The sequence below is a fragment of the Mesorhizobium mediterraneum genome, from assembly GCF_002284565.1.
Classification (GTDB): Bacteria; Pseudomonadota; Alphaproteobacteria; order Rhizobiales; family Rhizobiaceae; genus Mesorhizobium; species Mesorhizobium mediterraneum.
Genome location: NZ_NPKI01000011.1, coordinates 453574 through 568916 on the forward strand (window position 1 = coordinate 453574; position 115343 = coordinate 568916).

The 115343-nt window shown below is 62.9% G+C and carries 100 protein-coding genes and 1 pseudogene (1 of these 101 running past the window's edge); 43 read left to right on the top strand and 58 right to left on the bottom strand.

Annotation, left to right across the window (positions count from 1 at the left end):
- On the bottom strand, positions 1-1127 hold the 5' portion of the coding sequence (gene oiaX, locus CIT25_RS07275; RefSeq protein ID WP_095483857.1) for a 3-oxo-isoapionate-4-phosphate decarboxylase OiaX. It extends 124 nt beyond the left edge of the window; only the first 1127 of its 1251 coding nucleotides appear in the window; its start codon is at positions 1125-1127; the stop codon falls past the left edge of the window.
- A gap of 141 nt (positions 1128-1268) precedes the next feature.
- Here oiaX and CIT25_RS07280 point away from each other — a divergent pair, with 141 nt between their 5' ends.
- Complete coding sequence (locus CIT25_RS07280) at positions 1269-1982, top strand: transcriptional regulator NanR (protein ID WP_095483858.1); 714 nt, start codon at positions 1269-1271, stop codon at positions 1980-1982.
- On the opposite strand, the gene apnL is transcribed toward CIT25_RS07280, so the two are convergent.
- The 9 genes from apnL to mtnK all read right to left on the bottom strand — a co-directional run bounded on the left by apnL (position 1983) and on the right by mtnK (position 12963).
- The gene (gene apnL / locus CIT25_RS07285; RefSeq protein ID WP_095483859.1) at positions 1983-3821 is read right to left on the bottom strand and encodes a D-apionate lactonase; all 1839 of its coding nucleotides are present in this window, start codon (positions 3819-3821) and stop codon (positions 1983-1985) included.
- Positions 3818-4852: a Gfo/Idh/MocA family protein gene (locus tag CIT25_RS07290; RefSeq protein ID WP_095483860.1), complete on the bottom strand. Its 1035-nt coding sequence runs from the start codon at positions 4850-4852 to the stop codon at positions 3818-3820. The genes apnL and CIT25_RS07290 overlap by 4 nt, the downstream gene beginning before the upstream one ends.
- Before the next feature lie 2 nt (positions 4853-4854).
- Positions 4855-5919 carry an ABC transporter permease gene (locus CIT25_RS07295; protein ID WP_095483861.1) on the bottom strand — a complete coding sequence of 355 codons (1065 nt, stop codon included), beginning with the start codon at positions 5917-5919 and terminating at the stop codon, positions 4855-4857.
- Complete coding sequence (locus CIT25_RS07300) at positions 5912-7468, bottom strand: sugar ABC transporter ATP-binding protein (protein WP_095483862.1); 1557 nt, start codon at positions 7466-7468, stop codon at positions 5912-5914. The genes CIT25_RS07295 and CIT25_RS07300 overlap by 8 nt, the downstream gene beginning before the upstream one ends.
- Positions 7465-8124 (bottom strand): DUF2291 family protein, encoded by a 660-nt coding sequence (locus tag CIT25_RS07305; protein ID WP_095483863.1) that lies wholly within the window; start codon positions 8122-8124, stop codon positions 7465-7467. The genes CIT25_RS07300 and CIT25_RS07305 overlap by 4 nt, the downstream gene beginning before the upstream one ends.
- A 76-nt stretch (positions 8125-8200) precedes the next feature.
- Complete coding sequence (locus CIT25_RS07310; RefSeq protein ID WP_095483864.1) at positions 8201-9142, bottom strand: D-ribose ABC transporter substrate-binding protein; 942 nt, start codon at positions 9140-9142, stop codon at positions 8201-8203.
- Positions 9143-9442: 300 nt separating this feature from the next.
- Positions 9443-10270, bottom strand: coding sequence for a phosphogluconate dehydrogenase C-terminal domain-containing protein (locus tag CIT25_RS07315; RefSeq protein ID WP_095483865.1), 828 nt, complete (start codon positions 10268-10270; stop codon positions 9443-9445).
- Positions 10271-10603: 333 nt separating this feature from the next.
- Positions 10604-11695 (bottom strand): S-methyl-5-thioribose-1-phosphate isomerase, encoded by a 1092-nt coding sequence (mtnA, locus tag CIT25_RS07320; RefSeq protein ID WP_095483866.1) that lies wholly within the window; start codon positions 11693-11695, stop codon positions 10604-10606.
- Positions 11692-12963 (bottom strand): S-methyl-5-thioribose kinase, encoded by a 1272-nt coding sequence (gene mtnK / locus CIT25_RS07325; protein ID WP_095483867.1) that lies wholly within the window; start codon positions 12961-12963, stop codon positions 11692-11694. The genes mtnA and mtnK overlap by 4 nt, the downstream gene beginning before the upstream one ends.
- Before the next feature lie 136 nt (positions 12964-13099).
- On the opposite strand from mtnK, the gene CIT25_RS07330 reads away from it, so the two are divergent.
- The 3 genes from CIT25_RS07330 to CIT25_RS07340 all read left to right on the top strand — a co-directional run bounded on the left by CIT25_RS07330 (position 13100) and on the right by CIT25_RS07340 (position 16799).
- Positions 13100-14626 (top strand): sugar ABC transporter ATP-binding protein, encoded by a 1527-nt coding sequence (locus CIT25_RS07330; protein WP_095483868.1) that lies wholly within the window; start codon positions 13100-13102, stop codon positions 14624-14626.
- Between the two features lie 36 nt (positions 14627-14662).
- Positions 14663-15682: an ABC transporter permease gene (locus CIT25_RS07335; RefSeq protein ID WP_245329782.1), complete on the top strand. Its 1020-nt coding sequence runs from the start codon at positions 14663-14665 to the stop codon at positions 15680-15682.
- Positions 15683-15743: 61 nt separating this feature from the next.
- Positions 15744-16799, top strand: coding sequence for a substrate-binding domain-containing protein (locus tag CIT25_RS07340; RefSeq protein WP_095483870.1), 1056 nt, complete (start codon positions 15744-15746; stop codon positions 16797-16799).
- A 70-nt stretch (positions 16800-16869) separates the two neighbouring features.
- On the opposite strand, the gene CIT25_RS07345 is transcribed toward CIT25_RS07340, so the two are convergent.
- Positions 16870-18924, bottom strand: coding sequence for a bifunctional aldolase/short-chain dehydrogenase (locus CIT25_RS07345; protein ID WP_095483871.1), 2055 nt, complete (start codon positions 18922-18924; stop codon positions 16870-16872).
- 88 nt (positions 18925-19012) lie between these two features.
- The gene (locus tag CIT25_RS07350; RefSeq protein WP_095483872.1) at positions 19013-19978 is read right to left on the bottom strand and encodes a sugar-binding transcriptional regulator; all 966 of its coding nucleotides are present in this window, start codon (positions 19976-19978) and stop codon (positions 19013-19015) included.
- 190 nt (positions 19979-20168) lie between these two features.
- Between CIT25_RS07350 and CIT25_RS07355 the strand changes: the two genes are divergently transcribed.
- The 3 genes from CIT25_RS07355 (at position 20169) to CIT25_RS07365 (ending at position 22958) form a co-directional block, all read left to right on the top strand.
- Positions 20169-21809 carry an acyl-CoA synthetase gene (locus CIT25_RS07355; protein WP_095483873.1) on the top strand — a complete coding sequence of 547 codons (1641 nt, stop codon included), beginning with the start codon at positions 20169-20171 and terminating at the stop codon, positions 21807-21809.
- Between the two features lie 108 nt (positions 21810-21917).
- On the top strand, positions 21918-22328 hold the full coding sequence (locus tag CIT25_RS07360; protein WP_206072922.1) for a YybH family protein: 411 nt from the start codon (positions 21918-21920) through the stop codon (positions 22326-22328).
- 111 nt (positions 22329-22439) lie between these two features.
- Entirely contained in the window at positions 22440-22958 is a 519-nt protein-coding gene (locus CIT25_RS07365) for a DUF417 family protein (protein ID WP_095483874.1), read from the top strand.
- A gap of 238 nt (positions 22959-23196) precedes the next feature.
- On the opposite strand, the gene CIT25_RS07370 is transcribed toward CIT25_RS07365, so the two are convergent.
- Entirely contained in the window at positions 23197-24093 is an 897-nt protein-coding gene (locus CIT25_RS07370) for a PhzF family phenazine biosynthesis protein (protein WP_095483875.1), read from the bottom strand.
- A 25-nt stretch (positions 24094-24118) separates the two neighbouring features.
- Entirely contained in the window at positions 24119-24472 is a 354-nt protein-coding gene (locus tag CIT25_RS07375) for a VOC family protein (protein ID WP_095483876.1), read from the bottom strand.
- A gap of 213 nt (positions 24473-24685) precedes the next feature.
- Between CIT25_RS07375 and CIT25_RS07380 the strand changes: the two genes are divergently transcribed.
- The 4 genes from CIT25_RS07380 (at position 24686) to CIT25_RS07395 (ending at position 31582) form a co-directional block, all read left to right on the top strand.
- Positions 24686-25294, top strand: a complete 609-nt coding sequence (locus CIT25_RS07380) for a TetR/AcrR family transcriptional regulator (RefSeq protein WP_095483877.1) — start codon at positions 24686-24688, stop codon at positions 25292-25294.
- A gap of 74 nt (positions 25295-25368) precedes the next feature.
- Complete coding sequence (locus CIT25_RS07385) at positions 25369-26508, top strand: efflux RND transporter periplasmic adaptor subunit (protein ID WP_425351738.1); 1140 nt, start codon at positions 25369-25371, stop codon at positions 26506-26508.
- A 349-nt stretch (positions 26509-26857) separates the two neighbouring features.
- Complete coding sequence (locus tag CIT25_RS07390) at positions 26858-30004, top strand: efflux RND transporter permease subunit (RefSeq protein ID WP_095483879.1); 3147 nt, start codon at positions 26858-26860, stop codon at positions 30002-30004.
- A gap of 84 nt (positions 30005-30088) precedes the next feature.
- Positions 30089-31582, top strand: a complete 1494-nt coding sequence (locus tag CIT25_RS07395) for an aldehyde dehydrogenase family protein (protein ID WP_095483880.1) — start codon at positions 30089-30091, stop codon at positions 31580-31582.
- 163 nt (positions 31583-31745) lie between these two features.
- On the opposite strand, the gene CIT25_RS07400 is transcribed toward CIT25_RS07395, so the two are convergent.
- The 12 genes from CIT25_RS07400 to CIT25_RS07455 all read right to left on the bottom strand — a co-directional run bounded on the left by CIT25_RS07400 (position 31746) and on the right by CIT25_RS07455 (position 47782).
- Positions 31746-33455 (bottom strand): trimethylamine N-oxide permease, encoded by a 1710-nt coding sequence (locus CIT25_RS07400; RefSeq protein WP_095483881.1) that lies wholly within the window; start codon positions 33453-33455, stop codon positions 31746-31748.
- Between the two features lie 357 nt (positions 33456-33812).
- On the bottom strand, positions 33813-36182 hold the full coding sequence (locus tag CIT25_RS07405) for a trimethylamine N-oxide demethylase (protein ID WP_095483882.1): 2370 nt from the start codon (positions 36180-36182) through the stop codon (positions 33813-33815).
- A gap of 268 nt (positions 36183-36450) precedes the next feature.
- Complete coding sequence (locus CIT25_RS07410) at positions 36451-37080, bottom strand: sarcosine oxidase subunit gamma (protein WP_095484017.1); 630 nt, start codon at positions 37078-37080, stop codon at positions 36451-36453.
- Positions 37073-40057 carry a sarcosine oxidase subunit alpha gene (locus CIT25_RS07415; protein ID WP_095483883.1) on the bottom strand — a complete coding sequence of 995 codons (2985 nt, stop codon included), beginning with the start codon at positions 40055-40057 and terminating at the stop codon, positions 37073-37075. The genes CIT25_RS07410 and CIT25_RS07415 overlap by 8 nt, the downstream gene beginning before the upstream one ends.
- The gene (locus tag CIT25_RS07420; protein ID WP_095483884.1) at positions 40057-40332 is read right to left on the bottom strand and encodes a sarcosine oxidase subunit delta; all 276 of its coding nucleotides are present in this window, start codon (positions 40330-40332) and stop codon (positions 40057-40059) included. The genes CIT25_RS07415 and CIT25_RS07420 overlap by 1 nt, the downstream gene beginning before the upstream one ends.
- Before the next feature lie 16 nt (positions 40333-40348).
- Positions 40349-41602 carry a sarcosine oxidase subunit beta family protein gene (locus CIT25_RS07425; RefSeq protein ID WP_095483885.1) on the bottom strand — a complete coding sequence of 418 codons (1254 nt, stop codon included), beginning with the start codon at positions 41600-41602 and terminating at the stop codon, positions 40349-40351.
- Positions 41603-41696: 94 nt separating this feature from the next.
- Complete coding sequence (glnT, locus tag CIT25_RS07430) at positions 41697-43004, bottom strand: type III glutamate--ammonia ligase (RefSeq protein ID WP_095483886.1); 1308 nt, start codon at positions 43002-43004, stop codon at positions 41697-41699.
- A 40-nt stretch (positions 43005-43044) separates the two neighbouring features.
- Positions 43045-44373 carry an FMN-binding glutamate synthase family protein gene (locus CIT25_RS07435; RefSeq protein ID WP_095483887.1) on the bottom strand — a complete coding sequence of 443 codons (1329 nt, stop codon included), beginning with the start codon at positions 44371-44373 and terminating at the stop codon, positions 43045-43047.
- Positions 44374-44379: 6 nt separating this feature from the next.
- Positions 44380-45111, bottom strand: a complete 732-nt coding sequence (locus tag CIT25_RS07440) for a GltB/FmdC/FwdC-like GXGXG domain-containing protein (RefSeq protein ID WP_095483888.1) — start codon at positions 45109-45111, stop codon at positions 44380-44382.
- Between the two features lie 4 nt (positions 45112-45115).
- The gene (locus CIT25_RS07445) at positions 45116-46012 is read right to left on the bottom strand and encodes a class II glutamine amidotransferase (RefSeq protein WP_095483889.1); all 897 of its coding nucleotides are present in this window, start codon (positions 46010-46012) and stop codon (positions 45116-45118) included.
- A 131-nt stretch (positions 46013-46143) separates the two neighbouring features.
- The gene (locus tag CIT25_RS07450) at positions 46144-46332 is read right to left on the bottom strand and encodes a hypothetical protein (protein ID WP_245329784.1); all 189 of its coding nucleotides are present in this window, start codon (positions 46330-46332) and stop codon (positions 46144-46146) included.
- A 52-nt stretch (positions 46333-46384) separates the two neighbouring features.
- Positions 46385-47782 (bottom strand): ammonium transporter, encoded by a 1398-nt coding sequence (locus CIT25_RS07455; protein WP_095483891.1) that lies wholly within the window; start codon positions 47780-47782, stop codon positions 46385-46387.
- 168 nt (positions 47783-47950) lie between these two features.
- Between CIT25_RS07455 and CIT25_RS07460 the strand changes: the two genes are divergently transcribed.
- From CIT25_RS07460 to CIT25_RS07475, 4 genes are read left to right on the top strand one after another with little or no spacing between them, the layout of a single operon-like run.
- Positions 47951-49084, top strand: a complete 1134-nt coding sequence (locus CIT25_RS07460; protein ID WP_095483892.1) for an aminomethyl transferase family protein — start codon at positions 47951-47953, stop codon at positions 49082-49084.
- A gap of 14 nt (positions 49085-49098) precedes the next feature.
- Positions 49099-49695 (top strand): dimethylamine monooxygenase subunit DmmA family protein, encoded by a 597-nt coding sequence (locus CIT25_RS07465; RefSeq protein ID WP_095483893.1) that lies wholly within the window; start codon positions 49099-49101, stop codon positions 49693-49695.
- A complete protein-coding gene (locus tag CIT25_RS07470; protein WP_095483894.1) occupies positions 49692-50657 on the top strand; it encodes a PDR/VanB family oxidoreductase in 966 nt (321 codons plus the stop codon). The genes CIT25_RS07465 and CIT25_RS07470 overlap by 4 nt, the downstream gene beginning before the upstream one ends.
- 9 nt (positions 50658-50666) lie before the next feature.
- Positions 50667-51707 carry a heme-dependent oxidative N-demethylase family protein gene (locus tag CIT25_RS07475; protein WP_095483895.1) on the top strand — a complete coding sequence of 347 codons (1041 nt, stop codon included), beginning with the start codon at positions 50667-50669 and terminating at the stop codon, positions 51705-51707.
- A gap of 54 nt (positions 51708-51761) precedes the next feature.
- Here CIT25_RS07475 and CIT25_RS07480 read toward each other — a convergent pair whose 3' ends face one another.
- Positions 51762-52472: a helix-turn-helix domain-containing protein gene (locus tag CIT25_RS07480; protein ID WP_095483896.1), complete on the bottom strand. Its 711-nt coding sequence runs from the start codon at positions 52470-52472 to the stop codon at positions 51762-51764.
- A gap of 257 nt (positions 52473-52729) precedes the next feature.
- Here CIT25_RS07480 and CIT25_RS07485 point away from each other — a divergent pair, with 257 nt between their 5' ends.
- Positions 52730-54088, top strand: a complete 1359-nt coding sequence (locus CIT25_RS07485) for an NAD(P)-binding domain-containing protein (RefSeq protein ID WP_095483897.1) — start codon at positions 52730-52732, stop codon at positions 54086-54088.
- 186 nt (positions 54089-54274) lie between these two features.
- Here CIT25_RS07485 and CIT25_RS07490 read toward each other — a convergent pair whose 3' ends face one another.
- From CIT25_RS07490 to CIT25_RS07535, 9 genes are all read right to left on the bottom strand, one after another.
- Entirely contained in the window at positions 54275-55300 is a 1026-nt protein-coding gene (locus CIT25_RS07490; protein WP_095483898.1) for a serine hydrolase domain-containing protein, read from the bottom strand.
- 49 nt (positions 55301-55349) lie between these two features.
- Entirely contained in the window at positions 55350-57332 is a 1983-nt protein-coding gene (locus tag CIT25_RS07495; protein ID WP_095483899.1) for an ABC transporter permease, read from the bottom strand.
- Positions 57329-58414: a quaternary amine ABC transporter ATP-binding protein gene (locus tag CIT25_RS07500; protein ID WP_095483900.1), complete on the bottom strand. Its 1086-nt coding sequence runs from the start codon at positions 58412-58414 to the stop codon at positions 57329-57331. Before CIT25_RS07500 ends, CIT25_RS07495 begins: the two co-directional genes overlap by 4 nt.
- 75 nt (positions 58415-58489) lie before the next feature.
- The gene (locus CIT25_RS07505; RefSeq protein ID WP_095483901.1) at positions 58490-59464 is read right to left on the bottom strand and encodes an ABC transporter substrate-binding protein; all 975 of its coding nucleotides are present in this window, start codon (positions 59462-59464) and stop codon (positions 58490-58492) included.
- Between the two features lie 449 nt (positions 59465-59913).
- Positions 59914-60699 (bottom strand): SDR family oxidoreductase, encoded by a 786-nt coding sequence (locus CIT25_RS07515; protein ID WP_095483903.1) that lies wholly within the window; start codon positions 60697-60699, stop codon positions 59914-59916.
- A gap of 8 nt (positions 60700-60707) precedes the next feature.
- Positions 60708-61472, bottom strand: coding sequence for an SDR family oxidoreductase (locus CIT25_RS07520; RefSeq protein ID WP_095483904.1), 765 nt, complete (start codon positions 61470-61472; stop codon positions 60708-60710).
- Positions 61473-61629: 157 nt separating this feature from the next.
- Positions 61630-63132, bottom strand: coding sequence for a sugar ABC transporter ATP-binding protein (locus CIT25_RS07525; RefSeq protein ID WP_425351736.1), 1503 nt, complete (start codon positions 63130-63132; stop codon positions 61630-61632).
- Between the two features lie 23 nt (positions 63133-63155).
- Positions 63156-64094 (bottom strand): sugar ABC transporter substrate-binding protein, encoded by a 939-nt coding sequence (locus tag CIT25_RS07530; RefSeq protein WP_095483906.1) that lies wholly within the window; start codon positions 64092-64094, stop codon positions 63156-63158.
- Positions 64095-64211: 117 nt separating this feature from the next.
- Positions 64212-65222, bottom strand: a complete 1011-nt coding sequence (locus CIT25_RS07535) for an ABC transporter permease (RefSeq protein WP_095483907.1) — start codon at positions 65220-65222, stop codon at positions 64212-64214.
- A gap of 433 nt (positions 65223-65655) precedes the next feature.
- Between CIT25_RS07535 and CIT25_RS07540 the strand changes: the two genes are divergently transcribed.
- A complete protein-coding gene (locus tag CIT25_RS07540) occupies positions 65656-66618 on the top strand; it encodes a sugar-binding transcriptional regulator (protein WP_095483908.1) in 963 nt (320 codons plus the stop codon).
- 312 nt (positions 66619-66930) lie between these two features.
- Here the strand turns inward: CIT25_RS07540 and CIT25_RS07545 are convergent, their stop codons facing one another.
- The 5 genes from CIT25_RS07545 to CIT25_RS07565 form a co-directional block, all read right to left on the bottom strand.
- Positions 66931-68427 carry a xylulokinase gene (locus tag CIT25_RS07545; protein ID WP_095483909.1) on the bottom strand — a complete coding sequence of 499 codons (1497 nt, stop codon included), beginning with the start codon at positions 68425-68427 and terminating at the stop codon, positions 66931-66933.
- Between the two features lie 20 nt (positions 68428-68447).
- Complete coding sequence (locus tag CIT25_RS07550) at positions 68448-69770, bottom strand: NAD(P)H-dependent oxidoreductase (protein ID WP_095483910.1); 1323 nt, start codon at positions 69768-69770, stop codon at positions 68448-68450.
- 348 nt (positions 69771-70118) lie between these two features.
- Positions 70119-71225: a mandelate racemase/muconate lactonizing enzyme family protein gene (locus tag CIT25_RS07555; protein WP_095483911.1), complete on the bottom strand. Its 1107-nt coding sequence runs from the start codon at positions 71223-71225 to the stop codon at positions 70119-70121.
- Between the two features lie 24 nt (positions 71226-71249).
- Positions 71250-71972, bottom strand: coding sequence for a GntR family transcriptional regulator (locus tag CIT25_RS07560; protein WP_095483912.1), 723 nt, complete (start codon positions 71970-71972; stop codon positions 71250-71252).
- 96 nt (positions 71973-72068) lie between these two features.
- A complete protein-coding gene (locus CIT25_RS07565) occupies positions 72069-72857 on the bottom strand; it encodes a HalD/BesD family halogenase (RefSeq protein ID WP_095484018.1) in 789 nt (262 codons plus the stop codon).
- Between the two features lie 101 nt (positions 72858-72958).
- On the opposite strand from CIT25_RS07565, the gene CIT25_RS07570 reads away from it, so the two are divergent.
- Positions 72959-73906, top strand: a complete 948-nt coding sequence (locus CIT25_RS07570; RefSeq protein ID WP_095483913.1) for a LysR family transcriptional regulator — start codon at positions 72959-72961, stop codon at positions 73904-73906.
- A 62-nt stretch (positions 73907-73968) separates the two neighbouring features.
- On the opposite strand, the gene CIT25_RS07575 is transcribed toward CIT25_RS07570, so the two are convergent.
- The 3 genes from CIT25_RS07575 to CIT25_RS07585 are packed head-to-tail and all read right to left on the bottom strand — an operon-like array spanning position 73969 to position 78651.
- The gene (locus CIT25_RS07575; RefSeq protein ID WP_095483914.1) at positions 73969-75138 is read right to left on the bottom strand and encodes an efflux RND transporter periplasmic adaptor subunit; all 1170 of its coding nucleotides are present in this window, start codon (positions 75136-75138) and stop codon (positions 73969-73971) included.
- 16 nt (positions 75139-75154) lie between these two features.
- Positions 75155-78331: an efflux RND transporter permease subunit gene (locus tag CIT25_RS07580; protein ID WP_095483915.1), complete on the bottom strand. Its 3177-nt coding sequence runs from the start codon at positions 78329-78331 to the stop codon at positions 75155-75157.
- Positions 78325-78651: a hypothetical protein gene (locus CIT25_RS07585; RefSeq protein ID WP_245329785.1), complete on the bottom strand. Its 327-nt coding sequence runs from the start codon at positions 78649-78651 to the stop codon at positions 78325-78327. Before CIT25_RS07585 ends, CIT25_RS07580 begins: the two co-directional genes overlap by 7 nt.
- A gap of 191 nt (positions 78652-78842) precedes the next feature.
- Between CIT25_RS07585 and CIT25_RS07590 the strand changes: the two genes are divergently transcribed.
- Positions 78843-79424 carry a TetR/AcrR family transcriptional regulator gene (locus CIT25_RS07590; RefSeq protein ID WP_095483916.1) on the top strand — a complete coding sequence of 194 codons (582 nt, stop codon included), beginning with the start codon at positions 78843-78845 and terminating at the stop codon, positions 79422-79424.
- 591 nt (positions 79425-80015) lie between these two features.
- Here the strand turns inward: CIT25_RS07590 and CIT25_RS07600 are convergent.
- From CIT25_RS07600 to CIT25_RS38080, 6 genes are all read right to left on the bottom strand, one after another.
- A complete protein-coding gene (locus CIT25_RS07600) occupies positions 80016-81038 on the bottom strand; it encodes a LacI family DNA-binding transcriptional regulator (protein ID WP_095484020.1) in 1023 nt (340 codons plus the stop codon).
- A gap of 70 nt (positions 81039-81108) precedes the next feature.
- The gene (locus tag CIT25_RS07605) at positions 81109-81903 is read right to left on the bottom strand and encodes an ATP-binding cassette domain-containing protein (protein ID WP_095483917.1); all 795 of its coding nucleotides are present in this window, start codon (positions 81901-81903) and stop codon (positions 81109-81111) included.
- A gap of 3 nt (positions 81904-81906) precedes the next feature.
- Complete coding sequence (locus tag CIT25_RS07610) at positions 81907-82893, bottom strand: ABC transporter permease (RefSeq protein ID WP_095483918.1); 987 nt, start codon at positions 82891-82893, stop codon at positions 81907-81909.
- A gap of 120 nt (positions 82894-83013) precedes the next feature.
- On the bottom strand, positions 83014-83946 hold the full coding sequence (locus CIT25_RS07615) for a substrate-binding domain-containing protein (RefSeq protein WP_095483919.1): 933 nt from the start codon (positions 83944-83946) through the stop codon (positions 83014-83016).
- A gap of 256 nt (positions 83947-84202) precedes the next feature.
- Entirely contained in the window at positions 84203-85360 is a 1158-nt protein-coding gene (locus tag CIT25_RS07620) for a fumarylacetoacetate hydrolase family protein (protein ID WP_095483920.1), read from the bottom strand.
- Between the two features lie 92 nt (positions 85361-85452).
- Positions 85453-85578, bottom strand: a complete 126-nt coding sequence (locus tag CIT25_RS38080) for a hypothetical protein (RefSeq protein ID WP_280953350.1) — start codon at positions 85576-85578, stop codon at positions 85453-85455.
- A 49-nt stretch (positions 85579-85627) separates the two neighbouring features.
- Here CIT25_RS38080 and CIT25_RS07625 point away from each other — a divergent pair, with 49 nt between their 5' ends.
- The 7 genes from CIT25_RS07625 (at position 85628) to CIT25_RS07655 (ending at position 93159) form a co-directional block, all read left to right on the top strand.
- A complete protein-coding gene (locus CIT25_RS07625; protein ID WP_095483921.1) occupies positions 85628-86911 on the top strand; it encodes an NAD(P)/FAD-dependent oxidoreductase in 1284 nt (427 codons plus the stop codon).
- A gap of 85 nt (positions 86912-86996) precedes the next feature.
- Positions 86997-87884, top strand: coding sequence for an ABC transporter permease (locus tag CIT25_RS07630; RefSeq protein ID WP_095484021.1), 888 nt, complete (start codon positions 86997-86999; stop codon positions 87882-87884).
- Positions 87881-88759 carry an ABC transporter permease gene (locus CIT25_RS07635; protein WP_095483922.1) on the top strand — a complete coding sequence of 293 codons (879 nt, stop codon included), beginning with the start codon at positions 87881-87883 and terminating at the stop codon, positions 88757-88759. Before CIT25_RS07630 ends, CIT25_RS07635 begins: the two co-directional genes overlap by 4 nt.
- On the top strand, positions 88744-89814 hold the full coding sequence (locus CIT25_RS07640; protein WP_095483923.1) for an ABC transporter substrate-binding protein: 1071 nt from the start codon (positions 88744-88746) through the stop codon (positions 89812-89814). The genes CIT25_RS07635 and CIT25_RS07640 overlap by 16 nt, the downstream gene beginning before the upstream one ends.
- A gap of 193 nt (positions 89815-90007) precedes the next feature.
- Positions 90008-90616 (top strand): cupin domain-containing protein, encoded by a 609-nt coding sequence (locus tag CIT25_RS07645; RefSeq protein WP_095483924.1) that lies wholly within the window; start codon positions 90008-90010, stop codon positions 90614-90616.
- Entirely contained in the window at positions 90606-91691 is a 1086-nt protein-coding gene (locus CIT25_RS07650) for an ABC transporter ATP-binding protein (protein ID WP_095483925.1), read from the top strand. The genes CIT25_RS07645 and CIT25_RS07650 overlap by 11 nt, the downstream gene beginning before the upstream one ends.
- Before the next feature lie 40 nt (positions 91692-91731).
- Positions 91732-93159, top strand: a complete 1428-nt coding sequence (locus CIT25_RS07655; RefSeq protein WP_095483926.1) for an aldehyde dehydrogenase family protein — start codon at positions 91732-91734, stop codon at positions 93157-93159.
- 66 nt (positions 93160-93225) lie between these two features.
- Here CIT25_RS07655 and CIT25_RS07660 read toward each other — a convergent pair whose 3' ends face one another.
- Positions 93226-93918, bottom strand: a complete 693-nt coding sequence (locus tag CIT25_RS07660) for a FadR/GntR family transcriptional regulator (RefSeq protein ID WP_095483927.1) — start codon at positions 93916-93918, stop codon at positions 93226-93228.
- Positions 93919-94096: 178 nt separating this feature from the next.
- Between CIT25_RS07660 and CIT25_RS07665 the strand changes: the two genes are divergently transcribed.
- Genes CIT25_RS07665 through CIT25_RS07700 form a run of 8 tightly spaced genes read left to right on the top strand, consistent with a single transcriptional unit; the run spans position 94097 to position 101408 of the window.
- Complete coding sequence (locus tag CIT25_RS07665) at positions 94097-95092, top strand: ABC transporter substrate-binding protein (RefSeq protein WP_095483928.1); 996 nt, start codon at positions 94097-94099, stop codon at positions 95090-95092.
- 12 nt (positions 95093-95104) lie between these two features.
- A complete protein-coding gene (locus CIT25_RS07670; RefSeq protein WP_095483929.1) occupies positions 95105-95932 on the top strand; it encodes an ABC transporter permease in 828 nt (275 codons plus the stop codon).
- Position 95933: 1 nt separating this feature from the next.
- The gene (locus tag CIT25_RS07675) at positions 95934-96737 is read left to right on the top strand and encodes an ABC transporter ATP-binding protein (protein ID WP_095483930.1); all 804 of its coding nucleotides are present in this window, start codon (positions 95934-95936) and stop codon (positions 96735-96737) included.
- A 6-nt stretch (positions 96738-96743) separates the two neighbouring features.
- Entirely contained in the window at positions 96744-97499 is a 756-nt protein-coding gene (locus CIT25_RS07680; RefSeq protein ID WP_095483931.1) for an ABC transporter permease, read from the top strand.
- A 2-nt stretch (positions 97500-97501) separates the two neighbouring features.
- On the top strand, positions 97502-98200 hold the full coding sequence (locus CIT25_RS07685) for a fumarylacetoacetate hydrolase family protein (protein WP_095483932.1): 699 nt from the start codon (positions 97502-97504) through the stop codon (positions 98198-98200).
- Positions 98193-99725, top strand: a complete 1533-nt coding sequence (locus CIT25_RS07690) for an acyl--CoA ligase (protein WP_095483933.1) — start codon at positions 98193-98195, stop codon at positions 99723-99725. Before CIT25_RS07685 ends, CIT25_RS07690 begins: the two co-directional genes overlap by 8 nt.
- A 2-nt stretch (positions 99726-99727) precedes the next feature.
- On the top strand, positions 99728-100714 hold the full coding sequence (locus CIT25_RS07695) for a 2-dehydropantoate 2-reductase (protein ID WP_095484022.1): 987 nt from the start codon (positions 99728-99730) through the stop codon (positions 100712-100714).
- A gap of 58 nt (positions 100715-100772) precedes the next feature.
- Positions 100773-101408, top strand: a complete 636-nt coding sequence (locus CIT25_RS07700) for a 2'-5' RNA ligase family protein (protein ID WP_095483934.1) — start codon at positions 100773-100775, stop codon at positions 101406-101408.
- 12 nt (positions 101409-101420) lie between these two features.
- On the opposite strand, the gene CIT25_RS07705 is transcribed toward CIT25_RS07700, so the two are convergent.
- The gene (locus tag CIT25_RS07705; protein WP_095483935.1) at positions 101421-101900 is read right to left on the bottom strand and encodes an SRPBCC family protein; all 480 of its coding nucleotides are present in this window, start codon (positions 101898-101900) and stop codon (positions 101421-101423) included.
- 2 nt (positions 101901-101902) lie between these two features.
- Positions 101903-102262 (bottom strand): ArsR/SmtB family transcription factor, encoded by a 360-nt coding sequence (locus CIT25_RS07710; protein ID WP_095483936.1) that lies wholly within the window; start codon positions 102260-102262, stop codon positions 101903-101905.
- 176 nt (positions 102263-102438) lie between these two features.
- Between CIT25_RS07710 and CIT25_RS07715 the strand changes: the two genes are divergently transcribed.
- Positions 102439-102792, top strand: a complete 354-nt coding sequence (locus tag CIT25_RS07715) for an ArsC family reductase (RefSeq protein WP_095483937.1) — start codon at positions 102439-102441, stop codon at positions 102790-102792.
- A gap of 24 nt (positions 102793-102816) precedes the next feature.
- On the opposite strand, the gene CIT25_RS07720 is transcribed toward CIT25_RS07715, so the two are convergent.
- The 3 genes from CIT25_RS07720 to CIT25_RS07730 all read right to left on the bottom strand — a co-directional run bounded on the left by CIT25_RS07720 (position 102817) and on the right by CIT25_RS07730 (position 105571).
- Positions 102817-103173, bottom strand: coding sequence for a DUF488 domain-containing protein (locus tag CIT25_RS07720; RefSeq protein ID WP_095483938.1), 357 nt, complete (start codon positions 103171-103173; stop codon positions 102817-102819).
- A gap of 44 nt (positions 103174-103217) precedes the next feature.
- Positions 103218-104474, bottom strand: a complete 1257-nt coding sequence (locus CIT25_RS07725; protein ID WP_095484023.1) for an aminopeptidase — start codon at positions 104472-104474, stop codon at positions 103218-103220.
- Positions 104475-104662: 188 nt separating this feature from the next.
- A complete protein-coding gene (locus CIT25_RS07730; protein ID WP_095483939.1) occupies positions 104663-105571 on the bottom strand; it encodes a LysR substrate-binding domain-containing protein in 909 nt (302 codons plus the stop codon).
- A 97-nt stretch (positions 105572-105668) separates the two neighbouring features.
- Between CIT25_RS07730 and CIT25_RS07735 the strand changes: the two genes are divergently transcribed.
- The 3 genes from CIT25_RS07735 (at position 105669) to sbmA (ending at position 108586) form a co-directional block, all read left to right on the top strand.
- The gene (locus tag CIT25_RS07735) at positions 105669-105881 is read left to right on the top strand and encodes a hypothetical protein (RefSeq protein ID WP_095483940.1); all 213 of its coding nucleotides are present in this window, start codon (positions 105669-105671) and stop codon (positions 105879-105881) included.
- A 144-nt stretch (positions 105882-106025) separates the two neighbouring features.
- Complete coding sequence (locus CIT25_RS07740; protein WP_095483941.1) at positions 106026-107186, top strand: YbfB/YjiJ family MFS transporter; 1161 nt, start codon at positions 106026-106028, stop codon at positions 107184-107186.
- Between the two features lie 122 nt (positions 107187-107308).
- Positions 107309-108586, top strand: coding sequence for a peptide antibiotic transporter SbmA (gene sbmA / locus CIT25_RS07745; protein WP_095483942.1), 1278 nt, complete (start codon positions 107309-107311; stop codon positions 108584-108586).
- Between the two features lie 27 nt (positions 108587-108613).
- On the opposite strand, the pseudogene CIT25_RS07750 reads toward sbmA, so the two are convergent.
- Positions 108614-109619 (bottom strand): annotated as a pseudogene (locus CIT25_RS07750) (polysaccharide deacetylase family protein).
- A 192-nt stretch (positions 109620-109811) separates the two neighbouring features.
- On the opposite strand from CIT25_RS07750, the gene CIT25_RS07755 reads away from it, so the two are divergent.
- Both CIT25_RS07755 and der read left to right on the top strand, forming a co-directional pair.
- On the top strand, positions 109812-110477 hold the full coding sequence (locus CIT25_RS07755) for a tetratricopeptide repeat protein (protein ID WP_095483943.1): 666 nt from the start codon (positions 109812-109814) through the stop codon (positions 110475-110477).
- Positions 110478-110541: 64 nt separating this feature from the next.
- On the top strand, positions 110542-111975 hold the full coding sequence (gene der, locus CIT25_RS07760) for a ribosome biogenesis GTPase Der (protein ID WP_095483944.1): 1434 nt from the start codon (positions 110542-110544) through the stop codon (positions 111973-111975).
- Positions 111976-111991: 16 nt separating this feature from the next.
- Here der and CIT25_RS38425 read toward each other — a convergent pair whose 3' ends face one another.
- A complete protein-coding gene (locus CIT25_RS38425; protein ID WP_425351737.1) occupies positions 111992-112465 on the bottom strand; it encodes a hypothetical protein in 474 nt (157 codons plus the stop codon).
- 196 nt (positions 112466-112661) lie between these two features.
- Here CIT25_RS38425 and CIT25_RS07775 point away from each other — a divergent pair, with 196 nt between their 5' ends.
- The 3 genes from CIT25_RS07775 (at position 112662) to CIT25_RS07785 (ending at position 115314) form a co-directional block, all read left to right on the top strand.
- Positions 112662-113843 carry a cell wall hydrolase gene (locus CIT25_RS07775; protein WP_095483945.1) on the top strand — a complete coding sequence of 394 codons (1182 nt, stop codon included), beginning with the start codon at positions 112662-112664 and terminating at the stop codon, positions 113841-113843.
- Between the two features lie 242 nt (positions 113844-114085).
- The gene (locus CIT25_RS07780; protein WP_095483946.1) at positions 114086-114484 is read left to right on the top strand and encodes an AtpZ/AtpI family protein; all 399 of its coding nucleotides are present in this window, start codon (positions 114086-114088) and stop codon (positions 114482-114484) included.
- Positions 114485-114555: 71 nt separating this feature from the next.
- Positions 114556-115314 (top strand): F0F1 ATP synthase subunit A, encoded by a 759-nt coding sequence (locus CIT25_RS07785; RefSeq protein WP_095483947.1) that lies wholly within the window; start codon positions 114556-114558, stop codon positions 115312-115314.
- Positions 115315-115343: the final 29 nt, after the last annotated feature.

Genomic DNA, 115343 nt, shown 5'->3' on the forward strand with positions numbered 1-115343 from the left:
CCGGCACCCGGCCCGTCTGGATGGCTGACGATGCCGCCGCCGCAGAGATAGAGAAGATCGACCGTTCGGCCGGTTCGCTCAAAGGTCTCGGGGGCCTGTCCGCCCCACTGGCCGGAGCCGGCCACCGGTAGCGCGCAATCATCAGGCGAAAAGATCGGGGTGGTCACCGCCCTGAAGGACTCGACGAAGGACCAGTCCGGCTCCCAGTATTTCGAGGCGATGCCGTTGATCTGGAACTGATCGACGCCGAGCAGCCGCCAGAATTGCTGCCAGACCTTGAAGTCCATGCCGAGGCCGGGGTGGCGGGTGAGAATGTCCCAGCCGTTGCGGTGGGCGTGGATCACCAGGCTGGAGCGCTTTCTGAGGAAGGCCATGCCGCCGAAGCCGACGGAGTTGATGTTGACCACGGCGCAATTGCCGCCGGCCTTCGCCACCAGATCGTGGTTTCGCATCATCTCGTCGGGGTCGGCATGCGAGATGCCGAAGGCATACATGACCTTTTTGCCGGTCTTCTGCTCGTGGTCGAGGACCAGCGGCATGATTGCCTTGACCCGTTCCGACAGAGGCGAATAGGCCGGGCTCATCAGCTTCTCGTCGTCCTTGATGAAATCGACGCCGGCGGCGATCAGCTCATCCACCATTGAGGCCGTCTCGTGCGGGCGCAATCCAAGCGCCGGCTTGACGATCGTCCCGATGATCGGGCGATCGGTGACACCGGTCAGCCGGCGGCTGCCTTTGACGCCGAATTGCGGACCTGGATGCGCGCCCCTGTATTCCTCCGGCAGCTTCAGATCGACGATGCGAATGCCGGACAGCCCCTTGATCGAAAAGGCGCCGCCGATGGCGATGGTCATCAGCGCCGAAAGGTCGGTGCCGATGGCATCGAGCGGAAACGCGATGTCGACATCGGCGCGCTTGAAGGGTCCGTCGCTGGCCTCGGGAAGGGACGGGCGATCGCCGTCCGGCAGAGGCCGTATCGCCAGGACGCGCGCCGCTACCCGCGCCTTGAGCTCTTCAGTCTCGCCGGCCAGCGCGACGAAGGTTCCGGTCGACTGGTCGCTGGCGATCTTGGCCGCCAACGCCTCGATGCTAGCCGAGGTCTCGATGCGATAGGTGAGGGTGATCATAGTTCGAAAAAAGTTCCCTGATCTTCGAAATCTGGTATAATGAGTACATAAGTATTGCAAGCGATATCCGCTTGGGCAGACATTCCGGGAATCGTGGCGACAATGCTAAACAGACACCGGTCAAAGGAGTGATTCGCGACGATGAACCGTTCGGAGCCGATCGTCCGGCGCAAGCTTTCCGACGAAGTATTTTTGAGACTGAAGCGCTTGATCACCAGCGGCGAATTGCTGCCGGGCGATGACATGCCGTCGGAGCGTGAGCTGATGGAGCGCTTCGAGGTCGGCAGGCCAGCGATCCGCGAAGCGATGCAGGCGTTGAGCAATATGGGTCTCGTGGCGATCTCGCATGGCGAGCGGGCGAAAGTGCTTCAGCTGACCGCCAAGTCGATCATTAAACAGGTCGACGGCGCGGCCAAGATCATCCTGTCGTCGTCGAAGGACACGCTGGAGCACCTCAAGAACGCGCGCATCTTCTTCGAGCGCGGCATGGTCAGGGAAGCCGCAGAAAAAGCCACTGCCGAGGACGTTCAGCGGTTGCGGGCAACCGTTGCCGAACAGCGGAGCTTTCGCGGCGATTCCGAGGCCTTCATATCGGCCGACATGAAGTTTCATACCCAGATCGCGGCAATATCCGGCAACCCGATCTACGTCGCGGTCAGCGAAGCGATGCTGGGCTGGCTGAAGGAATATCATACCGAAATGCTGATCTGGACCGGCAAGGAAAAGTTCACGCTGACCGAGCATGAAGAGATCATCGGGCGCATCGAGCAGAAGGATGCGGACGGCGCCGAGAAGGCAATGATCAAGCACCTCGAGCGCTCGCGCGCGCTCTATGTGATGAATTCCGGCAACTGATCACCCGATCCGAGTGATCGCGTAAGGCGTCATCACAAGGTGGCGTCGTTCGAACCCGGAAATATCGACCGTCATTTCGCTCGCCGTCAGGTTCGCTAGCCACATGACGGTCTTGCCCGAGGCAGAACGGGCTGCCAGCGTGAGCACCCGCGTCTCATCGCTCGTCCTCGCCGCTACGTGCCTGAAGCCGGCCAGTTGGCAAAGCCCCTGCACGGACTGGAAGATCGGCCGGGGTTCATCTTCGCCGACAGGTTCCCCGGATGCCGCCAGCACGCCAAATGGTCCGGTGAAGCTGCAAAGCGTGAGCATCTCCAGCCCGGCCGGCGCGACACGCGCCGCATAGCCGATTGTCCAAGCAGCTCCGAACTGGCCTGCATGGCGTGGATCGCGGTCGGCCATGGCGATGCGCTGACCTTGCAGATTGGCCTTGGTCGCGCCGCCATAGGGGTTCTGCCGCATGGCGATGGTCGACGGGCCGATCCGGTAGGGTGTTGGCCCGAAGATCGCCCGCGTCGAGGCGGTGATGAAAGGCAGCGCCTCCAACGATTGCATGACGCTGAGATCGTCGGCGGCGTGCACGATCGGGCAGGTGCAATGGGTGACGAAATCGAGCTGGCCGGCCGGGACGCGCTTACGGTTCAACTCAGTGAAATAGCTGAACATGCCGCCACCGAGGCGGATATCGGGAAAGGCGCGGCGGGCGGCAGAATAGATGTCTTCGAGCGGCGGGCATTCAGGCCATGCGCTGCCCGGCGGCGTCGACTGCCGGTCGACCGAAGGCGAAACGGCTATGGCCGAAAGCTTCAGCCCGGCCTGGCGGACCATGCCGGCGACGCCTGAAAGCTCCGCGTCGAGATCGCCGACGCAGGAAACGACGCATTCGAGCGTCGTCTTGGCCGGATAGGCGGCGGCGAGCCGGGCATAGGACTGCAAGGCGTCGAGGCCGTGGCCGCGCGTCGGATCATAATGGAACATCAACTGTTGCGGGCCGAGCGCGGACAGTGTCGGCAGGTTTGCAAGCGCCGTCTCGCCCTCGTCCGGGTAGATGATCACGCCGATATCCGGCAGCGCCGGTCCGGCTTCGCCGAGCTCGACGCGGATTGGCTCGGCGGTTGCGGCGGCAGCCGGCACTTTCCCGTCGCCGGACACACGCAGGCTGACCGTCTGGCGCAGCATCTCGCCGGCAGGCAGTATGTAGGGCCATGGCAGCGCGAGCGGCCGGACATAGGTCTTGTAGGACGCATCCGACCAGTTGCGCTGGTCCTCCATCTCGAACACGTCGCCTTCCATCCGGCATTCGGCGGTGACGCCGGGCCGGACCTCATGGGTGATCGCCCGCAAATCCTTGAAAGGCTGCCAAGGGTCGATCAGGTCGGGAAGCTTTGTTTCCACCATGCTGCCGTCGGTGTGCTCGACCGTGACCTGGCTGCCGGCCAGGCCGGCGATCGGATGCAGGATGCAGAAGCCGCAGCGATTGGTCTCGAAATCGCTTTCGGGAAGCGCGCTCACGTCGAAAACCAGCTGGCCGTCGGCGGAACCTTCGATCGTCGCGCGAAAGTCGAGCCGGCTTCCCTCCGGTCCGACACAGCTTGCCGAATAGCTGACAGTGAAAGTATCGGAGCCCTGGTCGATGACTAAATCCGTGAGCGCCGGCTCGTAGGTGCCCCAGTCGCGATCCCTGACGATATAGGCGATGGCACGCAGCACTTCGATGCCGCCATGGCGGATGGTCCGTAGATTGCCGTTGGCGAAGTCGGCGGTGAGCGCGCCGGCGCGCAGCCTGACAGGGTCGGCCTCGACCGCGCGCGTGCCATAGAGGAGGAAGGCGTCGGCGGTCATCTCAGCAAAGCGTCGAGCTGCACCGGTTCACGGCTCGCAGCACCCGCATAGGCAGCCTCGACCAGCGCGAAAGTCTTGAGGTTGTCGGCGCCCGAGGTTGCCGGCTCGGTTTTGTTCGCCAGGCAGTCGACCCAGTGCTTTTGAATGGCGACGACGCTTTCCTGTATGTTGTGCCACGGCCGCGATGCCCAGGGCAGCAGCGGCGGCGAGACGTCGCTTACCACCGTTCCGTTCCTGCCGGTGACGGTAAGCCGGTAATTCTGCTCAAGCCGGATCGTGCCGTCGCTGCCGTCGATCTCGACCAGCGTCTGCGGAAACGGCTCGGTCACGAGCTTGGTCGCATAGCTGCAATCGACCACAGACGTTGCGCCGCTCTTGTGGTCCATCAGCATGGTAGCGACGTCCTCGCCGGCGATCTCAGGATTAATGCGAGCGGTGCGTGTCGTGATCGTCAAAACGTCGCCCAGCAGAAAGCGGGCAATGTCGAGACTGTGGATGCCGAGGTCCTCGATGATGAAGCGCTTTCCCGTTGCCAGATATGGCTGGCCGGAAAACACGTCATAGGCCGAGCGGAACGAGATCCGTCCGAAGAAGGGTGTGCCGATTTCACCGCTGTCTAGCGCAGCACGCACCGCCTGGATCGGTGATTGCCAGCGAAAATTTTCATGCACCATCAACGGCACGCCGGCGTCAGTGCAGGCCTTCACCATGGCCTTGGCGTCGGCAAGCGTCGGCGCGAACGGTTTTTGGCAGATTGCCGGAACGCGGTGCCGCGCAGCCATCTCGACAAGCGGACGGTGGCTCGGCGCGGTGGTGGCAATATCGACGAAATCGAGGCTTTCGCCGGCAAAAAGTGCCGCCGCGTCGGTGTAGCGCCGCGTGATGCCGAACTGGTCGCCGACGACCTTGAGCCGCTCCGGATCGCGGTCGCAAATGGCGATGATCGACGCACCGGCGATGTCGCGCCAGGCGTGCATCTGGTTGACGGCGAAGAAGCCGCAGCCGATCAGCGCTCCCCGCAGCTCCGCCATGCTCAGCCCGCCTTTGCCATCTGCATCAGTGTAACGCGCTGTTGCAGCCGGCGCTGCGCCTGGTCGACGACGACGGCGACGATGATGACGAGACCCTTGATGACCATCTGCCAGAACGAGCTTACGCCCATCATGACCAGTCCGTCGGAGAGGATGCCGATGACGAAGGCGCCGACGATGGTGCCGCCGATCGTGCCGCGGCCACCCGACATCGAGGTGCCGCCGAGCACCGCCGCTGCGATGGCGTTGAGCTCGAAACTTTCGCCGGTCGCCGGGTGCGAGGCCATCAGTTCGGACGAGATGATCAGGCCGACGATCGCCGCGCAGAAACCGGAGAACATGTAGACGAACATCTTCACCATGTTGACCCGGACGCCCGAAATCCGCGCCGCCCGCTCGTTGCCGCCGACGGCGAAGATGTGGCGGCCGAGCGGGGTGTATTTGGCGAGATAGGCCGCCCCAAGTGCTACGACGACAAGAATCCATATCGAGACCGGCAGGCCGAGCAACCGGCCGGCGCCGAGGAAGCCGAAGCCCGTCGTGCCCAGATCGGGCTTGCCGACAAGGTTCGGGAAGGTGCGGCCGTCGGACGACAGCAGCGCCAGGCCGCGCGCGACATAGAGCACGCCGAGCGTGGCGATGAACGGCGCGACGTTCAGCCTGGTGATCAGCAATCCATTGACGGCGCCGATCAATATGCCGGCCGCCAGCGTGATCAGCGCGATCTCGAAGACGTTGAAATAGATCGTGTAGCCGACCTGCAGGTCGATGCCGTTGAGCACGAGATAGCCGGCGACCATGCCGCAAAGACCGACGATCGAGCCGACCGACAGGTCGATGCCTCCGGTGATGATGACGAAGGTCATGCCCATGGCCAGGAACGCGTTCAGCGCCACGTGTTTCGACATCAGGATCAGGTTGGCGGCCGACAGGAAATTCGGTGCCGCGATCGAGAAGAAGATCAGGACGGCGATCAGCGCGATGAACGTCCTCGCCTTCATCAGCGTCAGCAGGACGGAGCCGTTCGAGGCGGAGGCAACAGCCGCCTTGGCCGGGATGTCAGTCATGGGCGGTGTTCTCCGTGTGCGGGACCGGTCCGTGGCCAAGCGCCGATGCGGCGACGAGTGCCGCCTCCGTCGCCTCGGCGCGATCGAACATGCCGGTCAGTTTTCCATTGCTCATCACCGCGATCCGGTCGGACAGCGCCATCACCTCGTCGAGATCGGAGGTGGCGAACAGTATGCCCAGTCCGTCGCGGGACAGTTTGCGCATGGTGCGAAAGACGTCGGCCTTGGCGCCAACGTCGATGCCGCGGCTCGGCTCGTCCATCAGCAGCACCTTCGGTCCGGTGAGCAGCGCCTTGCCGATCACCACCTTCTGCTGATTGCCGCCCGACAGCGACGAGACCTCTTGCGCCGGATTGGCGACCTTGATCGCCAGCTCCCGCACCATCTGCGTCACCGCCTGGTTTTCCTTGGCGCCGCTGATATGGAACAGGCGCACAAACCGCGACAGGCTGGCCAGCGTCAGGTTGCTGGCGACGGAGAGTATCGACACCAGCCCTTCGCGCTGGCGGTCCTCGGGGATCAGCGCCAGTCCGCGCCGGATGCGGCGCGTCGTATCACGTTCTTTCACTTTCTTGCCGGCAATGAAGATCGCCCCGGTGGCATGGCCGTGGCGACCCATGATGCAGTCGAACAGCTCGCTGCGCCCGGCGCCCATCAGGCCATAGATGCCGAGGATCTCGCCGGTGCGCAGCGACAGCGAGACGTGATCGACCGCAAGCCCGCCGGTCACGCGTGGCAGGCAGATGTCCTCGGCGCGGAAGATCTCTTCGCCCGGAACATGGCCGTCGGCCTTGGCGAAGTCCTTGGCGTCCGAGCCGATCATCTGCCGCACGATCCATCGCGTGTCGACATTTTTCATCTTCTCTTGGCCGGTGATCCGTCCATCGCGCAGCACGGTGATGTAGTCGCCGATGCGGATCAGTTCCTCGAGCCGGTGCGAGATGTAGACGATCGCCACGCCGCGCGCCTTGAGGTCGGCAATCACCTTGAACAGGATTTCGACTTCCGCCGCACTCAGTGCCGAGGTCGGTTCGTCCATGATCAGGATGCGCGCATCAAGCGAAACCGCCTTGGCGATCTCGACCAGCTGCTGCTGGCCGATGCGCAGGTCCTCGACCAGCATGTCGGGCCGGATGCCGGCTTCCAGGCGCTCGAGGAATTCCGCCGCGCGGCGCTCCTGTTCTCTGCTGTCGATCTTGCGGAACCGGTTGGTGATCTCGCGGGTGGCGAAAATGTTTTCGGCGACCGTCAGGTTGCCGAACAGGTTAAGCTCCTGGAACACCATACCGATGCCGCGGTTCACCGCGTCGCCGGATGACGAGAAGAAAACCTCCTCGCCCTCCAGGAGTATGCGGCCGAGCGTCGGCTGTTCGACGCCGGCGATGATCTTCATCAGCGTCGATTTGCCGGCGCCGTTCTCGCCGACCAGCACGTTGACCGCGCCCTTGCGCACCTCGAAATTCGCGCGCTTGACCGCGACGGTGCCCGAATAGACCTTCGAGACGTCTTCCAGCTTCAGGATGACATCATGATCGATGGCGGCATTCATGGCTTCGGCCCGATCTCTGCCTCCGCCGGCGTCACCAGCGGCAGGTCCTGGCCGCTGCCCATGACATAGGCGCCGACAATCCTAACGCTCCGGCCTTCCAGCGCTTCGCGCGGCAGCTTGGAAAGCACTGTCTTGTCGGCATGGATGTTAAACGCTTTGCCGAACTGGGCGAAGTCGATCTGGTTGGTGAAATCGTTGAACTGGATGAAATCGAGACTGTCGCGCAGCGCGGTGCCACGCATCGCGGGTCCGATCTGCACCCGTGCATCGGCCTTGCCGTCGCCGTCGGCATCAACGTCCATGGTCGCCGCGCGCGATTGCGTGTTTGCGGCGACCACCTTGCCTTCAAGACGAACCGCGAAGGTCCACGGCGAATTCGCCTGCTTCTTTGGATTGCCGTATTTGGCGCCGGCAGCCGCTGGATCGGCTTTCGCCAGGGCGTGAACCTCGGGAAACGATCCGGCCTTCTGCTGGAGATAGGGCACGACCTTGGCAGCCCAGATATCACCGACCATCTTGTCCGCATTGAAGGCTGGCGCATTGCCGCCGTTTTCCCCGGACGGTGTCGGCAAGATCTTGCAGGCGGTCAGGCTGATGCCGACCATCGCGACAAGGATCGGCGCGGCGAGGATCGAACATGTCGGCTTGTTCGGCATGGCGGTCAGGGCACCCAGGAAATGGAAGCAAGGGACGAGCCGGAAGCTCGTCCCTTGCGATTGATGTTACGCCGGCTCAGTTGGTGAGCGCAAAAGTTTCCAGCTTGGCGGCATTGTCGCCGTTGATCAGGACGCAGTCCATCAACTGCTTTTCCTCGGCCGGAGACTTCTTGTTCTTGATGAAGTCGTTGGCCTGCTCGACTGCCATCTGCGCCTGCGCATAGGCCGGCTGCAGGACGGTGGCCTTGATGCCGCCTGAGGCGATCGAGTCGCGCACGTCGTTCGACCCGTCGAAGCCGACGACGATGACGTCTTTGCGTCCGGCGGCGGCAAGCGCGGCATAGGCGCCCATCGCCATCGTGTCGTTGCCGGAGATCACGCCCTTGATGTCAGGATTGGCCTGGAGGATCGATTCCATTTTGGAATAGGCCTCGGTCTGGCTCCAGTTGGCCGACTGCTGCGCCACCATCTTCAGGTCCGGATAGTCGTCGATGACGTCGTGATAACCCTTGGAGCGGATGCCGGCATTGGTGTCGGATTCCTTGCCGACCAGCTCGACGAAATTGCCCTTCTCGCCCATCAGCTTGACGAACTCCTGCGCGCCGAGCTGGGCGCCCTGGTAGTTGTTCGAGACGATCTGCGCGACGGCGACGCCGGTGGCGTTGATCTCGCGGTCGATCAGGAAGGACGGAACGCCGGCGTCCTTGGCTTTCTGCACGGCGGCGACGGTGGCGTCGGCGCCGGCATTGTCGAGGATGATCGCCTTGGCGCCGCGGCCGATCGCCGTGTCGATCAGCTCGGACTGCTTGTTGGCGTCGTCGTCATGGACGAGCACCAGCGCTTCGTAACCGAGTTCCTTGGCCTTGGCTTCAGCGCCGACGGCTTCGGCCTTGAAGAACGGATTGTCGTGCGAAGGCGTGATGATGGCAATGAGATCCGCCGCATAAGCAGGTGCGGCCGTGCCGAGCGCCAGCATGCCGGCAAAAGCCGCAAGCGTCATTCTGCGAGTGAGTTTCATGATTTCCTCCCGTTTTGAAAACTATGCCTTGATCAACCCAAGGCTGCTGTCTGCATGCAATTCATTTAGATGGCTCGGGCGCGGATAGACTGGGTTCAAAGCCGTTTGCCGGTTCATCTCAACGGAACGTCGCTCCCCAGCCATCCTCCACCCCAGGCCCGAATTTGCTTCGAAGCCTGATGGTCCTAGCCACCGTACAGCTAAGCCAACTGGTATAATGAGTCAATCACTAATTCAGATGATATGTGTCGGCACGCCCGCGACTTTCCTTCGCCCCTCGGGGAGAAGGAAAAGGTCATCTCAGGTAATCCGCTGAATGCTTGCCGCAATCTCTTCCGGCTCGAAGACCCGCTTCCAGTCGTCGCGCATCAAGACCGGCTTGCCGAACTCGATGGCCTTGTTGCAGGCGTCGGAGAACACGCCCTTGGTTTCACCGAAGATGACGGCGCCGAGCACGTTCATGTGGCCAAGCAGGAAGTCGAGCGCCGCCTGCTGGTCAACCCCGCGCGCGACGACCTCGTCGACCGCTTCCTTCATGACGACGAGCAGCGAGGCGCAGACAGTCTCCGAAAGGCCCGGCTCGAGCAGCGCCATCTGGTCGACCGTGACGCGATGCGACCGCATGACCGGAGCCCATATGATCTTGGCGATCGCTTCGCCCTTGGCGAAATCTTCCTCCGGCCCCTGCATCAGTGCGCTGACCATATGCTGCTTAGCCTTGACGCCGCCGAAATAGTCCTTCTTGGCCGCCATATCGGTCTCGTCGTTGAAGATCGGCGGATGGCAGGGATGGGTGACGAAATAGGTCAGGTCCGGCCGCTTCGGCAAATGGCCGGCGAAAGGTGCTGCGGCGTCGAGCACGACCACCATCGTGCCGGCAGCAAGCTTGCTCTCGATGCTGGCCGCGACCTTGCCGATATGGGTGTCGGGAACCGCCAGGATCACCACTTCGGCGCTATCAAGGGCTTCATCGGCGCTGACCGCGTCGATGCCCAGCCCCGTCTTTAGTCGCTCGCAGCCGGCATCGCTGACCTCGACATGGCGTATCGTGTAGGCAGAGCCGCGAAAATTGGTCGACAGGCGGTAACCCATTTTGCCGCCGGCGCCAAACAGCGCAATCGTTGTCATCTAGCCGTACTCCTGATCTCCAACGATGGCCGTGCCGATCGTCATCTTAGTAGCTGGTATAATCACACTACCATATTTTGGCAACCGGATAGGAATCGGATGCGGCCAGTCTCGGCCGGCCCCTTCGTCAGTGCCTTTGGTTGTTATCGCGTCGATGGACGATCGCCTTGCCTTAGCCGGCTGCCGGCGAGGCGAGTATCAGGACGTCAGGCAGAATCGTCCACCGTCAAAATGCCGGCTGTCAGAAAATGAGCTACTCTGGATGCACCCAAGCAGCGCCCCTGCCACGGATATGGGCAGCTGGCCTCGCTTTCGAAAATCAATGAAGCCGAATCAGCGTCCGGGAAACATTGCCTTCAAGCCTTCGCGCGACGCCTTGGCGACACCGCGTTCTGTGATCAATCCGGTGACCAGTCGCGCCGGCGTAACGTCGAAGGCCGGGTTTGCCGCGGGCGTCGTCTCCGGCGAGATGCGGACCTGCGCAATCTCGCCACTCGCGGTCTTGCCCCAGACCAGCGAGACCTCGTCGCTGGAGCGCTGCTCGATCGGAATTTCGGCCAGCCCGTCGCCCACTGTCCAGTCGATGGTCGGCGAGGGCAGCGCGACGTAGAACGGCACGTCGTTGTCCGCCGCGGCCAGCGCCTTCAAATAGGTGCCGATCTTGTTGCAGACATCGCCGTCGGCGGTGGTGCGGTCGGTGCCGACGATGACCATGTCGATCTGGCCGCGCTGCATCAGATGGCCGCCGGCATTGTCGACGATCAGCGTGTGCGGCACGCCGTGGCCGGCCATTTCCCATGCCGTCAGCTGGGCGCCTTGATTGCGTGGGCGCGTTTCGTCGACATAGACGTGAACGGGAATGCCCGCTTCAACAGCCAGATAGATCGGCGCCGTGGCGGTGCCGTAGTCGACGGTGGCCAGCCAGCCGGCGTTGCAGTGGGTCAGGATGTTGACAGGCTCGCCCGGCTGCTTGCGCGCCACGATTTCCTTGATTATTTCAAGCCCATTGGCGCCGATGGCGCGGTTGAGGCTGACATCCTCGTCGGCGATTTCGCCTGCGCGCCGGTAAGCAGCCTCGGCGCGTTGTCCAGATGGAAGCGGCCGCAGGAAATTGCGCATCTCGTCGAGCGCCCAGCGCAGATTGATCGCCGTCGGGCGTGTTTCGTGCAAGACCTCCCAAACGCCGTCGAGTGCTGCATCCGAAGGGTCGTCGGCCATCTGAATGGCGACGCCATAGGCGGCGGTGACGCCGATCAGCGGTGCGCCGCGCACCCACATGTCGCGGATCGCGGTGGCGATGCCGGCAACGGTGCTGACTTTCTCCACGCGGAAATCATGCGGCAGCCAGCGCTGGTCGATGATCTCCACCGAACGCCCGTCGTCGCTCAGCCAGATGGTGCGATAGTGGCGGTCGCCGACGTTCAAATCCTGTTCTCCCGTTCGATCAGCGCGGCCAATTTGTTGACCTCATCGATGCTGTGAATCTGGCGCCGGTTGACGGCGATGTGACGGCCGAACTTCAGCGCCTTCGCCTCACATGTGGCGCGCAGATCCTCGTCGGCAATGGTCTCGAAATCGGCGTTGTGCGCGAGGCCCAGAATGCGCCGGTGCACCTCGACGCCGGCAAAGCCCAGCATGTCGGTCCAGACCTGATGCAGCATGTGGTCGAGCGCCTGTTCAGCGCCGAGCCTGTCGCCCTGATCCTCGAACAGGCTCTTCTGGTAGAGCATGCCCGTGCGCTCGGTCCGCCACAGATGCGAGAACTCGGTGCGGAACACCGACCATGTCTCGACCGTGACGTCGAGCAGATAGGCGCGCATGGTGTCGCGCTTTCCATTTTGCTCGTGGCCGCGCTGCGAGAAGAACGCCATCCAGAAATTGGCAAGCAGCATGCCGACATCGAACGCGATCGGGCCGTAAAAGGCGAATTCGGGATCGATCATCCGCGTTTCGGTGTCAGTGACCATGATCGACCCGGAATGCAGGTCGCCATGCAGCAGCGTCTCTGCATTGGCCGCGAAGATGTGCTTCAGCCGCTGCGCCTCGACCTTGAGGTCGCGGTCGGCGCGCAGCTCGGCGACGATGCGGTCGAGCTGTGGGCTCGTATGCCGGTTCATCTTGGCATCGAAATAGGGGTCCGAGAAAACCAGGTTCTCGGTGATGTCGCAAAGCTCGACATTGTCGGCGAACAGCGCCAGATCGGCTTTGCGGTCCTTGGTCGCCATATGCAGGTCGGAGCCGCGAAACAGGGTGCGGGCCATGAACAGGCCGATGTCTCTGGCGATCTTCGGCAACTGCCGGCCCTCGATCAGCGCGCGCCGCAGGATGATGTGCGGCGACAGATATTCCATGATGATCAGCGCCTGGCCTTCGTCGAAGTGATGGATCGCCGGCACCGAACCGGGCGCTCTCGCCTGTTGTCGTGTCAGCGCATGATATTCGAAGAAGGAGCGCTTCAACGGCAGCGGCCAGCTGTCACCGACCAAGCGGACATAGGGCAGGGCCTGCTTGACGACGGCAGCACCCGCGACGCCCTCGACGATAAAGACCAAGTTCAGATTGCCGTCGCCGACCTCGCGAACATTCCAGCGGCTTGTATCCTTGCCGATATGCGAACACAGGGCCTCGTTGGCGCCGAGGCGTGCCGCCAATGTCTCGACCGACAGTGCTTCGAATGGCAATTTCGCAGTCATCCTCACCCTCCCGCTTAGGTGCTCCCATCATAGTGAAGCCATGGCGGTTGGTCCAAGCTAGGAAGCTCTCTGGCAATTGTCAATCGTGTTGACAATTGCCGGGACAGCCCCTAGCGTCACGGTCAGGGAGGAACGAATGGGCAATGATGCCGTGTTCCGCGTGGACGGCCTGAGGAAGTCCTTCGGCCATATCGAGGTGCTTGGCGGCGTCTCGCTCGATTTGCATGCCGGCGAAGTAACCGTGCTGATGGGCGCTAACGGTGCCGGAAAATCCACCCTGGTCAAGATCATCAGCGGCGTCTACGAGCGCGGCGGCGGCACGATGAGCCTCGCCGGCCAGGACTTCGCGCTCCAAGACTTCGCGCCAAAAACGCCGGCGGAAGCGATCCGCGCCGGCGTCGTCACCGTTCACCAGAACATCAATGACGGGGTCGTCGCCGACCTCGACGTCGCCACCAATTTGACGCTGGACAGGCTGAGCGGCAGCGGCGCGCCGACCCTGTTCAATCCGGGCCGGGTGCGCCGCGAGGCAAAAGCGGTCGCCGACCGCATGGAACTGACGATCGACCTGAAAGCCCGGATCAGCGATCTCTCGCTGGCCGACCGCCAGATGGTGGCGATTGCCCGCGCCATGGCGCATCAGCCGAAAGTGCTGATCCTCGACGAGCCGACCTCCTCTTTGTCCAGCGCCGAAGCCGACCGGCTTTTCGCGCTACTCGACAGGCTTCGCGAGCAGGGCGTCGCGATCCTCTACATCTCGCACCGCATGTCGGACATCAGGCGGCTTGCCGACCGTATCGTCTCGATGCGCGACGGCGTCATCTCAGGCGTCTTTGACCGCAAGCCGCTCGACTACGAAGGCGCGGTCAACGCCATGCTCGGCCGCAAGATCCACCTCGACCGGATCGTCGCCAGGAATTCGGCAAGGCCTGTCCTGACGATCGAGGGGCTGCGCATTGCAGAAGGGTCCAGGCCGATCTCGCTGACGCTCGGCGACGGCGAGGTCGTTGCCATCACCGGCCTCGTCGGCGTCGGCAAGACCGCGCTCGCCGAGACGCTGTTTGGCGTGCGCAAGCCGCTGTCCGGGACCATGGTGCTGAACGGGAAACCTTACGCGCCGGGTTCGACGGGCGAGGCGATCGCCGCCGGCGTATTTCTTGTCGCCAAGGACCGGGGCGAAAACGGCATCGTCGGCGACTTCAACATCCAGGAAAATATCAGTCTCCCGTTCCACAAGCGGATGTCGCGTCTCGGCGTACTCAAGCGCCGCATTGAGCGCGCCACCGCGCGCCGGCAAATCCAGGAGCTGGGCATCGTCTGCCGCTCGGAGAAAGATGAAATGTCCGCCCTTTCCGGCGGCAACCAGCAGAAGGTGATGGTCGCCCGCTGGATGTCGCAGGCCGCAAGACTGTTCATTCTGGACGAGCCGTTCCAGGGCGTCGACATTTCGGCCAGGCGCGATATCGCGGCCAAGCTGCGGGCGAGCGCGAACGGCCGTGCGACGCTGCTGTTCGTCACCGAACTCGACGAAGCGCTGGAGACCGCCGACCGCATCCTGGTGATGTCGGAGCAGACGATCGTCGGCGAACATCGCAACGCCGACATCGACCTCGAGCGTCTGCTGGCCGAAGTGGCGGGCGGGCCGTCGCAGAGCGCGGCCTGAGAGCGGGCAGATGGTGAGAATTGGAATGGAGAGGGCATGAGTTCGGGTTGGATTGAGATGGCAGCCGCGCGCGACCTTGCCATCCGCTACGGGTTCATCGTTTTGCTGTTTGGGTTGATCGCCTATTTCGCGATCGCCGCCGGCGGCTTCGTCTCGCCGCAAAGTGCCGTCTTCATCTTCCAGTCGGTCGCCATCACCGGCGTGCTGGCGCTTGGCGTCACCGCCACTCTGGTCGTCGGCGGCTTCGACCTGTCGATCGGCTCGGTCGCTACCAGCGCCATGATGGCGGCAGCCTATGTCATGGTGGTGCTGGAGCAGAACGCCGTCGTCGCGGTTACCGCCTGTCTCGCGATCGGTGTCATCGTCGGCCTCATCAATGGCTGGCTGATCGTCTATATGCGCGTGCCGGACCTTCTGGCGACGCTCGGCATGATGTTCCTGCTCGTCGGCTTGCAGCGCATCCCGACCGAAGGCCGCTCGATCGCCACCGGCATGACGATGCCCGATGGCTCGGTGGCCAACGGCACGTTCAGCGCCGCCTTCCTGGCGCTTGGCCGCCACCGCTTCGATTTCTTCATCCCCAACCTCATTCCCGTTTCGGTCGTCGTCCTGCTCGTGCTTGCAGTGCTGATCTGGTTCTTTCTCGAATACACCCGTTTCGGCCGCATGATGTACGCGGTCGGCAGCAACGAGCGGGCTGCCGAGCTCGCTGGCGCGCCTGTCAAGGCATACAAAATCTGGGCCTACGTTATTTCAGGAGTTTTTGCTTCGATCGGCGGCATTTTGCTCGCTGCCCGGCTTGGACGCGGTGATATTGCCTCGGGTAATAATCTCCTGCTCGACGCTGTCGCCGCGGCGCTCATCGGCTACGCGGTCCTTGGGGCCGCCAAGCCGAACGCCTTCGGCACGGCCGTCGGTGCGGTGTTTGTCGGCGTGCTGCTGCAGGGCCTGACGATGATGAACGCGCCCTACTACACGCAGGATTTCATCAAGGGCGTGGTTCTCGTGGTTGCCCTTGTCTTCACCTTCGCCCTTTCCGGCAGGGGCAAGAGGTAGGATTTCGACAGATAGGATTTCGACCAGCTGAAATTTGAGTTCAACAAGTGGAGGAAGAAACATGAAGATCACAAGAAGACTATTGGGGGCGGCAGCGCTTGGGCTTGCCGGCGCCGCGCTGCTTATGCAGGTGCCGGCGATGGCGCAGGATAAGCCGGCGCCGTTCGATAAGCCCGGCGCCGTCAAGATCGCGCTGGTCCGCTATCTCTCGACCGGCGACTTCTTCCAGGCCTATCTGTCCGGTGTCGAAGCGCAGGCCAAGGCGCTTGGCGTCGATCTGCGCGTCCTCGACAGCCGTCAGGATGCCGCCCTTCAGGCAGACATGGTCGACCAGGCCATTGCGCTTGGCGTCCAGGGCATCATCATCCAGCACGGCCTGACGGAATCGATGAAGGAAGCCGCCCAGCGCGCGGTCGACGCCGGCATCAAGGTCGTCGCTTTCGACGTCAATGTCGAAAACCCCAAAATCCCGCAGATCGAGCAGTCCGACCGCGACCTCGCCCGCCTCGCGCTCGAACAGGCGATCAAGGACAATGGCGAGAGCTGGAAGGCCGGCTATGTCTATGTCGCCGGCATCGCGCCGCTCGACCGCCGCAACGAGACCTGGGTCGACTTCAAGAAGAAATATGCGGGCATCAACGAGGCGGCGATGTTCGGCACGCTCGACAATCCGATCGCCAATTCCGTCGCCAACCAGGCTCGTTCGGTGCTGTCGGCCAACCCCGACATCAAAGTGATGTTCGCGCCCTATGATGAATTCGCCAAGGGCGTGAAGATCGCCGTCGACGAGGCGGGATTCAACAAGGACATCAAGATCTATTCGGCCGACATTTCGACCTCCGACATCGCCGCGATGCGCGAGCCCGACAGCGCCTGGGCGGCAACCGCCGCCACCAATCCGGCCGTCGTCGGCCAGGTTTCGGTGCGCGCGCTGGCGCAGCTTTTGGCCGGCGAAGACCCCGGTCACAACGTCATCGTGCCGCCGACGTTGATCACCCAGAAGGACCTTATCGACAAGGACATCAAGAACATGGAAGACCTCTCGGCCAAGCTGCCGCAGTTCGCCCATGCCGATGTCGCGATGCCGGCCTGGATGCCGAACCCGAACGCCAAGTAGCTTTTTATCGCAGGCGAAAGAAAAGAGCGGCTTTCGGGCCGCTCTTTTTGCGTCTGGACTGTTCTTGAGCCTACCTCAACGCCGCCGCGATGTTGCCGCCATCCACCGTCGTTACATCGGCGGTGGTCCGCTCGGCCAGCGCATGATGCAGGAACGCTTGGGCCACGTCTTCGGCCGTCACTTCCTGCCCAAGCAGGTTGCCCGCCATGTACTCCTTCTCCGACACGCCGCGCGCGCCAGAACGGCTGGCGATCATGGCGTCGGTCAAAAGCCCCGAACGGATGCGGTCGGCGTTGACCGCATTCGAGCGGATGCCATGCGCGCCATAGTCGAGGGCATATTGCCTGGACAGGAACAGCGTCGCCGCCTTGGGGATGCCATAGGCGCCGAACTTCGGACCCGGATTGATTGCCTGCTTGGAGGTGTTGAACAGGAGCACGCCGCCGGTGCCCTGTTCGAGCATGATGCGCACTGCGTTCTGGGCCGCCGACTGATGGGCGAAGAAATTGAGCTCGAAGCTCTTGCGCAAAGTGGCGTCGTCGAGTTCGCCGATCCTGCCTTCCCAAGCAGCACCCGCGTTGGAAACCAGGATGTCGAGGCCGCCGAAGACGGCGACCGCCTTGTCGAACGCAGCGCGCATCTGCGCCGGATCGGTGATGTCGGCGCCGATGCCGATCGAACTGTTGCCGGCCTTCTTGGCCGCTTCCGTCGCCCTTGCCGCATCGAGATCGACGACGACGGCATGGGCGCCATTGTCGGCGAACAGCTTTGCGGTGGCGGCGCCGATCGCGCCGGCGCCGCCGGTGACCAGCATAACCTGGCCGGTCAGCGGCTTCGGCTTGTTGGAGGCGAGCTTGGCCTGCTCCAGCGACCAGTATTCGAGCGGGAACAGGTCGGCTTTGGACAGTGGACGGAAATCGCCGACTGCTTCGGCTCCACGCACCGCCTCGATCCACATCTCGCCGACGTCGGATGCGATCTTCGCATCCTTCAGCGTGCGGCCATGGCCGAACATGCCGAGGCCCGGCACCAGCGTCAGCCGCGGCATCTGGTCGAGCATCGTGCGCTTCACATCGTCGAGCGCGTCGTTGGTTTCGAAGTAGGCGCGATAGTCCTTGGCGAATTTTTCGACATGCTGGCGGATGGCGGATTTGTAGTCGCCGATCTTGTCCGCGTCGGGTGCCGGCAGCGCCATCGGTCCGGTCTTGATGCGGATCGACAGGTCGGGTGTCGATACGCCGCGCCCGGCATAGTCGGCAATCCTGGCGGAATTGATGAAATCGACGATCGCGTCCGACGTGCGGAAGTCGCCGATCATGCGGTCGAAGCGGCCTTCGCCGCGCGCTACGGCCACCGCGCCGCGCAGCATCGGCGCAATGTCCGCGGGCCCGGCAAGCCTGGCTGGCAAGGCCGATTTTTCGGCAGGCGGCTTGCCATTCCTGGCGATGAAATCCTCGGCGACGTTCACATAGTGGATCATCCGGTCGTAGGCCTGTTTAGCATCGTCGCCGAAGGTGAAAATGCCATGCTTGTCGAGGATCAGGCCTTCGACCGTCGGGTCGGCGTCGAAGACATCGGCAGCCGCCTTCGCCAGATCGAAGCCCGGCATGATGTAGGGCACGTAACCCATCTTGCTGCCGAAGACCTTCTTGCTCAACGCCTTGCTGTCGTCCTGGTCGACGATGGCCAGAATGGCGGTCGAGTGCGTGTGGTCGACGAATTTGTGCGGCAGGAAGGCGTGCAGCAGCGTCTCGACCGAAGGGTTCGGCGAACACGGATCGATGAGGTTCCCCCGCTGCAGCGCGACCATGTCTTCGTCGGAGAGCTTTTTGAGCGACCGCGCCTTGAGCAGGGCGCCGAGCTTGACCGCCGGCAGGCCCTGCGGCTCGATCACGCCCATGTCCCAGCCGCTGCCCTTGACGCAGAGCACGTCCCATTCGTCGCCGACGAGGTCGGTGGCCTTTGTCTTGCAGGAGGTGTTGCCGCCGCCATGCAGGACAAGCCGCGGTTCGCCGCCCAGAAGCCTGGTCGTATAGACGCGCAGCGCCAGGTCGCGGGCCACACCCTTCTTTGCATAGTCGGCAACCAGCTTCTCCGCCTCGCCGTCATTCCATAGGTTCTTCATGTTCGCTTCGTCCGATTTCTCTTTTGGTTGTGAACAGGAACGCCGCGACGCTTTGATGACAATGCGCCCGCGGCGGAGTTTTGCGTATCTAGGCGACCTTTTCCGCTGCCGATCCGGCATGGTCGAGCAGCCGTCGCGCCATCCGTGCGCCGACCACCAGATGCGTGCACAGCCCACCCGCGATCGCCGCCACCAGCGGTCCGAACTTGCTGTCCTCCTGCACCACCACGAGGCGCTTTTCAATCTTGCGCAGCGATGACAGCTCTGCCGAAATGACCCGCCGGTTGTAGCTGCAGTCGAGCGCCTTGCCTTGCGCGTCGATGATCTGTCCGGCGATGACGCCGGCAGCGCCGGCACGGCGCAGCACGTCCATTTCGCTCGCAGTCAGCGCACCGCATTTGACGACATGGCTGTCGGCATCGACGGTGCCGACCGAGTACAGTGCGAGGTCGCATTCGCTAATGCCCGACAATTGCTCGCGGATCACCGGCTCGGCACGCAGGCCGCGTGCCAGTTCTTCCGTGGTCAGCACCAGCGGCGCATAGAAGTTGAGCCCCTGGGCGTTGAGCCGGCGCGCGATTTCCATGGTGCATTGGTCGGGCCGGTAGGAATAGGGGGCTCCGAGATTGCCGCAGAGTTGCACCACCGTGACGGCCTGCAGGTCGGCATAAGACATGATGTCGGCGATCGTATAGACGGTCCGCCCCCAGGCGACGCCGATGCGGTCGCCCTTCTTGACCAGCTCGAGAAAGACGCTCGCCGCCAGCACAGCGATGTCGGTCGAAGGATCGGCGACATGGCCGTTTTCCGGCGCGATCCAGACGGCATCGAGCTTCAACGCGTCTTCAAGCTTGCGTGCCAGGACGTCGTCAGTGAAAAGCTGGGTCGAGGTCGAGATGTTGACGATGCCGGTCTCGCGCGCCTTGCGCAGATACATGGCGACCGAGGCCCGGGAAATCTTGAGTTGGCTCGCCACCTGGTCCTGGCGCAGGCCATGGGCATAGTAAAGCCAGGCGGCCTTGTGAATAAGCTGTTCTGCCGGTCGGATCGCCATGCCATCTCCTCGCTGACATTATTCACGGCTCTCGACAAAAGTCAAATTGAGCAAGGGCAAACGATGCTCTTTCGTTTGCTTTATCTAGATCATCCTTGTGCCAAATGCGCTCTATCATGGCATCGTTGGTGGTGACGGGCGGAAAGCCTATGGATAGAAGATCTCGATGACGACGTTACGGGAGGACGGGATGGGCAATCCCTACGAACAGGATCTTGACAAGAATCCGGCCAACCACCAGCCGCTGACGCCGCTGACCTATCTGGAGCGGGCGGCAAAGACCTTTCCCGACCATGTCGCCATCATCCATGGCCGCCAGCGCACGACCTATCGCGATTTTTGGCGGCGGTCGCTGAAGCTTGGCTCGGCGCTCTCCAAGCGCGGCATCGGCAAGGGTGACACCGTCACCGTCATGCTGTCCAACACGCCGGCGATGCTGGAAGCGCATTTCGGCGTGCCGATGACCAAGGCGGTGCTGCATTCGCTCAACACCCGCCTCGACGCCGCGGTCATTGCCTTCCAGCTCGACCATGCCGAAACCAAGGTGCTGATCGTCGACCGCGAATTCGCAAATGTCGTCAGCGAGGCGCTGGCGCTGGCCAAGGTAAAACCGCTGGTCGTCGACTATGACGATCCCGAATACGCCACTGACGCCCCCTATCCCAAGGGCGAGCGGATCGGCACGCTCGACTACGAGGACTTTGTCGCGGGCGGCGACGAGGATTTCGCCTGGTCGATGCCAGACGACGAATGGGACGCTATTGCGCTCAACTACACGTCCGGCACGACAGGCAATCCGAAGGGCGTCGTCTATCACCATCGCGGTGCAGCACTGATGGCCTACGCCAACACCATCCATGCCGGCATGGGCAGGCATGCGGTGTATCTGTGGACGCTGCCGATGTTCCACTGCAATGGCTGGTGCTTTCCATGGACGCTGGCCTTGCAGGCCGGCACCCATGTCTGCCTGCGCTGGGTGCGGCCAAAGCCGATCTACGACGCCATCGCCGATCACGGCGTCACTCATCTGTGCGGCGCGCCGGTCGTCATGTCGGTGCTGATCAATGCTGGGGAGGAGGACAAGCGGCAATTTCCGCAGGCGGTCACCTTCAACACGGCCGCGGCACCGCCGCCGGAAGCGGTGCTGTCGGGCATGGCTGATGCGGGCTTTGCGGTCATCCACCTCTATGGCCTGACCGAGACCTATGGCCCGGCCGTCGTCAACGAATGGCATGGCGAGTGGGACGGGCTCGAAAAGGGTCTCAGGGCGGCGAGGAAGGCCAGGCAAGGCGTGCGCTATGCCGCGCTCGAAGGCCTGACGGTGATGGACCCCGAGACGATGGAGGAGACGCCGGCCGACGGCGAGACGATCGGCGAGGTCATGTTCCGCGGCAACATCGTGATGAAGGGCTATCTCAAGAACCGCAAGGCGAGCGACGAGGCCTTCGCCGGCGGTTGGTTCCACTCGGGCGACCTCGGTGTCATGCATCCCGACGGCTACATCCAGCTTAAGGACCGCTCCAAGGACATCATCATTTCCGGCGGCGAGAACATCTCCTCGATCGAGGTCGAGGAGGCGCTCTACAAGCACCCTGCCGTCGCCTCCTGCGGCGTCGTTGCCAGGCCCGACGACAAATGGGGCGAGGTGCCGGTCGCCTATGTCGAGCTGAAGCCGGGCAAGATGGCGACCGGGGCCGAAATCATCGATCACTGCCGCGCTCTGCTCGCCCGCTTCAAGGTGCCGAAAGCGGTGATCTTCGCCGAAATCCCGAAGACCTCGACCGGCAAGATCCAGAAGTTCCGGCTGAGGGAGATGGCCAAGGGAGCCTAGCCACGCGAAGAGCAAAAAACATCACTCAGTGTCGGATCGAGTGCCTCCCGATCGTCCTCGCTACAGAACCAACTCGACAGAAGAGGATCTGGCAGGAGGAGAATTCTAATGGAGAACATGGAGCGTGACGCCGAGGCATATATCCGGGCGCTGATCGAGCGTTGGGCGAACGCCGTGCAGCAGCAAGACCTGGAGACAATCGTTGCGGACCACGCGACGGACCTTCTGATGTTCGATGTCCCACCGCCGAACGAACTCAGTGGAATTGAGGCCTACCGCGATAGTTGGGGTCCATTCTTCGAGCACTTCAAGCAGGGCGGCGTTTTCGCGATCGAGTGGCTGGATGTCACGGCGGGAGACCGGGTCGCTTTTGCGACCGCATTGCTGCGGTGCGGCACCAGGGAAGAGCTTGAAAGGGACCCGGCAACCCGCCTCCGGCTTACCGTCGGACTGCGGAAGGAAGGTGACCTTTGGATCATCGCTCACGAGCATCACTCATACCCTTACAAGCCGGACTGACAGCGCATCGATTAATCGAGCGACCGTGACAGCGGCGATTGGCCAGCCGCTAGGGGCAAGGGATAAATTTACGACGCGGGCGGTGCAATTGGCAGTTGGAGGAGGAAACTCATGCCGGTTCTCAGAACATCAGAGCCTGAAGGTCAAGACGGGACCCTTTCTCGGCCATGGGCGCGAAGAGCCGCCGCGGTCAGGACAGCCGGGCGGATCGTCGCCCTCATCGGGGTCATACTGCCGCTTCTCATGATCGGCGGGATGAAGTTCACGGCTGTTGAGATCGAGGCGTTGAGGCCGCTAATCGGCGGCACGCCTTGGCTCGCCTGGATGTATCCGGTATTTGGTGAAGCCGGTGCTTCTTACGTGCTTGGCGTCGTCGAGATTGCGACCGCGCTTCTGCTGATTGCGTCCCCCTGGTCGGTGCGCGCCGGTGTGGCCGGCGGGGCATTGGCCGCCCTGATTTTCCTGGTCACCTGTTCGATCATGGTTGCCCTGCCGATCTGGGAGCCTACGCTGGGCTTTCCCGCGCTCGGTCCCGCCGGTCAGTTCCTGATCAAGGACATTGCGCTGCTCGGCATCGCGCTTGTCATACTGGGCGAAAGCCTGAACAGATTAAACAGATCGGCTACCTAAGCGAATCCAGTCGAAGGCGAGTGGCTTCGACTAGAAATTCCAGGAAAAGTGTGAAGCGGTTTTCCGTCCGGAATTGCGCAAAAACAAAGAGATAGAGCGGTTCGGCGTCTCCGTGAAACGATGAACCGCTCTAGATCGAAAGCGCCCCGCTCGCCACTACAATGCCGCGCCCAGAAATGCTCACTGAGCCGGCATCTACATCGACCTCAATGATGCTGGTACGNAACGATGAACCGCTCTAGATCGAAAGCGCCCCGCTCGCCACTACAATGCCGCGCCCAGAAATGCTCACTGAGCCGGCATCTACATCGACCTCAATGATGCTGGTACGTCCGAGAGCCGTGCCTTGCTCGATCTTGATTACACCGGGCGGTGCAAGACCGTGTGCCACGAGATGTGCGGCGAGCGGACCAGCCGCCGTACCGGTTGCCGGATCCTCAGAAATGCCGACGGTCGGGTTGAAAAAGCGTGCATACGCCGTGGTTCCGGGTTGTAGCGGATCGAGCGAGAAGACGTAGCAGCCTTCCCCGCCGACCTCGTCGAGCAGGTCGAAAAGCTGTTTAGCATCAGGCAAAATCCGGTCGACGGCTTCGCGATCGCGGATTGGCACCAGGAGATGGGCGGCTCCAGTCGAGACCACCTGGCAAGGCACGATATCAGCCACTATTTCTTCGGTACGAAGGCCGAGTGCGGTGGCAAGAGCGCCAAGGTTTGAGAGCTGCCGGCCGGCCAGTGGGGCCTCTTGCTGCATAATGATCTTTTCGAGCCGTCCTTGGCTCTGCCAGATCGCCAACGGATATACCAAGTCGCCGATCTGTTGGTGGAACCATGTTGGCCCATCGCCCAGATCGAGCCGCCCTGCTGCAGCGAGCCACCACCAAGCCCCTAACGTGTTGTGGCCGCCTGCACCGAAAACCTCTACGCCCTTCGGCGTGAAAGAGCGCAACCTCCAGTCGGCGTTCGCCCGGGTCGCCGGTAAGACAAAGGTGGTCTCGGACTGGTTGAACTCACGTGCAATGTTCTGCATGAGCTCAAGCGCCAACTCGGCGCCGCCGTCGACCACCGCCAGTGAATTGCCCGTCAGCGGCTCTACCGCGAAGACATCGACGAAATGAAATGGGATTGTTCTGCTCATGTTTCCTCCGATGACCGCAATTGGGCTAGCGAAGATGCGTGAGCACGTTGAGCAGCTTTCCGGTCGGGTCGGCAATGAAGAAACGTCTCACGCCCCACGGTTCGTCGGTCAAATCGTAGACCACCCTGCAACCGATCTCTTTTGCGCGAAGATACACCTCGTCCACATTGTCGACCTCGATCGACAGATCGGGCACGGGGGTGCCTGAGCCGCCCTCGCTGGCGATGCTGATCTGAGGGATGGTTGTTTCGCGGGACGCCAGCGTGACGAGCCACCCGTGATCCATGACGGCGTCGAGCCCGAACAGGTCGGAATAGAACTTCCGAACATCCGGAATGCTGTCCGTTGCGATATTCGTGACGATGCGCAGTACGGTCATCCCAGGATCTCCTTTTCCGCGGCTCAGCATAGATGGCGAGGGGCCCGTGCACTGCCCGCAGCAGGCTTCATTAACGCTGTTCACGCCGAGTGGTGTCAACAGATGTCACCAGTCGCCCAAGACCGATAATGTCACGTGTTGACATTCCGTCGATTTCGAATTACGAGTGACGAAATTCAAAATTCGTCATTCGTAATGGGCTGATGAAACAAGATGTATGATACTCTCGATACGACGGCCGACCTGGTCCGGCAGGAGAATGTCGCGCGCATCCTCGATTGCGCGGAGCGACTGTTCCGCCACTACGGCTACGGCAAGACCAATGTCGCCGACATAGCGCGTGAGCTCGGCATGTCGACGGCCAACATCTACCGTTTCTTCGCCTCCAAGGTCGAGATCCACCAGGCCGTTTGCGGCCGCATGCTCGCTACCTGCTACCAACTGACCTACGACGCCTGCCATAGTCCCGGAACCGCCAGCGAAAAGCTTCGCCGCTACGCGCAAACCCACTATCAGTGGACCCGTGACACCATGCTCGACCAGGAGAAGGTGCACGAGATGGTCGTCGTTGCCATCGAACGCGATTGGCATGTCATCGAGAAGCACATCGACCGGATCCGCAGCCTGGTGGCGGAGGTGATCAGCGACGGGATCGCAGCCGGCGAGTTTGCCGACCAGGATCCGGAAGTCGCTTCGCGGTGCTTCGGCGCAGCTATCATCACCCTCTGTCACCCGCAGATGGTCGCCCAGTGCCTTGCCAAAGAGAACCGGGCAATGCCGGACGATCTTATCGAGTTTGCGATCAGGGCCTTGAAGAAATGACCGGCGGCGTCCGTCGGTCCTCGACAATTCATCTCCAGTTCGGGAGTACGCAAGTGCCTTTGTCCAAATCCATTATGAACAGGCTGTCGGCCGTCGGTCCGGCTCTGGTCGTCGTCGCGGCGCTCGGGCTCGCCGGCTGCTCGCAAGAAAAAGTGGAAGTCAAGGACATCATTCGGCCGGTCAAGGTCGTCGAGATCGCCAAGGCCAACGATACCCGTGAGCTTTCCTACTCCGGATCGGTGCGCGCCCGCACCGAGATGAATCTCGGGTTCCGCATCAACGGCAAGATCACCGAGCGCCTGGTCGACATCGGCCAGCGCGTGAAGCCGGGCGACGTTCTGGCCCGCATCGATCCCGCCGACTATGACCTTTCGGTCAACAGCGCCGAGGCCAGCCTCGAGGCCGCCGAGCGGCAGGTCGAGACAACAGGCCTTGCCCGTCGTCGTGCCGAACAGTTGTTTGCCAAGAACTTCGCGTCGAAATCGCAGCTCGAACAGGCAACGCTCAGCTATGACCAGGCGGTCGCCACCCGGAATTCCGCCCGCTCAACGCTTGACCAGGCGAAAAACCAGGTCCTCTACACCGACCTCAAGGCGGACAGGAACGGCATCGTCACATCAGTAGCCGCCGATGTCGGTCAGGTGGTCGGCTCCGGCACACCGGTTGTGACTGTTGCCGTCGATGGCGAAAAGGAAGTGCTGATCGCCGTTCCGGAAATGGATATCGCCCAGTTCAAGCCGGGCAAGGACGTCAAGGCAGGCTTCTGGTCGGATGATGCGCTGACGCTCGACGGCAAGGTCCGCGAAGTCGCCGGCAGCGCCGATCAGCAGTCGCGTACCTTTGCCGTCCGCGTCAGCCTGCCCAACGATCCGCGCGTGCTTCTCGGCATGACCGCGAACATCGAAGCTTCGGCGGCCAACAACCGCCCACAAAGCGTATCGGTCCCGTTGAGCGCGCTGGCGCAAAAGGATGGCCAGCAGATCGTCTGGACCGTGGATCGCAACGGCGAGACCGTCCACGCGCGTCCGGTCAAGGTCGCCGAGTTCACCGCCGACGGCGTGCATGTTGCCGAAGGATTGAAACCCGGCGACGTCGTCGTTGCGGCGGGCACACAATTCATGACCGAGAATCTGAAGGTCAAGCTGACCGGCGATGCGGTGCAACAGTCCGCATCTGCGGACGATGATGGCGACGCCGCCAAGCGCGTGCGCTGACGGCCAAGAATAAAACGGCTTTTCCTCGCATCGGCGCAAGCCGCGAGGTCAAGCGGTTCATGGTTTCCGGGCGGCAGGTGCCCGATTGTCGAGACGTCGGGTCGATGTAACCCCCACATCGATCCTCGCGTCCCACCGCGATGAGTGTCTCTCCGCTCGGAAAGCCTCGCCGCCCGGAAGCCTGGAGCATGATCCGAAAAGTGGAATCCGGTTTTCGGACAAGATTATGCTCGAACAGGAAAGATGGAGCCCCATCCCGATCATGTCGGGATGGAACAGGCTCCAGCATTAGAAGTTCCGTGGGCATGCCACGTGCGTGCGCTGACGATCAGACAAATGGACTGGCGCTATGACCACCGACACCAATGAAAAGCGGCCCTTCAACCTTTCGCGCTGGGCAATCGGGCATCCGAGCATTGCGCGGTTCCTGTTCGGCCTGATCATCGTTGCCGGCGCGCTCGGCCTGATGCGCATGGGCCAGAAGGAAGACCCGGATTTCACCTTCCGCGTCATGGTCGTCCAGGCTGTCTGGCCGGGTGCCTCGATCCAGGACATGGAGGACCAGGTCGTCAACAAGATCGAGCGCAAGCTGCAGGAAACGCCGCATCTCGATTTTGTCCGTTCCTACACACGCGCCGGCAGCGCCATAATCACCTTGCAGGTGGAAGGCGACACCAACCCCGCGCAGGTCGCGGATGCCTTCTACCAGGTGCGCAAGAAGGTCGGCGACATCGCCAACGAGCTGCCTCAGGGGCTGCTCGGGCCCTACTTCAACGATGAGTTCGGCGACACTTTCATCACTTTGCATTCGATCAGCGGCGACGGCTACAGCTATCCCGAGCTGAAGAAATTAGCCATTCAGGCGCGTGACATGCTGCTGACGACGCCCGGCGTCGAGAAGGCCGTGATCATCGGCGACCAGCCGGAAAAACTCTATATCGACGTTTCGTCCAAGGCGCTTGCCGAGCGCGGCCTGACGCTCACCGACCTGCAGAACGCGATCAAGGGCCAGAACAATGTCGATCCGGCGGGCTCGGTCGATACCGGCACGAACTCAGTGCGCATTTCGGTCGAGGGCGACGTGACCAAGGCGGCCGATATCCGCGAACTTCGCCTGCGCGCCGGCAACCAGGTAACGCGCCTGGGCGACATCGCCACCGTGACCTCCGGCCTCGAGGATCCCTATCAGCGCAAATACCGCTACAACGGCCACGACAGCGTCCAGGTCGGTGTGGTCATGGCCAAAGGCTTCAATGTCACCGATGTCGGCAAGGACGTCGAAGCGACCTATCACCGCTTCGAAGAGGCGCTGCCTTACGGCGTTTCGGTCGATCAGATAGCCGACCAGCCGGAAGTCGTCAGGGAAGCGGTGGGTGAGTTCATGAAGGCGCTTGGCGAGGCGCTGCTAATCGTGCTTGTCGTCTCGTTCCTGACGATCGGCTGGCGTTCGGGCCTGGTGATCGCGATCACCATTCCGCTCGTCCTGGCCGCTACCTTCGCCATCATGTACGAGATCGGCATCGATCTGCAGCGCATTTCGCTCGGCGCGCTGATCATTGCGCTCGGCCTGCTCGTCGACGACGCGATGATCGTCGTCGAAATGATGGAACGCAAGCTCGAGGAAGGACTGGTCAAGGTCGAGGCTGCGAGCTTCGCCTATACCTCGACGGCCTTCCCGATGCTGACCGGAACGCTGATCACCACCGCCGGCTTCATCCCGGTCGGCTTCGCCGCCTCGACGGCCGGTGAGTATGTGCGCACGCTGTTTTATGTCGTCGGCATCGCGCTGGTCGTGTCCTGGTTCGTGGCGGTCTATTTCACGCCGTGGCTCGGCAACATGATCCTCAAGCAGCGAAAGCACGCCGGCAACCATCACGATGTCTTCGACACGCGCTTCTATCGCCGGCTTCGCGCCACCGTCAGCTGGTCCGTGCGCCACCGCATCATCGTGCTGGTTATGACACTGGTGACCTTCGCAACCAGTCTTTGGGCATTCCAGTTCATCCCGCAGAATTTCTTCCCACAGTCGTCGCGTCCGGAAATCCTTGTCGACCTCTGGCTGCCGGAAGGCACCAGCATCAAGGAAGTCGAGACGCAGGCCAAGGCGCTCGAAACCAGGATGATGGACGACAAGGACAAGCGCTTCATCGCCACCTATATCGGTGAGGGCGCGCCGCGCTTCTTCCTGCCGCTCGACCAGCAGCTTCGCAATCCGAATTTTGCCCAGCTTCTGGTGATGGCCAATGACGAACCGGCCCGCGAACGGCTGATCGTCAAGCTGCGCACCATTCTGGCCGAGGATTTCCCGTCGATCCGCGCCAAGGTCGACCGCCTGTTCCTCGGGCCGCCCACGGGCTGGCCGGTGCAGATGCGCGTCATGGGTCCGGATCGCCAGGAGGTGCGCCGCATCGCCGACGAAGTGAAGGCGAAGTTCCAGGCAAATCCGCTGCTCGGCGCCGTTCACGACGACTGGCTCGAGCCGGTGCCGGAGATGAAGCTGGTGATCGACCAGGATCGCGCCCGTGCGCTCGGCGTCACCTCGCAGCGCATTCGCCAGATGCTGCAGGCGACCATGTCGGGAGCGCCGCTCGATGATTTCCGCGACGGCGAGGAGACCGTTTCGATCGTCGCCCGCGAGCCGGAGGCGAGCCGTCACCTGCTGTCGGCGGTCGACTCCGTCTCTGTCCCGACGGATTTCGGTGGCTTCGTGCCGCTGTCGCAGGTCGCCAAGGTCGTCCCGGTGTTGGAGCAAGGCGTCGAATGGCGGCGCGACCGCCTGCCGACCATCAGCGTGCGTGCCACGCTGCCGGATGGCGTGCAGTCGAACGATGTCGTGATGAAGATGTACAGCGAGATGCAAGGCCTGCGCGACGGTCTGGCGCCCGGCTACGCCGTCGAGATCCAGGGCGGCGCCGAGGATTCGGCCGAAAGCCAGGCCTCCATTGCTGCGAAAGCTCCAATCATGCTGGCCGTCATCGTCGTGCTGCTGATGATCCAGCTGCAGCATTTCGGCAAGGCGATGCTGGTGCTGGCGACCGGTCCGCTCGGCATCATCGGTGCAGCCGCAGCACTTTTGATCAGTGGCGCGCCGTTCGGCTTCGTCGCCATCCTCGGCGTGATCGCGCTGCTTGGCATCATCATGCGCAACTCGATCATCCTGGTCGACCAGATCGACCAGGATATAGCGGCCGGCATGGAACGCTCGGAGGCGATCATCGGCTCGGCGGTTCGCCGCTTCCGGCCGATCATGCTGACGGCGCTGACGGCGGTCCTGGCGCTGATCCCGATTTCGCGCGGCGTCTTCTGGGGTCCGCTCGCCTACGCCATGATGGGCGGCATTCTCGTCGCCACAGTGCTTACCATCCTCGTGCTTCCGGCAGCCTATGCCTTGTTCTTCGGCAGGGAGCGCAAGAAGGCCAAGGACGTGGAGCAGGCGGCCGAGCCGGAGCTGGCAGACAACGACGACAGGCCGCGACTGCCTCTGGCCGCCGAATAGAGTGGCGGCCGAATAGAGCTGTTGGCAGATGTGATATCCAGGGGTTAAATCCGCCCACCGGCAGGAGCGCTGGAGGAGGACGTCATGACCATAGCTCAGACACCGGTGTCACTGCGCCGGCCGATCGACGGACGCCATCGCCAGATGTTCGTCGATGGCGCCTGGGTCGACGCCCGCTCGGGCCGCACCATGGAAACCCGCAATCCGGCCACCGGTGCGGTCATTGCCACGGTGCCGCGCAGCGATCGCCAGGATATCGAGCTGGCGGTGGCCGCGGCGCGCAAGGCCTTCGACGGGCCGTGGAGCCGGTTCAAGCCCTATGAGCGGCAGGTGCTGCTCCTCAAGATCGCCGACCTCTTCGAAAAACATTGGGAGGAGATCAGCCGCTCGGACACGACCGACATGGGCATGCCGATCGTGCGCACCCGCGCCAACCGCAACCGTGTCATCGGCATGCTGCGCTATTACGCCGGCATGGCGACGTCCCTACATGGCGAGACGATCGAGAACTCGCTGCCGGGCGAGATCGTCTCCTTCACCCGCAAGGAGCCGGTCGGCGTCGTCGGCGCCATCATCCCCTGGAACGCACCGACCGCCGCATCAATCTGGAAGATCGGGCCGGCGCTGGCCACCGGCTGCACGGTGGTGCTGAAACCTTCCGAGGAAGCGCCGCTGACGCCGCTGCTGATCGCCGACATCATGAACGAGGCCGGCGTTCCGCCAGGCGTCGTCAACATCGTGACCGGCACCGGCGCCGAGGCAGGGGCCGCACTCGCCGAGCATATGGGCGTCGACAAGATCGTCTTCACCGGCTCGACGGCGACCGGCCAGTCGATCGTCCGGGCGTCGGCCGGCAACCTCAAGCGGGTCTCGCTGGAGCTTGGCGGCAAGTCGCCGGTCATCGTCTGCGCCGACGCCGATCTCGACAGAGCGGTGCCGGTGGCGGCGATGTCGGTGTTCGCCAATTCCGGCCAGATCTGCATCGCCGGCTCGCGCCTGTTTGTCGAACGCTCCATCCATGACGAGTTCGTCGAACGGCTGGCGGCCCATGCCAAGGGTCTCAGGATCGGCGACGGCATCGACCCGGCAACAGAGATCGGCCCGCTCGTCTCCGAAAAGCAGCTGCAGCGGGTCGCCTCCTATCTCGAAGCCGGGACGGCGGAGGGCGCGACCCTCGTCACCGGCGGCACGCGCCTCGTGGAAGGCGCGCTTGCCGCCGGCAATTTCGTCGCGCCGACGGTCTTTGCCCATGTCACGGACGACATGAAGATCGCACGCGAGGAAATCTTCGGACCGGTCATTTCGGCGCTGCCGTTCGATACGCTCGATGAGGCAGTCGAGCGGGCCAACAACACGCCTTATGGTCTCGCGGCGGGGGTCTTCACCCGCAATGTCGCCACCGCGCACCAGCTATCACGAAAAATCCGCGCCGGCTCGGTCTGGGTGAACACCTACCACGCCATCGATCCGGCCGTGCCGTTCGGCGGCTACAAGATGAGCGGCTACGGCCGCGAGGGCGGCGTCGAGCACCTCGACGAGTATCTCAACACCAAGGGCGTGTTCATCAAGATCGACTGAACAGTCCGCCGAATAGGCCTTGAAACGAAAAAACCCGCCGGCGGCGGGTCATCGGTGCCAATCGGCACTACAGCTGAATCACTAGCATAACTGCCGGCACAAAGCAAGAACAAAACATGCAAGGGATCGAGCGCATCGCGCGCTCGATCCCTTGAGGCGGAGGTCAGATCACGAACAGCCAGTTGGCGAGGAGCATCACCACGACGCCGGCGATCAGCGTCAAATAGGGTAGGATGCCCGCCTTTCTGACGGCGAGATCGGACGACGTCATGCCGAGATCAGCCAGCATGTGGTCGGGGAATTTGCCCTTGTCCTGGATGTAATGCCGGAAGCAGAACACTGGGATGATGAGGGCAGCCGTGATCAGCCCTGCCCACAGTGCCATCGGGTTCCAGATCTTTGCACCGGCGCCCATGAAGATCATGTTCACATAGGCAAGGATGGCGCCGAGGCCGAGCAGCCAGCTCGGTGCCTTCCACGGTCGCGCGATATGGCCGTTGTCGATGCGGTGGATCCATCCGGCATTGAGGTTGAGGAAGTTGAAGATGATGTATCCGCAATTCGACACGGCGAGGATGAAGAAGAAGCTGGTCGCATCGGCCGAAGCGATGGCCAGCACGAACAGATTGAAGATGAGGTCGGTCCACATCGCCCGCGTCGGGGCGCCATGCTCGTTGACGTGGCTGAGATAGCGCGGCAGCCAGCCATCGACCGAGCCCTGATAGAGCGTGCGCGAGGACCCCGCCATCGCCGTCATGATGCACAGCACCAGTGCCAGGATCATCAGCATCACCAGCAGGCTATGGATCAGCTGTCCGCCGCCGACCATTCCGGCCAAGGCATCGGCAACACCGGAGCCATCGACGATCGGGGTCGCCAGCATGCCGTTCAAGCCGAGCACGCCCTGGAAGGTGAACGGCACCAGGATGAACAGCAGCATGCACAGCAGGCCGGAATAGAAGATCGCCTTGAAGGTGTCGGTGCCGGGATTCTTGAACTCGGACGTGTAGCAGACGGCTGTCTCGAAACCGTAGGTCGACCAGGCGGCGATGAACATGCCGCCGAGAACGAGGGTCCATCCGGCGATGTTCCACGCGCCGGGCTCGGGCGCGTAGGCGGCAGCCAGCGGCACCAGCGGCGAAAAGTTCGCCCAGTCGATCTGGCCGGTGATGATTGGCACGACGCCGACGATCAGCATCGGGATGATGACGAACAGGCCGATATATTTCTGCACGTTGGCCGTGCCCAGGATGCCGCGATGCTGGATCGAGAAAATGATCAGCATCAGCACTGCGCCGATGAAGAAGGTTGCGTTGAAGGTGAAGGAGACCGGACCCAACGTGTGACCGTAGAGCGTCCAGTTGCGGATCGCCGGTGTGGCGGCCGCGCTCACCGCCGTGATGGCGTCGGCGGCACTCGTTCCGGCATGAGCCGCGATGTAGGCGGCGACTTCCGGCGAGGTGTCGGTAAACAGCGGCACCGGCGCCAGCGCGTTGAGGATGTAGGCGGCGGCGATCGAGCAGCCGAGCGACAGCACCGGCGACCAGGCGAACCAGTTGCACCACACCGAAAGCGGCGCGATGAACTTGGAATAACGAAGCCAGGCGGTGGCGCCATAAATCGAGGCGCCGCCGGACTTGTTCGGAAACAGGCCGGCGATCTCCGCATAGGTGAAGGATTGCAGGAAGCCCATGACCATGGACACCGTCCAGATCAGGAAGGCCAGCTTCCCGGTCGTGCCGGCAATGCCGCCGATCGAAAACAGCACAAGGGCGGGAACGCCGCTTGCCACCCAGAAGGCACCGCGCCAATCGATGTTCCGGTGCAACTTCCCTTCGGCAGCCGGCACCAAGGCAGAGACTATCGTGCTCATTTACGTGAATTCCCCATTTTTGATGTTCCCCATCGGCGACGGCCGACACCTCGCGATGCGTCACCGACGCACGCGTTGAACGACCTCAGGCGTTTTCCGCTCAGTAGTATTTTTTTCTTGGCAGTGAAGATTGATCCGTCACGCTTTCACGTCAAGCGTTTTTGTGAAGCTGTGCACAGCGCGCTTACGAAACACGCTCTTACCTTCTCCTGTTGAGGGAGAAGGTGGCCTCGCGAAGCGAGGTCGGGGGTGATTCAGCTTGGCACCGACAGCACTCCGCCCAACCCCCCTCTTCCGTCTCGGCGCTGCGAGCCGGTCCACCTTCTCTCCCCGGGGAGAAGGCAAGGGATGCTGCCGTCAGGAACGCGGTCTGGTCTTCTGCGGGTCGTAGTGGGCGAAGGCGACGACGCGCGCCGGCAGCCGCTTGCTGTGGCCGTCAAGCTTGCCGATCTCAACCTCGGTGCCGATGGCGGAATGGGTGACGTCAAGCCTGGCCAGCGCGATGTTCTTGTTCAGCACCGGCGAACGCGTGCTCGAAGTGACCTCGCCGATCTGGGCGCGGCCGACATGGACGCAATCGCCATGGCCGACCGCGACATTGGCGTCGATGTCGAGGCCGACCAGCTTCTTCTGCGGGTTTTCCTTGCGCCGGATCAGCGCCTCGCGGCCGATGAAATCGTCAGCCTTGGTCTTCAGCGGCACGGTGAAGCCGATGCCCGCCTCGAACGGATCGGTCTGGTCGGAAAATTCATAGCCGGCAAAGATCAACCCGGCCTCGATGCGCACCATGTCGAGCGCCTGTAGTCCCATCGGCTTCAAGCCATGTGGCTGGCCGGCCTCCCAGATGGCGTCGAACACCTTTTCGGCGTCGCGCGGATGGCACCAGATCTCGTAGCCGAGCTCGCCGGTGTAGCCGGTGCGCGAGACGACGACCGGAATGCCATTGCCGCCGCCGATGCGGGCAACGGCGAAGCGGAACCATTCGAGTTCCTCGATCGACGGCTGCAGCGGCGAGGTCCAGATGATCTCCTTGAGGATGTCGCGGCTCTTCGGCCCTTGCACCGCGACATTGTGCATCTGGTCGGTGGACGAGCGCACCAGCACGTTGAGGCCGAGGCTCATTGCCGTCTCGCGCAGCCATTCGCCGGAAAGATCGTCGCCGCCGACCCAGCGGAAATTGTCCTTGCCGAGCCTGAGCAGCGTGCCGTCGTCGATCATGCCGCCATGCTCGTAGCACATGGCGGAATAGACGACCTGGCCGACGCCGAGTTTCTTGACGTCGCGGGTGAGCGTGTATTGCAGCAGCGCTTCGGAATCCGGGCCGGTGACCTCGAACTTGCGCAGCGGCGACAGGTCCATGATCACGGCATCTTGTCGGCAGGCCCAGTACTCGTCGATAGGACCTTGCCTAGCGAAGGAGTTGGCCAGCCAATAGCCCCTATACTCGACGAAGTTGCGGGTGTGCTTGGCAAAGCTCGAATGAAAAGCGGTCTCGCGGGTCATTTTCGGTTCCGAATCGGGCGTCATGCGTCTGGCGATCGCTCGCGAGAATTTGTGCTGGCCGGAATAGGTCCGCACATGGATGTCGGTCAGGTTCCAGCCATTGGCCGGCGTGGTGTCGTCGGGGCAGGCGGACGATACGCAGACGATGTCGGTCAAGGCGCGCAGCAGCACATAGTCGCCCGGCCGCGACCACGGCTCGTCCGACACCATGACGCCATGCGCGTCGATCGCCGTGTTGAAGAAGAAGTTGATCGCCATCCAGCCGGCACGGGGGTTCACTCCCTTGTCCGACAGCGCACGGTTGAAATTCTCCGAGCAATTGGGGTGACCGGGATAGCCGATGTCGTCGTAATATTTGGCGGCGCAAGCGAGCGCGAACGCATCGTGCCGGCCGCAAGTATCATGCACCACTTCGACCAACGGCTCCATGTCCTGGTCGTAATATTTCGAATGCAGGCCGGGCATCGGATAGCTCGAGCCCATCAACGTGCGGGTCGTCGTCACGTCGAGCGGATGGTCGCGTCCATTGTCCAGCTTGCGCGCCGAAAAGCACTGGAAGTCCGTGCATTGGCGCCCGTCGACATCGATGATCTGCAGATAGTCGCCCGCCCTAACGAAGTAGGATTCCGCGGTCGCCGAATGGACGCGCAGATCGAGCACCGGATCGGCGAGCGGATCGCCCAATTGCGACTTCGCCGCCGGACGGATCGTGGCGCGGCGGACGATGACGCTAAGCGGCGTCGCCGTGTCATGGCCGTCGACCAGCATCGGCCCGCCCGGGGCGGCGATCAGCATCGACCCGTCGCGGGCGACGGCAAAACCCTGTTCGGTGCCGGCAGGGGCGGCGGCGCCGAAGACGCGGACCGCCTTCGCCTGATCAAGCTGCACCTGGCGTCGCTCCAGTCCCCGGCGCAAGGACGCGAGGCTGTCGTCGCCGTCGGCCAGCAGCGCCTTGATGCCGGCGGCGTTGCTGTTGGATTTCTCGCCGAAAATGCCGGCGTCGGTCACGCCGCTCTTGTCCCATGCCAGCAGCTCACAGGCCTGTCCGCCTTCGACGTTGCGCACGGTGATGGTGTCACCGGCCTCGATCTCGATGAGCACCGCGCCATTGCCTTGGACGGAATAGCGCTCCATGCCGGCCGGCAACGCGATCTGGCCGGGCCGCAGGATCAGGCTCGGCCGGGGCGGTCCGGCTGCGACGGCGGGGTAGGGCGACTGGCTCATCTCGACCCTGTGTCTTGAGAAACAAGTTTGCCTGTGTGTGAAATTATTTTAGCAGCAAGAATAGGCGGCAAGGCCGGATTTGGCAAGGTGAAGGTGGCACGCCTGCTCTTCCTTCTCCCCCTGTGGGAGAAGGTGGCCGAGCGAAGCTCGGTCGGATGAGGGGTGCTCCAGCTAGGCATTGCCGCACTCCGTCCAACACCCCTCATCCGTCTTGGCGCTACGCGCCAATCCACCTTCTCCCACAAGGGGAGAAGGGAAGAGGCAGGCGCTACCCCAATTCCTCTGAATACCCGATCTCGGCCCCATGCTCGGCGGCCGCGTCGAGCATCGTGTGCCACAGGCTTTCGGCGAAGGTTGCAAAAACCAGAAGGTTGAACACCGCCTGACCGTCCGGCCGGTCATAGCCACGCCAGAGATTGACGCTGGTATGGTCGATCGATGTCGCGGCGGCAGTGCCGGTCGGAAACGCCGCCGGGTGCAGATCGATCGACGACAGTTTCGCCAGCATGGCCCGCGCCTTGGCTCCCGAGACGCTGATCAGGACCCGCGCATGCGACTGGTCGGACAGCGATGCCGATTGCGAAAACGCCTCGCTCAAAATGTCGATCGCGTGCTTGCCGCCCTTCGATAGGACGAGGAACTGATCAGGTCCCGACCAGATGAGCGTCACGTCCGAAGCGCTGACCGCCTTCGGTACATTCGGAGCCGCCATGCCGAAACGGGCTTTGGCGGTGCGTGCCAGTTCCGCCCCTTTGCCGCGCCGCGCCATCACCTGGATCAGTTCGAAATTGCGGATCTCAGTGAGCGAAATGCCCGGTTCGACGTCACGCGCGCCATAGGCGCCCACGACAAGCGCGTGCTCCAGCGGACTGCGAGAAGCCCAGGAAAACTCAGCCACGCTGGCGCCCTCCATCCGGATCGTAGAAGACGGGATTGCACAGCTCGACGTCATAGTCTTCGCCGCGCAGCGGGTCATGCGCATGGACGATCTCGCCGATGCGTTCGCGGCCGCGTTCGACAAGCGCCAGCCCGATCCACTGGTCGAGCGTCGGTGAGAAGCAGACCGAGGTGACATAGCCCTGGTCGTTGGCGGAACCCGGTATCTCGCCCTTCGGAATGATATGCGCGCCGGCGCGCAGGCGGCGCGCTCTGTCCGTCGGCTTCATGCCGACCACGACCTGCCGGTCGGGAGCGACCAGCGCCTCGCGCCCGGCCATGACGCGGCCGATAAAATCCTTCTTGGTCGACATTATCTTGCCTAGGCCGAGATCGGCAGCGGTGGTGGTGCCGTTCAGCTCCGGTCCGGCGACATGGCCCTTTTCGATGCGCATGACGCCGAGCGCCTCGGTGCCGTAGGGCGTCACGCTGAACGGTTTGCCGGCTAGCATCAGGTTGCGCACAAGCGCGTCGCCATAGCGGGCCGGAACGGAGATCTCGAACGCCATCTCGCCGGAGAACGAGATGCGGAACAACCGTGCCCTGATGCCACCGCGAAGCGTCACTTCCCGCGCGCCCATGAACGGAAAGCCCTCGTTCGACAGATCCTCGGCCGGATCAACGATTTCCCGAAGCAGATCTCGGGTTTTCGGCCCGGCGATAGAGAATTGCGCCCACTGGTCGGAGACGGAGGTCAGCTGCACGTCGAGTTCAGGAAACAGCACCTGCCGGCAGAATTCGAGATGCTGCATCACCGGGCCGGCCTTGGCGGTGGTGGTGGTCAGGAAATAATGATCCTCGGCCAGCCGCGACGTGGTGCCGTCGTCATAGACGATGCCGTCCTCGCGCAGCATCAGCCCGTAGCGGGCTTTTCCCACGGCGAGACTGGAGAAGGTGTTGATATAGACGCGGTCGAGGAAGGCGCCGGCATCCGGGCCGTGCACATCGATCTTGCCGAGCGTCGAGACATCGCAGAAGCCGACGCCGCCGCGCACCGCCTTGACCTCGCGGGTGACCGATTCCAGCCAATCCTTTTCGCCGGCGCGTGGGTACCATTGCGCGCGCTTCCACAAGCCGGTGTCGACGAACACCGCGTCCTGTTCAGCTGCCCAGTGATGCGACGGCGTCAGTCTTGTCGCATGGAAGGTCTCGTCGCGATGATGGCCGGCAAAGGCGCCGATGGCGACCGGCACATAGGGCGGACGGTAGATCGTCGTGCCGGTCTCGGGAATGGATTTGCCTGACACCGCCGCCATGATGGCGAGGCCGGCGACGTTCGAGGTCTTGCCCTGGTCGGTGGCCATGCCGAGCGTCGTATAGCGTTTCAGATGCTCGACCGATTCAAAGCCTTCGCGCTGCGCCAGTTCGATGTCGGAAGCGGTGACGTCATGCTGGTAGTCGACAAAGGCTTTCCCTTTGCCGGCGACATGCCAGAGCGGGGTCAGCGAAAAAGCCTCGTCATCGGCGACGGGCGGCGTGCCGGCATTGCCGCTGTGTCCCGCGTTCAGTGCCGCTGCCGCACCCGCGGCAAATCCTTGGCGCAGGCAGGCGCCGAGGCCGAAGGCGCCATTGGCGGCACCGGCGGCCACCATGCCAGGAGGGGCGCCGTCCGGCACAAAGGCCGATATATCGTCATGCCATTTCGGCCGGCCGCGATGGTAGGAGGTCAGCCCGACCGCCGGATTCCAGCCGCCGGAGACGGCAAGCCCGTCGGCTTCGACCTCCGCACGGGCACCGCCGGTGAGCGCCACGGAGATTTTCCTCACACCGTCCTTGCCGCCTTCGACACCGGCGACCGAACCGTTCAACACCGGAAACTCGGCCTTGGCGGCAAGCGCGTGATGCGCGGCGGACACGTCCGGGCGTGCATCGACGACCGCTGCGATCTGCAATCCGGCGCCAAGTGCCGCCTCGACCGTCCGCCAGCCATCCGCATTGTTGGTGAACAGCGCGATCCTCTTCGCAGGGGTTGCCGCATAGCGCTCTACATAGGTCCGCATTGCCGAAGCCATCATCACGCCGGGCGTATCGTTTCCGGCAAAGACGATCGGCCGTTCGATGGCGCCGGCGGCAACAATCGAGCGCTTTGCCACGATCCGCCACAGCCGCTGGCGGACCTGGTGTTCGGGCGGGGAGGGCAGGTGGTCGTTGACCCGCTCGATCGCGCCATAGGTGCCGCCATCATAGACGCCGAACAGCGTCGTGCGGCTCATTATGCGGACATCGGGCAGCGTCGTGAGCTCGGCCAGCGTGCGCGAAATCCATTCGGCCGCCGTCATGCCGTCGATCGTGCCGCCATCGGCAAGCAGGCGGCCGCCAAGCGCAAAATCTTCCTCGCACAGGATGACGCGGGCGCCGCTGCGCCCGGCGGCAAGCGCTGCCGCCAGCCCGGCCGGGCCGGAACCGGCGATCAGAACGTCGCAATACGCCCAGGCCTTGTCGTAATGGTCGGGATCGGCGACGCCAGCTGCGCGGCCAAGACCGGCGGCGCGGCGGATTGCCGGCTCGTAGATCGCTTCCCAGAATTTTGCCGGCCACATGAAGGTCTTGTAGTAAAAGCCGGCAACGAAGATCGGCGCGAACAGCTGGTTCACCGCCATCAGATCGTGGCGCAGCGACGGCCAGCGGTTCTGGCTGGCGGCTTCGAGACCATCGTAAAGCTCGGCCGTGGTCGCTTTGGTGTTTGGCTCGCGGCGCGCCCCCGTTCGCAGCTCGACCAAGGCGTTGGGCTCTTCCGAGCCAGCGGTCAGGATGCCGCGCGGCCGGTGGTATTTGAACGAGCGGCCGACCAGCTTGACGCCATTGGCAATCAGCGCCGAGGCAAGCGTGTCACCCTCGAAGCCGGCAAGGGTTTTGCCGTCGAAGCGAAAATTCAACGGTGCCGAACGATCGATAAGGCCGCCGCTCTCCAGCCGGTGTGTCTGTGCGCGACTGACCATCAGGCCCCAACCTTGGCGGCGCCGGCGCCTGCCGCCGGCTCGACCGACGAAATCTCGTGTGTCAGCGTGTTGCGGGTGATCTTCAGCCAGGCCCGGCAGCCGCCGCCATGATACCAATGCTCGGTCGTCTCGCCGGCAATGTTGTCGCGCAGATAGACGTAGTCGAAGACGTCGTCCTCCGAGGCGCCGGCCGCCGGACGCACCGGCTTGGCGTCGCCGAGATAGGTGAACTCGCCGAGTTCGCGTTCGCCGCAGAAGGGACAGACAATACGCATGTTTTCTGGACCGTCCTCAGTGCAGGTTCGGTTGGGCGCCGACGCCCTTTTCATCGATCATCGCGCCGCGCCGGAACCGGTCGAGGCGGAATCGCGCCGCCTCCTTGTGCGGTTCGTCGCGGGCCAGAAGATGGGCAAAGACAAGACCGGAGCCGGGCGTCGCCTTGAAGCCGCCATAGCACCAGCCGGCGTTGAGATAGAGTCCGTCCACCGGCGTCTTGTCGATGATCGGCGAGCCGTCCATCGACATGTCCATGATGCCACCCCATTGCCGCAACAGGCGCACGCGACCGATCATCGGCATGAGCGCCATGCCGCCCTCGCACACGTCTTCCATGACTGGCATGTTGCCGCGCTGGGCATAGGAATTGTAGCCGTCGATGTCGCCGCCGAAGACCAGCCCGCCCTTGTCGGACTGGCTGACGTAGAAATGGCCGGCGCCGAAGGTCATGACGTTGGGGATCAGCGGCTTGATCGCCTCGGAAACGAAGGCCTGCAGCACATGGCTTTCGATCGGCAGGCGCAGGCCCGCCATCGCCGCGACGCGCGACGAACTGCCGGCAACGGCCATGCCGACCTTGCCGGCGCCGATCTTGCCGCGTGTCGTCTCGACCCCGGTCACCTTGCCGTTGGCGTCGCGCGAAAAACCTGTCACCTCGCAATTCTGGATGATGTCGACGCCGAGTGTACTCGCCGCATGGGCGTAGCCCCAGACCACGGCATCGTGGCGTGCCGTGCCGCCGCGCCGCTGCAGCAGCCCGCCTTGCACGGGAAAGCGCGCATTGTCGAAGTTTAGGAACGGCATCATCTTCTTGACCGCCGCCAGGTCGAGGAGTTCGGCGTCGATGCCGTTGATGCGCATGGTGTTGCCGCGCCGCGCATAGGCGTCGCGCTGCGCGTCGGAATGATAGAGGTTGATGACACCGCGCTGGCTGACCATCGTGTTGTAGTTGAGGTCCTGCTCCATGCGCTCCCACAGCTTCATCGACAGCTCGTAGAAGCCGGTATTGCCGGGCAGCCCGTAATTGGAGCGGATGATGGTGGTGTTGCGACCGGCATTGCCGGAGCCGATCCAGCCCTTTTCCAGCACGGCGACATTCCTGATGCCGTACTCGCTGGCCAGGAACCATGCCGTCGCCAGGCCGTGGCCGCCGCCGCCGATGATCACCACGTCGTAGTGATCCTTCGGGCTGGCGTCGCGCCAGGTGCGCTGCCAATTCTTGTGGCCGGAAAGTGCGGCGCGGGCGAGGGAGAAGATCGAGTGTCTCATAAATCTATTCCGAGGTCGCTCGCGCCACGCAGGGCCTTTTTCTTGACGCATCGGAATCATCCGAAAACCGCTTCACACTTTTCAGTCCGATGCTCTAGATATCCAGCGTGTGGTCACGCTCCCACTGGGTGAAGTGGGAAGCATAGGAATTCCATTCCTGGTGCTTGAGCTTTAGGTAAGCCGACGAGAATTCCTCACCCAGCGCCGCCTTGAGCGATTTGTCATTGTCGAACTCGCGCAATGCATCGAGCAGGTTGAGCGGCAGCTTCGGCGCGCCCTCCACCGTGTGTCCGAACTGGTACATGTCGATGTCGTAGCGCCTGCCGGGATCGGCCTTCGAGCGGATGCCGTCGAGGCCGGCGGCGATGATGACGGCCTGCAGCAGATAAGGGTTAGCCGCGCCGTCGGGCAAGCGCAGCTCGAAGCGGCCGGGGCCGGGCACGCGCACCATGTGGGTGCGGTTGTTGCCGGTCCAGGTCACCGAGTTGGGCGCCCAGGTCGCGCCCGAAATGGTGCGCGGCGCGTTGATGCGCTTGTAGGAATTGACCGTCGGGTTGGTGATCGCGGCAAGTGCCGAGGCATGCTTCATGATGCCGCCAAGGAAATTCTTGCCCTTCGCCGACAGGCCGAGTTCCATGGCATTGTCGGCAAAGACATTGGTCTTGCCGTCCTTGTCCCACACCGAAATGTGCGCGTGACAGCCATTGCCGGTCAGGCCGGGGAATGGTTTTGGCATGAAGGTGGCGCGCAGGCCGTGCTTTTCGGCAACGGACCTCACCATGAACTTGAAGAAGGAATGCTTGTCGGCGGTCGCCAGCGCATCGTCGAAAGCCCAGTTCATCTCGAACTGGCCGTTAGCGTCCTCATGGTCGTTCTGGTAGGCGCCCCAGCCGAGCGCCAGCATGTGGTCGCAGATCTCGGCGATGACATCGTAGCGGCGCATCACCGCCTGCTGGTCGTAGCAGGGCTTCGACGCCGTGTCGTATTCGTCGGAGATCGTCTTGCCGTCCGGCGAGATCAGGAAGAACTCAGCCTCGACGCCGGTCTTGACATGCATGCCGTCGCCGGCTGCCTCGGCAATCAGCCGCTTCAGCGTGTTGCGCGGCGCCTGGGCGACCGATTTGTCGTCCATGATGCAGTTGGCGGCGACCCAGGCGACCTCCGGCTTCCACGGCAACTGGATAACCGAATCCGGATCCGGCACCGCCAGCATGTCGGGATGCGCCGGCGTCAGGTCGAGCCAGGTGGCAAAGCCGGCAAAGCCGGCACCGTCCTTCTGCATGTCGGCGATGGCCTGCGCCGGCACCAGCTTGGCGCGCTGGCCGCCGAACAGGTCGGTGTAGGATATCATGAAATATTTGACGCCGTTCTCTTTGGCGAATGCGGCGAGATCGTTCCCCATTATAGTTCCTCGCTTATGGAATTTTGGTGGCCTGATTGTCTTAGAAGCCGTTCTTCCCCGGTATCCAGTTGGTGCCGGCCAGCGGCACGCCGGCCATGGCGGCGGCTTCGATCGTGAGCGCGACGAGATCCTCGGGCTCGAGATTGTGCAGGCTGTTCTTGCCGCACGCACGGGCAATGGTCTGCGCCTCCAACGTCATCACCTTCAGGTAATTCGCCAATCGCCGTCCGGCGGCGATCGGGTCGACCCGCTTCATCAGCTCGGGGTCCTGCGTGGTGATGCCAGCCGGATCGCGTCCCTCATGCCAGTCGTCATAGGCGCCGGCTGTGGTGCCAAGCTCGTTGTAGTCCGCCTCCCAGCGCGGGTCGTTGTCGCCGAGCGCGACAAGTGCTGCGGTGCCGATCGACACCGCGTCGACGCCGAGCGCCAGCGCCTTGGCGACATCGGCGCCGTTGCGGATGCCGCCAGAGACGATCAGCTGCACCTTGCGGTGCATGCCGAGATCCTGCAGCGCCTGCACCGCCGGCCTGATGCAGGCAAGCGTCGGCTGGCCGACATTCTCGATGAACACTTCCTGGGTTGCGGCGGTGCCGCCCTGCATGCCGTCGATCACGACGACATCTGCGCCTGACTTCACTGCAAGGGCTGTATCGTAGTAGGGCCGCGCGCCGCCGACCTTGACGTAGATCGGCTTTTCCCAGTCGGTGATTTCGCGCAGCTCCAGGATCTTGATCTCGAGATCGTCCGGCCCGGTCCAGTCGGGATGGCGCGAGGCCGAGCGCTGGTCGATGCCCTTCGGCAGCGTGCGCATTTCGGCAACCCGGTCGGAGATCTTCTGGCCAAGCAGCATGCCGCCGCCGCCGGGCTTGGCACCCTGGCCGACGACGATCTCGATCGCATCGGCCCGGCGCAAATCGCGCGGGTTCATGCCGTAACGCGAAGGCAGATATTGATAGACCAGCGTCTGCGAGTGGCCGCGCTCTTCCTCGGTCATGCCGCCGTCGCCGGTGGTCGTCGAGGTGCCGGACAGCGTCGCGCCGCGGCCCAAGGCCTCTTTTGCCGGGCCGGACAGCGACCCGAAACTCATGCCGGCGATGGTGATCGGGATTTTCAGCTCGATCGGCTTCTTGGCATGGCGCGAGCCCAGCACGACACTGGTGTCGCAGCGCTCGCGATAGCCTTCGAGCGGATAACGCGAGATCGAGGCGCCGAGGAACAGCAGGTCGTCGAAATGCGGCAGCTTGCGCTTGGCGCCGGCGCCGCGGATGTCATAGATGCCGGTCGCCGCCGCGCGGCGGATCTCGGAGAGCGTGTAGTCGTCGAAGGTCGCGGATTTGCGCGGCGTCGTCGGCGGGTTGCGATAGGTCATGCTGCCTCAATACGCGTCGGCGTTGTCGATGTTGAAATTGTAGAGCGTGCGCGCCGAGCCGTAACGCTTGAACTCCGCCGCTTTGACGCCGGTCACCCCTGCGCGGTCGAGCAGGCCCTGCAGCAACTCCAGGTGCTCGGGCCGCATCTCCTTGGCGATGCAGTCGGCGCCGAGGCTTTCGACCTTGCCGCGCACGAACAGCCGCGCCTCGTAGATGGAATCGCCGAGTGCGTCACCGGCATCGCCCAGCACCACCAGATTGCCGGACTGCGCCATGAAGGCCGACATGTGGCCGATATTGCCCTGAACGACGATGTCGATGCCCTTCATCGAAATGCCGCAGCGCGACGACGCATTGCCCTCGATGACCAGAAGCCCGCCCTTGCCGGTGGCGCCGGCATATTGGCTGGCATCGCCTTTGACTGTTATCGAGCCCGACATCATGTTTTCGCCGACGCCCGGTCCGGCCGAGCCATGCACTGTGATGCTGCTGCCGTCGTTCATGCCACCGCAATAATAGCCGACGCTGCCGCGGACATCGATGGTGATCGGCTGGTCGACGCCGACGGCGACCGAATGGCTGCCTTTCGGATGAAGCACCTCCCAGGCGGTCTCGTTCGAACCGGGGGTCAAATTGTGAAGCGCCTGATTGAGCTCGCGCAACGGCATTTCGCTGAGGTCGAAGACCCGTGACGCATGGCTCTGGTCGAGTGCTTTGGAGACGTTGATTGCCGGCATGGACTCAGTGCTCCCAGAAATAGACGGTTGCGGGCTCGGGTTCCCAGACCCTCGCATTGTCTATGCCGGGCAGTTTGGTGAGCGCGCGATATTCCGAGCCGAAGGCGACATACTGGTCGGTTTCGGCCATGACGGCAGGCTTGCAGGCGATCGGATCGCGCACCACGCCGAAGCCGTTTTTGGTGCCGACGACGAAGGTGAAGAAGCCGTCGAGGTCGCTCAGCGTGCCTTCCAGTGCTTCGCCGAGATTCTTGCCATGTGCCATCTGTGAGGAGAGATAGGCGGCCGCGACCTCCGTGTCGTTCTCGGTCTCGAATTTCATCCCTTCGCGGATCAGCTCGCGGCGGACATTGTTGTGATTGGACAGCGAACCATTGTGCACAAGGCACTGGTCGGCGCCGGTCGAGAACGGATGCGCGCCCATCGTCGTCACCGCAGATTCCGTCGCCATGCGGGTATGGCCGATGCCGTGCGTGCCGGTCATGCTGCGCACGTCGAAACGATCGACAACCGCCTCCGGCAAGCCGACTTCCTTGTAGATCTCGACAACATCGCCGGCGCCCATGATGCGGATATCAGGGCGAAGCGTCTGGATGGCCTCGCGCGCTTCATCGATCTTGACGGGCGTGGTCCTGACGACTGCATGGGTCGACTTCACCGCAATGCTGACTGGGGCTCCGATGGCCTTGGCCAGTTCGGCGTCGAGACCGCGGAAGTCACGCTCCGGCTTTGCCGACTGGATGGTGATCTTAGCCTCATTGCCTGTTGGCGCGCCGTAGATGGCGATGCCGGCACTGTCGGGGCCGCGATCGCTGAGCGAGATCAGCATCTGCGACAGCATCGAGCCGAGCTGGGGCTCGAGCGACTTGTCCTTCAAAAACAGTCCGACGATTCCGCACATGTCAGGCTCCCGAGGTGAGGTATGATTAGGTGCTACCAGCTTCATGAGTCGAATTCAACTCGCATGAAAGTTTTTTTCATGTTGGACAAGTCGTCTGGCGCAAATGACGCGCCAGACGACCCGATGACGACTTAATGGCGGTCGATCGCCTTTCTCGTTTCCTCTCCGGTGCGATCCGCAGCCATATCGGCTTCGATTTCAGCGCTCTCGTGGCGCGTCTGGAGGACGTGCCAACCGATCCAGAAGACGAGGCCGATGATCACCATCACGACTTCGGAACCCTGAAACGGGTAGATCGCGCCGACGTCCTTGAGGTCCACGGCCCAGCTTTCCATTCCATTAGTAGACATTGCGGTTCTCCTTGTCCGTTGACTATTTGATCATGGCCTTTTCGGCGGTTCCCACTTCGCGGACCGACGCCTCGAAAGCATGGTTGAGGGCAAAGTCGACGCCCTCGAGTTCCACCTTCGCCGGCACGCGCAGGAGGTTCATGCTGTTGAGGATCTTGCAGACTACAAAGGTTGGGACGAAACCGAGCACGAACATCAGCACCGCACCAGCGAAATTGCCGAGCGGGTTGATATGCGCGAAGCCCTCGTAGGGCGAGGATGGCTGTCCCCACAGCATGAAGCCCGCCACCACGACCCCGAGGAATCCGCCATAACCATGCACGGCAACAGCGCCCACCGCATCGTCGATCTTGAAGCGGCGCTCGACGAAATAGTGCAGCTTGTAGCAGATGGTCGGGATGATCGCGCCGATCAGCAGTGCCTGGATCGGGTGATAGAGGTCGTTGCCGGCCGAGGTTGAGATAACGCCGCAAAGTCCCATGGAGAATGTCCAGAAAGGATCGCCTTTCGAGACGATGTAGCCGGCCAGCATCCCGCCCGATAGCGACATCAGGAAGTTGAAGGTGATCGCCGAGAGCGTGGTCGGCGCGAGATAGATGTTGGTTGCCGTCCAGGTTTCGCCGGTGATCTGGCCGGCAATCGTGGCCGGGCTGATCAACGGAATGTTGCACGCGGCATAGAAGCCCCAGAAGCCGGTGAAGATCAGGAACAGGCCGATCGTGACCAGCCAAACATTGTGGGGCGGGATGTCGCGTGCAGTGCCGTCGGGCCTGAACTTGCCGATGCGCGGACCAAGCACGATGAGAAAGGCGAGCGCCGCTCCGCCCGCGATTGCGTGCACGACCCCCGATGCATACGCATCATGATAGCCCCAGAGCTTCACCATCCAGCCTTGCGGATGCCAGCCCCAGGATGCGTCGAGAATCCACAGGACCGAACCGACCAGCACCGCGACGATCCAGAACGCCCCCGAGCGAGCACGTTCTATGATCGAACCCGAGATGATCGACGCCGTCGTAATGGAGAACAGCAGGAAGGCGCCCCAGAACACGCCATTGAGGCGATGCCACAGCGCGGCGTCGGTAGGCGTGACCCCCGTCTCGCCCGGATTGACTCCGGAGAGGTGGGTGCCCATCAGCGGATTCCATGGTTCGGCAAATGGTGCGGTGACAAGTCCGCCCGCGATGCCCGGCCCGTTGGGGAAGCCGAAATAGATCCACCAGCCGAAAAAATAGAAGGTGATCGTGACGAGCGGGATCGCCATCGCGTTCTTCATGAGCGTTTTCAGGTGATTGCGCCGACGCGACACGCCGACCTCGTACATGCAGAACCCGACATGGATGAGGAACATCATGACGATGGTCACCCAGTAATAGAACTCCGTGAAAATGGTCGTCAGAGCGTTGAGATTCCCTTCCATTTCATGTCCCCTCCGTTTAGTTACGTTCCTTGCCTCTCAGTAAAACTTTTTGCATCTTAGTATTGCGCGCTTTTGGAGTTTTGAGTCAATATGGCGCGGACCGCCGCATGGGCCTCAGTGCCCTGCAGTGGCGAAACGTCGGCAATCATGTTGAGGAGAAGCAAGTCCATGACGGCATCCTGGAGATTTTCGACCTTGGCGGATCGCCATCGCGCGCTCGGTTCGAAGCTCGAAGACTGGAGCGGGATGGGCACCGCCTGGACCTACGACAAGGACGCCGACGAGGAATACATCGCCATCCGCACCAAAGCCGGGCTGATGGACGTGTCGGGCCTGAAGAAGGTCCACATCACCGGGCCGCATGCCTCGCATCTGATCGACCTGGCGACGACGCGCGACGTCGAGAAAATATATCCTGGCAAGTCGGCCTATGCCTGCATGCTCAACGAGGCGGGAAAATTCACCGACGACTGCATCCTCTACCGCACCGGTCCGAATGCCTGGATGGTCGTGCATGGTTCGGGCACCGGCCATGAGGAGTTGCAACGCGCCGCGATGGGCCGCGATGTCTCGCTGCGCTTCGACGACAATCTGCACGACCTTTCGCTGCAGGGGCCGACAGCCGTCGACTATCTGGCAAAGCATGTCCCCGGCATTCGCGACCTCGCCTATTTCCATCACATGCAGACCCGGCTGTTCGGATTTCCGGTGATGATCTCGCGCACCGGCTACACCGGCGAACGCGGCTACGAGATCTTCTGCCGCGGCCAGGATGCCGGCACGATCTGGGACACCATTCTCGACGAGGGCAAGAGCGCCGGCATCATTCCGTGCCGGTTCACCACGCTCGATATGCTGCGCGTCGAGAGCTATCTCTTGTTCTACCCCTACGACAATTCGCAGAAATATCCGTTCGAGAACGAAGGCCCCGGCGATACGCTGTGGGAACTCGGCCTCGATTTCACCGTCAGCCCCGGCAAGACAGGCTTTCGCGGCGCCGAGGAGCACTACCGCCTCAAGGGCAGGGAGCGCTTCAAGATCTTCGGCGTGCTGCTCGAAGGCAAGGAGCCGGCCGACGAGGGCGCGCCGGTCTATCGCGACGGCAAAAAGGTCGGCGTGGTGACCTGCGCCATGTATTCGCCGCTGGTCAAGAAATCGATGGGCATCGCCCGGCTCGACGTCGACTGCGCCGTCCAGGGCACCAGGCTCGAGATCTGCAACAAGAGCGGCGCCATCAGCGCGACGGCTGAGCCGCTTCCGTTCGATGATCCGAAGAAGACCAAGCGCACGGCGAAAGGCTGAGGCATACTGAGAGGATGGCAGCGAAAAGCATCATCAGCCGGCCGGTCTATGCGACCCTGTCTCCCCAACCCGGCAAGCACCATCTTTTCGTGGCGGATGCAGAAGGTGCGCTGGCGATAACGGATCTGGCACCCAAGGTGCCCGATGGTTTCTTTGCCGATGCGCACATCATCTTCATCCCCGGCAATGAGGGCAAGCATGTCGCCGCCCTTGAGGCGCTGAAGCCGGCGCAACTCTACCAGGGACCTTCCTTTGCCAGCGCCTTGCCGCGGCTGAAGCAGACCCTTGCCAACGCCCACATGGGCCTGCGCCTCTATCTCGCCGGCACCGAGGGGCTAATCGGCCAAGCCATGCAGGCGGCGCTCGAAGCCGGTATCGACCATACCTCGATCCAGACCGAGCACCGCGGCTCGCTGGCGCGCCGCATGCAGTGCGTTCACTGCAAGGGCATCACCGAGAACGTCACGACGCAGCCGGCAACCTGTTCGCATTGCGGCCTGCTTCTTCTGGTACGCGATCACTATTCCAGGCGCCTCGCGGCATTCCAGGGCGTCTGCATCAATGCGGAAGACCGCAGCGAAATTCCTCCGGCGGAGGAGATCTTTCGATGAGCACCGGCACTACCAAGCTTGACGTCGTGGTGAGCGATGTCGTTCCGGTCAACGAATTGGTGACGCGCTTCCATTTCCGCAGGCGTGACGGGCAGCTGCTGCCGACGTTCTCCGGCGGCGCCCATGTCGTCGTCGAAATGCGCGACGGCGAGCGGACCAGGCTCAATCCCTATTCGCTGATGGGCTCGCCGCTCGATACGCGCGAATACACGATCTCGGTGCGCCGCGACGATGTCGGCCGCGGCGGCTCGCTGTTCATGCACAGGAATGTCAGGCCCGGCATGGAGATGGTGATCAGCTATCCGGTCAATCTGTTCTCGCTCGATTTGCGCGCCAGGAAGCATCTGATGCTGGCGGGAGGCATCGGCATCACGCCGTTCATGGCGCAGACCGCGCAGCTGGCGGCGGATGGCGGCAATTTCGAGCTGCACTACACCTGCCGCACCGCCTCGCTCGGCACCTATGCCGATGTGCTCAGAGAGCGTTACGACCGCCGGGTCAGGCTCTACCACGACGACCGCGACGAGCGCATCGAGCTAGATCGGCTGCTGTCGTCGCAGCCGCTCGGCACGCATCTCTATGTCTGCGGTCCGTCCGGCATGATCGACTGGGTGCGCGACCGTGCCGCCGCGCTCGGCTGGCCGGCGGAAACCGTGCATTTCGAGCATTTCGCAGCCCCCCAGCCCGGCGCCCCATTCGACGTGACGCTGGCTGTCAGCGGCAAGACGATCCGCGTCGGCGAGCAGCAGAGCCTGCTTGAGGCGGTCGAGGCCGCCGGCGTCGATCCGCCCTATCTCTGCCGCGGCGGCGTCTGCGGCCAGTGCGAAACCAACGTCATTTCTTCAGACGGCAAATTCATTCACAACGACCACTGGCTGAGCGAGGAAGAGCATCGTTGCGGCAAGAAGATCATGCCCTGCGTCTCGCGCTTCGAGGGCAGGTCGCTGGTTCTGGAAAGATAGGAGGCGAGCCTGGGCATCACCTTTCGCAAGGAAACGTTCCGCGACGACTTCACCTTCAAGAACAGCCCGGAGCACATCAGGCGGTTTCCGTTCCCGTTCCACGAAGACAGCTACATGTATGCGGTCAACATCGAGCCTCATGTTCTGGGGCCGAAGGGCAGCGTGCTCGAAAACCTGATCGACGTCGACGAGCACTATGTCGCCGAGATGCAGGACCGCGCGCTGGTGCTCGCCGAGGACCCGCTGCGCTGTCAGTCGCTGCCGCACATGACGCTGGCCGGCTGGGACCTGCTCGAACTTCTGATGGAACAGCAGGCGCTGGGCTATCCCGAGCATTTCACGCTGACGCGCGACGGTGACCGCTGGCGCTGGATCAACCGGCCGCTCGGCATAGACGACACCTTCACCTTTGGCGACGTGTCGACACTGCCCTATGGGCCGATGGAATACATCACGCGCCAGAGCCAGGGCGATTTCTGCATCCTCGACCAGCGCGACGGCAATCTGTGGATGGACGCCGGCATGGTCACCACCCAGGCCGACTGGTCGCTGGATTTCGATATCGGCATGAACTTCTTCGAATGGCACGCGCCAGTGCCGCTGGCGCATGAGAAGGGCATATTCGTCCGGGCGCTGAAGTTCCTTACCAACATCCAGCAAGGCAAGCCGGCGCGCCGCCTGAACTGGACGATGACCGTCAATCCGCGCCTCGACACCAGTCCGGAAAATTATCACAAATGGGGACCGGACCGGACGACGGTGACGCCCGAAAACGTCGGCGACAAGGTCCATCTGCGCGTCGAATTGCAGAGCTTCTGGCGGCTGCCGCGCTCGAACGGCATCGTCTTCCCGATCCGCTGTTATCTGATCAAGATGGACGAGCTAGTGACGCAGCCGAAATGGGCAAGGCGCCTGCATCGCGTCATCCGCGACCTGCCCGAGGAACTCGTCAATTACAAAGGCCTGACGCGCTATCGGCCGACGCTGCTCGAGTGGCTGTCGAAGCTGGATGATGGCAGCCCGACGTCAGCAGGCTTCGGGCCGGACTGACTGCTGCCGTCGCCGAAGCTGCCAATCTCCCCCACGAGGGGGGAGATCGAACTCTCACCCCGCACTACTTTGCGGATAGCAAATGATCGAGAGATAGCGCATCGGCAGTTGCGTCAGCACTTCCGGTCCGTGCGGCGCATCCGCGTCGAAGAACAGGCTGTCGCCGGGCTTCATTGGGTAGAGATTGCTGCCGTGCCGGTAAACGACCTCGCCCTCGAGCATGTAGAGAAACTCCATGCCTTCATGCTGGAAGGTCGGAAACACATCGGAATCCTCGGTCAGCGTGATCAGATAGGGCTCGACGACAACGCCGCTGGTGTTCGAGCCGATATGGCCGAGCAGATTATACTGGTGGCCGGCGCGCGTGCCGCGGCGCTCGACATCGAGCCCTTCGCCGGCCTTGACGAAGACGGCGCTGCGCTCTTCCTCGAAGCGGCGAAAGAAAGCGGTGACCGGAACGCCGAGCGCTCGTGACAGCGCCTGCAATGTCGTCAGCGACGGCGAGGTGATGCCGTTTTCGATCTTCGACAGCATGCCAAGCGAAATGTCGGTGGCAGCCGCAAGATCGGCGACGGTGATGCCGAGTTTTTTGCGAAACGCCCGCACCTCGCGGCCGATCGCCACCTCCAGGACTTTTTCGCGGATATCGCGAACGGCGTGCGGGTCCTGGGTCAGTGGCGTCCGGATCGTTGCCACGCCCTTCGGCGATGGCTTGGTCTTGGCGGGGGCTGCCCCATTCCTGAAATTGGAAGCTTTCTTCGCCATGTCGCCACCCCGGGGTTTTGCGGATTTATTTCACTCACGGTGAACATATTCGGTGCCGATACAGGAGCGCAACCGCCACACAACGATCCACGATCGATTTGTTTGTTTTCCAATACCCACGACGATCAGGTTTCGCTGAAATCCGGCCCGGCGAAAACGAGGTTTCGCAACAAGGCCTGTTGACAGCATCGAAGGGGCAATTACTGTCCTGTCAGTGAAATTTGTTTCGTTAGAGAAATGAGATCGGGAGGCCCGCAATGAAAAGTCGTGTTGCCGTCATTGGGGCCGGACCTTCCGGCATGGCCCAGCTTCGAGCCTTCAAGTCGGCTGCCGACAAGGGCGCGGACATCCCGGAAATCGTCTGCTTCGAAAAGCAGTCCGACTGGGGCGGCCTGTGGAATTACACCTGGCGCACCGGCCTCGATGAGCATGGCGACCCGGTGCATGGCTCGATGTACCGTTACCTCTGGTCGAACGGACCGAAGGAATGCCTCGAATTCGCCGACTATACGTTCGAGGAGCATTTCGGCCGGCCGATCGGCTCCTATCCGCCGCGCGCCGTGCTGTGGGACTACATCAAGGGCCGCGTCGAAAAATCCGGCGTGCGCAAATGGGTGCGCTTCAACAGCCCGGTGCGCATGGTGACCTTCTCCGACGCGACGAAAAAGTTCACCGTCACCGCGCATGACCGCGCCAACGACATCACCTATTCGGAGGAGTTCGACAACGTCGTCGTTGCCTCCGGGCATTTTTCCGTGCCCAACGTCCCCTATTTCGAGGGCTTCTCGAGCTTCAATGGCCGCATCCTGCACAGCCACGATTTCCGCGACGCCATGGAATTCAAGGGCAAAGACATATTGATCATCGGCCGCTCCTATTCGGCCGAGGATATTGGCTCGCAATGCTACAAATACGGCGCGAAATCGATCACCTCCAGCTACCGCTCGAAGCCGATGGGCTTCAAATGGCCGGAGAATTGGAAGGAAGTGCCGCTGCTGCAGAAGGTCATCGGCAAGACCGCGCATTTCAAGGGCGGCAGCACGAGGGATGTCGACGCCATCATCCTGTGCACCGGCTACCTGCACGCCTTCCCGTTCCTCACCGAGGATCTGAAGCTCAAGACCGCCAACCGCATGTGGCCGGACGGGCTCTACGAGGGCGTCGTCTGGGAGAAGAACCCGCGGCTGTCCTATATCGGCATGCAGGACCAGTTCTACACCTTCAACATGTTCGACGCGCAGGCCTGGTTCGCCCGCGATGTCATCATGGGCCGCATCAAGCTGCCTTCGGCCGAGGCGATGGCGGAACACGGCAGGAAGTGGCGGGCGCGCGAGGAAACGCTGGAAGACGCCGAGCAGATGATCTGGTTCCAGGGCGACTACACCAAGGAGCTGATGGAGCAGACCGACTATCCCGGCTTCGACGTCGAGGCTGTCAACCAGACCTTCATGGAGTGGGAGCACCACAAGGTGGAAGACATTATGAGCTTCCGCGACCACGCCTACCGCTCGCTGATGACCGGCACGATGGCGCCGCTGCACCATACGCCGTGGCTGCAGGCGATGGACGATTCGATGGAGAGCTATCTGGAGGTGAAAGGGGTGGCGGCGGAATAGCGACTTCCTCGCGGGGTCGGACTGCATGACAGCCTGCCAGCTTGCAACCCATCGAACCGTCAAATCCTCTATGCAGAGGGTCTAGTTAAGGCGCTTCGCGTTTGGATGGATTTATGCGACGCGCTTTAAGTTCTTTTTATGCATGTCGTTACCGCAAACCCGCTGCGCACTTTTGCGCGACATGCATTACTTGCTGCGGGCCTCGCGCACGTCTTTCGTCGCCTCAATGATCCGCTCGAGCAAGGCATGGAGATCGTCGCGGTGGCCGCTGCGGCCTGCGGGGCCGTCTTCATCGGATGTCATGACCACGGTCAGCGCGCGCCCGGGCACAACATAGACCATCTGCCCGCCATACCCCCACCCGTAGAAGACCGCTTCGCCCGCGATCTGACGGATGAACCAACCATAGCCATAACCGTCACCGGTGAAACGGGAGGCGGTGCGTGGCTGCCAGGAGAGCTTGATCCAATCGGCCGGCACGAGCTGCCGCCCGCCGCGGCTCATCCCGCCGCTGCGGTAGAGCTCGCCAAAGGCGAGCAGCGAGCGCGGGCTCATGGCCATCTGGTTGCCGCCGAGATAGATGCCCTGTGGGTCCCGGTCCCAGGCGGCGACGGAAAAGCCCTCCTGCGGCCCCAGCCATTCGCGTGCCAGTTCCAGCGTTGAGCGGCCGGTCCGGCGCGTCAGGATCGCCGAAAGGAGATGGGTCGAGCCGGTGGAATAGAGCATGGTACCGCCCGGTTCGTCGTCGAAGGGCATGGCGAGCGCTGCCCGCACCCAGTTGTCGCTTGCCACCCAGCGCCCGTAGTTTGGGCCGGAGGTCCGACCCAGCCCTGCTTGCATGGAAAGCAGATGACCGATCGTAACCTGCTGGAGCCGCGGATCCACGTCGGCGGGCAGGTCGGCCTGAAGAAGCGGAGCGATCTTCTGGTCAATGCCTTGGAGCATGCCCTTGTCGATGGCGATGCCGACGAGTGCGGAGATGATCGACTTGGAGGCGGATTTTATGTTTGCCGGACGTGCCGGAGAGTGGCCGCGATAGCCACGTTCCGCCACCACCGCGCCCTCATGCGCGATGGCAACCGTGCGCAGCGGCGTCAGGCGCTCGGCCTCATCAAAGAGCTTTTCAAGCCGCTCCTCCAGGCCATCCGCACCGTGAGCAGCGACGGAAAGGATGAGGAGGAAAGCTAGAATCACTGTGGGGCGCTTCAGCATGGAGCCAGCTTGGGATGCATTTTGGGCAAGACGAAGGTGGGGCGCGATCCTATCCCAGCCTTGCCCGTGCCTTCGCCGTCCAGGCGTTGAACAGCCGGTCGGCGACGATGCCGATGAAGGCGATGGCCAGCCCGGCGACGATGCCGCGGCCGGAATCGGCCTTGGACAGCGCGATGAACACCTCCTGGCCGAGATCGCGTGTGCCGACCATGGCGCAGATGATGATCATTGCCAGCGCCATCAGGATCGTCTGGTTGACGCCGAGCATGATCTCAGGCAACGCTAGTGGCAGCTGCACGCGCAGGAACGTCTGGCGCTTGGTGCAGCCCGACACCTTTGCCGCCTCGATCAGTGCCGGCGGCACCTGCCTGAGGCCGTGATTGGTGTAGCGGATGGCCGGCACCACGGCGAAGGCGACCGTGGCGATCATCGCCGTCACGTCGCCGACGCGGAACAGCATCACCACCGGAATGATGAAGCAGAACGACGGCAGCACCTGCAGCGTGTCGATGACCGGCGTGACGATCTTCTCGACGCGGTCGCTGCGCGATGCCATCAGCCCGATCGGGATGCCGATCAGGCAAGCGATGAAGGCCGAGATGCCGCAGAGGTAGACCGTCGCCATGGTTTTTCCCCAGAGACCGGTCACCGCGCAGAAGACGGTCAGCGCGGCGACCAGGGCGGCCAGGCGCAGGCCGCCGAGCTGGTAGCCGGCAAGGCCAAGCAGGAACACCGCGCCCAGCCATGGAAAGCCTTCGCAGAAGGCGCGCACCGGGTTCAGCACGTTGAGAATGAGGGCCACGCGGAACGCTTCGATCGTGTCGAAGAAGTTGATCGTGATCCAGCTCACCGCTGTCTTCCACAGGGGTGCGGTGGTGAAGGTGATCACCTTCGGCACCGCGGCGAAGGCCGGCACGAACAGGCCAAGCAGCGTCGTGGCCGCAAGGACGGCGATAGCCAGCGTCAGATTGGGGTAGCGCCGCCAAAAGCTCGGGCTCACCTCCTGATAGACATGGCCTTGCGCGTGATTGCGCGCGATCGCCTGGCTTAGCCGGTCGAGCGCGATTGCCAGTGCCACGATGGCGAGCCCGGCTTCCATCGCCTCGCCGACCTTCAGCGCCCTGAGCGCCAGCAGCACGTCGTAACCGAGACCGCCGGCGCCGATCATCGAGGCGATAATCACCATATTGAGCGCCAGCATGATGACCTGATTGACGCCGACCATTAGCGTTGGACGCGCCGACGGCAAAAGCACGCGCCACAATTTCTGGCGCGCGGTGCAGCCGGCCATCTCGCTGAAATCGTCGATTTCGGACGGCACCCGCGACAGTCCCAGCATTGTCGCGCGCACCATTGGCGGCGTCGCGAAAATGGCCGTCGCGATCATCGCCGAAACCGGGCTGTTGCCGAACAAAAGCAGCATCGGGATCAGATAGGCGAAGGTCGGGATGGTCTGCATCAGATCAAGGGCAGGGGAGATCAACAGCCTCTCCGCCCATGGCTTGCGCCACGCCCAGATGCCGACGAACAATCCGGTGACGATGCAGAACGGCACGGCGATGGAGATCAGCCCGAGCGTCAGCATGGCGCTGGTCCATTGGCCGAACAGCGCAATGTAGAGAAAACAGCCGCCGACCAGCGCGCCGAGCTTCCAGCCGCCGGCGGCGCGTCCGGCCAGGAATGCGGCGGCACAGACGCCAACCCACGACAGACGCGGCAGAACGATCATATCCGCACCACGGCCGATCTTGAAATTCTTGGCGAGCAGATTGAGCGCGAAATCGAGCGGCACGCTGAGCGCCGCGGTGATCGACCGCGTCAGCCAGGAAAAGTTCGACTTTATCAGGTTCATCAGCGCGCTGACCCAGTCGGCGACGGGAACGATTGCGCTGGCCGGATAGTTGACGGCCCATGGCAGCCTGTCCTGCAGTAGGAATACGGCAAGCACGGCGGCGAGGGCGCAGGCCCAGATCGCCAGCCAGGTCTGAACCGGCCGGGGTCTCGCTGCGCTGGCGCTTGCCGTCACCGTCATGCGCCGGCCCCATGACGCTCGATGCCTGCCAGAAGATCGATCACCGCTTGCGGCGTGACCTCGCCGATCGGCTTGCCGGTGCCGTTGACTACCGCGAACGGCTTGCCGGCGGAGACGATGGTTGCCGAAAAACTTGATATCTTGGCATCCGGCGCAACCGCGCCGCCATGTTCGGTGCCGTCGCAGGCGCGCATCAGGCTTCGCGCCGAGATCACCTTGGCGCGGTCGACGTCGCGGGTGAATTCGGCGACATAGTCGGTCGCCGGATTGACCACCAGCTCTTCCGGCGTGCCGATCTGGATGACCTCGCCGTCCTTCATGATGGCGATGCGGTCGGCCAGCCGGATGGCCTCGTCGAAATCATGGGTGATGAAGACGATGGTCTTGTGCAGCATGGTCTGCAGCCGCATCAGCTCGTCCTGCATCTCGCGGCGGATCAGCGGATCGAGTGCCGAGAACGGCTCGTCGAGAAACCAGATTTCCGGCTTGGTGGCGAGGCTGCGGGCGATGCCGACCCGCTGCTGCTGGCCGCCGGAAAGCTCACGCGGATAGAAATGCTCGCGGCCGCGCAGGCCGACAAGCTCGATCACTTCCCGCGCGCGCTTCTCGCGCGTCGGCCGGTCCTGCCCCTGGATGCCCAGGGGAAAGGCGATGTTCTCCAGCACGTTCAGATGCGGCAGCAGGGCAAAATTCTGGAACACCATCCCCATGCGGTGACGCCGCAGCTCGATTAGCGCGGCATCGGAGATCTTCAGCAGATCCTTGCCCTCGAACTCGACCTTGCCATGCGTCGGCTCGACCAGTCGCGACATGCAGCGCACCAGCGTCGACTTGCCGGAGCCGGACAGGCCCATGATGATGAAAATCTCGCCTTGGCGGATTTCGAGGTCGACGGCGCGCACGGCGCCGACCAGCCCGGCCGCAGCGACGTCCGCCATGCTGGCCTTGCCGTTGCGTTGGCGGATGAAATTGGCCGCGTTCGCGCCGAACAGCTTCCAGACGTTGCGGCAGGCAAGTTTTACCGGGCGGGCATCGTTTGGCATCCCTGCCGCGTGCGGCACCTGTTCAGTCGTATCGGCCATGCAGTCGTCCTTCTGGAATATGGGATAGAGACCCGGCCATGAATGACCGGGTCTCGCAGTTTTCCAGTTGAACGATCACTCGGCCCAGGCTTTCCAGTCGGCTTCGTGGGCGGCGATCCAGGCAGCGGCGACGTCTTCCGGCGTCTTGCCTTCGAGATCGATCTCGCCGCTCATCTTGTTGAGCTCGTCGGTGTCGACCGTGTAGTTTTTCGCTACCTTGTAGGCGACCGGCCATTTGTCCTTCATGCCGGCCCAGGAATACTTCCAGATCTCGCCATGCGGCTTGCCGCAGTCATATTTTGCCTCGGGGTTCACGCCCCATTTCGGATCGTCGTAGCACTCCGCCGTATGGTCGGGGAATTCGATCCATTCGCCCTTGTATTTGGCTGGCGCCCAATGTGGCGAATAGACCCACAGCATGATCGGCGCCTTGCGCTGGTAGGCCGATTCCAATTCGGCGAACATCGCCGCATCGGTACCGGCATGGATGACGGTGAAGGGCAGCTTCAGCGCCGCGGCACGCTCGTCGTCGAAGCCTTCCCATGTCACGGGGCCGCCGAGATAGCGGCCGTTCGGCGCCGTTTCGGCCGTCGAGAATGCCTCGGCGCATTTCGGGTCCTTCAGCGCCTCCCAGTTCGGCAGGCCCGGGCATTTCTCTTTCATATATTCGGGATACCACCATTCTTCCTTCGCCTTGGGCCCGAGCTTGCCGAGGCGTTCGGTCTGGCCGGTCGCATCCGACGCCTTCATGGCTTCGCCGGCCGTCGTGTCCCAGAATTCCATGGCGACAGAGAGATCGCCATTGGTAAGGCCGGTGGTCAGGCTGGAGAGGTAGTCGGCGGTCGGGTACTCGACCGTGTATCCAAGTTTTTCAAGAATGCCGCCGAGGATCTTTGCGTTCAGATTGACGCTGGTCCAGTCGAATAGCGCGATCTTGATTGGGTCGTTCGATTCCGGCGCCGCAGCCTGGGCCGAAGGCGTGAGTGCACTTGCCGCGGCAAGTGTTAAGGCTCCCATTGATAGTCTCGAAATCATACTCCGCAGTGACATGCTTGTTCTCCTGTCAAGCTCTAGTGGAAGTTATCGTTCGTTCCCTTCTTCTCGTCTTTTTTATTGTGTTGGAAAAGCTGGTCGTTGCGCAAGGCCATAGGCACCACATTGCTGCTGGTGCAGACGGAATGATGCCCAATTCGATGAAAATGTCGTGCGGGACGGGTCGTGTCATGGCTGCCGTGCTGCCGAAGCAGTGATCCGCGGATCGATCGCCGGTCTTGCGGCGCCCTCATGCTTGCGAGCCATCAAGGTCTCATGATGTCGGCTGTCGGCAGTCGCCGAAGCCATTTTCATGGGATGAAATTATATATACCAACGTTCATGTCGCGCAACGAATAATGCGGCCGGAGCATCGGACCGAAAAGTGTGAAGCGCTCTTTTGGATAATCCGATGCTCAAGTAAGGAACATTGTGAAATTCGAACGGGCGCAGCCGTCCGAGTATCCTCACGACATGATCAGGCCGCCGTCTACATTGATCGTCTGGCCGGTGATGTAGGCGGCGTCGTTGCTGGCCAGAAAGCTGACCAGGCCGGAAACGTCCTCGCCGCTGCCAGCGCGGCCCATCGGGATATTCTTCACCCATTCGGCCATCAGCTCGCCGGGCTTGTAGTCGCCCATCAGCTTGCCCCAAGCCGCGTCGTTATAGGCCCACATATCGGTGTCAATGATACCGGGACAGATCGCGTTGACGGTGATCTTCTCCTTCGCCACTTCCTTGGCAAGGCTCTGGGTGATGCCGACGACGCCGAATTTCGAGGCCGCATAATGCGGCGTGTAGATGAAGCCCTGCCGCGCCTGGCCGGAGGCGGTATTGATCAGCCGGCCGCCGTCGCCATGCTTGCGGATGCGCGCGATCGCCTCCTGGCAGCACAGGAACACGCCCTTGGTGTTGACCGCCATCACCTTGTCCCATTCGGCCTCGGTCATCACCTCGATCCTGGCGATGGTGATGACGCCGGCATTCTGCACGGAGATGTCGACGCGGCCGAACCGCTGTTCGGCCAGATCGTACAGGGCCGCGACCTCATCCCTTTTCGTCACGTCCATGCGCAGCGATGCGACCTTGGCGCCTTCAGCCTTCAGTCCGGCAGCGACCTCATCGACGCGCGGGTCGATAGCGCTGACGACGACTGCCGCGCCCTCCGCCGCGAAGCGCCTGGCCATGGCCGCACCGATGCCGCCGCTGGCGCCCGTGATGACCGCCGTCTTACCCTGGAATCGCTTCTGCATTTTCTCTCCTACCAGCAGACAAAGCCGCCATCGACGATCAGGTCGATGCCGGTGACGAAACTCGAGGCGCGGCTGGCCAGGAACACGGTCGGGCCGACCATCTCTTCCGGCGCCGCCATGCGCCCCATTGGCGTATCGCGCTCGAAGATACGGACCTGGTCGGCGACCTCTGGCCGCTTGTTCATCGGCGTCAGCGTGTAGCCGGGGCTGACGACGTTGACGCGCAGGCCGCGATCGGCCCACTCCATGGCGAGGCTCTTCGACATGTGGATGACCGCGGCCTTCGACGAGTTGTAATGCGCCTGGGTCAGGCCGCGGTTGACGATCGAGCCTGACATCGAGGCGATGTTGATGATCGAGCCCTTGCGCCGCGTCAGCATTGCGCGCGCTTCGGCCTGGCAGGACAGGAACACCCCGCTGACATTGACGTCGTAGAGCTTCTGCCATTTTTCCAGCGACAGCGTCTCGGCCGGCTCGGCCGAGGCGACGCCGGCATTGTTGACGGCGATGGTCAGCGCGCCGAGCTCCTTCTCCGTGCGTTCGACCGCCGCCGCGAGATCGGCCTCTGAAGTCACCGTGCCGGTCAGCACCAGCGCCTTGCGGCCGAGTGCCGAAATCCTGTGCGCGGTCTCGTCCAGCCCGCCCTTCGAGGCATGGCCGAAACAGGCGATGTCGGCGCCGGCTTCGGCCAGGCCTATGGCGATCGCTTGCCCGATGCCGCTGCCGGCGCCGGTGACGAGAGCAACGTCCCCATGAAGATCGAATAGTTTCATCGTCGGTCCCTCTGCTCCAACCGCCGGCCTCCTGAAATGCCGTCCTTCGGAAATGAAGGGGCGCCAACCCTATTGCTGGCGCCCCCGCGCGGTCCGGTGCTTGGGAGGATATCACCTGCTGCGCTTTGTTCCGATTCCCCTATAGCTGGTTCCCGTTCTAGCTTGTGGCGAGTTCCATGACGGCGACGTTGCTCGCCTCACTCCGGTCGAGAATTCCGCGCTGGCGGCCACGGCTCAGCACCAGCACGCGATGCGACAGGCCGAGCACTTCCTCGAGGTCGGAACTCACCACCACCACCGCCATGCCGGAGCGGGCGAGGTCGGCGATGACATCGTAGATCGCGGCCCGGGCGCCGACATCGATGCCGCGTGTCGGCTCGTCCAGGATGAACACCTTGGGCGGCCGTGAAATCCATTTGGCGATAATCACCTTCTGCTGATTGCCGCCGGAAAGCTTGCTGATCGCCTGATTAGGCCGGCCCTTGACGCCGAGCCGGCCAATGCCGGCCTCGGCGAATTTCTGCACCGCCCTCGGAAACACCCAGCCATTCGGCGCGACATGGTCGAAATTGCCGATCGCCAGATTCTCGCCGATGGTCTGGTCGAGCACCACGCCTTGCGCCTTGCGGTCTTCCGGCACTAGCACGACGCCGGCCTTGATCGCCGCCGCCGGACCATTGAGGTGCACCGGTTTGCCGGCGACACGCACCGACCCCGACGAAATCGGATCGGCGCCGGCAATCGCCCGCACCAGCTCCGTGCGGCCGGCGCCGATCAGCCCGGCGATGCCAAGAATTTCGCCGGTCCGCACCGAGAAGCTGACATTCTGAAAGCTGCGTTCCGGCGAGGACAGGTTCTCGACTTCGAGCAACGTCTCGCTGCCCGGTTCCGAGAGCGGCGGGAACATCCGCTCGACGCTGCGGCCGACCATCTGCTCGACCACCGTGCGCACCGGGATGTCGGCGCGCTCGTGCCGGGCGACGATGCGCCCGTCGCGCATCACCACCACACGGTCGGCGATCTCAGCGATCTCGTCCAGCCGGTGGCTGATATAGATGAAGGACATGCCTTCCGCCTTGAGCTTGCGGATCTGCTTGAACAACAGCTCCGTTTCCTCGCTGCCAAGCGCTGCCGTCGGTTCGTCGAAGATCAGAAGCTCGGCATTGAGCGTCAGCGCTTTTGCGATTTCGACCTGCTGCTGGGCGGCGATGCGCAGCGTGCGCACCTTGCGCTCCGGCGAGACATCGAGGCCGAGGCGCCTCAGCTGCGCCGATGCCTGCGCATTCATTGCCGCGCGGTCGATGCGGCCGCCGCGCATCAACAGGCGCCCGACATAGACGTTCTCGGCGACCGACAGGTCCGGCAGCAGCTTCAATTCCTGGTGGATCATGCCGACGCCGGCGTCGATGGCCTCGGCGGGAGAGGCGGGGGAATAGGGTTTCCCCCGCCATGTGATGCTGCCGGCATCGGGTTTGGTCGACCCGGCGATGATGTTCGAAACGGTGGACTTGCCCGCGCCGTTTTCTCCAAGCAGCGCCACGACCTCTCCCGGTCGCACCTCGAAGCTCGCATCGGCCAGGACCTGGACCGGTCCGTAGCTCTTGCAGAGGCCGCTGACGAAGAGCCCGAGATGCGGGGTCTGCGTATGGCTGGGATCCAAGGACATCGTTCCGCTACCGATTGTCAGGGATGCTTGGCGATGAACTGCTCGACATTGTCCTTGGTGGTCAGCGTCGCGTCCTGCAGCTGTTCTGCGGGAACGGTTTCGCCGGCCACCAGCTTGATCGCCGCATCGACGGCAAGCCGGCCCATGCCTTGCGTCTGCTGCGTTGCGGTCACGTCGAAGACGCCGCCTTTCAGTGCCTTGAGCGCCGCCACGTCACCGTCGAAGCCGGCAACCCAGACCTTGTGGCCGGGATTGGCGACCTTGACCGCCTGCGCCGCACCGAGCGCCAGCGCGTCGGCCTGGCCGATGACGATCGACACGTCGGGATGCGACTGCAGCAGATCCTGCGTCAGCTTGAAACCTTCGTCCTGGTGCCAGCCTTCGCTCCACAGCTCGCCGACCACCTTGATGTCGGGATAGGCGCTCAGCGCTTCGCCGCAGCCCTTCGACCGGTCGACCTCGGGCGTCGTGCCTTTCTGGCCATGGATGATGATCAACTCGCCCTTGCCGCCGGCCTGCTTGGCGATGTAGTCGCAAACCGCCTTGGCCGATGCCACGCTGTTGGTGGCGATGAAGGTGTCGCCGGGCGCGCCGTCGGCGTTGCGGTCGACATTGATGACCGGGATGCCTGCAGCCTTGGCCGTCTTGGTCGGCACGGTGGCGGCGGTAGCGCCGGCCGGGATGTAGATCAGCGCATCGATATTTTGCGTGATCAGATCCTGCACCTGGCTGACCTGGGTCGCCGAATCGCCCTTGGCGTCGACGGTGACGATTTCGATGCCCTTTTCCTTGCCGTAGGCTTCGACGGACTGCTTGATCTGGTTGAAGAAGTCGGCCTGTAGATTGGCGACGGCAAGGCCAAGCTTCTTGGCCTCCTTGGCCGAGGCCATGTCGGACAATCCGAGCAGCGGAATGACGGCCGCGGCAGCAAGCAGCAATGAACGTTTGGTCAGCATGTGTTTCCTCCGTTGATGTTCAAATCTGTTCTGCCGGCGCATCACGGCGCCCTTGGCCGAACAACTCCCAGTTCGGATCAACCGATCCGTTTTCGCCCGGACACCCGGGCGAATTCTTCATTGCGTTCTGCGCCGCCATGTGTCCGTGGCAACCGCCAGCGCGATCACGACACCGATCACCACCTGCTGGATGAAGGGCGACACGCCGAGCAGGTTCAGCCCATTGCGCAGCACGCCGATGATGAGCACGCCGATGGCGGTGCCGCCGATCGAGCCGACGCCGCCCGATAGGCTGGCGCCGCCGATCACCACCGCCGCGATCGTGTCCAGCTCGTAGCCGAAGCCGGAGCTCGGCTGGACGGAATCGAGCCGTGCTGCAAGCACGATGCCGGCGAGCCCGGCCAGCACGCCGCAGATCGCATAGACCCAGTTGGTCAGCGACTTGACCGGTATGCCGGACAGCCTGGCGACCTCGGCGCTGCCGCCGATGGCATAGAGACTGCGGCCGGTCGCGCGGTAATTCAGGAAGATCGCGAAGATGATGGCCAGCACGATCATCAGCCCGACGGTGACCGACAGGAAGCCGAAATGGCGAATGATCGACAGGCTGGTGAACCAGTCGGGAAAGCCGATGATCTGCGAGCCGTCGGTGATCATGTTGGCGAGACCGCGCGCCACCGACATCATGGCCAGCGTGGCGATGAAGGGTGGCAGCTTGGTGACGGTCACGAGCAGGCCTGAAACCAGACCGCAAAGTCCAGCAACGACAAGTGCCGTGACGATCCCAGCGGGCATGCCGAGATTGAGATAGTCGGGGTGGGCGACAAAACCCATCACCATGGCGGCGAGCGCCAGGACGGAGCCGACGGACAGGTCGATGCCGCCGATCAGGATGACCAGCGTCATGCCGATCGCCATGATGCCGAGCACCGTGACCTGGTCGAGCACGTTGAGGATGTTGCGGACCGTCAGGAACGTGTCGGTGGTCAGCGACAGGGCGAGGCACAGCAGCACCAGCCCGATCAGTGGTCCCATGGTCCCGGCGAACAGGGCAGAAAGCTTCGCGCCCGCCGCGGCCTGCGCATTTGGGCCGGCTTTCAACTCGCTTGCACCGTTGCTCACAGCCATTTTGTCTCCTCCACCAGCAGTTCGGCCATGGGTCGCCGGCTCGCCGTTGTTCACCAGGCACCTCCCTGTGAACAATTTATCTTTGGTATGCAATTTTGTTCAGCTAAACTGTTCATCGGAAAATTGTCAAGGCCCGCGGCATCATTCCGCCCTGGTTTGCGCCAACAGGCGGGTTGCCTTACGGAAGAGCACGAAATGCCGCGTTTCAGGTCCGGTCTCATCCCTGCGAATTCATTCCAGCTGCTTGAGCAGGGCAGGACGGCCAAGACAAAGTAAATGTTGACCATTTGGCTTTCATCTCGCGTTGTGGACGTTATCCTGTCGATATCTTAAATCTTGAATCCTGGGCACGCAGAACGATTTCGTGTCGCTTGGTCGGATACGCCATCTGAATGGCATCTAAGGATCCGGACGACCGCGGGAGGGCAAAAAGATGGCGATGATAGAGAATGACAAGGCCTCGCGCTTCCCGGATGTCGAGCTGAAGGCCCGTGCCGCGTGGCACTATTATGTCGAGGGTCTGACGCAGGAGAGGATTTCGGAGATCCTCGGCATCGGCCGCATCAAGGTGCATCGCATCCTCTCCGCCGCGCGTGAGGAGGGCGTCGTCCAGTTCCGCATCCGCGACAGCGTCGTCGAATGCATGGTGCTGGAAGAGGCTCTGAAGCAGCGTTTCGGGCTCAGCCAGGCCGTTGTGGTGCCGTCGGCCGCCGACCGGAGCAACGCGCCGCTGATGATCGGCCATGCCGCGGGCGCCTATCTGGCCGACAACGTGAATGCCGGCGATGTCATCGCGCTCGGCTGGGGGCGGACGCTGAAATTCGCCATCAATGAATTGCCGCGGCGGCCGATCGCCAGGACGACGGTGGTCTCCATGCTGGGCGGCCTGACGCATGCCCAACCGCTCAACCCGACCGAGAGCGCCTGGGAATTCGCCGAAAAGATCGGCGCCGAGTGCTTCCTGCTGCCGGTGCCCGTCTATGCCGACCGGCCGGAGCAGCGCGACGCCTTCATGAGCCAGCGCAGCGTTCAGGACGTCGTCTTCCGTGCGCGCCGGGCAAACATCGCCGTGCTCAGCGTCGGATCGTTTTCCAACGACAGCCCGATCGCCAATTACGGCTTCATCAAGCCCAGCGAACTCGAGGAGCTGCAGGCGGCTGGCGCGGTTGGCGATATTTTATGTCATTTCATCGACGCCGAGGGCCGCCTCGTCGATCATGAGGTCAATCGCCGGGTCTGCGCCTATCCGCTGCAGGACCTGGCGGACATCCCGGCCATCATCCTGGTTTCGGGAGGGCAGGAAAAGATAGCCATCATGCGGGCGGCGCTCGCCAACACCAAGGTTTCGGTTCTGATCACCGACGAGGATGCGGCCAAGGGCCTGCTCAACCGCTAGATATCGCTGCGCTGTGGATTTAACGACTGTGTTGAAACGAGATTGAGCCCGATCTCAAATACAGCGGCGCAGAATTCTGCTCTGTAGCGATCCTTCCCACCCCCCCTCTGTCCTGCCGGACATCTCCCCCGCAAGGAGGGAGATTGCGCGCTCAGTCGCTTTTGCCAATCTCCAGCGTTGCAGGAGCGGGCGGAGCGTCGAAGCTGCCGATCTCCCCACTTGCGGGGGAGATGGCCGGCAGGCCAGAGGGGGGTGCTGTCCCGCCGACATCTCAAAGGCTGAGTCCGAAAGGTCTCCGACCTGTCAAAATCTCTAAACTTGTCCAACTTCACCAAGCCGCACGTGGATATCGCGCGTCGCCTGATAGAGGTCGCGGTAGATCGCCTTGCGCGCGCGGTAGCCGGAGATCAGGCCGTCGACGGGATCGACATGCCTGGTGGGGGGCGTGGCCATAGCTTCGGCCGCAATCTCGGGCGAGGCAAACCATCCTATCGCCGAAGCCGCCAGCATGGCGGCGCCGAGTGCTGCGGCTTCGTTGACCGATGAGACGGAGAGCGGCCGCTCGAGCACGCTTGCCATGATCCGCATCAGCAGAGCCGAATTGGTGCCGCCGCCGGCCGCGATCATCGCAGCCGGTTTGCCGCCGGCTTGAGTTTCCATTGCCTCGCTGGCGATGGCCTGCTCGAAGGCGATGCCTTCCAAAACCGCCCGAAAAAGGTGCTTCGGCTCATGATCCAAGGACAGGCCGACAATGGCGCCGCGCGCCGCGCCGTCCCAATATGGACTCATGACGCCAGCCCAGTACGGCATGACAAGCAGTCCCTCGCTGCCGGCGGCAACGTCCACCGCCGCTTTTTCAAGTGCGGCGGCAGACGGCGAACCGGTCGTGCGAACGATCCAGTCGACCAGCTGCATGCCCGAGCGCAACACGGTCTCCAGCATGAATCCCGAGCCGGTCGGCGAGACCAGCGTTCGAAACGCGTCCGATGTCGTGATCCCATGGGAATAGCAGCCGCTGACGACGCCCGAGCCGAGCGAAAGATAGCTTTTGCCTTCGTCGTAGACCCCCATGCCGAGGCCCATCGCCTGGCCGTCGCCGGCGCCGGCGACGACAGGCGTGCCGGCTTTCAGGCCGGTCAGTCGGGCCACGCTTTCAATAAGGCCACCGCAGATCGTGCCGGGCGTGACCAGCTCCGGCAACTGGTCCGGCCGCAGCCCGGCGGCCGCAACGAGCTCAGGGTGCCAGGTGCCATTCTTGACATCGAGCAGCCCGAGCGGATCCGCACTTGCCGTGCTGGTGACCAGATGTCCGGTCAGCCGGTGGACGAAGAAGCCATGCACGTCGACGATTGCGGCTGCGTCGTCGAGCGCTTGCGGCTGGTGTTCGGCAAGCCAGCGAACAGCATAGAGCGCGGGCGTCGGGTCCGGTGGCTTGCCGCTCCAGTCGCGGATCGCCTCGCGGCCGAGTTCGGACGACAGCCTTATAACTTGCGGGCGAGCACGCTCATCCAGCCACAAGATCGCCGGAATGAGCGGCTTGCCGGCATGATCGATCAGCGTGAAAGTCTCGCGCTGGTGAGCGATGGAGATCGCCGCCACGCGCGAAGCGCCCACCGCCTCAGCGACCCGCTTCAATGCACCGAGCAGTGCGGTCCACCAATGTTCGGCATCCTGCTCGAAATGGCCGGGCTTGGGATTTGAAAGCGGATAGGCTTCGCGCGCATGGAACAGCTCCTTGCCGTCGCGCGTGAAAGCGATCGCCTTCACGGCCGTCGTCGAGGCGTCGATCCCGATTACGACATCGTCCATCAGGCGGTTATCCGGTGGAGTCAGGCTTCGTTTGTAACGAACCGCCCGTCCGATTGGTCGAGACGACGGCGGATCTGGGTTATCACCATCGAATCGTCGGGTACACAATTTTCATAGGTGAGGAAGTCGCCGGTCTTGACCGGCTTGACCACCTTGGCGCGCTCGGCGAGGCCGAGCGGCAGGGCGCCGCGGGCGCGCGCGTCCTCCCAGGTCATGGCGAAGCCGCGATAGTCGTTCTCGCCGATCATGCCGAGCGATTGGCCGAGGCCAAGATCGCTCTTGGCAACCGCCACCGCCTCGGCCACCGGATGGTCGAGCGGCTCCATGTCGGCGCGCTTGTAGACCACGGCGCGCGCCGCCGACAGCGGCACTTCGAGGCTGGTCAGGTGATAGGGACGGAAGATCGTGAAATAGGGGCCCTTGCCGACCTTGAGGTCGACCATGCGCTCCAGCACCCGCGGATGCCGGGTCTCGATGATGCAGAACACGCCTGGCGCCACGCCCTTGCCGATCGAATAGTCGACCACGCCCTTGCGATGCAACACGCCGCCATCCTCGCGCGGGCAAAGCACGCTGGCGAGTTCCTCAAGCGTTGCTGTCGGGCCATGCATCCCCGGCACGTCGGGCACCAGGCCGGTGGCATTGGCGATCGCCACCATCTCGATCGCCGTTTTCGAGCCGTCGACGAACTCGACCAGCATGCGCGCATTCATGTTGCGCTCGGCCGCCTCCTTCTCGTAGTCGGCCGGCATGGCATCGATCTTCAGCGGATTGTTCTTGCCCTTGCCGGCGGCGATGATGTTGAAGCCGAGGCTTTTGGCAAAGCCGATGATCTCCAGCGTGCAGGCGGGCTCGTCGCCGGCCGCGCCCGTATAGACGACGCCGGCCTTGCGCGCTTCCTCTTTCAGGAAGCGGCCGATGGTGATGTCGGCCTCGACATTCAGCATGACGATGTGCTTGCCGTTCTTCATCACTTCGAGCGCGAACAGCGTGCCGATGTTGGGATTGCCTGTCGCGTCGATGATGACGTCGATGCGGCCGGCGGATGCCAGCGCATGCAGGTCTTCGGTCACCGCGATCTTGCCGGCCTCGATGGCACGGTCGATCGCCGCCGCATTGCCGGCTTGCACGATGTCGGAGCGGTCGTGGCCGGCGAGAAGTGCTGCGTCGATCGCCGCCTGCGGCCTGACCTCGGAAATGGCGCCGATCCGCATGCCCGGCATCAGCGCAACCTGGACGACGATATCGGTGCCCATCTGCCCGGCGCCGGCAAGCCCGATAGTGATCGGTCCCTGCTTTTCAGCGCGTTGCAAAAGTTCCGCTGCAAATTGCGGATGGGCCATATCGCTTCCTCCAGTTCCTGACGCGTCGCAGCGTCGAGATCATCGTTCTGAACATTCCTATTTCCAAATGAAAAATATTTCAACATGCAATTCGGCAGCCTCCTTCCCAAAATTGTGTGATTTCGATTTTGAGACGCGGCATGCGGCTTGACTGCGCAGCCAGATGGTGCCTGTCACCCAAAAGGTGCGCAGCGGTTGTGGGATAACGGCATGCATAAAAACAAAGGCTTAAAGCGCGTCAATTGCATCCGTTTCAACGCGACGCGCTTTAGGGAGCGGAGAAGGGCGGTGATCTTTAGGATGCAGACGGCGATGACCGAGACGGCATGCTCGGCGCATGCCAGTATCTTAGCTGCCAACCTCGAAGAAAGGCGCGCCGAGCAGGTCGGGAACGACATCGATGCCGAGACCCGGCCCCTCCGGAATGCCCATGCGGCTGCCCGTGACCGGCGGCATGTTCGATGCGGTGCGCACCGTCACCCATTCGTGGAAGGCGATGGCGTGCAGCCGGCGCTCCTCCGGCGTCGACAGCGACAGATGCGCCATCGCTGATGTGTCGATCTCGGCGCCGCCGGTGTCCTCGACGGTGATCATGAAGCCCAGGTCGACCGCAAGATCACGGATCTGGCGCGTCTTGGTGACGCCGCCCAGCCGCGAGATTTTCAGCGTCAGCCCGTCGGCCGCGCCCTTGCGGTGGATGTCGAGCATGTCGTCCAACGAGGCGACGGATTCGTCCAGCACCATCGGCTTGTCGAGCGAGCGGCGCACAGACATGCATTCGTCGATCGTGGTGCAGGGCTGCTCGAACGTGTAGTCGATGGCCCGCGTCGCGTCAGCGAACTGGCGCGCCTGATAGGGCGTCCAGCCGGCATTGGCGTCGCAGAAGATCACCGTGCCTTTCGGCACCGAAGCGGCGACCGCGGTGACGCGCTCGATGTCGTCATGTACGTTGCCGCCGACCTTGACCTGCAGCCGGTGAAACCCGTCCTTGACGATGCGCTCGGCAAGTGCGGCCATGGCGTCGACCGTGCCATGGGTGATGACCTTGTAGAGTTCCGCCGTCTCGCTCTCGCGTCCACCGAGCAGCGTGACCAGCGGCACGTCGGCGGCGCGCGCCGCGAGATCTGAGCACGCCATGTCGAGCGCCGACTTGATGTAGGGATGGCCCTTGAACACCGTGTCCATCAGCCGGCCGATTCTGGCCAAGGCCCGGGGATCGTGGCCGACCAGATGCGGCGCGATTTCTATGATGCCGGCGCGCGTGCCGGCTGCGAAGGCCGGCGAGTAGAAATTGCCGAGCGGCGCCATCTCGCCCCAGCCGGTCAGCCCGCTATCGGAGGTGATGGCGACGATCACCGCGTCGAACGCATCGGCGACACGCCCCTTGGACATGCGATAGGGCCCGTCCACGAAGGGTTGCACGACATGGTAGGCTTTGATGGTTTTGATCTGCACGTGCTTATCCGTTGTTCGCGATGTTCAGATTTGCTGCCGGTTGGCAACGGTCGCCTTGGCGCCTTTTGAAGCTCGCTGTTCGAGGCTGCGCGCATAGGCAAGCAGTTCCTCGAAATCGAGGTCGATATGCTCGCGGGCATGGCGCTGGGCGGCGCGCATGTCGGAGCCCTTCAGCAGCCGCACATAGGTCTCGTGGATGTCTTCGGCAGGCACCGGCTCTTTGCGCGCCCGCTGGTGGAGGGCAAAATACATCTGCAGCCGGCTGGCCAGGCGCTGCCAAGTCTCCAGCAACACCGAATTGTCGGCCCATTCATGGATCAGGCCGTGCAATTGCAGCGCCGTTTCGATCTGGCGGGTGGTGTCGAGGTTGCGCGTCGCCTGCTTCACCGCCTCGTGGCGCCTGTCAAGCTCGTCGAAGAAGCGCTGGTCGCGAAGCCGCCAGGTCAGTTCGATAGCGAACTCATCCAGCACCTTGTTAAGCGAATAGGCATCGTCGATGTCCTTGGCGGTCACGTCGATGACGAAGGTTCCGGCGTAGGGAATGCTGGTCAGGATGCCTTCCTGCACCAGTTCGCGCATCGCTTCGCGTAGTGGCGCGCGGCTCACCCGCATCTGTTCGGCAATCCTGAGCTCGTTGAGTTTTTGCCCCGGTTCCAGCTGGCCGGTCAGGATCGCGCGCCGAAGCAGCGCCACGATCTCGGCGCGCCTTGTCGTATCCGCGATCGGAGCAAAATCCAGCTTCCCCATTCGGCCACTCCATAAGGAACCGAAATCAAGCAGATTGTCGACAATCTAACAAGTAGTTATTTCTGGATTCCGGGCGGAATGTCGGCGACTTCGTTCTCACGCAGCCCGGCCGTAAAAGCCGACTCGTTCCTCGTCGCTGAACATCACGCCTGATTTCTCATAGTAGGAGAACACCGCGATCATGCGCTCGCGTTCGCCTTCGACTGTGGTGACGCGATGCGCGGTGTTCTTGCCACGGAAGACGTTCAGCGTGCCCGGCTTCATGCGCAGTATCTTTGCCTCGGGGTCGCGCCCTTCGAGCAGCCTGGCGACGCCGTCGTAATTGGGATTGTCGTCCGATCGGAGATCGGTGCGGTATTCGAGATCGCCGCCGCGCTGCGCTGCCTGCAACAACAGGGTCGTGGTGAATTCCGAGCGGTCGAAATGCCAGTTCAGCGCCTCGCCGGCGCGGTAGGCCATCACATTGGTGCGCGCCAGCGGGTCCTGCATGACATGCAGCCGCGGCTTTCTCATCGCCGCCGCCAGGAAGCGCAGCAGCGGCTCGTATTCGTAGATGGCGAGCACGAGGCTATCGGGAATCTGGTCGGCGCAGACCGTATGGCTGATGGTCTCGACCTTACGCAGTGCGGGATGGTCGGGAGCGAGTTCCGGGAGATCGGGCTTGAAGTAGATGTTGTGCATGCGCCTGTGCACGTGCGACCGCGTCGCCATGACGGGCTGGATTTCCTGCACCGCCCGTTCGGCCACGCCAGGCCGCAAAAAACCCTCGAGATTGAACATGCCGTCGGCTTCCAGCGCCGCAGCCGAGGTCTCCACGAGGCGCTTCCACTCAGCGCTGCCCTCACGGTCGAGCGGGTACCGCTCCAGATCGAGAATGTCTTTCATCGTCTCATGCTCCAAGGTTCGAGCGTAGAAGACGGCAAAAAAATCTTTCTCTCAACGGCGAAAATTATTAGTCTTCCGCAGGAAAAACTTACGGAAGGTTCATGGAACGGCTCCCCCCGCTGAACGCGATCAAAGCCTTCGAGGTCGCCGCGCGGACTGGTAATTTTACTTTGGCCGCCACCGAACTCGGCGTTTCCTCGGCGGCGGTCAGCCAGCAGATCCGCAATCTCGAGACCTGGTTCGGCAAGCAGCTGTTCGTGCGCAGCGGCAACCGCGTCGCGCTGACCGACGCCGGCCACGCAATCTATCCGCAGACCGCACGCGCCTTGGGCGACATCGCGGCGATCGGTCGGCGCATGCTGGAGGGCGGGCTGAGGACGCGTCTCGTCGTCAGCGAGCCGTTTTCGCTGGCCGAATTGTGGCTGGCGCCAAGGCTGGCCGTTCTTCTCGATGCCTTCCCGCAAATGGCGATCGACGTCCGCGTCGAAGACGATCCCGTCGACCTGATGCGCCAGAACATCGATCTTCGCATCAGCTATGGCGACTATCACTATCCCGGTTTGCGGATGGTCCGCCTCATCCATGACGACGTCCTGCCGGTCTGCGCGCCGGACTTCTGGCAAAGATACGGCAACGATGCATCCAGCCTTGCGGATGTGCACGAGAGCTTGTTCATCCACACCAACTGGGGTCCGAACTATGCCTCGCATCCGACATGGGCGGATTGGTTTTCGGCGTCAGGCGGCAGCCGCGCGCCTGATCCCTCACATGGACGCCGTGTCGGTCTGTCCAGCTTGGCGATCGTCTCGGCAAGGCTGGGTCTCGGAATTGCGCTTGGCCAGCGGGCCATGGCCCATGGGGACTTGGAAGCCGGGCGCCTAATCGCGCCCTCGTCGGTATCTCTGCGCCTCGGTCATCCCTATTGCGCCTTCATGCCTGCGTCAAAGGCTGAGCGCGCCGATGTTGCCGGGCTCGTCGCGCTGCTTGGAGCAATTCCAGGAAAAGTGCATAGCGGTTTTCCGTCCGGAATTGCGGAAAAACAAACATAGCAAAACGGCGCCCTTGGCGTGGGAGCCGAGGGCGCCGCTGGACCGGACCTGACGGGGGGGTATCAGGTGGCCGGTTTCTGTGGCAGCGGCGAGACCGGCATTCCCGGCCCGATCTTCTGCAGATTGCCTGTTATTACCTGGTCGCCTTCCGACACGCCGCTCGAGATGGCCACCAGATCGCCATTGGTCGGCCCGAGCGAAACGATGCGCTGGTCGACAGTGTTGTCCTTGCCGACGACGTAGAGGTATTTGCCGAGCTGGCTCGATCCCAGAGCCGTCTGCGGCACCATCAGTGCGTCGGGCTGCTGCTTGATGTGCAGCCTGACGCGAACATATTGGCCCGGCAGCAGCGTGAACTTGGCGTTGCCGATCGTCGCCCGTGCGGTGATGGTGCCGGTCGAACGATCGATCGTGTTGTCGATGAAGGTGAGCTGACCTCTCTGGCGCGGTTCCGTATCGCCGGGAAGCAGGACGTCGACATCGATGGGTCCCGCCGCGCGCGCTTCCTCGATCTGCGCCAGATCCGTTTCACTCGGATTGAAAGTGACATAGATCGGGTCGAGCTGCACCAGTGTGTTGAGCACCGTGCCGGCAACACTAACCAGAGTTCCGATAGAGGCCTGGTTACGGCCGACGCGCCCGGCGAACGGCGCCTTGATTTCCGAATAACTCAGATTGAGCTCGGCGGTCCGCACAGCCGCTTGGTTCACGGCGAGCGAGGCCTGGGCCTCGCGCAAGCTGCTGGTGCGCTGGTCGAACGCATCCTTGGCGATGTATCCGCTCTTGGCGAGCTCGGTGCCGCGGCCAAGGTTGGAACGGGCATAGTCAAGCGTTGCTTCGTCGCGCTGGACCTGCGCCTTCGCCTGGTCGAGGGCAGCGTGGAAATCCTCTGGAGCGATCTTGTAGAGAAGGTCGCCCTTCTTGACATCGCTGCCGTCGGGCGCAACCTGCTCCTGCAGATAACCCGGTACGCGCGCTTGCAGCGTGATGCTGCGGATCGGCTCGGTGCGGGCCGCATAGTCGAGATAGATCGGGATCGTTTTCTTGACGACGCTCACCACCGGCACCGGCATGACAAATGCTGCGGGCTCGGGCGCCGCGGGTTCGGGCGTTGCTGCACCTGCCGTGCCGGCGTTGAGGCCGAAATTGCCCATGTCGAGCAAGTGAACGCTCGCCATCGAGATCGCCCCCAGGGCGACGGCCGCTCCCAACGCAATTTTCCATTTACGCATGATCAATTCTCCAATCCTATTCGGCCGCTTCGGCCAATCGCTCGAAAGCGGGTTCCGCAGTGGGTTCAGTCGGCTCGGCAACGGGTTCGCTCTTGCTGCCGCGCTCGCGCAGTTGCTCGATCACCGCATAGAAGACCGGCACGAACACCAGCGACAGGATTGTCGCCGCGACCATGCCGCCAAAGACGGTGGTGCCGATCGACTGGCGGCTCGCTGCACCGGCACCTGTGGAGAACATCAGCGGCAGCACACCGAGGATGAACGCGAAGGCGGTCATCAGGATGGGCCGCAGCCGCAAACGCGCCGCTTCCATTGCCGCGTCGACGATGCTGAGACCTTCCTCGCGCCGGCGCCGGGCAAACTCCACGATCAGAATGGCGTTCTTTGCCGCCAGCCCGATCAGCATGACGAAGCCGATCTGCGAATAGACGTCGATCTGCATGCCGCGCATCAACAAGGCGACGAAGGCACCAAACAGGGCAAGCGGCACCGCGAGCAGAACCATGAAGGGCATGGCCCAGCTCTCATATTGGGCGGCGAGGATCAGGAAGACGAAAACCATGGCGAGACCGAAGACGATCGAGGCGATCGATCCAGCCTTGAGCTCCTGATAGGTGATGCCCGTCCATTCGTAGCCAAAATCCTTCGGCAGTGCCGTGGCAGCGGCACGTTCCATCGCCGCGACCGCCTGGCCTGAGGAGTAGCCGGGTGCAGCACCGCCGTTGATCAGAGCCGATGCATTGTTGTTGTAATGCGGGACGGTTTCCGGGCCGACGATAGGCACCAGCTTGCCGAGCGTGCTCAACGGCACCATGCCGCCGGAGGCGTTGCGCACATAGAGCCGCGAAATGTCGGCAGCACCCGCACGCGCATCCTTGTCGGCCTGGATCGTCACCCGGAAGGTGCGGCCGAACAGGTTGAAGTCGTTCACATAGAGCGAGCCGAGATAGATCTGCAGCGTGTTGAACACGTCAGGCAGGCTCAAGCCGAGCAGCTTCGCCTTGTTGCGGTCGAGGTCGTAGTTGAACTGCGGCGTCGACGTCGAGAACGACGAGAACAATTGCTGCGGGTTGAGCTCGGGTTGCTTGCGCGCCTCGGCGAGCACGGCTTGCGTCGCATCGTTGAGCGCAGCGCTGCCGCGACCGGTCAGATCCTCCACCTGGAATTCGAAGCCGCCGGTCGTGCCGATACCCGGGATCGAAGGCGGATCGAAGCTCAGCGCGAAGGCTTCCGGAAGTTCCATGAGTTTCGAGCGCACGTCGGCGACGAGCTTCGAGGCGCTCTGGTCAGGGCCGCGTTCGTCCCATGGCTTCAGGATCGCGAATTCCACCGCCGAGTTCGACTGGGCCGCGTTGGTGAGGAAGTTCAAGCCGCTGATCGAGCCGACGATATCGACGCCGGGGGTGTTCTGCAGGATGGCGCGTGCCTTGCGGGCTACGGCGTCGGTGCGCTCCAGCGATGCCCCATCCGGCAACTGGATGACGACGAAGAAATAACCCTGGTCCTCGACCGGGAGGAAGGTCGAGGGCAGTCGCTGCCAGACGAAATAGGTGGCGACAAGCCCGGCCGCGAACAGCCCGAGCATGATCCAGCGCAGGCGGATGAGGAAGCGCACACCATGGGCGTAGGCATTTGACAGCCGTTCGAAGCCCGTGTTGAACCAGCGGAACAGCACGAACTGCGTTGCCGGGCGGTGGCGCAGGAAGGCGGCGCTGAGCGCCGGGGTGAGCGTCAGCGAGACGAAGGCGGAGATGCCGAAGGAGATCGCCACCGTCAGTGCAAACTGATTGTAGAGCCGGCCGGAAACGCCGGGTATGAAGGCGACCGGCACGAACACGGCCATCAGCACGGCGGTCGTGGCGATGATCGGGCCGGTGACCTCGGCCATCGCCGCGCGCGTGGCAGCCAGCGGTTTGAGGCCGGCCTCCAGCTGGCGCTCGACGTTCTCGACGACGACGATCGCGTCGTCGACGACGAGGCCGATCGCCAGCACCATGCCGAGCAGGCTGAGCATGTTCAGCGAGAAGCCGAACATGTACATGACGACGAGTGTGGCGACCAGCGACACCGGAATCGCAATCGTCGGGATGATCGTGGTGCGCCAGCTCTGCAGGAAGATGAACACCACCGCGACAACCAGGACAAGCGCCTCGCCGAGCGTCACCAGCACGTCGTGCATCGACGCCGAGACGAAGCGCGTCGTGTCGTAGTGCATGGCGTAGCTGACGCCCTTCGGGAAACGGCCCGACAGTTCCTGCATCTTGTCCTTGACGCGCTGCTGCAGATCGAGCGCGTTCGAGCCCGGCATCTGGTAGACCGCGAGCACCACGGTCGGGTCTTCGCCGAAGAACGCCGACGACGAATATTGCAGGGCGCCGAGTTCGATGCGCGCAACGTCGCGCAACCGCACCAGCGAACCGTTCGCGGCATCGGCGCGCACGACGATATCGCCGAATTCCTTGGGGTCGCTCAGTCGGCCGACCGCGTTGACCTGCATTTCGAAAGCAGTGCCGGCCGGCGCCGGCGACTGCCCGATCTTGCCGGCCGCGACCTGGACATTCTGCTCGGCGATGGCGTTCTGGACATCGACGGCGGTGATGCCGAGATTGGCGAGCTTGTCTGGATCGAGCCATACGCGCATCGAATACCGCCGCTCGCCGAAGATCTGCACGTCGCCGACGCCTGGCAGACGCTTCAGCGGGTCGACCACTTGCAGGTAGGCGAGGTTGCTGAGCGCGACCGGATCGACGGAGCCGTCGGGCGAGGTGAGGTTGACGATCAGGACGAAATTCGGGTTCTGCTTCTTGATCGTCACGCCGCCCTGGTTGACGATGGCCGGCAGCGAGGACGCCGCCTGCGAGACGCGGTTCTGGACGTCGACGGCCGCGGTGCTCAGGGAGTAGCCGACCTCGAAGGTGATGGTGATCGTCGACGAGCCGTCATTGGAGCTCGCCGACGACATATAGGTCATCCCCTGAACGCCGTTGATCTGCTGTTCGAGCGGCGTCGTGACGGTGTCGGCCACGACCTGCGCACTGGCGCCCGGGTAATTGGCGCTGACCACGACCTGAGGCGGCGTGATGTCTGGAAACTGCGAGACAGGCAGCAGGAAATAACAGATCGCCCCGGCGAGCACCATGATGATGGCGATCGACGATGCGAAGATCGGTCGGTGGATGAAGAAGTTTACCATGACACGTACGCCTCGCCCGATGCTCTCGCCTGGCCAAAGGCCTTGGCCACTCTGGACAGCCGCTGGATGCGCCTTTGACCCGAATCTTCGAGAAAACGATGCGGCGCCTTGCGGCCGTGCCCTTGCGCATCCGCAAGCGTACGCAGCATCGTCTCGAAAGAGCGCGGGTCGACGCGGTCGGCCTTCATCAGCATCCGGATCATCGGATCCTTAACAACTTCGTCGATCGTCAAATCTTTGCGCTGCGACATCGTAGCGGCTCCTGGCTTGCGATCCGCGGCGTTTGCCGCAGACCGGGTGGTCTTCTTGTTCGCGGCCAAAAATCGCCTAGGGCGCAGTTTCATGCCTGGGCCGATTCGGCGGAGGCTATTCACAGGCGCCTGCGAGATTTGACACGAGGCAATTGGGGTGTTACCAGTAAGTAACATCTAGAAGTTACAGACCGGTAACACCCTAGTCAAGAGGTGGGCCGAGGGATTTTTCGGAAACCCCGGAAACCAAGGAGGTTTTGATGGAAGACGGCACTGCGGAACGCGTCCGCCCCCGGGATCGCATCCTGGAGACGGCACGGGATATGTTCCACAAGCATGGCATCAAGGGCGTCGGCGTCGACGCGATCACTGAGGCCGCCGGTACCAATAAGATGACGCTCTACCGTCATTTCGAGTCCAAGGACGACCTGGTCATCGAATGCCTGCGGGCGACCGCCTGCAGCGCCAACGCGATGTGGCAGAAATTCGAGGCCGAGCATCCGGGCGACAAGCTTGCGCAGCTGCACGCCTGGGTCCGGATGGCTGCCGATTGCCTGTTGATGGACGGTCGCGGTTGCGACATGGCGAACGCCGCCATCGAGTTGAGCGAGACCGACCATCCGGCCCGTCGGGTGATCAAGGAGCTTAAGCAGGCTCAGCGCGATCGTCTGGTCGGCCTGTGCCGGGATGCCGGCATCGGACAGGCGGAACTTCTCGCCGATACATTGTCGCTGCTGCTTGAAGGCGCCCGCGTCAGCCTGCAAAGCGTCGGAGCCGAGGGCCCTAGCGCGCAATTCGTCCGCATGGCGGAAGGCCTGATCACCTCTTTCAGGGCCAGATAGTCTCGCAGGCGGCGGAACGACCGGTGGCGTGTTCATTGCGAGCCGCGCCGCCGAATGCTCTCTTGTCCGTTCGGATGTACCGTCATCGCGCGTCTCCTTTGCCGGTCTGTCGCCGCACCACCGGCGCGACCTGTTGCTTGGTGAGGCAGGATAGGACCGATGGCGAATTGGTGAGAGTGACAAGTGTGACGGGATTCCGGCGGATCCGCTGATCGCGGCTGCAACATGCCCTATCGCTCGCCGAACAAGCCGCTGGCGATCGCCGCTAAATGGCCATTCGACGCGCGGACCGATAATCTTGTCCGGTGATGGTCATGACCCCAGCCTTTGCCCAACACCCGGAGCCGGAACAAAAAAGCCCGCTGCCGGGAGGAGGTGGCAGCGGGCTTGATTTCGAATACGGCACGGGAGGAGGGTGTGCCGCACTCAGCGTCGGCATCGCATCTGGGAGGAGTAGATGGCCGACACCTGCGAAACTACCGATTGCCCAATGATTCGGCAATAACGAAAGATGCATAGCAGATGTGCAGATTTGCTGTATCAACCAAATCTTAACTATGGGGCAGATTGAACGTCGCCCTTTGCGCGGCGTCACTGCACCGGGACGTTTTCCTTGAAGATCAGGCGCGGTTCGATGAACTTCCGCGTCAAATAGGGTGCCGAGGAAGCGATCGAGCCGAGCAGGCGAATGACCGACTGCTCGGCGATCAGCCGCGCGTTTTGGTCGATGACGACATCAAGCAGATCATCGACGAGATAGCCGCGTGTCGCCCTTGTCAGGTCGTGACAGATGAACACCGGCTTCCTTTGCGGCTTGGCTTCCAGCAGCGCTTTCGCCACGCCAGAGCGTCCAGCGCCGACGCAATAGATGCCGAGCAGCTCCGGCTCGTTGTGCAGCGCCTTCATCGTCGCCCTGTAGCTGATATCAGGCTCATCGTTGATCTCGACGGCACTGGTGACGGTCAGATTGGGGAACTCCTCGCTGAGCACGGACCGAAAGCCCATTTCGCGTTCCTCGTGCCCGCGGTAGGAGCGTGAGCCGACGACCATTGCCAGATGGCCCCGGCGCCCGCCCAGGAAACGTCCCATCAACAGCGCCGCGGTGCGGCCGGCCACACGGTTGTCGATGCCGACATAGGCCGATCGCGGTGCGCCCGGCACGTCCGACACCAGCGTGACCAGGCGGATGCCGGCCTCGACGATCTCGCGCAGGATGTTGCGCGTTCTCGGATGATCGATCGCGATGACGCCAACGCCGTTTGCCCTAAGCGAGAGGTTTTCGACGGCTGCCTGCAACGCGCTCGGCGAGATGCCGGCGAGCTTGTGGATCCGGCAGGAGGCGACGAGCGGCAGGCGCGCCGCATAATCCTCGATATGATTTGCCAGATCCATCATGAAGGCGTTGGAGCCGATCGGCAGGAAGAATTCCAGATGCGCCGGCCGCGAGGGCAGTGTGACCTGATCCACGACCGGCAAATAGCCGAGCTGCTTGGCCGCCTCCATCACCCGCTGCCGGTTGGCCGCGCTGGCACCCGGCCGGTTGTTCAGCACCCGGTCGACCGTGGCGGTCGACAACCCGCAGCTTCTGGCGATGTCCGCAACGGTGGCTTTCATGGTCGCAGTCATAGGAGCTGATGTGATCCCGTGCCAGAGATACGGCGAACCCGGCTTCCAACTGGCCCGCTCAGCCCTGCGATTGCTTCCCCTGGACGATGGCGTCGTGGATCTGCTCGTCGGACATGCCGGTGATGATCCGTTCGACTTCCGCGACGTTGGTGTTCTTCGGATCGATATCGTCGGCGACCACCTTGCCGCGCCGCATGACGACGATGCGGTCGACCACCTGGAAGACGTGGTGGATGTTATGGGCGATGAAGATGCAGGAATGGCCTGAATCGCGGGCGCTGCGCACGAAGCTCAGCACGCCTTGCGTCTCGGCGACGCCCAGATTGTTGGTCGGCTCGTCGAGGATGATGAGGTCGCTGTCGAAATGCATGGCGCGCGCGATCGCCACGGCCTGCCGCTCACCGCCGGAGAGCGAGCCGATCGGCGTCGTCGGCGGGATGTTCTTCGAGATGCCGACCTGCTTGAGCAGATCGCGGGCGACCACGTTCATCGCCTCCTGGTCCATGCGGTTGAGGAAACGCGGCGGCTTGATCGGCTCGCGCCCGAGAAACAGATTGCGCGCGATCGACAATTGCGTGACCAGCGCCGAGTCCTGGTAGATCGTCTCGATGCCGTGGGCGATGGCATCGCTGGTGCTGCGGAAGTCCACCTTCTTGCCGCGGATGAAGATGTCGCCGCTGGTCAGCGGAACCGCACCCGACAGCACCTTGATCAGCGTCGATTTGCCGGCACCATTGTCGCCGAGCAGACCGACGATCTCCCTTTCATTGACATGGAAATTGGCGTCGACGAGCGCCTGCACGCGCCCGTAGGACTTGCGGATGTTTTCCATGCGGACAAGCGGTTCAGCCATGGTTCAAGTCCCTGCCTGATGCCGGCGTTCCAGCCATGAATGGAGCGCCATCATGCCGAGGATGATCGCGCCGATGAAGATGTTGTAGGCAAGGCCCGGCACGCCGATCAGCACGATGCCGTTGCGCATGACGCGCAGGATCAGGATGCCGAGCACGGTGCCGATGATGGTGCCGCGTCCGCCGGTCAGCGCCGTGCCGCCGATCACCACCATGGCGATGACTTCGAGCTCGTAGCCGGTGCCGCTGTTGGGATTGGCGGCGGAGGTGCGCAATGAGCTGATGACGCCGGCAAGCGAAGCCATGATCGATGACAGGATGAACAGGCCGATCTTGACGCCGCTGACGTTGACACCACGAGCCTTCGCCGCGTTGGGATTTCCGCCGGCCGCCTGGATCCAGTTGCCGGTCCGGCTCTGCGTCAGCACGTAGCCGAGTGCGATTGCGGCCGCGATGAACCAGAACAGCGACATGTAGATGCGGAACGGTCCAATGAAGAAATCGCCGACCAGCGCCTCGGCGAGCCAGCTGCCTTCGGCGCTCCAGGTGCGTTGCGGAAATCCGTTGGTGACGAACAGGGCGGTGCCGCGCACCACCAGCAGCATGCCGAGCGTCACCAGGAAGGACGGGATCTTGAGCTGCGTCACGAACCAGCCATTGACCAGCCCAATGAAGGCGGCAACCAGCAAGGCCACGACGAAGCCGGCTTCCAGCGAGGTGAGGCCGCTGTTGAACAGGGTCCACATCAAGACGGGCGAGAAACCGAACAGCGATCCGACCGAGAGGTCGAATTCGCCCGATGTCATCAACAGCGTCATCGCCAGCGCGATCAGGCCGAGCTCGACCGTGAAGGCCAGTATGTTGCTGATGTTCTGCGGCGACAGGAAGTCGTGGTTGAACCCCCAGAACACGGCGAGCTCGACGACAAGCAGCACGAAGGGCCCAAATTCCGGCCTGGCGATCGAGCGTTGGATGATGGAACTATTTTCCACGTTGGACCCGCGACATGGTTGGAACTGGCCAAGCCTGGCGCCGCATAAAGCGGTTCGAGGTTCGGCGGAATGATGGGGATGACCGCGGCAGGCACCGCCGCGACCATCCCGATCGCGGTGTTATTTCCCGGACAGGATGTCGTCGTAGACCTGCGCAGTGTCCTTTTCGTAGAGCGCGCCGGTGATCACGTCGAACCCGGGCGGGATGCCGCTGGCGGCCATGTTGGCGAGCGAAAGTGCCACATAGCTGGTCGCCTGCGGATCCTGCCACTGCCCGGCATTCACGTAGCCGGTCAGTACCTCCTGGGTGGTATCGAGCGAGTTGCCCCAGCCGACGACCGGGATTTCGCCCGGCTTGATGCCGGCCTGGTCGAACACCCGCTTGATCGAGCCGGTCACCAGATCGCCGAGGCCGATGATCGCCTTGACCTTGGCCCTGTTGGCGGTGAGGTAGTCGACCATGCGGTTGATCGCTTCGGCCTGATCGAGCGTGGCTTCGGTGATCTCATAGGTGATGCCGAGCGGCTCGAAGACGCTCTTGATGCCTTCTTCTTCCTGGACGCCATAGGTGGCGCCCGGGATTTCGACCGGCATCCAGACGAAATCGCCCTTCTTCACCAGGCCCTTGTCGACCAGATACTGCGCCCAGTTCTTGCCGAAGGTGACGTTGTCGCCGCCGACATAGGCGTTGAAGTCCGCCTTCGGATCGGGCGTGTTGAAGTTGATGATCGGGATGTTTGCCGCCCGTGCTTCCTTGGCGAGCTCGATAAGGCTGCCCGGGTCGGGGCTGGTGGTGGTGATGCCGTCGGCCTTGGCGGCGATGGCCGCGCGAACCGCCTCCTGCTGGGATGCCACGTCGCCATTGTGGAACGAGGTATTGACGGTGTTGCCGGTGTCCGTCGCCCACTGCTTGGCGCCGGCTAGGAAATAGGTCCAGACCGGGTCGGCCGGGCCGCCATGCGAAATCCAGTAGAAGGTCTTGGCCTGCGCCGCCGCCGGAATGGCCAGCGCCACGATCAAGCCGAATACAAATAGTCGTAGCCTTGTCAGCATTTGATTTCCTCCCATTTTGAAAACTGCCTCCCTCCGACGACGATCACGGCAAACCTGATCGTATTCTTGCCAGCGCCGATCTGGATGCATCAGAGCATCCGCTTTTTCGGTCGATGGCAAGCCTCCATTTGCCAGTGGTAGTTGGCGCGCGACAATGCGCCATCACCCGTCCCATCAGATTGCATCAGTTTGGCTGATATTTTCCAGGCAGGCGGATCAGGCCGAGACTTCTCTCCGTCGCAGTCGGGGGCGGAACCTAGATAAGATCGGCCTTGGCGAGATCGCGCATCAGATGGCTGGCGCCATAGGTCCAGTGGGGACAGTCGGGCGACAGCCGCACCCGGTTGACCAGGGCGCCGAATTTCTCCGACGAGATGGTGACGATGTCGCCGACCTTGTGCGTAAAGCCCTTGCCCTTTTCGCCGCGATCCTTCGATGGCACGAACATGGTGCCGAGATAGAGCGCCAACCCGTCCGGGTATTGGTGATGCGGACCCATGGCGGCAGCGACCAGCTCTTCAGGCGAGCGGCTGATCTCGGCCATCGAGCTTGCACCTTCCAGCGAGAAACCGTCCTCGCCCTCGACCTTCAGGCGCACGGTGGCCTGCTTCACATCATCGATGGAAAAGCTATCGTCGAACAGCCGGATGAACGGACCAAGTGCTGCCGAGGCGTTGTTGTCCTTGGCCTTACCGAGCAACAGGGCCGAGCGCCCTTCGACGTCGCGCAGATTGACATCGTTGCCGAGCGTCGCGCCGACGATCCGGCCGCTGCTGGCGGCGATCATGGCGATCTCCGGCTCCGGATTGTTCCAGGTGGAAACCGGATGCAGGCCGACATCGGCACCGAAGCCGACCGAGGCCATCGGCTGGCATTTGGTGAAGATCTCGGCATCGGGGCCGATACCCACTTCCAGATATTGCGACCAGGCGCCGCGCTGGATGAGCTTGGCCTTGATCTCCATCGCCTCCGGCGAGCCTGGCTTGAGCTTCGACAGATCGTGACCGATCAGCCCGGCAATGTCGGCGCGAATGGCGTCGGCTTTTTCCGCCGAGCCGCGCGCCTGCTCCTCGATGACCCGTTCGAGCAGGCTGACGACGAAGGTGACACCCGACGCCTTGACCGCCTGCAGGTCGACCGGGGAAAGAAGGGATGGTTTTTCCGGATCGCGCGCGGCCTGGAAACTGTTGGCGGCGATTGCGTCGAGCGACCCGATCGGTTCGCCCCCGGCAGCGTGGACGTAGCCAGCCGGATCCGGCATCTCGCAGACGTCGCGCACGGTTGGTGCCATGCTCGACGTGATGTCGAAGACAGTGCCGTCGCGAACCGTGACCACCAGCGGATGGGACCTATCGCTTGTCCGGGCGCGGCCGATGAAGAGGCCCTCGTCGGGCAGGAGAGTGGTGTTCGTCATGGCTACGGTCCTCTGCTGTCTTGTTCTGCTGTGACGGTCGTCACTGTCGGACCAATGGTTCATCAAAAGCCTGGCCCGCGGCGGCGGCACTTTCAACAAATTCCCGCCAAAGGTCTATCCCGTTCCTCGCGGTCGAGCCATCCGCTGTATTTCGCATCGCCGGACGTCATCCATTTCAATCCGCTGATGCCGAGATCAAAACGCTCTTTCAAAATCATGAAATCGTCACTAGGATTTTCATTTGACGAAACCCATTTCAGGTGACCTTTGCCCGTGCCGTTTTCCGATCCGATCTGGCAGAAGCCGCCGGCGGCCCCTGCGTTCCAGTCGCTTTTTCCCGGCGGGCAACGTGTCGATGTCGTTATCGTCGGTGGCGGGATCCTCGGTCTGTCGACTGCCTTGCATGCAGCCCGGCTTGGGCTTGCCGTGCAGGTGCTGGAAGCCGGCGAGATCGGCCAGGGCGCATCGGGCCTGAATGGCGGCCAGGTGATCCCCGGCCTTAAATATGATCCGGAATGGCTGCTGGAGCATTTTGGCCCCGACCGCGGCGAGATCCTCGTCAATTTTGCCGCCTCGACGGCGGACGCCGTCTTCGAATTGATCCGCGACGAGAAACTGGCGGTGCCGTTCGTTCGCAACGGCTGGATCCAGGCAGCGCACACCGAGACGGCGCTGAAGGCGGCGGCGAACAGGGACCGCCAGTGGCAGGCCCGCGGCGCCGATGTCCGGCTTCTGAGCCGGACCGAGATCGCCGCGTTGACTGGCGCGCAGGGCTATCTCGGCGGCTGGCTCGACCGCCGCGCCGGCGTTATCGATCCGCTTGCCTACACGTCGGAGCTGGCACGGATCGCCTCGGCCGCAGGCGTGAAGATTGCCGAGCGCCAGAAGGTGATACGCCTCGACAAGAACGCCGGCCTGTGGCGCATCTCGACGGAAGGCGGCGCCGAATTGCAGGCGAAAGCGGTCATTCTGGCGACGAACGCATATACCAGCGATTTGCTCCCCGGTCTCGCCGAGACAATCGTTCCGCTGCACTCCTTCCAGATCGCGACAGCGCCGCTGCCGCCCGATGTGGCAGCCGGGATTCTGCCGGAGGGGCAAGCGGTTTCGGACTCGCGCCGCATCCTCGTTTATTACCGCAAGAGCGCCGACGGGCGGCTGGTGCTTGGCGGGCGCGGCCGGATGGCGCTGCCGACCAGCGAAGGTGACTGGGCGCATCTCGAGCGCGCGCTGCTCCGGCTCTATCCGGCGCTGTCCGGCGTCGCCATCGAAAAGCGCTGGTTTGGCCGGGTGGCGATGACGCCGGATCACCTCCCGCATATCCACGAGCCCGAGCAGGGCCGGCTGGCCGTGGTCGGCTGCCAGGGCCGTGGCGTCGGCCTGATGACCGCGCTTGGCGAGCGCATCGCTGGTTATCTGGCGAGCGGTGATGCCAGGCAATTGCCATTCCCGGTCTCTCCGATCCGGCCGATCCCGTTCCACGCCTTTCGGCAGATCGGCGTTGCCGCGACGATCGCTTGGTATCGTATGCTGGATGCATTCGAGCGCTGATTTCATGCCGGCGCAGGAAACAGCTTGACAGTTTCACGATTATGAAAAAATCTTAGGCGATTTCAAAATTTCGATGGGCAATCCGATGTCGACCATCGTTGCAACGCAGCCGCTGCCGGAATCCCGGTTTTCGCCGGGTTTCCGGTTGGCCATGCTGCTGCCGGGCGGACTGGTCACCTTCTTCCTGATCCTGTTTGCCCTCGGCCTCGTGCTTTTCCTCGCCTTTCGCGGCAATGACGGTTCGCTGCTGGGCGCCGGTTTCACTTTTGCGAATTTCACCACGGTGGCGTCCGACCCGCTGTACTGGACGGTGACGCTGCGCTCGCTGGCTATCGCCGGTCTGGTGACGCTGGCAACGGTCGTCACCGCCTATCCCGTCGCCTGCTATCTTGCCTTCCACGCCGGCCGGCGGCGCGGCCTGCTGTTGTTTCTGGTGACACTGCCGTTCTGGACCAGCTATCTCCTGCGCGTCTTCGCCTGGAAGATCGTGCTCGCCTACAATGGCGTGCTGAACTCGGCGCTCATCGAAAGCGGTATCTGGTCCGAGCCGACATTGGCGTTTCTCAACACACCGGCCGCCGTCGTCGTCACGCTGGCTCACGCCTACGCGCCATTCGCCATCCTGCCCATCTACGTGGCACTGGATACCATCCCCAAATCGCTGCTCGAAGCCGCCTCCGATCTCGGCGCCAGGCCGTTCACCAGCTTCCGCCGCGTCGTGCTGCCGAACTCGATGCCAGGGGTGCTGGCGGCGGCCCTCGTCGTCTTCGTGCCGACGGTTGGCGACTATGTCACCCCGGCGCTGGTCGGCGGCCCTGCCAGCACCATGATCGGCACGCTGATCCAGGCCCAGTTCGGCAAGGCCAATGACTGGCCGTTTGGCGCAGCACTCGCTGTCGCCGTCATGCTGGTCATCCTCGCCGTGGTGCTGGTCGTGCGTTTCGCCGACCGCAGGTTTGGCAGCCGGACATGAGCGCGGCGCGCATAGACGCAAAGAAAGGTGGGAGTTGGCTCGGCGCCTACGTGCTTGTCTATCTGGTATTCCTCTATTTGCCGGTATCGCTGATCCCGCTTTTCTCCTTCAATGCTTCGATCCAGGCGGCGTTTCCGCTGCAAGGCTTCACGTTTGAATGGTACGCGACGCTGTTCGGCAATTCGGCGCTGTCCGGCGCTCTTGCCAACAGCCTCGTCATCGGCGCGATTGCCGCCACCGGCGCGACGCTTTGCGGCATCACCGTGTCCTATATGGACCTCTACGGCCGCTCGCCGCTTGCCCTCACGATCAGCGCCATCGCGCGGCTGCCGATCCTGATCCCCGGCGTCATCGTCGGTATCTCGCTGCTGATCCTGGTCAATCTCATCGGCTTCGGTCCGTCGCGCATCGCCATCGTCCTCGGCCACATATTGGTGGCGCTGCCGACGACGGTGGTGATCATGAAAAGCCGCTTCGCCGCTATCCCGAATACGATCCGCGAGGCCGCGCTCGATCTCGGCGCTTCCGACTGGACGACATTCAGGCGGGTCATGCTGCCGCTCAGCCTGCCCGCCATTGTGTCGGCGTTCATGCTGGCCTTCCTGACCTCCTTCGACGAGTTCATCGTCGCCTTCTTCCTGGCCGGCACCGAGCCGACGCTGCCGCTTTATATCTGGAGCCAGCTCCGATTCCCGAAGTCGCTGCCGACCGTCATGGCGCTGGGCACTGCCATCCTGGCCGTGTCCTTCGTCATCGCGGCAATTGCCGAAATCCTGCGCCATCGCGGGCTTGCCGCCGCTCAGCGGCCGGTGCCCGCCGACCTGTCCAAACCAGAAGAAACCGAAAGAGGAGAACTGCAATGGCATTCGACCTGAAATCGATAAATCGCAAGACAGTCCAAGCCGGATTGGCCGCCTTCGCGCTGGCGCTTTCGTCGACCGTCGCGTTTGCGGCCGACAAGCTGCAATATTTCACCTGGTCGGGCTACGAACTGCCCGACTTCAACAAGAGCTTCCTCGTCGCACACCCCGATGGCGTAGAAGCCTCGATGTTCGGCGACGACGATGATGCCTTCACCAAGGTCAAGGCCGGTTTCCGCCCTGATGTCGCGCATCCCTGCTACGACAAGGTGGCGCGCTGGAACAAGGAAGGCCTGCTGCAGCCGATCGACACCAAGCGCATCAAGAACTGGGATTCGATTTTCCCGGTCTTCAGGAACCTGCCCGACCTGCAGGCCGGCGACGGCAAGGTCTGGATGGTGCCGTGGGACTGGGGCAACACCTCGATCCTCTACCGCACCGATCTCGTGAAGAACCCGGAACCGAGCTGGAACTTGCTGTGGGACAAGCAATATGCCGGGCGCATGGCGACGATCGACGCCGTCCACGACACGCCCGTGGTGGCGGCCCTTCTCGCCGGCGTCAATCCATTCGACATGACGCCGGAACAGATGCACAAGGTGGCTGAAAAGCTGCGCGAACAGCGCCCGCTGCTCTCGAACTACACCACCGACATGACCTCCGTCGAACAGGCACTGGCCAGCGGCCAGCTGGTCGCCGCCATGACCTGGAATGCGTCAGCCACCTCGCTCAAGAAGCAGGGCGTTCCGGTCGAGTTCATGAAGCCGAAGGAAGGAATGCTGACCTGGTCGTGCGGCTTCGTCATGCTCAAGGATGCCAAGAACGTCGATCTCGCCTATGACTTCATCAACAGTCGGCTGGAGACAGATTCGGGAAAATACCTGATCCAGGCTTATGGCTACGGCAGTTCGACCAGCTCGGCCTTCGCCGCGGTGCCGAAGGAAGAACTGGAGAAACTGCAGCTGCCGTCCGATCCGGAAGTGATGCTGAAGACCACCGTCTTCACCGGGCCGATGAAACAGAATGACGAACTCGCCAAGATGTTTGAGAAGGTCAAGGCAGGCGGCTGAGTCTGGCCTTCCCTTCTCCCCTTGTGGGAGAAGGTGGATTGGCGCGCAGCGCCAAAACGGTTGAGGGGTGTTGGACGGAGTGCCGTCGGTGCCAAGCTGGAACACCCCTCATCCGACCGAGCTTCGCTCGGCCACCTTCTCCCACAGGGGGAGAAGGGAAAGCCGCCGTGCCGAAAACGAGGTCGGGAAACAGATGGACATACGAAACGAAACCGCTGAAAAGCCGAAGGACGACGCCGATGTGCGGGTCGGCCGGCGCGTGCGGGCGCTCAGGCTGGGACGCAATCTTTCGCTGGCCGAGCTTGCCGCCAAGGCCGGCGTTTCGATCGGTGCGCTCAGCCAGATCGAGCGCGGCCTGTCCTCGCTTCGCGTCAAGGTGATCTGGCCGCTTGCCGCCGCGCTCGACATCGAGCCGTCGGCGCTGATCGCCGACGGCAACGATGCCGGCAACGACCTCTATTGCGTGCGCGCAAACAGCCGTCGGCAAATCCCGGTGAAATCGGAAGGCATTGCCAAGGCGCTGCTGTCGCCGCCGGCCGCCACGCTCACCGGCATGCTGGTGACGGTGGAAGCCGGCGGCGGCACCGCCGAGGCCTATGCGCACGCCGGCCACGAATTCGGGTTCGTCATGTCGGGCGAGGTCGAGCTTGTGGTCGATTCCACCACCTATGGGCTGAAGGCCGGCGACAGCTTCGCCTTCAAGAGCACCTTGCTGCATGCCTTCCGCAATCCGGGCGTCGAGCGCTGCCAGATTCTCTGGGTCAACACGACCAAGCCGTCCGAGGTTCGCGATGGCGCCTGATCCTCTCGTCCGGCTGGATGCGGTGTCGAAGATGTTCCCCGGCGGCATCGTCGGTCTCGACACCATCGATCTCGACATTGCCCGCGGCGAGTTCCTGACGTTGCTCGGACCCTCCGGCTGCGGCAAGACCACCAGCCTGCGGGTGATCGCTGGTTTCGAAAGCCCGTCAAGCGGGCGGGTGCTGCTCGAAGGCCGTGACATCACGGCACTCAGGCCGTTTGACCGGCCGGTCAACACCGTGTTCCAGGACTATGCGCTGTTTCCGCACATGGACGTCGCCGAAAATGTCGGCTTCGGCCTGTCGCTGCGCAAGCTTTCCGGGGCAGAACAGGCAAAGCGCGTCGGCGAAGCGCTCGACATGGTTGGCCTTGCCGAAAAGCTCGGCGCCCGCGTGTCCGAATTGTCGGGCGGCCAGCGCCAGCGCGTCGCGCTTGCCCGTGCCATCGTCTGCGAACCGCGTGTGCTGTTGCTCGACGAGCCGCTATCGGCGCTCGACGCGCATCTGCGCGAACAGATGCAGGTCGAGCTGAAGCGGCTGCAGTCGCGGCTTGGCACCACTTTCGTCATGGTCACCCACGACCAGACCGAGGCGCTGTCGATCTCCGACCGCATCGTCGTCATGAACAAGGGCCGTATCGAGCAGATCGCACCGCCGGCAGCGCTCTACGACCGGCCCGCCACCAAATTCGTCGCCAGTTTCATCGGCACGATGAACCTGCTGCAGTCGCGTTTTGTCGGCCGTGACGGCGATCGGTTGCATTTCAACGCCGGCGCCTTGCCGCTGGAAGCCACGTCGGAAACCGGCGAAGCACCGGGTGAAGGCGCGGTGCGAACCATCGGCGTGCGTCCGGAGGATCTTTTGGCAGCAACCGAAGCGGCGACCGGCACCGCGCCGGCGCGGGTGAGCAGCATCGTCTTTCACGGCCGCACCTTGCGCCTGCACGCCGAATTGGGGCAGGGGATACCGGTGGTGATCGACGCGCCACGCCGGGCGGAAGGTTTTCAATTCAGCGTCGGCGACGTGGCGCATATCAGCCTGCGCCGTGGCGCTAACTGCCCTATGCTACCCAGCTAATCTGTTCCCTATCTTTTCCAGAAAACCGGAGCATTGCCTGATGAGCAATCATCTGAACTTCTTTATCGACGGAAAATGGGTCGCGCCCGTGGTGCCGGCAACGCTGGATGTGATCGACCCGTCCACTGAAGAGGCCTACACGAAAATCTCCGTCGGCTCGAAGGCCGATGTGGATCGCGCCGTGGCTGCGGCCAAGGCGGCCTTTCCGGCCTTTTCCCAAACCAGCAAGGCCGAGCGTCTGAAGCTGCTGAAGCGCATCCTCGAGGTCTACAACGAGCGCTACGAGGATATCGCGCAAGCTGTCTCCCAGGAGATGGGCGCGCCGATCACCTGGGCGCGCGAGGCGCAGGCCTGGGCAGGCAGGGCGCATATGGAATCCACCATCAAAGCGCTGGAGGATTACGAATTCAGCGAAAAACGCGGCGGCACCATGGTGGTCAAGGAACCGATCGGCGTCTGTGCGCTGATCACGCCGTGGAACTGGCCGCTCAACCAGATCGTCTGCAAGGTGGCGCCGGCGATCGCCGCCGGCTGCACGGTCGTGCTGAAGCCTTCCGAGATCGCGCCGATCAGCGGCATCATCTTTTCGGAAGTGATGGAAGCGGCAGGCACGCCGAAGGGGGTCTACAACATGGTCAACGGCACCGGTCCCGACGTCGGGCAGGTCATGGCCGGCCATCCCGATGTCGACATGGTTTCCTTCACCGGTTCGACCCGGGCCGGCATTATCGTCGCCAAGACGGCGGCCGAGACGGTCAAGCGCGTCGCCCAGGAGCTCGGCGGCAAGTCGGCCAACATCGTGCTTCCCGACGCCGACTTCGAGGCGGCCGTGCGCAAGGGCGTCAACGCCTGTTTCGGCAACAGCGGCCAGTCCTGCGACGCGCCGACGCGCATGCTGGTGCCGGCAGCCCGCCACGACGAGGCGCTGACGATCGCCAAGAAGGCGGCCGAAGCGCACAAGGTCGGCGATCCGCGCTCAGAAGAGACCAAGCTCGGGCCGGTGGTCAGCAACATCCAGTTCGACAAGATCCAGCGGCTGATCGAGGCCGGCATCGCCGAGGGTGCTACGCTGGTCACCGGCGGCCCCGGCCGGCCGGAGCACCTCAACCGCGGCTACTATGTCAGGCCGACCGTTTTCGGCCACGTCACACCAGGCATGACCATCGAGAAGGAGGAGATTTTTGGGCCGGTGCTTTCGGTCATCTCCTATGATGACGACGACGACGCGGTGAAGATCGCCAACGACACCGTCTATGGCCTCGCCGCCTATGTGCAGTCCGGGGATATCGACCACGCGCGAAAAGTCGCCGGCCGCCTGCGCGCCGGACAGGTCTCGATCAACTATCCGGAGTGGGACACGTTCGCGCCCTTCGGCGGCTACAAGCAATCCGGCAACGGCCGCGAATATGCCGACTGGGCGATCCATGATTTCCTCGAGATCAAGGGCATCATCGGCTACGGCGCCTAGCGCATGACCCGAACAGCGCCGCGCGTTTAAGAAGGACGCGCGGCGCTGTAGCGTGGCCAATCCAAACTATTCGGCGGCTTCGCGGACAGGGATCAGGCGCCGCTCGACCTGTTGGAGATGCAGGCGCATCGCCGCGGCCGCGCCGCCAAGGTCGCGTTCGGCGATCGCCTCGACGATCCGTTCATGGTCGGCAAAGCTGTGATGGTCCGCCGGAGGACGGGCGCCATCTGAACGAAGACGTCCCCAGACCACGGTTCGGCGCACCGCGTTCAGGACGTCGAACAGGCCGAGCAGCACATTGTTGCGGCTCGCCTGCGCAATCTGCCGGTGGAGCAGATTGTCGATGTTCTCATATTGCCGCCATGTGACGGCTTCCCGCGTCTGCACCAGCGATTGCCGCATCGCTGCGATATCCGAAAGCGTGGCGTGCAGCGCCGCTTCGCGCGCAATCTCGGGCTCAATGATGAGACGCGCGCGCATCACGTCGGCCGGATTCGTGCGCCCGGCGATTTCCGAAATCCCAATCGTCTCCTCGACCGGTCCACTGCCGACGAAGGTGCCCCTGCCGACGTGACGCCAGATGCGGCCGTCTTTCTCGAGCACCGCCAGCGCCTTGCGCAGATCGCCGCGCGATACGCCGAGGCTCTCGGACAGTTCCCGCTCGGCAGGCAGCCGAGTCTCGCCGGCATGGTCCATCTGGGCAAGATAGGCCTGAAGCTGAACCAGGGCGGCGTGGCCGCCATTACCGGGATCGTCCATCAATTTAACCAATTCGCATAAGATTTCCCTTTGTTGGTGTTAAAACGATTAGCGCAAACCGTCAACTACCGAGTTTTCTGGGCGAACGTGTCCGACACGCCGCAGTTTCTCCTTGACCAATCCGGTCTGTGGCCTTAACCAATTAAGGTAATGGTTACAAGAAACGGGAGGAATGACAATGGCCAGCATCACCAGACGTACCATCCTTGCCACCGCTTTTGCTGCGGCCCTGGCGTGTGCAATGCCCCTGTCGGCCGCGAACGCAGGTGACATGCGCATCGCATTCGGCGACCTTCCGGGTATAGAATCCATCCAGACACTGGCCGCGATAGAGCGCGCCAAGGAACGCGGCGTGAATGTCGAACTCATTGTTCTCAATGACGAGGATCTGGCAGCCCAGGCCATTGTCGGCGGCCAGGCCGATGTTGGCATCGGCGCGCCCTATACTCTTATCCAGAAGGTGGGTGTGCCGATCCGCATCTTTGCGCAGATATCGACGCTGCGCTTCTTTCCTGTCGTCAACAGCGAATTCTACAAGGAATGGAAGGATCTCGACGGGCAGGAAGTCGCAGTGCAGGCGCGCGGCTCCGGCACCGAGGCGGTCATGCTGCTGATGGCGAAAAACCACGGCATCAAGCTCGGCAACATCAGCTATGTCCCGGGTTCCGAGGTCCGCCGCAATGCGCTGCTCCAGGGGACGCTGAAGGCCTCGATCGTCGATGCCGCCAACAGGCGCGCGCTTGAGGCCGAAGCTCCCGGCAAGTTCATCGTCTTGCCGGTCGAGGATCTCGGCGCCTCGGACGAAGCGCTTTTCGCGACCGCAGACTATCTGAAGAACAACGCCGCCGATGTCGATATCCTGGTCGAGGAATTGATGAAGACCGCGCGCGAAATCACCGCGAACCCGGCGGTGGCGGTCGAGCTCCGCAACAAGTACAAATTGCTGCCGGATCTCGGCGCGGAGGCTGACGGCGAAATCACCGAATATTATAAGGAAACCGCGGAAGCCGGCAGCCTCGCGCTGAATGGCGGCGGAGCGGATGCGGCCGCCGACGACTTCGCCTTCTTCAGCCTTGCCGGCCAGATCGAAGGCGATCCCGCGAGCCTCAAGGTCGAGGACTTCTGGGATGTCTCGGCACTCGACCGCGCTGTCGCCAAGCTCGGCAAGAAATAGGCGGCCTGCCGGATGGCTGTAAGCATCAGAACCGACGGCGAGGCTGCCAGCCTCGCCCCTCTTTCCAATCGCAGCGCAACGGGCGCATCGTGGGACCAGCCGATCCTGCTCAGGCTCGTGTCGATCGCCCTGTTCGCGGGGGTTTGGGAGGTGGCCGGGCGCATTCCCGTCAGCTTCGCCTTCCCAACTTTTTCCGACACGATCATCGCATTTTTCGGACTGCTCGCCGACGGCAGCTTGGCAACTGCCTACCTTTCGACACTGCAGCCGCTGGTGCTCGGCGTTGTCCTGTCGGCGTTCCTGGGTGTCGGTCTCGGCACCATCTGCGGCTTGTGGCGCACCGGCGAATGGCTGGTGATCCCCGTGTTCATCGTGCTCCAGGCGGCACCTGTCGCCGCCTTCATTCCGATGGTCACCTTCGTCTACGGAATAGGCATGACCGCCAAGACGCTCGCCGTCATGATCCTGGCGCTGCCTGTCATCGTGCTCAACACCTACAAGGCCGTCCGCAACGTCAACGGGTCGCTGCTCGTCATGTGCCGATCGTTCATGGGCACACGCTGGCAGACCGTCTCCAAGATTATTCTTCCGGACGCCAGCCCGGTGATTTTTGCCGGTCTGCGCCTCGGCGTTGCTGCCGGGTTTGTCGGCGTGGTGCTCGCCGAACTGCTGATCACCCCGACCGGCATCGGCGATCTAATCACCTTCCACCGCTCGCGCGCAGACTACGCCGAGATGTACGCAACAATTGCCTCGATCATTGCGCTTTCCACCCTGACGCTCGTCTTTCTGCAGTGGGTGGAAGTCCGTGTTTTCAGGCCCGAGAGTAGAGGTGCTTAACATGGGCGCGACCGCATTGCGAAATGGACCGTCGCCGGTTCCCGCACCGATCGATTCAATCGTGGAGGTGAGGGGAATTTCCAAGACCTACGGCAATGTCGAGGCGTTGCGCGGCATCGATCTCGACTTTCCCAGGGGCAAGCTGACCAGCCTTCTCGGACCCAGCGGTTGCGGAAAGACGACGCTGTTGAAGATCATAGCGGGGCTGATACGGGCCGATGGCGGCACCGTCGCGATCAACGGCAAGCGCGTCAGCGCACCAGGCCCCGAACGCGCTTTCGTGTTCCAGGACTTTGCGCTGATGCCCTGGGCGACCGTGACACGCAACGTGGCCTTCGGGCTGGAATTGCGCGGCACCAACAAGGCCGAGCGCGAGGAGACCGCCCGCCGCTACATCGCCGAGGTGGGTCTTGCCGGCTTTGAGGACAAATATCCGCACGAACTATCGGGCGGCATGCGCCAGCGCGTCGGCCTGGCGCGGGCCTTGTCGGTCGATGCCGACGTCCTGCTGCTCGATGAACCGTTTTCGGCGGTCGACGAGCAGAACCGGCGCAAGTTCCAGGAAGACCTGATCAGGCTGCGCACCAACCAGAACAAGACCTTCATCTTCGTGACGCATTCGATCGAGGAGGCGGTCTACATCTCCGACCGCATCGTGTTGCTGTCGCCGAGACCCGGCCGGGTCTCGCAGATCATCGAACCGGAAATCGATCGCTCCGGCGACCCGGAGCGCATCCATCGCGACAGGCACTATCTCGATACCGTCGATGAGATCTGGCAGGGGCTGAAGCAATATGTGGAATGACCGGCCATGACCTTGTTTGGCTACCGTGTACCAATGATGGCGTCCCTGCTGGTCTGGTGCGTCGTATGGGAAATCGTCGGCCGGCTGGACCTTATCTTTCTGCTGCCGCCGTTTAGCGACGTGCTGGCTGCAGCGTTCAATCTCGTGCAGACCTCGTCCTGGCAGAGCGCGACGGTCACGACCCTTCGCGCCTTCGCCACGGGCATGGCCCTGTCGATCGTCATCGGCGTGCCACTGGGCGTCCTGATGGGACGCGTCAAGATTGCCGATGATTTGCTCGGCATGTGGGTCAACATCTTTTCAAGCGCACCGCTCTCGGCCATCGTCCCGGTGCTGATGATCCTGTTCGGCTTCGGCGAGAAGACGATCGTTGCTGCGGTGTTCCTGTTTGCGATCTGGATCATCGTTCTCGACACACGCGCCGGGGTCCGCCATATCTCGCCGTCGCTGATCGAAATGGCGCGTTCCTATGGCGCCTCGCGGCCGGCGCTCTACACCAAGATCATCCTGTGGGCGGCGCTTCCGGAGATCCTTGCCGGCATCCGCCTCGGCCTCATCCGCGGCGTCAAGGGCGTCGTCATCGGCCAGTTGCTCGTTGCCATCGTCGGTTACGGCGCGCTGTTCGAGACCTTCTCGCGAAATTTCCGGATGGCCGAATTCTGGGCCTTGACCATCATCCTTTTTGCCTTCGCCCTGCTGATCGCCGAGCTGATCGAGAGGGCCGAAGCCAAAGTCGAATACTATGCAGGAGCAAGACAGTGAACATGCACGGCACGACCTCAAGCTACGTCATCGAACCGACCGCAATCCCGAGCATTCCGGTGGCGGGAACCGACAAGATGTTTCCGGTGCACCGGGTCTATTGCGTCGGGCGGAACTATGCCGCGCATGCCGTCGAGATGGGACACGACCCCAACAAGGAGCCGCCGTTCTTCTTCCAGAAGAACCCCGACAACCTCAATGTCAGCGGAGAATTTCCATATCCCCCGGCCTCCAACGATGTGCATCACGAGATCGAAATGGTCGTGGCGCTGAAAAGCGGCGGGACGGATATCCCGGTCGAAAGGGCTCTGGACTGCGTATTCGGTTATGGCGTAGGTCTCGACATGACGCGGCGCGACCTGCAAGGTAAGGCGAAGGACATGGGCCGTCCATGGGAGGTCGGCAAGGCCTTCGAGGCATCGGCGCCATGCACGCCGTTGGTTCCGGCAAGCTCGATCGGTCATCCAACCCAGGGCGCGATTTGGCTGGACGTCAATGGCGAGCGCAAACAGACCGGCGACCTCAACCAGATGATTTGGAAAGTTCCCGAAATGATCAGCTATCTCTCAGGTCTTTTCACGTTGATGCCGGGGGACATCATTCTTTCCGGCACGCCAGCGGGCGTCGGCGCGGTCATTCGCGGTGATGTTCTTCGCGGTCATATCGATGGCGTCGGCGACCTAGAGGTTCGCGTTGTCTGAAGCGTCGATCATTGAACGGCTTGCCGCCGGAGCGGAGGGTGCGCCGGCGATCTCGGCGCCGGACAGAACCACGCTCACCCATGGCGGACTGCGCCGGCTGATCTCCGAAACGGCTGCGCGGCTCAATGCGCTCGGCCTAGGCCGTGGCGACCGGGTGGCGATCGTGTTGCCAAACGGCCCGGAGATGGCGACGGCCTTTGTCGCCGTGGCGGCCGCCGCCTCGACGGCGCCGCTCAATCCGGCCTACCGGGCCGACGAGCTCGATTTTTATCTTTCCGACATCGGCGCCAACGCAATCCTGGTCGCCGAGGACGAAAGCGGCCCGGCGACCGCCGTCGCCGAGCGTCTGGGCATAGCTGTGCTCAGGCTCATCGCGCGGGGTGACGCGCCAGCCGGCAGCTTTGAGATTGAGGGCAAACCGGTCGGTCCGTCTGTTTTTTCCGGACTGGCTGAGTATGGCGACATCGCGCTGTTGCTGCACACCTCAGGCACCACGTCGCGCCCCAAGCTGGTGCCGCTCAGCCATGCCAATCTTGCCGCCTCGGCCGCCCATATCGGCGCCACGCTCGGCCTGACATCAGGTGATCGCTGCCTCAACATCATGCCGCTGTTCCATATCCATGGGCTGATCGCGGCGGTGCTGTCCTCGCTTGCATCAGGTGGCAGCGTCTTCTGCACGCCGGGCTTCAACGCGCTGCGCTTCTTCCATTGGCTGGGCGAGGCGCGGCCGAGCTGGTACACGGCGGTGCCAACCATGCATCAGGCGATCCTGCCGCGCGCCGCGCGCAATGCCGATCAATTGGCGGCGGCGCCGCTGCGCTTCATTCGCTCGTCCTCGGCATCGTTGCCGGCGCAGGTGATGGCCGAGCTCGAAGCGACTTTTGGCTGCCCGGTGATCGAATCCTACGGCATGACCGAAGCCGCGCACCAGATGGCCTCGAACCAGCTGCCGCCGGGCCTGCGCAAGCCGGGCAGCGTCGGCGCCGCCGCCGGGCCGGAAGTGGCGGTGATGGCGCCGGACGGGCAATTGCTGAAGCCCGGTGAAACCGGCGAGATCGTCATTCGCGGGCCCAATGTCACCGCGGGCTACGAGAAGAATCCGGACGCTAACGCCACCGCCTTCGCGCATGGCTGGTTTCACACCGGCGACCAGGGCGTACTCGACGACGATGGCTATCTGCGCGTCACCGGCCGGCTCAAGGAGATCATCAACCGAGGCGGTGAGAAGATCTCGCCGCTTGAGGTCGACGACGTGCTGATGGACCATCCGGCGGTGGCGCAGGTCGTCACCTTCGCCACGCCACACGACAAGCTCGGCGAGGAAGTCGCGGCGGCGATCGTGCTGCGCGAAGGCATGGCCGCCACCGAAGGCGACATCCGCAGCTTTGCCGCGATGCGGCTTGCCGATTTCAAGGTGCCGCGCATTGTCCTGATCCTGGACGAAATCCCGAAGGGCGCGACGGGCAAGCTGCAGCGCATCGGTCTCGCGACCAAACTCGGTCTTGCCAAACCCGGTCTGGGATAATGATGCGGATCACCATTTTTGGCGCCGGCGCGATCGGCGGCTACCTCGCGGCCAAACTTGCCATGGCCGGCCGGGTCGATCTGTCGATCGTCGCGCGCGGCGCGCATCTCGACGCGATCAGGGCGAACGGGCTTCGCCTGATCGAAGACGGTCATGAATCCAGCGCCTCTGTCAGGGCCGCCGCGCAGGCGCAGGAACTGGGCGTCCAGGACTATGTCGTGCTGGCGCTCAAGGCCCATTCGGTCGCACCAGCGCTCGACCAGATCGCGCCGCTGCTGGGCGAGGGGACGGCCGTCGTCACCATGCAGAATGGCGTGCCGTGGTGGTATTTCCACAAGATCGGCGGGTCGCTCGAGGGCACGCGGTTGCAGGCGGTGGATGCCGGTGGGGTGATCTGGGACCGGCTCGGGCCGGAACGCGTCATCGGCTCGGTCGTCTATCCCGCTGCCGAGGTGGATGCGCCCGGCCTGGTCCGCCATATCGAGGGAAAACGCTTCTCGCTTGGCGAGCCCTCGGGCGAGAGGAGCGAGCGTGTCACGCGGCTTGCCGAGGAAATGGTAGCGGCGGGGCTGCAGGTGCCCGTCCGCGACGACATCCGCAGCGAAATCTGGGTGAAGCTCTGGGGCAATCTCTCCTTCAACCCGATTTCCGCGCTGACCGGCAGCACGCTTGCGGCAATCGCTGCCGACGAGGCAACCCGCACGCTTGCCCGTGCCATGATGCTGGAGGCGCAGGCGATCGGCGAAAGCCTCGGCGTCCGTTTCCCGATATCGGTCGACCGCCGCATCAAGGGGGCCGGCGACGTCGGCGAGCACAAGACCTCGATGCTGCAGGATCTGGAGCGCGGCCGGCCGATGGAGATCGACGCGCTGGTAACGGCGGTCCAGGAACTTGGCCGGCTGACCGGCCAGCCGACGCCCACCATCGACAGCGTGCTGGCGCTGGTGCGCCGCCTCGCCATCGAGCGTGGCTGCTATTCTCCCTTGTAGCTGGTTCCTGTTTTGTTCTAGTCTGTTCCCGCGGATAAAATACCGGACGGGATCAGCCATGAACGAGCTGCCTTCATTCGGAATCGGCAAAAACGGCCAGACTTTCTTCCGCTGGAACAAGCCAGACCAGCGGCGGAACGATCGGCTGTTTTTCGCCATTCTTTTGGACAGCACGATTGCCACGCCGCTGGCGCTGAAGGCGGCTGGTTGGCAGCGTGAGTTGGGCCTGCGCGGCAAGCTCATTGCGGCGGAGCAGTTGCATGTCTCGCTGGTTGGGCTCGGCGACCATGACGGATTGCCGATGTCCCTTGTGGACACCGCCTGCCGCGCCGGCGGGCTCGTTCAGGCAGCATCGTTCGATGTTACCCTCGATCGCCTGTCGGCCCTCGGCGGTGGCGCACTGGTGCTGCGCGGTAGCGGCGGCAATCCAGCCTTGCAAACCTTTTGGCGCAGCCTCGGCGCTACGCTCTCCGATAGCCCGCTGAAGCCCTTAGTGGCGAATTCCTTCGAACCTCATGTCACCTTGCTGCGCGACAGGACGCGTGTCGCGAAGCTGGGCGAACGGGTCATCGAACCGATCGGCTGGACGGTGCGGGACTTCGTCCTCATCCACAGTTTCCTGGGGCAGGGCCGGTATCAACTCTATGGGCGCTGGCAATTGAGCGGCCAGGACGACGCCGTGGCCGCCATGTGAGAAGACGCCGTGTCAGATCGTCTTGACGTATTGCGCAAGCTGGTCGACCACGGTGCCCCAGCCATCGAAAAAGCCCATCTCCTTGTGGTTATTCCGCGTGGCTTCGTCGCGGTGGATGGCGGTCGCGGTGTAGCGCGTCGCCTTGCCTTCCGGCTGGAAGGATATGATTGCTGTGATGAATGGGTCTCCCGACGGCCGATAGCCGGGCAGCAGTGCATCGGTCCACACCAGCCGCTCGTGCGGCACGATGTCGAGGTAGCAGCAATGCCGGTCGTTGATATCCTTGCCGTCGGGCGATTGCATGCGGGTTCTGAACAGGCCGCCGGGCCTGAGGTCTATCTCGCAGTCGGTGACGATCCACGGCTTCGGTGTGAACCATTGCCGGACATGCTCGGGCTTGGTGTAGGCGGTCCAGAGCAATTCTCGCGGTGCGTTGACGACGCGTTCGAGGACGAGGTCCAGTCTGGGGTCCGGTTTGAACGGCGGAACCATGCTCATTTGTCTTTCTCCTTGAGTGTCATGACGTAGGCATCGAATTGGTCGAGGCGGCGCTCCCACATTGCACGCTGCTCGGCCAGCCAGTTTTCGGCGAGCTTCAGCGGCTCTGGCGCAAGCCGGTAGGTCCTGACGCGGCCGGTCTTTTGCGAGCGCACCAGCCCGCAACCTTCCAGCACCTTGAGATGTTCGATGAAGGAGGGCAGTGCCATGTCGAAGGGCTGGGCAAGCTCGCCGACCGAGGCGGGGCTTCTGTTCAGCCGCTCGACAACACGTCGACGCGTCGGATCGGCAAGCGCCCGGAAAATGCCGTCGATTGGCGGGGTGCTTACGGTCCGCGAGCTTGTTGCGACGATCATGTTTTTCTTGCGCCTCTGAGCATGGCCAAAGATGGTTCGGGAAAATACTTAGGAAAATTCCTTAGTATTGGCAAGCCCAAAAATTTGAAGATGCCGGCCTGGCCGCTGGCAAAGTCGCAAACGCGGTTTTAGGGTGCCGCCGGATTCGAACACAGACCAGTCCGAGGATCACAATCTTGACGATCACCATGTACGGCATCACCAATTGCGACACGATCAAGAAGGCCCGCACCTGGCTGGAACGCCATGACGTCGCCTACCGCTTTCACGACTACCGGGTCGAAGGGCTCGACGCGAAGCGGCTGGACGGCTGGTCCGGCAAGGTCGGCTGGGAAATCCTGCTCAACAAGGCGAGCACGACGTTTCGCGAACTGTCGGACAAGGACAAGCTGAGCCTCGACGAGAACAAAGCCAAGGCGCTGATGCTGGCCAAGCCGACGATGATCAAGCGGCCGGTGCTGGAGCTCGGCGATCGCATCCTCGTCGGCTTCAAGCCTGATGTTTACCAGCAGGCGGTGGTTGGGAAATAGACGCGGTGCAGCGTGCGCGCCGCCTCAACTCTTTAGGCTGAGATAGTCAGCCAAAGCCACCGCATTATTGTGCAGCTCGTCTTGGGCGCCGTAGAGCAGCGTCACCCGGCCGTTGTCGAGCAGGGCGCGCAACTGGCCAACCGCGTCGCCGTTCCTGTCGAGCTCGCCGCGATATCGCTGCTGGAATTCCATCCAACGTGTCGGCTCGTGGCCGAACCATTTGCGCAATTCATCGCTTGGCGCAATGGTTTTCAGCCATAGCGTCAGCTCGGCGTCTTCTTTGCGGACGCCGCGCGGCCATACGCGGTCTACGAGCACCCGCTGCCCATCGTTAGGCGAGGGCGGCTCATAGATGCGCTTGACCTTGATGTCGAGTTTCATCGTCAACTCCGGGGTTGACCGCCATGACGGCTGTTGGCGGCTCCTTACGCCCACTCGCCCTTGCGCATGACCGGCACGCGGCTGCCGTCCTTGCCGATGCCGTCGATGTCGATCTTGTCCGAACCGATCATCCAGTCGATATGGATGAAGCTCTTGTTGCCGCCGCGCGCCGCGATCTCGTCCTGGCTGAGCGAGGCGCCGTCGACAAAGCACTTCGAATAGCACTGTCCCAATGCGATGTGGCAGGCGGCGTTCTCGTCGAACAGCGTGTTGAAGAACAGCAGCCCGCTCGCCGAGATCGGCGAGGAATGCGGCACCAGCGCGACTTCACCGAGCCGGCGCGAGCCTTCATCGGTGTCTAGCACCTTCTTCAGCACGTCCTCTCCCTTCGAAGCCTTTGCCTCGACGATCCTGCCTTCCTCGAAACGCACCGAGATCTCATCGATCAACGTGCCTTGGTAGGACAGCGGCTTGGTGCTCGAAACATGGCCCTCGACGCGCCTGGCATGCGGTGTGGTGAAGACCTCCTCGGTCGGGATGTTCGGGTTGCAGGTGATGCCGTTCTTGGCGGTCGAGGCGCCGCCCATCCATTCATGGCCGTCGGCGAGACCGACGGTCAGATCGGTGCCGGGTCCGGTGAAATGCAGCGCGTGGAAACTATGGCCGTTCAGCCATGCGGTGCGGCCGCGCAGCGCGGCATTATGCGCTGTCCAATTGCCGATCGGGTCGTCGACATCGACCCGTGAGGCGGCAAAGATGGCGTCGGCGAGCTTGGCCACGGCGACGTCGTCGGTATCGCCCGGGAAAACCTGCTTAGCCCAGGCCTGATCAGGATAGGCGACGATGTTCCAGTTGATGTCGAAGCCGGTGATTTTTTCCAGCGCCGGCCGATAGGCCATCGAGTTCGCCTTGTTGGCGCGCGCCACTTTCGCCGGATCCTGCGCCGACAGCAGCGACGGATCCTCGCCGCGCACGGCGAGCCGCGCCGCATTGTTGGCGAAGGCCTTCGCCATGCCCTCATAGAGCCAGCCGGCGGCGTGGTCGAAGCCGGCATCGGCTCCATAGCGGAAGCGCGCCAGCGTGATCTCATCGTCGTTGAAGATCGGCGTCACCAGGCCAGCACCGGCCTTGTAGGCGTGCTCGACGATCCGCCGCGTCAAAGGCAGCGCTGCGATCGACGACGTCAGCACCAGATCCTGCCCCGGCTGCAATTGCAGCCCGACCTTGATGGCGACTTCGGCCAGCCTGTCGAGTTTCACCGGGTCGATCGTTGCGGAAACGCCGCGCGAATGTGTGGTCATGATCCTGCCTGTCGTGATGTGGTGTCTGGTTCCTACATAGATCGCCGTCGCTGCGCTTTCCACAGCGATTGCGACTACCACAGCGCCGCCCGTCCTGTCGGACGCGCAAAGGACGCTGTGGCACTTTGATCTTGCGCATGATCCTTTTCCAAAAATCGATTCCGATTTTTGGGGTCATGCGCCCAGGTTCAACCCACGCTGGCGAGCGACCCGAATTGCGCCATGGTCGCCGCTATCTCTTCGCGGATCCAGATCTTGAAATCCCTGACCTTGCGGCTTTCGGTCTTGGCGGTCACCAGCCAGTAGCCTAACCCGCTCTCAGCGCGCACGCCGAACGGCGCGACCAGTCGCCCGTCGGTGAGAGCGTCAGCCGTTAGTAATTGCCAGGCGAGCATCACGCCATGGCCGGCAATCGCCGATTCCAGGCAAAGCATCGGGTCGGTGAAACGCGCACCCTTGAGAAAGGTGACAGGCTTCACCCCGGCCGCCTCGAACCAACTGTCCCAACTGATCATCGACCGCTCGTCGGTGATGGCGCAGGTCTGCGCCAGGTCTTGGATCGACTTCAGTCTGGCCGCGATCGACGGCGCGCAGACCGGAAACACCTCCTGCGCCAGTAGCAGTTCCGCGCGCACGCCCGGCCATTTGCCGTCGCCCATCCGGATGCCGATGTCGATGTCGGAATGGCCGAGATCGGCGATCCGGCCCGAAGCGTCGATGCGCAGCAGCACGTTCGGATGGCGGGCGAAATGCCGCGATAGTCTCGGCAGAAGCCACTTCGACGCGAAAGCCGGTGCGACCGAAACCACCAGCGTGCATTCGGAGGCCTCGTCGGCGAGCGCCACGGCTTGGGCGAGTTCGCGAAAACCTGCCCCGAGGCGCGCGGTGAAGACGGTGCCGAATTCGGTCAGCACCAGACCGCTCGCCGTTCGTTCGAACAGCGCCTGGCCGAGTTGCTCTTCTGTTCGTTTGACCTGCTGGCTGACGGCGCTCGCGGACACGTTGAGTTCGCTCGCCGCAGCCGAAAGCGATCCCAGACGGGCGACGGTTTCCACGGCGCGCAAGCCGTTGAGGTGGACGCGGTTCAGCATGACCATACAGTTTTTCTAAACCGCCGCGATTGAAATCTCAATTGAAACGCAGGGCTGATTGGCAGATTTTAGCGAAACAAGCAGACCAGTGGAGGAAAATCCGATGAAGATTTTATCATTGCTCAGGGTCTTTTCCGCTGCCGGCGCGCGGCAAAGCCGGTCGCCTGAAAGCGAGACCACCCGATGGGTGATTGATCCGCTGTCGCATCCTGTGCTCGACACCATGTCGGAGCGCGAGCTCGGCGACGTGCCGTTCCGGCTGACGGCCCGGCGCACTGCCTACGAGACGGCTACCGTGCAAGCAGGTTGCGGTTGAAGCTTCTGAAACGGTAGCAGCGGGCGGTCGCCCTCAGCTGCCGGCACGTGCGGGCGGAGGCTGGATGCTGGCGGCTGCGGCAACCCGTTCTGGCCCAACACAAGCGGATTGTCTCACAGGCTCGTGCACCTATTGTGCACTGCAATGAAATCCGTTTCGCCGTCTCCTTTGCGTCTCGCCTTTGCCGGCATGATTGGCTTGGCCGCTGCCATGGGCATCGGCCGCTTCGTCTACACACCGATCCTGCCCGGCATGATGGAGGAACTTGGCCTGTCGCCGGCCGATGCCGGCTGGATCGCATCCGCTAACTATCTCGGCTACCTCATTGGTGCGCTTGCAGCCGTCGGCGGCTGGGCGCATGGTCGCGAGCGCCTGCTGATGCTGGCCGGTCTTGCCGCCACCGCAGTCCTCACCGGGCTGATGGGCCTGGCCGACACGATGGCGGCCTTTCTCGTCATCCGGTTTCTTGCCGGTCTGGCCAGCGCCTTCGTCTTGGTCTTCATGTCCAGCATCGTTTTCGGCCATCTGGCCGCCGCCGGCCGAAACGACCTGCAGGCGCTGCATTTCGGCGGCGTCGGCCTCGGCATAGCGGCGTCCTCGGCGCTGATGGCTATCCTCGTCACCGAACATGCCGGCTGGGCTGCAGGCTGGTTCTGGTCCGCCGCGATCTCAGCCTGCGCCTTTGCCGTCGTGGCGCTGCTGGTCGGCAGCACTTCGACCGCCAACGGGGCCGATGGTCGCGAACCGGCGCTGCCGAAGGACCGCTCGCTGATGAAGATCATCGTCGCCTATGGCCTGTTCGGCTTCGGTTACATCGTGACGGCGACGTTTCTGATCGCCATTGTCCGGCAAGGTGGCGGCGGACGTGTGTTCGAAGCCGTGGTCTGGATGGTCACCGGCCTAGCCGGGATTCCTTCGATCTGGCTCTGGCAGAAGATCGCCGCAAGGATCGGCCTGTATGCGGCTTATGCCTTAGGGTGCCTAGTCGAGGTGGTCGGCGTCACCGCGAGCGTCGCCATGGGCGGACACGTTGGGCCGCTGCTCGGCGGGTTTCTGCTTGGCGGGACCTTCATCGCCATCACCGCGCTCGGCCTGCAGACCGGAAGACAGCTTGTCCCGCAAGCGCCACGCCGGATCTTGGCGTTGATGACGGCCTCTTTCGGCCTCGGTCAGATCGTCGGTCCGATCGTCGCCGGGCTGCTTGCGCAAGCCTCGGGCGACTTCTTCCTCGCATCGATCGTGGCCGCCGCCGTCCTGCTGATTTCTGGCGCGATCACCTGGTCGGCTGCTCCAAAATCGCCATGATTGTGGTCTTGCTCGGTGCCGGGCATCACGCACCGGCCATTTTCATTCCGATCGATGTGTGACCTTATGCCCGCTGAACAGCAACGCCGCTGATTTGCGCATCGACCGAGGATTTCCCCACAGTGTTCGTATCCTTCTTCCCGCAGCCGAAGCTTTTTTTCATCTCGGCGGCCGTCTGGAGCCTTCTGCTGGTTATCCTGTGGTTTTTTGGCGGCGAGCACCTTGGCACGATGCTTGGGATGCCGCCGGTCGATCCGCAGGCCGCACCCGTCATCAGCCCAATAAGATTCCTGACACCGGCATTCCTCTGGTTCTACGGATATTTCTTCGCGGGTATGGGCGTATTCTACCTTTTTTGGGCGCTGTATGCCCCACACCGTTGGCAGAACTGGTCGATCCTTGGCTCTGCGTTGATTATTTTCGTCACTAATTTCATCGTGCAGATAAGTGTGGCGCTCAATGACTGGCGTGGCATGTTTTACGACATGGTGCAGAAGGCCCTGACCACGCCCGGCTCCGTTACGCCTGCCGAGCTTTACTACGGAGTATGGCAGTTCCTGTCGTTGGCCCTGGTCTATATGACCATTGCCGTCCTGAACGTCTTTTTCGTCAGGCACTATGTGTTTCGCTGGCGCACCGCGATGAACGACTATTTTACGGCTTATTGGCCAAGGCTGCGCCATATCGAAGGGGCGTCGCAGCGCGTTCAGGACGACACGATGCGCTTCTCGGGCACAATGCAGGGGCTCGGAGTGAACTTCATCGACTCCATCATGACTCTGATTGCATTTCTACCTTTACTGGCATCCCTTTCTCTCCATGTTCCAACTCTCCCCATACTCGGAGCAATCCCCTATCCGTTGGTTATTGCAGCGATCGCGTGGTCGTTGTTTGGAACCGGCTTGTTGGCAGTCGTCGGCGTCAAGCTGCCCGGGCTGGAATTTCGTAATCAGCGTGTTGAAGCCGCTCTGCGCAAGGAACTTGTCCTCGGTGAGGACGATACGGAACGAGCGCAGCCACCAACGCTGGTCGAGCTTTTCAGAAATGTTCGAAAGAACTACTTCACGCTATACGCTCATTATGTCTACTTCGACATGGTGCGCTATCTATATCTCCAGGTTGACAACGTTTTTGCCACGCTTATTCTTGTGCCAACCTTGGCTCTTGGTAAGATAACCTTTGGAATTTTTCAGCAAATTGTCACCGCCTTTTCACAAGTCGCCAGTTCGTTCCAGTATCTTGTGAATTCCTGGCCGACCATTGTCGAACTGATATCCATCTACAAGCGCCTGCGCGCCTTCGAGGCGACGCTTGAAGGGGCCCCGCTACCCGAAATCGATCAGCATTATCTGGAGCGTGAGCGAGCCGGCTTGCGCCCTGAGGATCAGCCGGCAAGCTAGGAGAGGCGGGCGGCGAGCGCTTCCGGCTCAGCCGCCCACCGACGCCTGCTTTTCGTGGCCGCGTTGGCGCGAAACATAGTCGCGATAGCTGATGCACTCGACATCGGGCCTGGTGCAGACCTCGCCGGCAAAGCGCTCCAGCGCATTCCAGTAGGCGCCGTCATTCATCAGCGTGAAATGAAAGCCGAGCTCCAGCGGAATGCGTTTTCCCTGGTATTGGGCGTCGAAGGCGGCGCGAAAGGCATCATAGGTCCGGTCGGCGAATTCGTCCGCCTTGCTCGGCCGCTCGAAGCCGCCGGAATGTCTGACATAAAGATTGTAGTCCATCGCGATAACCGGCCTTGAACGGGGCCCTTCCGGAATCTGCGGCAGCGAAAAGCGCGTGATGCCATTTGCGGTCATCGGCCACACTGGGCCGCGCGAGACGCCGCTCGCGTCGAACAAATAGCCCGCCTTTGGCAGCGCCTCGTAGAGCGCCTTGTTTGCCGACAGATAGGGCGCGCGAAAGCCGAACGCCTTGCGCGCGATTTCGCGCCAGCCCGCGGGTTCGGGGGCAATGCCGTTGATCCGAATAGGCGCTTTCGAGAATGTGTGAGAAAGAGCCGAACTCGCTCAGCCAGTCGGCCTTGCTCCAGTCCTTGCCGTCGAAATGGCCGCAACCGTGGCTGCCGATGTCATGACCTTCCGAGGCGGCAAGGTTTATCTGCTCGAGCCGGTCAGCGACTTCCTGTTTCGAGGCGGCAAAGCCGATATTGGATTTGCCTGCGGTCTTCCCGGGCGCCGTATATTCCTTGCGCGTTTTCGGCGAGAGCAGGAAGACGCAGGACACGAAATAGGTGAAATGGGCGCCGGTGCGGGCTGCCAGCGCCCGGCTGCGCTTCCACTGCGGAATATCGCGAGCGCTATCGAACGAAATGATGACGACCTGCTTCGGCTTTGTCGGCGCAGGCGCCGCGGGCGGATCGGCGACGGCAGTGCCCGCCGCAGCAAGCGACGCGATGGAAAACGCAACAACGCGGTACAAACGAGGCATCGACATCTGATCTGGATTTGAGGAGGGTTCGAGCACCGGCTATCGGCGAAATGTGGCGCGGGTGCGGTCGCCATTTACGTCGCCTGTCCGGCGATTAGCCGATTTTCCTGTCGAACCCCTTCCATGCGGACAGAATTTCGCTAAAACGCGGGCTCATGTACGCCCCGGCCGGGGCAGGAATGGTTTTGATCCATGTCGGACGACAGTTTTATCCGCGAAGTCAACGAAGAGATGCGTCGCGATCAGGCGCATGCGCTATGGGACCGTTTTGGTCCTGCCTTGCTTGCGCTCGCGGTGCTGGTGGTGGTCGGCACCGCTGCCTTCGTCGGCTATCGCTATTGGGACGAGACCCGCGCCAATCGCTCGGGCGATGCCTTCTCGCAGGCGCTGAAGCTTGCCAATGAGGGCAAGAGCGACGAAGCGCTGACGGCCCTCGCTGCGCTGGAAAAGGATGGCTACGGCGCCTATCCGCTGCTCGCCCGCATGCGCGCGGCAACCGTCAAGGCGGACAAGGGCGACGTCGCCGCCGCAGTCAAGGACTTCGACGAGGTCGCCGCCGACGCAGACATTCCATCGGGTCTTCGCGACATGGCGCGCCTCAGGGCAGCACTGCTGCTCGTCGACCACGGTTCCTTCGCCGATGTCTCCAGCCGCGTCGAGGCTCTCACCGCCGATACCAACACGCTGCGCCATACGGCGCGCGAGGCGCTCGGCCTTGCCGCCTGGAAGGAAGGCAAGGCGACGGACGCACTGAAACTGTTCGACCAGATCGCCTCGGATGACGGCGCCCCGCGCAACGCGCGCGAGCGGGCGACGTTGATGTCCGAGCTGATCCGCGGGTCGGGCAGCGCGTCGTAGTGCATGTTGCCCAAAAGTGCGCAGCGGTTTTGGGGTCAACGACATGCACAATAGGTAGAGTCCGATGACATTCAAAGTCGCCATCATCGGCCGGCCTAACGTCGGCAAATCGACCCTTTTCAACCGTCTGGTGGGAAGGAAGCTGGCGCTTGTCGACGACACGCCGGGGGTCACCCGCGACCGTCGCGTCCATGCCGCCAAGCTCTACGATCTGCATTTCGACGTCATCGACACCGCCGGCTTTGAGGATGCTGCTGCTTCGACGCTGCCGGGCCGCATGCGCGCCCAGACCGAGATCGCCATACGCGAAGCCGACCTGATCTTTTTCACGATCGATGCCAAGTCCGGGCTGATGCCTGACGACAAGACCTTCGCCGAGATCGTGCGCAAGTCCGGCAAGCCGGTTGTCGTCGTCGCCAACAAGGCCGAGGCGCGCGGCGCTCAGGGCGGCATGCTGGAGGCCTGGGAACTCGGCCTTGGCGAGCCGATCCCGGTCTCGGCCGAACACGGCCAGGGCCTGCCCGATTTGCGCGATGCGGTGATCGCAGCGCTTGGCGAGGCGCGCGCCTTCGGCGAAGAAGAAGGGGATGCGGACGAGGAGACCGCCGCCAGCGAGGTGCTGATCGGCGAGGACATCACCGATCCGGATGCCGAGCCGAGCTATGACGATACCAAGCCGATGCGCATCGCCGTCGTCGGCCGCCCGAACGCCGGCAAGTCGACGGTGATCAACGCGCTGATCGGCGAGGAGCGGCTCTTGACCGGGCCGGAAGCTGGCATCACCCGTGATTCCATCTCCGTCGACTGGGACTGGCATGGCCGTCGCCTGAAACTGTTCGACACCGCCGGCATGCGCCGCAAGGCCAGGATCCACGAAAAGCTGGAAGTCATGTCGGTGCAGGACGGCTTGCGCGCCATCCGCTTTGCCGAGATCGTCATCATCGTGCTCGACGCCACCATTCCCTTCGAGAAGCAGGATCTGCAGATTGCCGACCTGATCATCCGCGAGGGCCGCGCGCCGGTGATCGCCTTCAACAAATGGGACATGATCGACCACCCCCAGGAACTCCTGGCGGAACTGCGCGAGAAGACCGAGCGGCTGTTGCCGCAGGCGCGGGGCATGCAGGCAGTGCCGGTCTCGGCCGAGACTGGGCGCGGCCTCGACAAGTTGATGGATGCCGTCATCAAGACGCACAGAGTGTGGAACAGCCGCGTCTCGACCGGCAAGCTCAACCGTTGGCTGGAAGGCATCCTGGCGCATCATCCGCCGCCCGCCGTGGCGGGGCGTCGGCTGAAGATCAAATATGTCACGCAGGCCAAGACGCGCCCGCCGGGCTTCGTCGTCTCCTGCTCACGGCCGGACGCGATGCCGCAATCCTATGTCCGCTATCTCTCGAACAGCCTGCGCGAAGCCTTCGACATGCCAGGCGTGCCGATCCGCATCGCCTTGCGCACCTCGGAAAATCCGTTCGCCAGCAGGGCGAAGAAACGCCGCTGAGCGTTTCTGCGGCCCTTTAAGCAGCGCTCCGCAGGCCGGCACGCGCTTGCGCGTTTTCGGGCAGCGATTCCAGCGCCGCCTGCAGCAGGATGTCGGCAAGGCGCGCCGCCACCGGGTCCGGCTCGGCCTCCTTGCGATGCAGGAACAGCGCCATCTCAGGCAGTGCGGGCAGCCCCAAAACCTCCGGCGTCATTGCCCTGACAGTGGACGGCAGACCGATATCGGTGCGGATCGTCAGTCCCAACCCGGCGGCGACCGCCGGCGCAGACCCGCTGGAACGGCGCTCGGCCTCGCCAACAGCCTCGTCTTCATCGCCTTCTTCCTGGTGCCGATCGCCATTCCGGGGCTTCTCGTCTTCTGGTCGTGGGCGGGCGTCTGGCTGGCTGCGGCTTTTTGCGCACTGATCGCCGGGCCGATCTTTCTTCGGCCCGAACATGGCCGCAAAAGCGCCTGACTTCGGATCGACAGGGAAGGTCGACAGGGAAAACACGATCCAACCTGTTAACGCACCATCAAGGTTAATGCATCATTGTGCCTCTCCAGTGGGGTCAGTTGCGTTTCTGGAGAGTTCCGTGCATCGACGTGTTTTGAAGCGGCTTGTCGCTGTCGCCGGTGAGAAGAAACGTTCACTCCTGTCTCCGTCCATTATTGGTCTGTGCAGTCGGGTCGGCTTTCCGAAGATCCCCATGCGCCGACGTGTCTCGACGCCGGTTGCCGCCGTCGGTGAGAAAAGACGTTCACTCCTGTCTCCTCTGGTCATCGGGCTTGGCATCTGGGTCGGTTTTCCCAATGTCATTGCCTACCAGGACATGACGAGCCTGGTTTCCGGCCTCAAGGCGCCGAACGCCCGCTGGAACGCCTATGTCGAGAAATCCGTCGCCGGATCGGTCCATGCCGCCGAAATGCCTTTCCTCGATTCCGACAGCACCGGCTCGATCTCGGGTTCCGGCGTCCAGTTGCCCGGCATCGGCGCTGTGTCGTTTCGCGGCAAGGGCAGCGTAGCCAGCACGACGCCCGACGAGGACCGCGTCGTGCGAGCCGCCAAGAAGGGCCGCATCATCATGGTCTCGCCGGTCGCGCCGCCGAAGAATTTCAACGCCGGCTCGATTTTCAAACGCACTTCCTCTCTTCTTCGCCCAAGCATGGACAGCAGCCTGAAGATGGCTTTCGCCAAGCCAGAGATCAAAGGCAAGGAGATCCAGATTGCCGCCGCGTTCCACGCGCGCGTCGACAAGAAGCCGGATCCGGGCGTGCCGGCCATGCTTGCCGCACTGGTCAACAACGATCACCCCGACGTCCTGGCGACGGCCTACGCCTCGGCCGCGCCCGACTATGCGCAAGCGTCGCCCTTCGAGGCCTTGCTACAGGACGAAAAACCCAACGATGGCCGCTTCATTCCGCCGGTGGCCAAGGGCGATCATTCGTGGATGCAAACTCCGCTGCCGGCGAGCGTCTTCTCCAAGCCGGAACAGACTTGCCTCGCCAACGGCATCTATTTCGAGGCGCGCGGTGAATCCGTGCGCGGCCAGGCTGCCGTCGCCCAGGTCATCCTCAACCGCGTTCGCAATCCGGCCTACCCGAACTCGATCTGCGGCGTCGTCTACCAGAACGATAAATGGTTCAACCGTTGCCAGTTCTCCTTCGCCTGCGACGGCAGGAAGAAGCGCATCCAGAGCCCCGCCCACTACAAGACTGCGCAGGATGTCGCCATGGCGGTCACTGCCGGCAAGATCTTCATCCCGGAAGTGGGATCGTCGACCCATTACTACGCCAACTACGTCAACCCGGGTTGGGCGCGAACGATGAAAAAAATGACCAAGATCGGCCTGCACATCTTCTACCGCACCTATGGCGGCGGCTGGAGCTGAGCGCTCCGGCAAGGCCCCCGGCGCGGCCGATCGAAGACCCGTCGCCGGAGGGATTCGGTCGCGGCATGCCAACGACGGTATCGGGCACGATGTCGCACCCTGGCAAATCATTGATTTCAATAGGGAAAATACTTGGGGCTGAAGTTCCGCCCGTGGCTTGACGGGCGCGGACCCTCTAACTATGTTGCCGGCGACTTAAGAGCGGACGGACGGTGACGATCTGACCGGGCAAGGGGGTTGCGATGGCCGACGAGAATGGGCCAGACGGAACCGGAGAAACCGGCCGCGGCAAACAGCGTCAAGCCGACATCCGCGACGACGATCTTGAGCGCCGTCGGCGCGACCTTGAAGCATCGCTTGCGACAAGGCGGCCGAACCGGCTCCAGGGGAAAGACGACGCGAAAGCGGGCAGTGCGGCCGGATATGGCCAGGCGCTCAAGCTGTCCAGCGAGTTCATCGCCGGGATAGTGGTTGGCGCAGGTCTCGGCTGGATCATCGACCGTGTGGCGGGGACATCGCCATGGGGTCTGATCGTTTTTTTGCTGCTGGGTTTTGGCGCCGGCGTGCTCAACGTCCTGCGTTCTGCGGGGCTTATGGCGGAATTCGGACAAGGCGACAAAACGCGCGATCCGAAAGAATGAACTTGAGGCGCCGCTTGCCGGCGCAATGAACAGGACACTCAAGCCGCGTGCGGCTTCGATGGGGAATTAAAGTGGCTGCTGACAAGGTCGATCCGATCCACCAGTTCCATATCAACAAGCTGATTCCGATCGAGATCGGCGGCTACGACCTGTCCTTCACCAATTCAGCTCTTTTCATGGTCGCGACCGTCGCCGTCGCATCGGCGTTCCTCTATCTCACCACCTCGAGCCGCAGCCTCGTTCCCGGCCGTCTTCAGTCGGTCTCGGAAATGGCCTACGAATTCGTCGGCAACATGCTGAGGGACGCAGCCGGAACGCAGGGCATGAAGTTCTTCCCCCTCGTGTTTTCGCTGTTCATGTTCGTGCTCGTTGCCAATCTGCTCGGTCTTTTCCCGTATTTCTTCACCGTCACCAGCCACATCATCGTCACCTTCGGCCTCGCTGCGCTGGTGATCGGAACGGTCGTCGTCTACGGCTTCATGAAGCACGGCCTTGGTTTCCTGAAATTGTTCGTGCCGCATGGCGTGCCGGTCTACCTGCTGCCGCTGGTGGTGCTGATCGAGGTGATTTCCTTCGTCTCGCGCCCGGTCAGCCTCTCGGTTCGTCTGTTCGCGAATATGCTGGCCGGCCACATCACGCTGAAGGTGTTCTCGGGTTTCGTGGTGAGCTTGAGCGCGCTTGGCACGCTTGGCATTGCCGGATCGGTCCTGCCGCTGGCGATGGCCGTGGCGCTGACGGCGCTGGAACTGCTGGTCGCGTTCCTGCAGGCCTATGTCTTTGCCGTGCTGACCTGCATGTATCTGAACGACGCCCTGCACCCCGGGCACTGACCCAGGCTGGCCAAGAGTTTCCGGCATTG

What these genes read in the sequence shown, in the direction of transcription:
- CIT25_RS07415 (WP_095483883.1), bottom strand. Translation starts at nt 40,057, where the DNA reads ATGGTCAGTCGCGCACAGACACACCGGCTGGAGAGCGGCGGCCTTATC.
- CIT25_RS07440 (WP_095483888.1), bottom strand. Translation starts at nt 45,111, where the DNA reads ATGCCGGCAATCAACGTCTCCAAAGCACTCGACCAGAGCCATGCGTCA.
- CIT25_RS07605 (WP_095483917.1), bottom strand. Translation starts at nt 81,903, where the DNA reads ATGGCTGAACCGCTTGTCCGCATGGAAAACATCCGCAAGTCCTACGGG.
- CIT25_RS07355 (WP_095483873.1), top strand. Translation starts at nt 20,169, where the DNA reads ATGGGCAATCCCTACGAACAGGATCTTGACAAGAATCCGGCCAACCAC.
- CIT25_RS07505 (WP_095483901.1), bottom strand. Translation starts at nt 59,464, where the DNA reads ATGTCACTGCGGAGTATGATTTCGAGACTATCAATGGGAGCCTTAACA.
- CIT25_RS07640 (WP_095483923.1), top strand. Translation starts at nt 88,744, where the DNA reads ATGGCATTCGACCTGAAATCGATAAATCGCAAGACAGTCCAAGCCGGA.
- CIT25_RS07345 (WP_095483871.1), bottom strand. Translation starts at nt 18,924, where the DNA reads ATGAAGAACCTATGGAATGACGGCGAGGCGGAGAAGCTGGTTGCCGAC.
- CIT25_RS07545 (WP_095483909.1), bottom strand. Translation starts at nt 68,427, where the DNA reads ATGGACGATGTCGTAATCGGGATCGACGCCTCGACGACGGCCGTGAAG.
- CIT25_RS07730 (WP_095483939.1), bottom strand. Translation starts at nt 105,571, where the DNA reads ATGGTCATGCTGAACCGCGTCCACCTCAACGGCTTGCGCGCCGTGGAA.
- CIT25_RS07465 (WP_095483893.1), top strand. Translation starts at nt 49,099, where the DNA reads ATGGCAGCGAAAAGCATCATCAGCCGGCCGGTCTATGCGACCCTGTCT.
- CIT25_RS07775 (WP_095483945.1), top strand. Translation starts at nt 112,662, where the DNA reads ATGCGCCGACGTGTCTCGACGCCGGTTGCCGCCGTCGGTGAGAAAAGA.
- CIT25_RS07380 (WP_095483877.1), top strand. Translation starts at nt 24,686, where the DNA reads ATGTATGATACTCTCGATACGACGGCCGACCTGGTCCGGCAGGAGAAT.
- CIT25_RS07615 (WP_095483919.1), bottom strand. Translation starts at nt 83,946, where the DNA reads ATGCTGACAAGGCTACGACTATTTGTATTCGGCTTGATCGTGGCGCTG.
- mtnK (WP_095483867.1), bottom strand. Translation starts at nt 12,963, where the DNA reads ATGACTGCGAAATTGCCATTCGAAGCACTGTCGGTCGAGACATTGGCG.
- CIT25_RS07600 (WP_095484020.1), bottom strand. Translation starts at nt 81,038, where the DNA reads ATGAAAGCCACCGTTGCGGACATCGCCAGAAGCTGCGGGTTGTCGACC.
- CIT25_RS07680 (WP_095483931.1), top strand. Translation starts at nt 96,744, where the DNA reads ATGACCTTGTTTGGCTACCGTGTACCAATGATGGCGTCCCTGCTGGTC.
- CIT25_RS07695 (WP_095484022.1), top strand. Translation starts at nt 99,728, where the DNA reads ATGCGGATCACCATTTTTGGCGCCGGCGCGATCGGCGGCTACCTCGCG.
- CIT25_RS07575 (WP_095483914.1), bottom strand. Translation starts at nt 75,138, where the DNA reads ATGCGTAAATGGAAAATTGCGTTGGGAGCGGCCGTCGCCCTGGGGGCG.
- CIT25_RS07420 (WP_095483884.1), bottom strand. Translation starts at nt 40,332, where the DNA reads ATGCGTATTGTCTGTCCCTTCTGCGGCGAACGCGAACTCGGCGAGTTC.
- CIT25_RS07540 (WP_095483908.1), top strand. Translation starts at nt 65,656, where the DNA reads ATGGCGATGATAGAGAATGACAAGGCCTCGCGCTTCCCGGATGTCGAG.
- CIT25_RS07565 (WP_095484018.1), bottom strand. Translation starts at nt 72,857, where the DNA reads ATGAAAGACATTCTCGATCTGGAGCGGTACCCGCTCGACCGTGAGGGC.
- CIT25_RS07710 (WP_095483936.1), bottom strand. Translation starts at nt 102,262, where the DNA reads ATGATCGTCGCAACAAGCTCGCGGACCGTAAGCACCCCGCCAATCGAC.
- CIT25_RS07660 (WP_095483927.1), bottom strand. Translation starts at nt 93,918, where the DNA reads ATGGACGATCCCGGTAATGGCGGCCACGCCGCCCTGGTTCAGCTTCAG.
- CIT25_RS07460 (WP_095483892.1), top strand. Translation starts at nt 47,951, where the DNA reads ATGACGGCATCCTGGAGATTTTCGACCTTGGCGGATCGCCATCGCGCG.
- CIT25_RS07570 (WP_095483913.1), top strand. Translation starts at nt 72,959, where the DNA reads ATGGAACGGCTCCCCCCGCTGAACGCGATCAAAGCCTTCGAGGTCGCC.
- CIT25_RS07280 (WP_095483858.1), top strand. Translation starts at nt 1,269, where the DNA reads ATGAACCGTTCGGAGCCGATCGTCCGGCGCAAGCTTTCCGACGAAGTA.
- CIT25_RS07310 (WP_095483864.1), bottom strand. Translation starts at nt 9,142, where the DNA reads ATGAAACTCACTCGCAGAATGACGCTTGCGGCTTTTGCCGGCATGCTG.
- CIT25_RS07490 (WP_095483898.1), bottom strand. Translation starts at nt 55,300, where the DNA reads ATGCTGAAGCGCCCCACAGTGATTCTAGCTTTCCTCCTCATCCTTTCC.
- CIT25_RS07550 (WP_095483910.1), bottom strand. Translation starts at nt 69,770, where the DNA reads ATGGCCCATCCGCAATTTGCAGCGGAACTTTTGCAACGCGCTGAAAAG.
- CIT25_RS07645 (WP_095483924.1), top strand. Translation starts at nt 90,008, where the DNA reads ATGGACATACGAAACGAAACCGCTGAAAAGCCGAAGGACGACGCCGAT.
- CIT25_RS07395 (WP_095483880.1), top strand. Translation starts at nt 30,089, where the DNA reads ATGACCATAGCTCAGACACCGGTGTCACTGCGCCGGCCGATCGACGGA.
- CIT25_RS07375 (WP_095483876.1), bottom strand. Translation starts at nt 24,472, where the DNA reads ATGACCGTACTGCGCATCGTCACGAATATCGCAACGGACAGCATTCCG.
- CIT25_RS07535 (WP_095483907.1), bottom strand. Translation starts at nt 65,222, where the DNA reads ATGGCTGTGAGCAACGGTGCAAGCGAGTTGAAAGCCGGCCCAAATGCG.
- CIT25_RS07435 (WP_095483887.1), bottom strand. Translation starts at nt 44,373, where the DNA reads ATGACCTATCGCAACCCGCCGACGACGCCGCGCAAATCCGCGACCTTC.
- CIT25_RS07530 (WP_095483906.1), bottom strand. Translation starts at nt 64,094, where the DNA reads ATGCTGACCAAACGTTCATTGCTGCTTGCTGCCGCGGCCGTCATTCCG.
- CIT25_RS07485 (WP_095483897.1), top strand. Translation starts at nt 52,730, where the DNA reads ATGAAAAGTCGTGTTGCCGTCATTGGGGCCGGACCTTCCGGCATGGCC.
- CIT25_RS07590 (WP_095483916.1), top strand. Translation starts at nt 78,843, where the DNA reads ATGGAAGACGGCACTGCGGAACGCGTCCGCCCCCGGGATCGCATCCTG.
- CIT25_RS07780 (WP_095483946.1), top strand. Translation starts at nt 114,086, where the DNA reads ATGGCCGACGAGAATGGGCCAGACGGAACCGGAGAAACCGGCCGCGGC.
- CIT25_RS07740 (WP_095483941.1), top strand. Translation starts at nt 106,026, where the DNA reads ATGAAATCCGTTTCGCCGTCTCCTTTGCGTCTCGCCTTTGCCGGCATG.
- CIT25_RS07675 (WP_095483930.1), top strand. Translation starts at nt 95,934, where the DNA reads ATGGGCGCGACCGCATTGCGAAATGGACCGTCGCCGGTTCCCGCACCG.
- CIT25_RS07755 (WP_095483943.1), top strand. Translation starts at nt 109,812, where the DNA reads ATGTCGGACGACAGTTTTATCCGCGAAGTCAACGAAGAGATGCGTCGC.
- CIT25_RS07350 (WP_095483872.1), bottom strand. Translation starts at nt 19,978, where the DNA reads ATGGCGATCCGACCGGCAGAACAGCTTATTCACAAGGCCGCCTGGCTT.
- CIT25_RS07665 (WP_095483928.1), top strand. Translation starts at nt 94,097, where the DNA reads ATGGCCAGCATCACCAGACGTACCATCCTTGCCACCGCTTTTGCTGCG.
- CIT25_RS38080 (WP_280953350.1), bottom strand. Translation starts at nt 85,578, where the DNA reads ATGATTTTGAAAGAGCGTTTTGATCTCGGCATCAGCGGATTGAAATGG.
- CIT25_RS07340 (WP_095483870.1), top strand. Translation starts at nt 15,744, where the DNA reads ATGAAGATCACAAGAAGACTATTGGGGGCGGCAGCGCTTGGGCTTGCC.
- CIT25_RS07390 (WP_095483879.1), top strand. Translation starts at nt 26,858, where the DNA reads ATGACCACCGACACCAATGAAAAGCGGCCCTTCAACCTTTCGCGCTGG.
- CIT25_RS07700 (WP_095483934.1), top strand. Translation starts at nt 100,773, where the DNA reads ATGAACGAGCTGCCTTCATTCGGAATCGGCAAAAACGGCCAGACTTTC.
- CIT25_RS07330 (WP_095483868.1), top strand. Translation starts at nt 13,100, where the DNA reads ATGGGCAATGATGCCGTGTTCCGCGTGGACGGCCTGAGGAAGTCCTTC.
- CIT25_RS07405 (WP_095483882.1), bottom strand. Translation starts at nt 36,182, where the DNA reads ATGAGCCAGTCGCCCTACCCCGCCGTCGCAGCCGGACCGCCCCGGCCG.
- apnL (WP_095483859.1), bottom strand. Translation starts at nt 3,821, where the DNA reads ATGACCGCCGACGCCTTCCTCCTCTATGGCACGCGCGCGGTCGAGGCC.
- CIT25_RS07685 (WP_095483932.1), top strand. Translation starts at nt 97,502, where the DNA reads ATGCACGGCACGACCTCAAGCTACGTCATCGAACCGACCGCAATCCCG.
- CIT25_RS07580 (WP_095483915.1), bottom strand. Translation starts at nt 78,331, where the DNA reads ATGGTAAACTTCTTCATCCACCGACCGATCTTCGCATCGTCGATCGCC.
- CIT25_RS07470 (WP_095483894.1), top strand. Translation starts at nt 49,692, where the DNA reads ATGAGCACCGGCACTACCAAGCTTGACGTCGTGGTGAGCGATGTCGTT.
- CIT25_RS07315 (WP_095483865.1), bottom strand. Translation starts at nt 10,270, where the DNA reads ATGACAACGATTGCGCTGTTTGGCGCCGGCGGCAAAATGGGTTACCGC.
- der (WP_095483944.1), top strand. Translation starts at nt 110,542, where the DNA reads ATGACATTCAAAGTCGCCATCATCGGCCGGCCTAACGTCGGCAAATCG.
- CIT25_RS07670 (WP_095483929.1), top strand. Translation starts at nt 95,105, where the DNA reads ATGGCTGTAAGCATCAGAACCGACGGCGAGGCTGCCAGCCTCGCCCCT.
- CIT25_RS07495 (WP_095483899.1), bottom strand. Translation starts at nt 57,332, where the DNA reads ATGACGGTGACGGCAAGCGCCAGCGCAGCGAGACCCCGGCCGGTTCAG.
- CIT25_RS07705 (WP_095483935.1), bottom strand. Translation starts at nt 101,900, where the DNA reads ATGGTTCCGCCGTTCAAACCGGACCCCAGACTGGACCTCGTCCTCGAA.
- CIT25_RS07425 (WP_095483885.1), bottom strand. Translation starts at nt 41,602, where the DNA reads ATGAGACACTCGATCTTCTCCCTCGCCCGCGCCGCACTTTCCGGCCAC.
- CIT25_RS07300 (WP_095483862.1), bottom strand. Translation starts at nt 7,468, where the DNA reads ATGAATGCCGCCATCGATCATGATGTCATCCTGAAGCTGGAAGACGTC.
- glnT (WP_095483886.1), bottom strand. Translation starts at nt 43,004, where the DNA reads ATGGGGAACGATCTCGCCGCATTCGCCAAAGAGAACGGCGTCAAATAT.
- CIT25_RS07735 (WP_095483940.1), top strand. Translation starts at nt 105,669, where the DNA reads ATGAAGATTTTATCATTGCTCAGGGTCTTTTCCGCTGCCGGCGCGCGG.
- CIT25_RS07635 (WP_095483922.1), top strand. Translation starts at nt 87,881, where the DNA reads ATGAGCGCGGCGCGCATAGACGCAAAGAAAGGTGGGAGTTGGCTCGGC.
- CIT25_RS07500 (WP_095483900.1), bottom strand. Translation starts at nt 58,414, where the DNA reads ATGGCCGATACGACTGAACAGGTGCCGCACGCGGCAGGGATGCCAAAC.
- CIT25_RS07365 (WP_095483874.1), top strand. Translation starts at nt 22,440, where the DNA reads ATGCCGGTTCTCAGAACATCAGAGCCTGAAGGTCAAGACGGGACCCTT.
- CIT25_RS07445 (WP_095483889.1), bottom strand. Translation starts at nt 46,012, where the DNA reads ATGTGCGGAATCGTCGGACTGTTTTTGAAGGACAAGTCGCTCGAGCCC.
- CIT25_RS07720 (WP_095483938.1), bottom strand. Translation starts at nt 103,173, where the DNA reads ATGAAACTCGACATCAAGGTCAAGCGCATCTATGAGCCGCCCTCGCCT.
- CIT25_RS07520 (WP_095483904.1), bottom strand. Translation starts at nt 61,472, where the DNA reads ATGAAACTATTCGATCTTCATGGGGACGTTGCTCTCGTCACCGGCGCC.
- CIT25_RS07560 (WP_095483912.1), bottom strand. Translation starts at nt 71,972, where the DNA reads ATGGGGAAGCTGGATTTTGCTCCGATCGCGGATACGACAAGGCGCGCC.
- CIT25_RS07620 (WP_095483920.1), bottom strand. Translation starts at nt 85,360, where the DNA reads ATGACGAACACCACTCTCCTGCCCGACGAGGGCCTCTTCATCGGCCGC.
- CIT25_RS07335 (WP_245329782.1), top strand. Translation starts at nt 14,663, where the DNA reads ATGAGTTCGGGTTGGATTGAGATGGCAGCCGCGCGCGACCTTGCCATC.
- CIT25_RS07360 (WP_206072922.1), top strand. Translation starts at nt 21,918, where the DNA reads ATGGAGAACATGGAGCGTGACGCCGAGGCATATATCCGGGCGCTGATC.
- CIT25_RS07725 (WP_095484023.1), bottom strand. Translation starts at nt 104,474, where the DNA reads ATGACCACACATTCGCGCGGCGTTTCCGCAACGATCGACCCGGTGAAA.
- CIT25_RS07305 (WP_095483863.1), bottom strand. Translation starts at nt 8,124, where the DNA reads ATGCCGAACAAGCCGACATGTTCGATCCTCGCCGCGCCGATCCTTGTC.
- CIT25_RS07400 (WP_095483881.1), bottom strand. Translation starts at nt 33,455, where the DNA reads ATGAGCACGATAGTCTCTGCCTTGGTGCCGGCTGCCGAAGGGAAGTTG.
- CIT25_RS07630 (WP_095484021.1), top strand. Translation starts at nt 86,997, where the DNA reads ATGTCGACCATCGTTGCAACGCAGCCGCTGCCGGAATCCCGGTTTTCG.
- CIT25_RS07370 (WP_095483875.1), bottom strand. Translation starts at nt 24,093, where the DNA reads ATGAGCAGAACAATCCCATTTCATTTCGTCGATGTCTTCGCGGTAGAG.
- CIT25_RS07650 (WP_095483925.1), top strand. Translation starts at nt 90,606, where the DNA reads ATGGCGCCTGATCCTCTCGTCCGGCTGGATGCGGTGTCGAAGATGTTC.
- CIT25_RS07515 (WP_095483903.1), bottom strand. Translation starts at nt 60,699, where the DNA reads ATGCAGAAGCGATTCCAGGGTAAGACGGCGGTCATCACGGGCGCCAGC.
- CIT25_RS07480 (WP_095483896.1), bottom strand. Translation starts at nt 52,472, where the DNA reads ATGGCGAAGAAAGCTTCCAATTTCAGGAATGGGGCAGCCCCCGCCAAG.
- CIT25_RS07655 (WP_095483926.1), top strand. Translation starts at nt 91,732, where the DNA reads ATGAGCAATCATCTGAACTTCTTTATCGACGGAAAATGGGTCGCGCCC.
- CIT25_RS07455 (WP_095483891.1), bottom strand. Translation starts at nt 47,782, where the DNA reads ATGGAAGGGAATCTCAACGCTCTGACGACCATTTTCACGGAGTTCTAT.
- CIT25_RS07295 (WP_095483861.1), bottom strand. Translation starts at nt 5,919, where the DNA reads ATGACTGACATCCCGGCCAAGGCGGCTGTTGCCTCCGCCTCGAACGGC.
- CIT25_RS07290 (WP_095483860.1), bottom strand. Translation starts at nt 4,852, where the DNA reads ATGGCGGAGCTGCGGGGAGCGCTGATCGGCTGCGGCTTCTTCGCCGTC.
- CIT25_RS07385 (WP_425351738.1), top strand. Translation starts at nt 25,369, where the DNA reads ATGAACAGGCTGTCGGCCGTCGGTCCGGCTCTGGTCGTCGTCGCGGCG.